101 protein-coding genes and 2 pseudogenes (2 of these 103 running past the window's edge) are annotated in these 115,343 nt (G+C 54.8%); 81 read left to right on the top strand and 22 right to left on the bottom strand.

The window, feature by feature from the left end; translation table 11 throughout:
• On the top strand, nt 1-1,209 hold the 3' end of the coding sequence (locus tag PCAR_RS06725; protein WP_011340903.1) for a cyclic nucleotide-binding domain-containing protein. It extends 1,734 nt beyond the left edge of the window; 1,209 of the gene's 2,943 nt are visible here — the last part of the coding sequence; its start codon lies beyond the left edge, outside the window; the stop codon is at nt 1,207-1,209.
• Nucleotides 1,210-1,381: 172 nt separating this feature from the next.
• On the opposite strand, the gene PCAR_RS06720 is transcribed toward PCAR_RS06725, so the two are convergent.
• The 3 genes from PCAR_RS06720 to PCAR_RS06710 all read right to left on the bottom strand — a co-directional run bounded on the left by PCAR_RS06720 (nt 1,382) and on the right by PCAR_RS06710 (nt 6,183).
• Nucleotides 1,382-2,524, bottom strand: a complete 1,143-nt coding sequence (locus tag PCAR_RS06720) for an HD-GYP domain-containing protein (RefSeq protein ID WP_011340902.1) — start codon at nt 2,522-2,524, stop codon at nt 1,382-1,384.
• A 2-nt stretch (nt 2,525-2,526) separates the two neighbouring features.
• A complete protein-coding gene (locus PCAR_RS06715) occupies nt 2,527-4,539 on the bottom strand; it encodes a HEAT repeat domain-containing protein (protein ID WP_041531290.1) in 2,013 nt (670 codons plus the stop codon).
• Nucleotides 4,540-4,770: 231 nt separating this feature from the next.
• Nucleotides 4,771-6,183, bottom strand: coding sequence for a GGDEF domain-containing response regulator (locus PCAR_RS06710; RefSeq protein ID WP_011340900.1), 1,413 nt, complete (start codon nt 6,181-6,183; stop codon nt 4,771-4,773).
• Between the two features lie 571 nt (nt 6,184-6,754).
• Between PCAR_RS06710 and PCAR_RS06705 the strand changes: the two genes are divergently transcribed.
• Complete coding sequence (locus tag PCAR_RS06705) at nt 6,755-9,376, top strand: autotransporter domain-containing protein (protein WP_011340899.1); 2,622 nt, start codon at nt 6,755-6,757, stop codon at nt 9,374-9,376.
• 257 nt (nt 9,377-9,633) lie between these two features.
• On the opposite strand, the gene katG is transcribed toward PCAR_RS06705, so the two are convergent.
• The 3 genes from katG to prxU form a co-directional block, all read right to left on the bottom strand.
• On the bottom strand, nt 9,634-11,853 hold the full coding sequence (katG, locus tag PCAR_RS06700) for a catalase/peroxidase HPI (RefSeq protein ID WP_011340898.1): 2,220 nt from the start codon (nt 11,851-11,853) through the stop codon (nt 9,634-9,636).
• Between the two features lie 923 nt (nt 11,854-12,776).
• Nucleotides 12,777-14,072 (bottom strand): GGDEF domain-containing protein, encoded by a 1,296-nt coding sequence (locus PCAR_RS17750; RefSeq protein WP_011340895.1) that lies wholly within the window; start codon nt 14,070-14,072, stop codon nt 12,777-12,779.
• Between the two features lie 664 nt (nt 14,073-14,736).
• Entirely contained in the window at nt 14,737-15,459 is a 723-nt protein-coding gene (prxU, locus tag PCAR_RS19030; RefSeq protein WP_011340894.1) for a thioredoxin-dependent peroxiredoxin, read from the bottom strand.
• A gap of 1,080 nt (nt 15,460-16,539) precedes the next feature.
• Here prxU and PCAR_RS06670 point away from each other — a divergent pair.
• From PCAR_RS06670 to PCAR_RS06355, 65 genes are all read left to right on the top strand, one after another.
• Complete coding sequence (locus tag PCAR_RS06670; RefSeq protein WP_011340890.1) at nt 16,540-17,313, top strand: motility protein A; 774 nt, start codon at nt 16,540-16,542, stop codon at nt 17,311-17,313.
• 2 nt (nt 17,314-17,315) lie between these two features.
• Nucleotides 17,316-18,059, top strand: coding sequence for an OmpA/MotB family protein (locus tag PCAR_RS06665; RefSeq protein ID WP_011340889.1), 744 nt, complete (start codon nt 17,316-17,318; stop codon nt 18,057-18,059).
• Nucleotides 18,060-18,077: 18 nt separating this feature from the next.
• On the top strand, nt 18,078-18,581 hold the full coding sequence (locus tag PCAR_RS06660; RefSeq protein ID WP_011340888.1) for a flagellar basal body-associated FliL family protein: 504 nt from the start codon (nt 18,078-18,080) through the stop codon (nt 18,579-18,581).
• A gap of 10 nt (nt 18,582-18,591) precedes the next feature.
• Nucleotides 18,592-19,587, top strand: a complete 996-nt coding sequence (locus PCAR_RS06655; RefSeq protein ID WP_011340887.1) for a flagellar motor switch protein FliM — start codon at nt 18,592-18,594, stop codon at nt 19,585-19,587.
• A gap of 24 nt (nt 19,588-19,611) precedes the next feature.
• Nucleotides 19,612-19,923, top strand: coding sequence for a flagellar motor switch protein FliN (fliN, locus tag PCAR_RS06650; protein WP_011340886.1), 312 nt, complete (start codon nt 19,612-19,614; stop codon nt 19,921-19,923).
• Nucleotides 19,920-20,309, top strand: coding sequence for a flagellar biosynthetic protein FliO (gene fliO, locus PCAR_RS17745; RefSeq protein WP_011340885.1), 390 nt, complete (start codon nt 19,920-19,922; stop codon nt 20,307-20,309). The genes fliN and fliO overlap by 4 nt, the downstream gene beginning before the upstream one ends.
• Nucleotides 20,306-21,052, top strand: coding sequence for a flagellar type III secretion system pore protein FliP (fliP, locus tag PCAR_RS06640; protein ID WP_011340884.1), 747 nt, complete (start codon nt 20,306-20,308; stop codon nt 21,050-21,052). The genes fliO and fliP overlap by 4 nt, the downstream gene beginning before the upstream one ends.
• A gap of 28 nt (nt 21,053-21,080) precedes the next feature.
• Entirely contained in the window at nt 21,081-21,350 is a 270-nt protein-coding gene (gene fliQ, locus PCAR_RS06635; RefSeq protein WP_011340883.1) for a flagellar biosynthesis protein FliQ, read from the top strand.
• On the top strand, nt 21,350-22,126 hold the full coding sequence (fliR, locus tag PCAR_RS06630) for a flagellar biosynthetic protein FliR (RefSeq protein WP_011340882.1): 777 nt from the start codon (nt 21,350-21,352) through the stop codon (nt 22,124-22,126). The genes fliQ and fliR overlap by 1 nt, the downstream gene beginning before the upstream one ends.
• A 9-nt stretch (nt 22,127-22,135) precedes the next feature.
• On the top strand, nt 22,136-23,191 hold the full coding sequence (gene flhB, locus PCAR_RS06625) for a flagellar biosynthesis protein FlhB (RefSeq protein WP_011340881.1): 1,056 nt from the start codon (nt 22,136-22,138) through the stop codon (nt 23,189-23,191).
• Nucleotides 23,192-23,268: 77 nt separating this feature from the next.
• Nucleotides 23,269-25,353, top strand: coding sequence for a flagellar biosynthesis protein FlhA (gene flhA, locus PCAR_RS06620; RefSeq protein ID WP_011340880.1), 2,085 nt, complete (start codon nt 23,269-23,271; stop codon nt 25,351-25,353).
• Nucleotides 25,343-26,602 carry a flagellar biosynthesis protein FlhF gene (gene flhF, locus PCAR_RS06615; protein ID WP_011340879.1) on the top strand — a complete coding sequence of 420 codons (1,260 nt, stop codon included), beginning with the start codon at nt 25,343-25,345 and terminating at the stop codon, nt 26,600-26,602. Before flhA ends, flhF begins: the two co-directional genes overlap by 11 nt.
• On the top strand, nt 26,599-27,513 hold the full coding sequence (locus PCAR_RS06610; protein WP_011340878.1) for a MinD/ParA family protein: 915 nt from the start codon (nt 26,599-26,601) through the stop codon (nt 27,511-27,513). Before flhF ends, PCAR_RS06610 begins: the two co-directional genes overlap by 4 nt.
• Entirely contained in the window at nt 27,510-28,277 is a 768-nt protein-coding gene (locus PCAR_RS06605) for a FliA/WhiG family RNA polymerase sigma factor (protein WP_011340877.1), read from the top strand. The genes PCAR_RS06610 and PCAR_RS06605 overlap by 4 nt, the downstream gene beginning before the upstream one ends.
• A gap of 5 nt (nt 28,278-28,282) precedes the next feature.
• Nucleotides 28,283-28,687 carry a hypothetical protein gene (locus PCAR_RS06600; protein WP_148204311.1) on the top strand — a complete coding sequence of 135 codons (405 nt, stop codon included), beginning with the start codon at nt 28,283-28,285 and terminating at the stop codon, nt 28,685-28,687.
• Nucleotides 28,688-28,827: 140 nt separating this feature from the next.
• Nucleotides 28,828-29,565, top strand: a complete 738-nt coding sequence (locus tag PCAR_RS06595) for a flagellar hook-basal body protein (protein WP_011340875.1) — start codon at nt 28,828-28,830, stop codon at nt 29,563-29,565.
• A 102-nt stretch (nt 29,566-29,667) separates the two neighbouring features.
• A complete protein-coding gene (flgG, locus tag PCAR_RS06590; protein ID WP_011340874.1) occupies nt 29,668-30,453 on the top strand; it encodes a flagellar basal-body rod protein FlgG in 786 nt (261 codons plus the stop codon).
• 12 nt (nt 30,454-30,465) lie between these two features.
• On the top strand, nt 30,466-31,188 hold the full coding sequence (gene flgA / locus PCAR_RS06585; protein ID WP_011340873.1) for a flagellar basal body P-ring formation chaperone FlgA: 723 nt from the start codon (nt 30,466-30,468) through the stop codon (nt 31,186-31,188).
• Nucleotide 31,189: 1 nt separating this feature from the next.
• Nucleotides 31,190-31,885 carry a flagellar basal body L-ring protein FlgH gene (locus PCAR_RS06580; RefSeq protein ID WP_011340872.1) on the top strand — a complete coding sequence of 232 codons (696 nt, stop codon included), beginning with the start codon at nt 31,190-31,192 and terminating at the stop codon, nt 31,883-31,885.
• A 179-nt stretch (nt 31,886-32,064) separates the two neighbouring features.
• Nucleotides 32,065-33,168 (top strand): flagellar basal body P-ring protein FlgI, encoded by a 1,104-nt coding sequence (locus PCAR_RS06575; RefSeq protein WP_011340871.1) that lies wholly within the window; start codon nt 32,065-32,067, stop codon nt 33,166-33,168.
• A 555-nt stretch (nt 33,169-33,723) separates the two neighbouring features.
• Nucleotides 33,724-34,050 carry a rod-binding protein gene (locus tag PCAR_RS06570; protein WP_011340870.1) on the top strand — a complete coding sequence of 109 codons (327 nt, stop codon included), beginning with the start codon at nt 33,724-33,726 and terminating at the stop codon, nt 34,048-34,050.
• 171 nt (nt 34,051-34,221) lie between these two features.
• On the top strand, nt 34,222-34,521 hold the full coding sequence (flgM, locus tag PCAR_RS06565; RefSeq protein WP_011340869.1) for a flagellar biosynthesis anti-sigma factor FlgM: 300 nt from the start codon (nt 34,222-34,224) through the stop codon (nt 34,519-34,521).
• A complete protein-coding gene (locus tag PCAR_RS06560) occupies nt 34,518-34,877 on the top strand; it encodes a flagellar biogenesis chaperone FlgN (protein WP_011340868.1) in 360 nt (119 codons plus the stop codon). Before flgM ends, PCAR_RS06560 begins: the two co-directional genes overlap by 4 nt.
• A gap of 1 nt (nt 34,878) precedes the next feature.
• Complete coding sequence (gene flgK, locus PCAR_RS06555) at nt 34,879-36,273, top strand: flagellar hook-associated protein FlgK (protein WP_011340867.1); 1,395 nt, start codon at nt 34,879-34,881, stop codon at nt 36,271-36,273.
• A 247-nt stretch (nt 36,274-36,520) separates the two neighbouring features.
• A complete protein-coding gene (gene flgL, locus PCAR_RS06550) occupies nt 36,521-37,411 on the top strand; it encodes a flagellar hook-associated protein FlgL (protein WP_011340866.1) in 891 nt (296 codons plus the stop codon).
• A 119-nt stretch (nt 37,412-37,530) separates the two neighbouring features.
• On the top strand, nt 37,531-37,770 hold the full coding sequence (gene csrA, locus PCAR_RS06545; RefSeq protein ID WP_011340865.1) for a carbon storage regulator CsrA: 240 nt from the start codon (nt 37,531-37,533) through the stop codon (nt 37,768-37,770).
• The gene (locus PCAR_RS06540) at nt 37,767-38,189 is read left to right on the top strand and encodes a flagellar assembly protein FliW (protein WP_011340864.1); all 423 of its coding nucleotides are present in this window, start codon (nt 37,767-37,769) and stop codon (nt 38,187-38,189) included. Before csrA ends, PCAR_RS06540 begins: the two co-directional genes overlap by 4 nt.
• Before the next feature lie 84 nt (nt 38,190-38,273).
• Nucleotides 38,274-39,545 carry a motility associated factor glycosyltransferase family protein gene (locus PCAR_RS06535; protein WP_220431703.1) on the top strand — a complete coding sequence of 424 codons (1,272 nt, stop codon included), beginning with the start codon at nt 38,274-38,276 and terminating at the stop codon, nt 39,543-39,545.
• Nucleotides 39,542-39,820, top strand: coding sequence for a hypothetical protein (locus PCAR_RS06530; protein WP_011340862.1), 279 nt, complete (start codon nt 39,542-39,544; stop codon nt 39,818-39,820). The genes PCAR_RS06535 and PCAR_RS06530 overlap by 4 nt, the downstream gene beginning before the upstream one ends.
• 20 nt (nt 39,821-39,840) lie before the next feature.
• On the top strand, nt 39,841-42,354 hold the full coding sequence (locus tag PCAR_RS06525) for a 6-hydroxymethylpterin diphosphokinase MptE-like protein (RefSeq protein ID WP_011340861.1): 2,514 nt from the start codon (nt 39,841-39,843) through the stop codon (nt 42,352-42,354).
• 594 nt (nt 42,355-42,948) lie between these two features.
• Complete coding sequence (gene pseB, locus PCAR_RS06520; protein WP_011340860.1) at nt 42,949-44,019, top strand: UDP-N-acetylglucosamine 4,6-dehydratase (inverting); 1,071 nt, start codon at nt 42,949-42,951, stop codon at nt 44,017-44,019.
• The gene (gene pseC, locus PCAR_RS06515) at nt 43,980-45,119 is read left to right on the top strand and encodes a UDP-4-amino-4,6-dideoxy-N-acetyl-beta-L-altrosamine transaminase (protein WP_011340859.1); all 1,140 of its coding nucleotides are present in this window, start codon (nt 43,980-43,982) and stop codon (nt 45,117-45,119) included. Before pseB ends, pseC begins: the two co-directional genes overlap by 40 nt.
• Nucleotides 45,116-45,979: an N-acetylneuraminate synthase family protein gene (locus PCAR_RS06510; protein WP_011340858.1), complete on the top strand. Its 864-nt coding sequence runs from the start codon at nt 45,116-45,118 to the stop codon at nt 45,977-45,979. The genes pseC and PCAR_RS06510 overlap by 4 nt, the downstream gene beginning before the upstream one ends.
• Nucleotides 45,972-46,772, top strand: a complete 801-nt coding sequence (locus tag PCAR_RS06505; RefSeq protein ID WP_011340857.1) for an SDR family oxidoreductase — start codon at nt 45,972-45,974, stop codon at nt 46,770-46,772. The genes PCAR_RS06510 and PCAR_RS06505 overlap by 8 nt, the downstream gene beginning before the upstream one ends.
• A complete protein-coding gene (locus PCAR_RS06500; protein WP_011340856.1) occupies nt 46,766-47,710 on the top strand; it encodes an aldo/keto reductase in 945 nt (314 codons plus the stop codon). The genes PCAR_RS06505 and PCAR_RS06500 overlap by 7 nt, the downstream gene beginning before the upstream one ends.
• Nucleotides 47,707-48,435: a cytidylyltransferase domain-containing protein gene (locus PCAR_RS17740; RefSeq protein WP_011340855.1), complete on the top strand. Its 729-nt coding sequence runs from the start codon at nt 47,707-47,709 to the stop codon at nt 48,433-48,435. Before PCAR_RS06500 ends, PCAR_RS17740 begins: the two co-directional genes overlap by 4 nt.
• On the top strand, nt 48,435-49,523 hold the full coding sequence (locus PCAR_RS17735; RefSeq protein WP_011340854.1) for a PseG/SpsG family protein: 1,089 nt from the start codon (nt 48,435-48,437) through the stop codon (nt 49,521-49,523). Before PCAR_RS17740 ends, PCAR_RS17735 begins: the two co-directional genes overlap by 1 nt.
• Entirely contained in the window at nt 49,520-50,743 is a 1,224-nt protein-coding gene (locus tag PCAR_RS06490; RefSeq protein WP_011340853.1) for a class I SAM-dependent methyltransferase, read from the top strand. Before PCAR_RS17735 ends, PCAR_RS06490 begins: the two co-directional genes overlap by 4 nt.
• Nucleotides 50,744-50,781: 38 nt before the next feature.
• Nucleotides 50,782-52,059: a B12-binding domain-containing radical SAM protein gene (locus tag PCAR_RS06485; RefSeq protein ID WP_011340852.1), complete on the top strand. Its 1,278-nt coding sequence runs from the start codon at nt 50,782-50,784 to the stop codon at nt 52,057-52,059.
• 23 nt (nt 52,060-52,082) lie between these two features.
• On the top strand, nt 52,083-52,586 hold the full coding sequence (locus PCAR_RS06480; protein WP_011340851.1) for a hypothetical protein: 504 nt from the start codon (nt 52,083-52,085) through the stop codon (nt 52,584-52,586).
• A 45-nt stretch (nt 52,587-52,631) separates the two neighbouring features.
• On the top strand, nt 52,632-53,408 hold the full coding sequence (rfbF, locus tag PCAR_RS06475; RefSeq protein ID WP_011340850.1) for a glucose-1-phosphate cytidylyltransferase: 777 nt from the start codon (nt 52,632-52,634) through the stop codon (nt 53,406-53,408).
• Complete coding sequence (gene rfbG / locus PCAR_RS06470) at nt 53,408-54,511, top strand: CDP-glucose 4,6-dehydratase (RefSeq protein WP_011340849.1); 1,104 nt, start codon at nt 53,408-53,410, stop codon at nt 54,509-54,511. The genes rfbF and rfbG overlap by 1 nt, the downstream gene beginning before the upstream one ends.
• Nucleotides 54,504-55,859 carry a lipopolysaccharide biosynthesis protein RfbH gene (rfbH, locus tag PCAR_RS06465; protein WP_011340848.1) on the top strand — a complete coding sequence of 452 codons (1,356 nt, stop codon included), beginning with the start codon at nt 54,504-54,506 and terminating at the stop codon, nt 55,857-55,859. Before rfbG ends, rfbH begins: the two co-directional genes overlap by 8 nt.
• Complete coding sequence (locus PCAR_RS06460; RefSeq protein ID WP_011340847.1) at nt 55,850-56,395, top strand: dTDP-4-dehydrorhamnose 3,5-epimerase family protein; 546 nt, start codon at nt 55,850-55,852, stop codon at nt 56,393-56,395. The genes rfbH and PCAR_RS06460 overlap by 10 nt, the downstream gene beginning before the upstream one ends.
• A gap of 13 nt (nt 56,396-56,408) precedes the next feature.
• Nucleotides 56,409-57,272 carry an NAD-dependent epimerase/dehydratase family protein gene (locus PCAR_RS06455; RefSeq protein WP_011340846.1) on the top strand — a complete coding sequence of 288 codons (864 nt, stop codon included), beginning with the start codon at nt 56,409-56,411 and terminating at the stop codon, nt 57,270-57,272.
• A 51-nt stretch (nt 57,273-57,323) separates the two neighbouring features.
• On the top strand, nt 57,324-58,475 hold the full coding sequence (locus PCAR_RS06450) for an FkbM family methyltransferase (RefSeq protein WP_011340845.1): 1,152 nt from the start codon (nt 57,324-57,326) through the stop codon (nt 58,473-58,475).
• 79 nt (nt 58,476-58,554) lie between these two features.
• Nucleotides 58,555-59,598, top strand: a complete 1,044-nt coding sequence (locus tag PCAR_RS06445; RefSeq protein ID WP_011340844.1) for a radical SAM/SPASM domain-containing protein — start codon at nt 58,555-58,557, stop codon at nt 59,596-59,598.
• Nucleotides 59,599-59,629: 31 nt separating this feature from the next.
• Nucleotides 59,630-61,297, top strand: coding sequence for a B12-binding domain-containing radical SAM protein (locus PCAR_RS06440; RefSeq protein ID WP_011340843.1), 1,668 nt, complete (start codon nt 59,630-59,632; stop codon nt 61,295-61,297).
• A 108-nt stretch (nt 61,298-61,405) separates the two neighbouring features.
• Nucleotides 61,406-62,422: a radical SAM protein gene (locus tag PCAR_RS06435; protein ID WP_011340842.1), complete on the top strand. Its 1,017-nt coding sequence runs from the start codon at nt 61,406-61,408 to the stop codon at nt 62,420-62,422.
• On the top strand, nt 62,419-63,741 hold the full coding sequence (locus PCAR_RS06430; protein ID WP_011340841.1) for a glycosyltransferase: 1,323 nt from the start codon (nt 62,419-62,421) through the stop codon (nt 63,739-63,741). The genes PCAR_RS06435 and PCAR_RS06430 overlap by 4 nt, the downstream gene beginning before the upstream one ends.
• Nucleotides 63,742-63,787: 46 nt before the next feature.
• Entirely contained in the window at nt 63,788-64,882 is a 1,095-nt protein-coding gene (locus PCAR_RS17730; RefSeq protein ID WP_011340840.1) for a glycosyltransferase family 2 protein, read from the top strand.
• 48 nt (nt 64,883-64,930) lie between these two features.
• The gene (locus PCAR_RS06420; protein ID WP_011340839.1) at nt 64,931-66,622 is read left to right on the top strand and encodes a thiamine pyrophosphate-binding protein; all 1,692 of its coding nucleotides are present in this window, start codon (nt 64,931-64,933) and stop codon (nt 66,620-66,622) included.
• 70 nt (nt 66,623-66,692) lie between these two features.
• A complete protein-coding gene (locus tag PCAR_RS06415; RefSeq protein WP_011340838.1) occupies nt 66,693-67,442 on the top strand; it encodes a 3-oxoacyl-ACP reductase family protein in 750 nt (249 codons plus the stop codon).
• Nucleotides 67,435-68,670, top strand: a complete 1,236-nt coding sequence (locus PCAR_RS06410) for an ATP-grasp domain-containing protein (protein WP_011340837.1) — start codon at nt 67,435-67,437, stop codon at nt 68,668-68,670. The genes PCAR_RS06415 and PCAR_RS06410 overlap by 8 nt, the downstream gene beginning before the upstream one ends.
• Nucleotides 68,667-69,344, top strand: coding sequence for a PIG-L deacetylase family protein (locus PCAR_RS06405; RefSeq protein ID WP_011340836.1), 678 nt, complete (start codon nt 68,667-68,669; stop codon nt 69,342-69,344). The genes PCAR_RS06410 and PCAR_RS06405 overlap by 4 nt, the downstream gene beginning before the upstream one ends.
• Entirely contained in the window at nt 69,341-70,285 is a 945-nt protein-coding gene (locus PCAR_RS06400; RefSeq protein WP_011340835.1) for a methionyl-tRNA formyltransferase, read from the top strand. The genes PCAR_RS06405 and PCAR_RS06400 overlap by 4 nt, the downstream gene beginning before the upstream one ends.
• Nucleotides 70,282-72,246, top strand: a complete 1,965-nt coding sequence (locus PCAR_RS06395) for a glycoside hydrolase family 57 (protein WP_011340834.1) — start codon at nt 70,282-70,284, stop codon at nt 72,244-72,246. Before PCAR_RS06400 ends, PCAR_RS06395 begins: the two co-directional genes overlap by 4 nt.
• 287 nt (nt 72,247-72,533) lie before the next feature.
• Nucleotides 72,534-73,364: a flagellin gene (locus PCAR_RS06390; RefSeq protein ID WP_011340833.1), complete on the top strand. Its 831-nt coding sequence runs from the start codon at nt 72,534-72,536 to the stop codon at nt 73,362-73,364.
• 328 nt (nt 73,365-73,692) lie between these two features.
• Nucleotides 73,693-74,535 carry a flagellin domain-containing protein gene (locus PCAR_RS06385; RefSeq protein ID WP_011340832.1) on the top strand — a complete coding sequence of 281 codons (843 nt, stop codon included), beginning with the start codon at nt 73,693-73,695 and terminating at the stop codon, nt 74,533-74,535.
• A gap of 81 nt (nt 74,536-74,616) precedes the next feature.
• Entirely contained in the window at nt 74,617-74,961 is a 345-nt protein-coding gene (locus PCAR_RS06380; protein ID WP_011340831.1) for a flagellar protein FlaG, read from the top strand.
• 17 nt (nt 74,962-74,978) lie between these two features.
• A complete protein-coding gene (gene fliD / locus PCAR_RS06375; protein ID WP_011340830.1) occupies nt 74,979-76,307 on the top strand; it encodes a flagellar filament capping protein FliD in 1,329 nt (442 codons plus the stop codon).
• 27 nt (nt 76,308-76,334) lie between these two features.
• Complete coding sequence (fliS, locus tag PCAR_RS06370; protein WP_011340829.1) at nt 76,335-76,766, top strand: flagellar export chaperone FliS; 432 nt, start codon at nt 76,335-76,337, stop codon at nt 76,764-76,766.
• Between the two features lie 161 nt (nt 76,767-76,927).
• Nucleotides 76,928-77,326 (top strand): hypothetical protein, encoded by a 399-nt coding sequence (locus tag PCAR_RS06365; protein ID WP_011340828.1) that lies wholly within the window; start codon nt 76,928-76,930, stop codon nt 77,324-77,326.
• A 2-nt stretch (nt 77,327-77,328) separates the two neighbouring features.
• Entirely contained in the window at nt 77,329-78,084 is a 756-nt protein-coding gene (locus PCAR_RS06360; protein WP_011340827.1) for a flagellar brake protein, read from the top strand.
• Between the two features lie 22 nt (nt 78,085-78,106).
• Nucleotides 78,107-78,796 carry a PilZ domain-containing protein gene (locus tag PCAR_RS06355; protein ID WP_041531286.1) on the top strand — a complete coding sequence of 230 codons (690 nt, stop codon included), beginning with the start codon at nt 78,107-78,109 and terminating at the stop codon, nt 78,794-78,796.
• Between the two features lie 79 nt (nt 78,797-78,875).
• Here the strand turns inward: PCAR_RS06355 and PCAR_RS06350 are convergent, their stop codons facing one another.
• Nucleotides 78,876-79,847, bottom strand: a complete 972-nt coding sequence (locus PCAR_RS06350; RefSeq protein WP_011340825.1) for a GGDEF domain-containing protein — start codon at nt 79,845-79,847, stop codon at nt 78,876-78,878.
• A 146-nt stretch (nt 79,848-79,993) separates the two neighbouring features.
• Here PCAR_RS06350 and PCAR_RS06345 point away from each other — a divergent pair, with 146 nt between their 5' ends.
• Together PCAR_RS06345 and PCAR_RS06340 are read left to right on the top strand one after the other, a co-directional pair.
• On the top strand, nt 79,994-81,007 hold the full coding sequence (locus PCAR_RS06345) for a flagellar hook-length control protein FliK (RefSeq protein ID WP_011340824.1): 1,014 nt from the start codon (nt 79,994-79,996) through the stop codon (nt 81,005-81,007).
• A gap of 61 nt (nt 81,008-81,068) precedes the next feature.
• Nucleotides 81,069-81,341 (top strand): EscU/YscU/HrcU family type III secretion system export apparatus switch protein, encoded by a 273-nt coding sequence (locus PCAR_RS06340; RefSeq protein ID WP_011340823.1) that lies wholly within the window; start codon nt 81,069-81,071, stop codon nt 81,339-81,341.
• A 190-nt stretch (nt 81,342-81,531) separates the two neighbouring features.
• Here the strand turns inward: PCAR_RS06340 and PCAR_RS06335 are convergent, their stop codons facing one another.
• From PCAR_RS06335 to PCAR_RS06295, 9 genes are all read right to left on the bottom strand, one after another.
• Nucleotides 81,532-82,152 (bottom strand): flavodoxin family protein, encoded by a 621-nt coding sequence (locus PCAR_RS06335; protein WP_011340822.1) that lies wholly within the window; start codon nt 82,150-82,152, stop codon nt 81,532-81,534.
• Between the two features lie 93 nt (nt 82,153-82,245).
• Nucleotides 82,246-84,426, bottom strand: a complete 2,181-nt coding sequence (locus PCAR_RS06330; RefSeq protein WP_011340821.1) for an AAA family ATPase — start codon at nt 84,424-84,426, stop codon at nt 82,246-82,248.
• Nucleotides 84,427-84,567: 141 nt separating this feature from the next.
• Nucleotides 84,568-85,761: a Bcr/CflA family multidrug efflux MFS transporter gene (locus PCAR_RS06325; protein WP_081425118.1), complete on the bottom strand. Its 1,194-nt coding sequence runs from the start codon at nt 85,759-85,761 to the stop codon at nt 84,568-84,570.
• Between the two features lie 200 nt (nt 85,762-85,961).
• Nucleotides 85,962-87,374: an efflux transporter outer membrane subunit gene (locus PCAR_RS06320; protein ID WP_011340819.1), complete on the bottom strand. Its 1,413-nt coding sequence runs from the start codon at nt 87,372-87,374 to the stop codon at nt 85,962-85,964.
• Nucleotides 87,371-90,553, bottom strand: coding sequence for an efflux RND transporter permease subunit (locus tag PCAR_RS06315; RefSeq protein WP_011340818.1), 3,183 nt, complete (start codon nt 90,551-90,553; stop codon nt 87,371-87,373). The genes PCAR_RS06320 and PCAR_RS06315 overlap by 4 nt, the downstream gene beginning before the upstream one ends.
• A 12-nt stretch (nt 90,554-90,565) precedes the next feature.
• Nucleotides 90,566-91,771 (bottom strand): efflux RND transporter periplasmic adaptor subunit, encoded by a 1,206-nt coding sequence (locus tag PCAR_RS06310; protein WP_011340817.1) that lies wholly within the window; start codon nt 91,769-91,771, stop codon nt 90,566-90,568.
• A gap of 183 nt (nt 91,772-91,954) precedes the next feature.
• Nucleotides 91,955-92,959, bottom strand: coding sequence for an aldo/keto reductase (locus PCAR_RS06305; RefSeq protein ID WP_011340816.1), 1,005 nt, complete (start codon nt 92,957-92,959; stop codon nt 91,955-91,957).
• 335 nt (nt 92,960-93,294) lie between these two features.
• The gene (locus PCAR_RS06300; protein WP_011340815.1) at nt 93,295-94,443 is read right to left on the bottom strand and encodes an MBL fold metallo-hydrolase; all 1,149 of its coding nucleotides are present in this window, start codon (nt 94,441-94,443) and stop codon (nt 93,295-93,297) included.
• A 241-nt stretch (nt 94,444-94,684) separates the two neighbouring features.
• Nucleotides 94,685-95,875 (bottom strand): iron-containing alcohol dehydrogenase, encoded by a 1,191-nt coding sequence (locus PCAR_RS06295; protein WP_011340814.1) that lies wholly within the window; start codon nt 95,873-95,875, stop codon nt 94,685-94,687.
• A 293-nt stretch (nt 95,876-96,168) separates the two neighbouring features.
• Between PCAR_RS06295 and PCAR_RS06290 the strand changes: the two genes are divergently transcribed.
• The 4 genes from PCAR_RS06290 to PCAR_RS06275 all read left to right on the top strand — a co-directional run bounded on the left by PCAR_RS06290 (nt 96,169) and on the right by PCAR_RS06275 (nt 103,372).
• Nucleotides 96,169-96,423 (top strand): helix-turn-helix domain-containing protein, encoded by a 255-nt coding sequence (locus tag PCAR_RS06290; RefSeq protein WP_011340813.1) that lies wholly within the window; start codon nt 96,169-96,171, stop codon nt 96,421-96,423.
• A gap of 289 nt (nt 96,424-96,712) precedes the next feature.
• Nucleotides 96,713-97,741, top strand: coding sequence for a virulence RhuM family protein (locus PCAR_RS06285; RefSeq protein ID WP_011340812.1), 1,029 nt, complete (start codon nt 96,713-96,715; stop codon nt 97,739-97,741).
• A gap of 141 nt (nt 97,742-97,882) precedes the next feature.
• On the top strand, nt 97,883-102,178 hold the full coding sequence (locus tag PCAR_RS06280) for a hypothetical protein (protein ID WP_011340811.1): 4,296 nt from the start codon (nt 97,883-97,885) through the stop codon (nt 102,176-102,178).
• A 270-nt stretch (nt 102,179-102,448) separates the two neighbouring features.
• On the top strand, nt 102,449-103,372 hold the full coding sequence (locus tag PCAR_RS06275; RefSeq protein ID WP_011340810.1) for an AraC family transcriptional regulator: 924 nt from the start codon (nt 102,449-102,451) through the stop codon (nt 103,370-103,372).
• Nucleotides 103,373-103,505: 133 nt separating this feature from the next.
• Here PCAR_RS06275 and PCAR_RS06270 read toward each other — a convergent pair whose 3' ends face one another.
• Entirely contained in the window at nt 103,506-104,402 is an 897-nt protein-coding gene (locus PCAR_RS06270) for an AEC family transporter (protein WP_011340809.1), read from the bottom strand.
• Nucleotides 104,403-104,490: 88 nt separating this feature from the next.
• Here PCAR_RS06270 and PCAR_RS06265 point away from each other — a divergent pair, with 88 nt between their 5' ends.
• On the top strand, nt 104,491-105,489 hold the full coding sequence (locus PCAR_RS06265) for a LysR family transcriptional regulator (RefSeq protein WP_081425014.1): 999 nt from the start codon (nt 104,491-104,493) through the stop codon (nt 105,487-105,489).
• Between the two features lie 66 nt (nt 105,490-105,555).
• On the opposite strand, the gene PCAR_RS06260 is transcribed toward PCAR_RS06265, so the two are convergent.
• Nucleotides 105,556-105,906, bottom strand: a complete 351-nt coding sequence (locus PCAR_RS06260) for a winged helix-turn-helix transcriptional regulator (protein ID WP_011340807.1) — start codon at nt 105,904-105,906, stop codon at nt 105,556-105,558.
• A 161-nt stretch (nt 105,907-106,067) separates the two neighbouring features.
• Here PCAR_RS06260 and PCAR_RS06255 point away from each other — a divergent pair, with 161 nt between their 5' ends.
• Entirely contained in the window at nt 106,068-107,165 is a 1,098-nt protein-coding gene (locus PCAR_RS06255; protein ID WP_011340806.1) for an NADH:flavin oxidoreductase, read from the top strand.
• A 194-nt stretch (nt 107,166-107,359) separates the two neighbouring features.
• On the opposite strand, the gene PCAR_RS06250 is transcribed toward PCAR_RS06255, so the two are convergent.
• Together PCAR_RS06250 and PCAR_RS06245 are read right to left on the bottom strand one after the other, a co-directional pair.
• Complete coding sequence (locus tag PCAR_RS06250) at nt 107,360-108,424, bottom strand: alpha/beta hydrolase (protein WP_011340805.1); 1,065 nt, start codon at nt 108,422-108,424, stop codon at nt 107,360-107,362.
• Nucleotides 108,425-108,444: 20 nt separating this feature from the next.
• A pseudogene (locus PCAR_RS06245) lies at nt 108,445-109,597 on the bottom strand (iron-containing alcohol dehydrogenase).
• Nucleotides 109,598-109,863: 266 nt separating this feature from the next.
• On the opposite strand from PCAR_RS06245, the gene PCAR_RS06240 reads away from it, so the two are divergent.
• On the top strand, nt 109,864-110,880 hold the full coding sequence (locus PCAR_RS06240; RefSeq protein WP_011340803.1) for a transposase: 1,017 nt from the start codon (nt 109,864-109,866) through the stop codon (nt 110,878-110,880).
• 33 nt (nt 110,881-110,913) lie between these two features.
• On the opposite strand, the gene PCAR_RS06235 is transcribed toward PCAR_RS06240, so the two are convergent.
• A complete protein-coding gene (locus tag PCAR_RS06235; protein WP_011340802.1) occupies nt 110,914-111,858 on the bottom strand; it encodes an AraC family transcriptional regulator in 945 nt (314 codons plus the stop codon).
• A gap of 133 nt (nt 111,859-111,991) precedes the next feature.
• On the opposite strand from PCAR_RS06235, the pseudogene PCAR_RS19225 reads away from it, so the two are divergent.
• The 5 genes and pseudogenes from PCAR_RS19225 to PCAR_RS06215 all read left to right on the top strand — a co-directional run.
• A pseudogene (locus tag PCAR_RS19225) lies at nt 111,992-112,096 on the top strand ((R)-mandelonitrile lyase); the annotation flags it as partial.
• A gap of 59 nt (nt 112,097-112,155) precedes the next feature.
• Complete coding sequence (locus PCAR_RS06230) at nt 112,156-112,917, top strand: SDR family NAD(P)-dependent oxidoreductase (RefSeq protein WP_011340801.1); 762 nt, start codon at nt 112,156-112,158, stop codon at nt 112,915-112,917.
• 88 nt (nt 112,918-113,005) lie between these two features.
• Nucleotides 113,006-113,500 (top strand): (R)-mandelonitrile lyase, encoded by a 495-nt coding sequence (locus tag PCAR_RS06225; RefSeq protein ID WP_011340800.1) that lies wholly within the window; start codon nt 113,006-113,008, stop codon nt 113,498-113,500.
• 10 nt (nt 113,501-113,510) lie between these two features.
• Nucleotides 113,511-114,245, top strand: coding sequence for a carboxymuconolactone decarboxylase family protein (locus PCAR_RS06220; protein WP_011340799.1), 735 nt, complete (start codon nt 113,511-113,513; stop codon nt 114,243-114,245).
• A gap of 79 nt (nt 114,246-114,324) precedes the next feature.
• Nucleotides 114,325-114,843: a flavodoxin gene (locus tag PCAR_RS06215; protein WP_011340798.1), complete on the top strand. Its 519-nt coding sequence runs from the start codon at nt 114,325-114,327 to the stop codon at nt 114,841-114,843.
• 152 nt (nt 114,844-114,995) lie between these two features.
• Here PCAR_RS06215 and PCAR_RS17725 read toward each other — a convergent pair whose 3' ends face one another.
• A protein-coding gene (locus PCAR_RS17725) for a Cache 3/Cache 2 fusion domain-containing protein (protein WP_011340797.1) crosses the window boundary here: on the bottom strand, nt 114,996-115,343 show its 3' portion. 2,079 nt of this gene lie beyond the right edge of the window; only the last 348 of its 2,427 coding nucleotides appear in the window; the start codon falls outside the window, past its right edge — the gene reads right to left on this strand; it ends in the stop codon at nt 114,996-114,998.

Genomic DNA, 115,343 nt, shown 5'->3' with positions numbered 1-115,343 from the left:
GTCGGCAGAGAAATTCCCGACATCCTGCGATACCAGCTTCGCGGCGGGCATGTGGCGGTTTACATCGAGGCGATTTCCATGGAGGCAAAATACCAGACCGAACGGCTATCTGCGGAAGACCCAACCGCCGTGGAGCGCTGCTACGGCGTGGACGGGTTTGAGGCCGGCCAACCCCTTACCCGGTACGAGTTGGAAAACGCCAAACTGCTGGTCGCTCATGACGATGGTAGCACAAGGCTTATTGAACCGCGCGACCCGGTAAGCGGAAAGTGGCGGCCAATCGAGCATCTTCCGGTTGCCGAAGGCGGCGGCATACCCCGGATCCCGAAAAGCGGTGTCCGCGGCGGATCCATCGCAGAGATCCGCTTGCTGAATCTCGTGGAAGAACATTCCCTCTCGTTCCTCTACGACAGCGAATCCGGAAAGGTCGAACTGTGCGACGGTTTCTACAATGAATTGATGTACGATAGCCCGTACAGTTTCGGTTCCGGTCCAATCGACACCAATGACCTGTTTTCGTGCCATGGACTGATCCGGGCGGGAACGCGGCGGGTGCGTAGTAAAGATGGGAAGCTCAGGGACCGCCAGGTTTATCTGGAGTTTCTTCCCCATTCAAAGACAGACTGTGCGCCCTGTCTTGGGGAAGGGGACATTCCTCACACCTTCCATCTCATGGGCCGGCTCTACCGGGGCGATTTTCAGGAAGAACTGCGGCGCCTCGAACAAGCCACTTCGGCCATCCCGTCAGTCCTGAAAAAAATGCGGGCATGGCAGATCAGGCAGCGCACCAGGCATCTGCAAAAGCAGATCCTGGATCAGCGCTTCGTCCGGGTGTTGCTGGATCTGGCCAGGGACCGACCGCACCTCGTGGCATTGGAGGATGTGGGAAGAAAACATCCACTCATCAACCAGGGCCTGGAGTGCAACAGCGTGTACCTGGTTTTGTGTGGACGATTTCAAGTTTTTCAGAACGGAGTACTCCTTGTGCGGAATGGGCAACCGGTCAGTCCTGCCCCTGGCACCGTTCTGGGGGAAATTTCCGCCATCCAGGGTTGCCTGCCGACGGCCACGGTAGTGGGCCAGGGAGTGGTTCTTCGCATTGCCAGGGAGGAGTTTTTGCGGCAGCTTGACATGAATCCGGTTTTTCGAAGCATCGTTGAAGAATTGGTAACAGAGCGGCTTCAACTCGACCGCTTATGGCAGAAATGAAACCGCACGGAAGAGTTTCCTCAGAGGTTGTTCAGAATAAATTGACGCCAGAACCACCAGACGAGGTTTCTGTGTTTTACAACGCGCAAGTTCCAAGACATCCTTCAATGGATCCGAGTGGCCAGTCAATTGGGGGCGACCCGGGGATTTCAGCGCATGGTAAAAAGAGAACTCAGGCCATTTCCGATATTCTGTTGAAGATCTTGAGGAAATTTTTCGTAAGTATCGGATTAAGTTCGGTTCCGGCGATCTCCAGCATTAAAGCGGAGATTTTTTCCATCTCCAGTGCGTCGCGATATGGACGTTTGGTCCGCAGGGCATCGAAAAAATCGGACACCGTGGTCATCTGGGTGCAGAGATTCTGTTGCCAGGAAGCCGGAACGACGGGATAACCGGAAAAATCGTATTTGAGATGGTGCTCGTATGCCGTAATGATGGCTAACGAAGGCACTCCGGGAGTATCCAGAAGATACTGGGCTCCCCATAGAGGATGTTGCTTAACGAAATTCCAGTCCTTTTCGTCCAGGCGGCCCGGCTTGTTAAGCACCTCCTCGGGAATGAAAAACTTGCCGACATCGTGAAGCATGGCGGCGATGCCGATGTCATGAAGCACCGGCCCGTCTATACCGAGAGCCATGGCCTGGGCAAGGTTCAAAATGCAGATATTCGCGGAATGCGTAAATGTATATTCGTCTGAAGATCGAACCGGCGCCAACGCCAACAAAGGATCTGCCTCACTTTTGACCGTGGCAATGAAGCCGGAGACAATCTCCATGATTCCGGCCACCTTCAGTGTCTTATGCTTCCTGATGCCCCGGCAGATTTCCCTGTACTTCGAAATTTCTCCGTCAAACAGGCTCGCACCTGCAACGGCCTCGCCGGGACTTACTTCCGATGATTCTTCGTCGTTGTAAGAAAACCGCACCCCGACTTTTCCGTAACGGATGCCGGCAGTGGAGTGAACGGCATGCTCGGCGTTTCGTTTCGAGAGATGTTCGACCATGTCCCGGATTTCTTCAAGCCCGACACCCCGGATCAGCTTCACGTGCCCGATGCCCCGTAACGCCAGAAGCTGCGCCAGCCGGCCGAAATGCAAACTTCCTCTCAAGGGGATGCCATCGACGATCAACTCGTTATCTATAACCACAAGGGAAATATCGTCCTTGCCCGCCATAACCTTTTGAATGTTTGCAAGTATCGAACGGCACAGTCGCTCCACCTGGGCATGTTCGGCTGAATACAGCGATACTGTCGAAATGGCTGTTGCCAATTCTCTGGCAAAATCGTGAATGGCCCGATCCCGGTCGGTTTTCATATTCAACCCCGTATCGATTCTAAAAGTTTCTTTGCTTGATTTGCCAAATCATCCTGGCCGCTCAAGGCCAGTTCTTCAAGAAACGGCACGACATTTTCGGCCCCGTATTGAGGGAATGTATTGATGACCTCGATCTTCACGCGGTTATGCGCGCTCTGGCGCAGCAGGTGGTTTGTTCGGACATAGTGCATCAGCGATGGCAGTGCCCGATCGTTCCTGATCCGGGCGAGCGTGCGAACAGTGGCACTTTTGGTCTCCCAATCGCCTTTGTCAAAGCATACGAGGAGTTCATCGAAAACCGTCATATCGCAGCTTTTTTCCGCCAATTGGATCGCACTCAGCCGCACGTCTTGTTCACTGCTACGCAAATCGTGCAGCAGCATCCGGTCCGCTTCAACATGGCTGAACTGTTGGAATGTCGTTATTATCTCCTGTCTGACACGGGGATGGCCGTGGTCCCGGATGCGGCGGATATGGGGAAGCACAGTGGAGTCCTCGAGTTCACGCAAAATGGTGATCAGGTTTCGGACAAAAAACCAGCGACTGTCGGAGAGCCTGGCAACGGCGGCATCCCTTACCTGTCCGCCAAGAGCCAGGAGGCATGCCATGTACGCGTGTCTTTGCGACCTGCTCTTTGCTTCGGCAAGACGTTCCAGTAGAGGTTCCGCAAAGGGCTTTCCGATCCGGGCAATCAGGTTTTGAATATCGGAACGCTTCGATTTTTCACAAATATCGAGCTGGTCCAGAACCGCATTCAGAAATTTGGCGTCCGTAAAAATATTCTGCACTTCGGGAAAAAGCGCCTGATCAACCGACTCCAGCTGTTCGTATATTTCGGTCAGGAAAGAAAAATCCCCGGATTCAAGAAAATAGTGGAGCAAAGCAAGAAAATTTTGTTCCAGAGAAGCTGGCCTGCACTTATCCGAAGGCACACGCATGGCCTCAAGAACGACCTTACAAAATTGGGTTTCAATGGCATGACCCTGCAGTGTCTTGTGTAAATCTCCGATTTCCTCCAATTCAGGCACGGACACGGTTTTCATGGAGGTTATGGAACGGAGCGCTTTCTGATAGGTCTGGGGGACAAACTCGTCGCTTTTATCCTCCCGGAAAATAACGCGCATTTTCTCGGCCAGGTGCTCCTCCCCTTCGATTTCTGCTACCGAAGAGACGGTTTTCCTGCCGTTTTCCATCGAAGAGGTACTCGACAACCTCTGCAGCAGGCTGACCGTAACGGGTGGGATATAGGATGAGCGCGCGTTGATGTCCCGGAGCGCTTCCAGGATCATATCGTCAGGGAATTTTTCCAGAATTTCCCTGGTGGCACCCTGGCTGAGGCCGGGACATGTAAAAACGCCGTTCAGAAATTGTCTTCTTATAGCCGGATTCAACTTGCTCACAAATGAGTTCAGCTTATCAAGCGACTCCGTGTGGCATGCGATATCGCCCCCTTCCCTGCCCAGTTCACCCACGAATGAGGCAATCGCCGCCGCATAGTTATCTTCCCTGGAACCGGGCTGTTCCTCATACATGTTCATCATTTCCGCCAGCACTCCGGGATCCGACATGTTGGCGTAAGTCGCAAAGCCGCCGGTCGGGTTAAGCGACCCCTCCAGCATGCCATGGGCAAAATCTTCCCAGAGCGTCGATTCCGTCGATTTACTGTTTTTTCCTTCGGGAAGGACAATTTTGTCTTCTTCCGTGGTGGAAAAGTTTCCGTAATTGATTTCCTGAACGACGATATTGCGAATGCCCGCTTCTTCGACGGCCCGACTTACGCCCCCCATCTCCCGGAGGTCATCACGCTTGCATGACATGGTTTCATTGAATCGGAGGATCTCTTCGACATCGGCCGACTTGAAAAAGGTGATGGAAGCGATGTCGCGATCGAACAAAATTTTAGCAAGTTTTCTGAATACCGGATTTTGGGAATCCAAAAGGGCATATTCAACCATCAGCGAGTCGCGGGCGACGGCCAGGGATATCTTTTCCCTGAATTCAAGCAACTTTCGCAACCGGTCCAGCACCTTTCGAATGGACGAAGTGATGAGGGGGTGATTTGGGGGGTAGGTCGTTACAAGTCGAAGTGAGATGTTCAATTCAAATATAAAATTCGATAGCACCCTTGTGTCGAAATTCATGTCGCTATTTTTATGCTCCATATCACTTGACCTTACCCCGTAGATCGGGTCAGTTCGGGATGAGTGATTTCGACTTATGAGCTTCTGCCGACAATTTGGGGAATCTCAAGACAATATGTTGGCACAACAGATCCGGTTCTTCCCCGATTCCTTTGCCTGATACATGGCCTTGTCAGCGAGCTGGATCAATTCCCTGTATGAGGCCACGTTGTTGTTCATGTAAGTCGAGGTTCCCATGCTGACCGTGACGTGTTCCCCCTTGAGTTGCTGGATGGAAAGCTCCCTGATCAGCACCAGAAGCCTTTCGGCAAATTGGTTCGCGGAATCAGTTCCTGTGTTCGGCAGGCATATGGCGAATTCTTCTCCCCCATAACGGGCCGAAATGTCACTTTTGCGGAGCAGCTTTTTGATCAGTCGGGCAATCTGCCGCAACACCATGTCCCCGGTGAGATGGCCATAGCGATCATTTATTTTTTTAAAGTCATCGATGTCGAAGAAAATGCAGGACAATGGCAAATCATAGCGTTGCGCCCTGGAAAACTCCTCTTCGAAGCGGGTGTGATAATACTGGTGATTGTATAGCTGGGTCAGGCTATCCCGGACGGACAACTCCTCGAGGAGCTTTTTATTGGTTTCCATGGATTCAAAGATCATCGCATTCTCAAGAGCATTCCCCGAAATGCTGGCGATGATCTGGCACAGTTTGAAAATTCTATCCGTGATGCCATCCTTCAATGGAGATGCAGTACGCAGGAAAAAGGTTCCTATAACGTTCTGTTTCTTGACGATCGGTACGACAAAAATTGAATTATCCGGCAAGTCCTTGATGTTTTCCCTGACGGATTTCATAAGGGGGTTGCTTTTGACGTCCTGCACCACAATGGGCCGCTGGGTAGACAAGGCTTTTTCGATCTCCGGATATCTTTTCAGGTTCAGCTTTATTTCCTTGTTTTCCGGAAGATCGCTGCTGGCTATAACAAGCAATTCACCAAAGTCGTTGATGCCGATAATGGAGCATCTTGAAACATCGATGGTTTCAATCATCCTTTCAACAATAATTGAAAGAATCCTTTTGGGATTTCTGGTAACGGAAATGATCTCCGTCAATTCCAGCAACATGAGCAGATCTATTTTTCTGAGATCTGCATAGTAATCCCTTGTGCGTAAATGAATTTCAATTCGGGCAAGCAGGTCATTCGGATTAAATGGTTTCGTCAGGTAGTCATCGGCTCCGGAATGCAGTCCATTTGCTATGTCATCCCTTTGCTCGTTTGTATACAGCAAAATCAATGGAATATTCTTGGTTTCCCGGGTTTCCTTTAGTTTCCTGCAAACAGAGGAGCTGTTTTCACCCAACATCTCCATATCCAAAATGACCAGATCCGGAGGGTTGGTTTTCGCCAAGCCTACCGCTTCTTTTTCGTTGTTTGCTTCAAGAACGAAATATTCCGAACTTAATGAATCTTTAAGTTTGATCCGCGAAAAAACCTGTTGATCGATGACGAGGACTTTTCTCACCTTAAAAGCCACCTCCCTGCGTGCTAAACAGCCCGAATCAGCGTGTAAGCCTAAGAGTTCCGTTCTCTCCAGGATTTATCGATTTTCCCAGTGTTTCAAATCTGCCGCCCGGCAAAACATATCGCCGTGGCTCAGCAATGAGCGATGCGTAAACGGATCGGACCTACACCGTTCGAGTCATGCATAGAGCGAGGTCACATGTTAAATGCCTCTCCGGATTTTAGTGGCTATGTCCCTTTGTAAAAACTCACGGTTTGAAAAACTATAGCATATGGAACCGCAAATTCAGTCTGGTCCGAGTCGGCGCTGATTTCGCGGGGACTCTCGACCTAAGGCTGTCGTGTGGTCAGCAAAATATCCAGGAAGTAAGTTCTGAATAAAATAGGCTGTTAATGGGGAATAGAGTCCGAAAAGATCCTGATTTTTAAGCAAAACAACCGCTCGTATCAGGTAGATCCGTCTTTTTTCCGGAGGAATGTCCGGATTGTTGTTCGGTTATTTTTATCTGATAAGCTGTTACCAAGGATGTTAAATTCGATATTCATGTCCATGACGGAGGAAAGGAGTGTTTATGCTATTTTTTCCGGAAAAGATGCGTATGTTTTTGGGGGTTTGCGGACTTCTGGTCGGGCTGCTATGGGGAATCGTTTCTCCGGCTGCGGCAGCGGATTTCGTCGTTAACGAAACCCTGAGTCCCGGTGAAGATTTCTATGGAATTGATGCCTCCCTGGCCGTTTCACCGTTTATCAATTACGACAACTACTCACTCACAGTCTACGGTGATGGCTCGGGAAGCTTCGAGGATGTTTCATTCAATGCTTACGGTATTTATTCCAATAGCGCGACAGAAATTCAGAATTTTGGAAATATCAGCATAACCGCTATGGGCGGAACGGCAACGGCCCTCGCAGGAGCCGCAGCCGGAAACGAAGTTTACGGAATTTTTGCCGCAGCAGCCGTGACCAACAACGGGGCCATTAACGTGACCGCCACCGGTGGGACCGCCACGGCCTCCTCCGGGGCCGATTCAAACGTCGAAGCCTATGGCATTTACTCCTTAGGCCCCGTAACCAACGGAGGGGCACTCACTGTAATTGCTACCGGTGGAACTGCAATAGCCGGTGACGATGCCGATACCGATACTTTTGGCATCTATTCGCGTGATAACGTGATCAACTCCGGGGCCATTACCGTAACCACTACCGGAGGAACCGCAACCGACGATGCCTCTATAGACGCCGACGCCGACGGGTATGGCATCCGTTCCTATGGCACCGTGACCAATGACGGATCAATCACCGTGGCCGCCGTAGGCGGAACCGCAACTGCCGACACCTACGCTGAAACGGAAAGCGAAGCTTTCGGTATTTCCAGTAGAGGCGCCGTGACCAACCAAGGGGATATCACCGTAACCTCCACTGGAGGAGTATCAACTTCCGCCGCCGCCGATGGTGCCTACGCCTCCGCCTATGGCTTCGGCATTGACACGGATAACGATATCACTAACAGCGGCACGATTAATGTTACCGCTACCGGTGGAACTGCCAATGCAACCTCTTCGGAGCCCTATGCTTTGGCGATCGGCCTGAATGCCGCCGGGGACGTGACCAATACCGGCGATATCATAACGACGGCCACCTACGGTAGCGGCGCAGGGACAGCCCCCTTTTCCGATATCTTCGGGGAGGCTCACGCCTTGGCCGGCGGCATCGTTACCGATGGAGGCGACGTATTCAATAGCGGCAACATTACGGCGACCGCCACGGCTTCGGATTCTTTAACCTCTGTGGCCATCGGCATTGTTATGGATGGCAGCGGATCATTGACCAATACCGGCATTATACGGACCAACGGGGCAAGCAGAGCTTATGAGGTTGCGGTAATGTCCGGGTCCGTATCGCTGATCGATAGTTATAATCTCAATCTGGATGCCGATCCAAGCGTCGGCTCCCTGTATGTGGCAGGGGGGGCCACATTGGTCCTGAACGATGCGATGCTCAGCGTAACATCGGCCGGCAGCGCGCCCCAAATGAACACCGAATACCGGATTTTTGATACCGACGACGGCGGAACGGTATCCGGCTCCTTCGGTGGTTTGACTTCCGCGCTTAACCCCGATGTCGTCGTCCTTTATCATGATCAGTCGACCACCACAAGCACCGATGATACGGTATCCTTGGGCTATAGTCCCGGAGCCTCTCCGCAATTGGAAGCCATGGACCTGCTACGGCATGCGGTGACCCTGTCCTCCGATCTGGCCGGACAACGTATCGCCCTCGGATTTTTAAAATATCAATTGACCGACCGTACACCCGGACCGTACGCAGATTCTCTTATGGTTGCCAACGATGCCACCGGAGGATATCGGTTAGCTCCGTACAACGTCTTTTTCACCCCCTATTATGCCAACATCGACAAAGATGCGTCCCCCGCCGGCTACGATGCCGATCTGGTTGGCTTCGTCACCGGTATCGAACACCGGGCCGGATCCACCCTCTCCGGTATGTATCTCGGGTACACCCATGCCGGACTCGATTTTACAGGCAACGGCTATAGCGGCGACGGAGAAGACCAGGAAGTGCTCTCCTTAGGGGTGCAGTCGATGGGAAACCGGGGCCATTGGACCTGGCGCGGCCAACTGGGCGGGTTTTATGGTTGGCATGATTACGAAGGGCTGACCGGCATTAACCTCGAACTTAGAGAAAACGCCGACTACAATAGCTACGGAGCACACACCTCGTTGCTTGGAGGTTACCTTATTCCCGTCGGAACCCAGATATTTTTACCGGAAGCCGGCATCGAATACCTGTGGTTGCATTCCGACAGCTTCACCACCGACGCTGATGATTCCGGATGGGACGTACACAGCTCTGCAATGGATGAACATCAGGTACGCGCCCTGGCATCACTACGTTGGTTGACCCGCATGCAGATCGGAGAAGTGGAAATGGCTCCGTCACTGATGGCCGGGGTACGCTGTCTCCTGACCGACAGCGACCTGAGCGTGAATCAATCGGTAGCGGGCAGTGGCCCGGTGACGGTAAAAACAGAGCAGGACGATGTTGCCGGTACGGTTTCCGCCTCGGTGCGATTCAGCAAAGAGCAACTTTCCTCGGAGCTATCTTACGGCGGAGAATTCGGAGACGAAACCACCTCGCATAGTGCCTGGCTACGCTTCTACTTTGCATTTTGAGTCAAAAAACGGCCCTCCAGAAATGCTGGTAGGGCCGTTTTGCTTTTGTCTCGGGATGATGTCTGGCTGAACGCCTACCGGTTTTCTGGAATTCTCCCACCTCCGACACGAAACACCCCGTCCGGATTTCCAGACGGGGTTTCTGGGTTTTAGGACTCGGGGATATCGGGACAGAGCTTCTTCGGCGCCTCAGCTTCCGGTCTCAGTGCATGTTTCCAGGGGGGCTGTCAGCCCCCCGGAAAACGTCTTTTTCAAGTTCAGGCAAGGTCAAAGCGGTCAAGATTCATGATCTTACTCCAAACCGCTACGAAGTCATTTACAAACTTTTCCCCGGAGTCCGCACAACCGTAAACCTCGGCGATCGCCCTGAGCTGCGAATTGGAACCGAAGACAAGGTCGATACGGGTGCCAGTCCACTTGAGTTCGCCCGTGGCGCGGTCGCACCCTTCAAATATATCTGCGTCCTCTGCCGTTGGCTGCCAGGTCGTGCCCATATCCAGAAGATTGACGAAGAAGTCGTTGGTGAGGGTTTCCGGACGGTCGGTGAAGACGCCGTGGGGAGTCCCTCCATGGTTGGTATTCAAAACGCGCATACCGCCTACGAGAACCGTCATTTCCGGAGCGGTCAGGGTCAGAAGCTGGGCGCGATCGACGAGTAATTCTTCCGCCCTCACGGCAAATTTGGCTTTCTGGTAGTTGCGGAATCCGTCCGCGACCGGTTCGAGGACCGAGAAGGATGCCACGTCGGTTTGCTCCGAAGTCGCATCGGTGCGTCCCGGCGTAAAGGGAACGGTCACATCGTGGCCGGCATTCCCGGCCGCCTGTTCGACGGCTGCGCAGCCGCCCAGCACTATCAGGTCGGCGAGGGAAACCTTCTTGCCGCCGGCCTGTGCACCATTGAACGCTTGCTGGATCCCTTCCAGGGTTTGCAGCACGGTCTTCAATTGCGCCGGTTGGTTGACCTCCCAATCCTTCTGCGGCGCAAGACGGATCCGCGCACCGTTGGCACCGCCGCGCTTGTCGGAACCACGGAAGGTGGATGCAGAGGCCCAGGCGGTGGAAACCAATTGCGGGATCGACAGCCCCGACGCAAGGATTTTGACTTTGAGATCGGCGATATCCGCGGCGTCGATCAGCTCATGGTCGACGGCGGGGACCGGATCTTGCCAGATCAGCTCCTCTGCCGGGACCTCGGAGCCGAGATAGCGGGATCGGGGACCCATGTCGCGGTGGGTCAGCTTGAACCAGGCGCGGGCGAAGGCATCGGCGAATTCTTCCGGATTTTCCAGATAGCGCCGTGCAATCGGCTCGTAAATCGGGTCGAAGCGCAGCGACAGGTCGGCGGTGGTCATCATCGGCCGGAATTTTTTTGACGGATCGTGGGCACCGACGATCATGTCCTCTTCGTCCACGTCCTTGGCCAGCCACTGCCAGGCTCCGGCCGGGCTTTTGACCTTTTCCCACTCGTATTTGAACAGCACTTTGAGATAACCCATGTCCCATTTGGTCGGGTTCGGTTTCCAGGCGCCTTCGATGCCGCTGCTGATGGTATCGCCGCCCTTGCCGCTGCCGAAGCTGCTCTTCCAGCCGAGTCCCTGCTCTTCGATGGGGGCGGCCTCCGGTTCGGGGCCCACATGGGTCGCAGGGCCGGCGCCGTGACACTTGCCGAAGGTATGGCCGCCGGCGACCAGTGCCACGGTCTCCTCGTCGTTCATGGCCATGCGCGCGAAGGTTTCGCGGACGTCCCGGCCCGACGCCACAGGATCCGGATTGCCGTCGGGACCTTCCGGGTTGACGTAGATCAGGCCCATTTGCACCGCGGCCAGAGGGTTTTCCAGATCCCGATCACCGGAATATCGGCTTTTGGGCTTGTCGCTCGTAGCCAACCATTCTTCTTCGGCGCCCCAATAGATGTCCTGTTCCGGCTCCCAGGCATCTTCGCGTCCGCCGGCGAAGCCGAAGGTCTTGAATCCCATCGACTCGAGGGCGCAGTTGCCGGCCAGAACCATAAGATCGGCCCAGGAGATTTTTCTGCCGTACTTCTGCTTGATCGGCCACAGCAACCGGCGCGCCTTGTCGAGGTTGACGTTGTCGGGCCAGCTATTCAGGGGAGCCAGGCGCTGGGAGCCTGACCCCGCGCCGCCGCGACCGTCGCCCATGCGATAGGTACCGGCGCTGTGCCAGGCCATCCGGATCAATAACCCCCCGTAGTGCCCCCAGTCGGCCGGCCACCACTCCCGGGAATCGGTCATCATGGCATAAAGATCCTGCTTCACGGCAGCGAGGTCGAGTTTTTTGAATTCTTCGGCGTAGTTGAAATCCCCGCCCATCGGATTGGATTTGGAAGAATGCTGATGCAGTATGTTCAGCTTCAACTGGTTCGGCCACCAGTCCTGGTTCGTTGTGCCTCTGCCGGTCATGGGTATGGCAGTTTTGGCCGTTTTACCCGTTACCGGACACTTGCTGTCTTCGCTCATCCCCGTTCCCCTTTCTGATTTGGGTTTGCACAAATGACCATGGATTCATGTGACGTGCGCTGTTTGTTTTTTATCCGCGACTTTCAACCGGTAAATCCCGGCGGTCGGAAGCATGGCAAAACAATCCGAAGCAGCCGTTGTTCACAGCTATAAATTCGCGTGCGTAAAACCGGAGAGCATGCCGGGTGAAGGCCTCATCCTTCGATGCGAAAAAAGTAAAAGGGCCGTATTTTCAGCCCATCGGTCATCCCGGCGATTTTAAGGACTTTGGCCTCGACGGTTTTGATGAATGCTAGGTATATCGACTCCTTTCTGCATTCTGCAGCGGTGTGATTTACATTCAGACATATGAATAAAATGTAAACAAATTTTCGTGCTTTTCAATGGACAAAACCACATTTCTTCAAAGTCGAAATCAAAAGGCCATGCCTTTAAATCACCGCTGATTTCCTTGAAACTCTTGGCTGTGGTTAGAATATGTCGCGGAAATTATTCTGGATAAATTGTAGTTTTCCATTGGGCGGGAAAACCTTGAAGTCCAAGAATTCCTGTCTTGTGAGAAAACCCCGCCTGGCGAACCAGACGGGGTTTCTATGTTGTGCGCCAGGCATGGCGCGTAGCGCCTCGACTGGCACTCAACTTAAAAAAGTCATTTGCAGTTATACAAATGGCTTGTGGTCAAAAGTCATATTCCCCTTGTTTATAGTCCTAGCGAAATGAAATGCCAACAAACTACATTTGTTTCGTGTTAAAGGTCAAACTCTCTAAAAAGTTATGCCAGAAGATTTCAGGCCGCCGAGAATCTCCATTCTGGATGATTTTTACATCTCTTACAATGCGAGAAACGCCCGTAGGTTTACCTGGCGGGCGTTTCATGTCTGATGACTGGTGATTTTTGATACTATCTTTCTTCGGCTTAACGTCTAAGAGGACACAATGCAATTTCGCCCAGACTCCTTGGCCCTGTACAACATCTTGTCTGCTTGTTTGATAAGTGCGCCCAGGTCGTCAGTTTTCTTGCCGGTAGTTGCACCGATACTGACTGTAACCTTGATTTCATGGCCTTCAGCTGAAATTTGAAACCCCTCGATCTCTTTTCTCAGGTTTTCTAACGGCGCCCGATCTTTTACAAAATCGGAATTGGGGCATAAAATGGCAAACTCTTCACCACCAATACGACCGATGACATCCGACCCCCTGAATGTTTTTTTTATCAGATCTGACAGGGCTACCAGCACCTGGTCTCCCACCGAATGGCCATAGACATCGTTGATTTGTTTAAAGGAATCAACGTCCAGCATGATGACCGTAATAGGCCGGTCTAGCTCGCTATACTTTTTTAAGATTTCCCCGCTAAGACCGAAGAATGCACGTCGGTTGTAGAGTCCGGTCAGGGGATCGATTTCAGCTAGGGACTTGAATTTTTCTTTTTCCGCCATAAGCAACCCAAGTATCGTTTCAAGCTCGGAGGTACGGGCTGCAACTTTCTCTTCCAATGTCCTTGAATAGTCCTCGAGGGCTTCCTTAGACCGCCTGAGTTCCTCAGTTTTGCGTTCTACTTCACAAGTTAAGGCGCGCTCCCTAGAGAGCATTCGCTCCTTTCGTAAATTTTTTAATTCCTCTGAAATAGTTTTTTTAGAACCGTAGATTTGATAAACGACGTAGGGAGTATCCGCATCGTAATAACAGATGTCATCTGCCCAGCAGTGTTCGCTGAACGCATGGTTGAATATCCCAATAATCTTGCCTTGCAAAGATGGACAGCCCCAGCGTTTTTCTGGGGGTAGGTTCCGTTGGATTTTTAATTCAACCGGGTTTCTAACAATCACTGTTGCTACCTTGGCAACCGGGTCATATGTGGGCATCTCAAAGACACCCCAACCCGCCGTGGAGACCGCCTTTCCCCAGGCCAAAAAACCCTCGGCAAAACCATCACCCAGACTTCCTATCATCGAGTGATAATCTTCTTTCGTGCCCAGGCTGGATGAATGAGCCACAAGTAGCCGGAAGAGATCCCTGCCAACCTCGTCAGCAAGCGGCGCAAAAACCCGAACCAGAGAGGGGTCTGTCCAGAAAAGAGCCGAATCAAGCCCAAAAAAAGTAAAACTCCCGTTTTCCAAATCCCATTCAATAGGAACTTTGTTTAATTCGATCTTGAAGCGCGTATCAGATGAGGAGGGTGAAAAAACCTCACATTCCTTATAGTCGATATTATCCATGAGCTTTCTTTTTATTTCTGGCAAAAGAATTGTCCCTGTACAGTCAAACAAATCGTAACCTATTCAATTATCGCACCATTGGCTTCAACCTTATGCCCGTCAACACAATATCCAAGCTTTTGTGTCTATATTGACTAATAAGATTAAGAACTTGGACAAAACCCTAAAAATGCTCTTGGTTTTCTTTCTACGTTAGCCTATCGACATTGTGGTCCTTTTAGACGGACGAAAAGGTGGCATGACACACAAGTGTAGCCTTCACTTAATGTGGCATACCACACCTCAGTTTTTTCGAAATATCGCCGACCATGAATCGCCCTTAGTTTTCTAGACACTCCTCTCTATAATATTTATATGCCTATGCGGAGAGCGTACACTACTTATGTCTGACAAGTTATGTCAGTTTTTTTGTCGGGAAGGGATGGGGTGTGACCGCCAGATTATCGCAATCCCTGCCTAAGCAAGATACCCCGCCTGGCGAACCAGACGGGGCATCTTGGTCTTGGAACTCGTGCAATGTCATAAAAAACGAAAGGCCCACAACCACATTTGGCAACCCTTAACATGGCTACCCTCTTCAATTGTGACGGCTCGTCCAAAAATAAAGCTAGCCGACCTACCTGTCGTTACAATTTGTCCGGAATGAGCTTCCAGAAGTTCTCGACTAGTCGGACTCCATGTCGACACTCCATACTTCCCAAACCTTTCCGACGAGATCCGGTCCCGGCTTGAGGGTCAATTTACCAGGTTTCCAGCCCGAAGGGGTTGCCTCTGCACCTTCTGTCGCCCTGATGAGCTGAAACGCCTGGATTTGCCGGAAGGTCTCACTAACATTGCGGCCTACGGGCGGACTCAGGACTTCATAGGCCTGAATTACTCCATCCGGGTCGATGATGAATCTGCCTCTATTTTCCACGCCGGCATCCTCGTTGTAGGCACCATAAGCCATCCCGACCTTGCCCCCTGCATCCGAAAGCATATGGAACGGAACGCCCCCATCCACCATTTTTGACAATTCCTTGTCGTTCCACATTTTGTGAACAAAAACGCTATCGATGCTCATGGTCAACACTTCGACGCCGAGATCCTGAAACTTCTTGTAATTAGCGGCGACCGCCGCTATTTCCGTTGCTCAAACAAAGGTGAAGTCGCCTGGGTAAAGGCACAACACGACCCATTTCCCCAGAAAATCCGAAAGTTTCACAGACGTGAATTCCCCCCTGTAATAAGCAGGGGCGGTAAAATCAGGAGCTTCCTTCCCAAGCTCAATCCCCATCTTCTTCACCTCCTTCGTCGGCTGCATTTCCTCTCTCTGTTCTCCAGGTTCTTTCTGGCCAACCAGACCGCCGGTTGACCGGGCACATCCTGCTTTTGACTTTTCAGTCATTCTCTGCCTCCTTTCCCCTCGTTGGCCCTAAAAAACCACGGCTGAACTTTCCAGTAAGTGCAAAACCTATCAATGAGTCATGACCTTTTTTATATAAAGGTACCATGCTCAGTGAGAATTACACCTACTCAACAACCAACATCCCTTAGAAGAGCGTTATTCAAAAGAAAAATAAACAAATATCAATAGCCCCGTCCTGGTAGTCACCTTTGCTCTGGCACTAGCATTATTGGCACTATCGGAGATCGAAGATCTTATAAAATATGCTGACAAAGCCCTTTATAAAGCAAAAAATGGTGGAAGGGACCAGGCAGTTGTTTGGAAGGGCAACGCCTGATCTTCTGGGCCTGCGTACCGCATCTTCCGAAGAAAGGGAAAATGCCCTGCGGGACAAGAAAACCCGCCTGACGTACCGGACGGGTTTCCCTTGTCTTGAAGCTCGTGAATTTTGAACATGAAGTTTTGAACAATCCAGGTTCAGTATGATGTTTAGGAACCCTGCCTCCAGGGCGGAGGTACGAGGTGAATAGCATCTCAGCGCCCCCCTTCCCCACTTGTCATTCCCCTGACAAGCTTTCCGAGCCGAATGAACATGCTGCTATTTTTTTCATGAGAGGGAACCCCGCCGTGAGCATGCCACCAATCCGCCATGCCTTCACAGTGTCCTCATGGAATCTTACTCGAGTGACGTCTACCCCCAAGACAACCTTCAAGACAGCCTCCCCAGCGTCCTGCAGGTTATTGTTTTCGCGTGCTTTGCATGCTCAGTATGTACAGACACTTTTCCGTGTGTCACGGCTGAATAAAATTACGACTAACGACAAGTCAAAACCCTGACAATTGGAAAAACAGTCCTGTTGATACGGGGCGGTTTTCCTGTCCGGAGCTAACCTCTGATTTTTCATCTCCATAAAAAATCCCTTTAAACCATTAATAAACCTTCGTTTTTGTTCATCCCAAAAGGTCCGCAACGTGACGACACGGCTCTGGCACGGTCTTTGCGAAAAGTGCCATGGCAAAGGCCGAAGATACACTCCGGCCATAACGCGAATGAGCCCACTCCTTTCACTGAGGGATATTATGGACTTCTCTACTATCGCCGGCATCGCAGCCGCTTTTTTGTTGATGATCCTGGCCATTTCTTCCGGTGGAGGCATCACCCTTTTCATCGACCCTCCTTCGGCCATGATCGTTATCGGCGGCACCATCGGCACCACTCTGGTGCATTACACCTTCAAGGACATGATGGGTACCGTTGCGATTATCAAAAAAGCTTTTTTCGCCCAGCGATTCTCAAGCACCGACCGCATTGCCCAGATCATCGACTATGCCGGCAAGGCGCGTAAGGAAGGAATTTTATCCCTCCAGTCGGTAACCAAAGAGGTGGACGACCCGTTTTTTCTCAAAGGCCTGCAGATGGCGGTGGACGGCCAGGAACCGGACAAACTCAAGGAGATGCTCGACAGCGAAATCGAATACCTCGAGGAGCGTCATGATCGCGGCTCGGAAATCATGGTGGCCATGGGTACCTACGCACCTGCCATGGGCATGATCGGCACCCTTATCGGCCTGGTGCAGATGCTCCAGACCATGAACGACCCGTCATCCATCGGACCGGCCATGGCTGTTGCCCTGTTGACCACTTTTTACGGGGCGGTTATCGCCAACATCATTTGTATGCCCATGTCCGGAAAACTTAAAAACCGCTCCTCCGATGAGGTGCTGGATAAAACCCTGATCGCTGAAGGGATGCGCTCGATACTGGAAGGCGAAAACCCTCGCGTACTGGAACATCGCCTGCATGCTTTCGTCGCTCCCAAAGACCGTCAATCCCACTTCGGGAAGAAGAAGTAACCATGGCCCGAAAAAAGAACAAAAAAGCCGCTGCCGGCGCACCGGCCTGGATGGTTACCTACAGCGACATGGTCACCCTGTTGCTGACCTTCTTCGTTTTGCTGTTGTCCATGGCCAACATGGACAAGCGCAAATTTTTCGACGCCCTCGGATCCCTGAAGGGGGCCTTCGGCTTTCTGCAGAGTTCCAGTGTCAGCGAAGTCAACAAACCGCAGGTCATCAGCTACGCTCCCATGGATGACGATTATGTAAGCCGCTTGTACAACCGCGTGCAGTCGATGCTGGCGCGTCTGCGCATCGACCGCGACATCGATCTGGTCAAGGACCGGGGGGCGGTTATTTTGCGGGTCAAGGACGCCATCCTGTTCGATGCCGGCAGTACCGAGCTCAAACCGACGGCCCTGCCGATACTGCGGGAAGTTGCGGGTTTGGTCAAACCGCTGCCGCTACTGCTGCGCATCGAAGGGCACACCGATAACCAGAAACCGGCCAATCCGGCCATCACCAACTGGGATATATCGGTACAACGCGCAGTGGCGGTGCTGAAATTCTTCGCCGGCGAAGATTTGCTGCCCCTCGATCGCCTGTCGGCCGTCGGTTACGGCGATCAGCGGCCAGTGGCGCCGGGGCTTGGCCCCGAACAACAGGCTCTCAATCGTCGCGTGGAATTCGTCCTGGAAAACCTGAACCAATATCAAGAGCAGTTGCCCTATCTGATCGACGCTGCCGACCAACTTCCCTTTTAGCTTTCAAGGATTCATATCATGGCAGAAAAAGACCTTCAGCAAGACGGTTCGGCCAAAAAAGGTAACAAGAACCTGATCATCATCGGCATTCTCGGCGTACTGCTGCTGGGTGCCATCGGAGTTGCCGCCTATATGATGGGCAAGGCCAATGCCCCGGCGGCTGAACAGGAAGAACAAACCGCCGGAGACACGGCTCCCGCCAACGGCACCAAGGTACTCAGCGGACTGATGGTGGAGGTCGAACCCTTCATCGTCAACATCCTCGATGTCCAGGGCACCCGTTACCTGAAGGCATCCATTACCCTCGAAGTCGACAGCGAACTGGCCATCCAGGAAGCCACCGAGCGTATGCCGCAGATTCGTGATGCGGTACTGCTGCTGATCAGCAACAAGACTTTTTCCGAGATGTCCGATCTGCAGGGGAAATTACAGCTGCGAGCGGAATTGATGGCCAAAATCAACAGTTTTTTCCGACGCGGCAAGGTCCAGAAAATTTATTTTACCGAGTTCGTGGTTCAATAAGGGGCGCGGCGTGGAACGTATTCTTTCCAAAGAGGAGATCGCCGAGTTGCTCTCGGCCGTGCATGACGGAGAAATCCCTCTGCGCGATGAAGAGCCGGAGCCGCCGGCCGAGGTCAAACGGGAAATCTCCAGTTTGAACCTGGTGGCGCTGCAAGGTCCGCGTCACTGTAAAATCGAAAACTTCGATCTGGTCCTCGATACCCTGGCCCGCCACCTGGGCATCTCCCTGACCAATCGCATGCAACGCAGCATCGGTGTGCGCCGGAGCATCATGCAGGTGTATGAATACGACACCTTTTTACAGCAACTGGCAGGAAGGGATGCGCTGGGCGTCATTCGTCTCGATCCGCTGCGCTGGCGCGGCGTCTTCATCTTCAAGGAAAAACTGGCCTTTTATCTGCTGGAACACCTGCTCGGCGGGGCACCTGACGTGAACCTGAATTTGCCGGGCAGATCCCTCACAGCCATCGAAACAAGCGTTTTGCGCAACACCATTGCGGATGCCTGCCTCGATTTGAACAAGACCTTCGCCCCTCTGGAAAAAATCGAGAGCTCGCTGGTGAAAATCGAAAGTTCGACACGCCTGATCAACATTGTGCCGGGCGATGCATCCGTGCTGGCGGCGCACTTCGTCGTTACCGGCAATAACCTTGAAGACGAAATCGTCCTGGTCCTGCCCATGGCGATGCTCGACCCTCTCAAGGAAAAAATGCGCGAAGGGAGCGCGGTCTTTTCGGAAAGCCAGGACCGCCCCTGGCAAACCCAACTGGAACAGGAAATCGAGCAGATGGATGTCGACCTGTCGGCTCAAATGGCGACCCTGAATCTGACCGTAAGGGACATTCTAAACTTTAAAGTGGGTGATATTCTCGATCTGGGATGCGCCCCATCCAGTCCCTTGCAGGTCAGAGCTGCCGGGCAACCGAAATTTCAGGCCATAGCCGGTACTCATCAAGGGAAAAAGGCCGTGCGTATCTCAGGCCGCATCAACCGAAATAATCTTTAGGCCAAAAGCCATAGCGAGGACAGCATGCCCACTGACGAAAATACACCGCCAAAAACGCCGCCGACCCAGAACGAAATACGCGAACTCGGCTTTCTGCTCGACATCCCGCTGGAAGTTTCCGTGGAAATCGGATCGACCCGCATGCCGATCAAAGATCTGTTGCAATTGCAGGAGGGAAGCATTATCGAGTTGGACAAGCTTGCCGGCGAACCCTTGGATCTCTATGTCAACTCACGGCTGATCGCCCGCGGCGAAGCCGTAATGGTCAAGGATCGCTACGGGCTGCGCTTGACGGATGTCGTCAGTCCGGCAGAACGTCTGGAGAACCTTGGATGATGAAGTGCCTCGCCGCCATGGCAACGGTGCTGTTGTCACCGGCAGTGCTGCAGGCTGCAGACGCCATGCAGCGCCCCCTGACCGGCGGCCTCAGGCTCTGGGCCGGACTGGCCTTTGTGCTGGCCGTGATCCTGTTTGTCTATGCGGCCGCCAAACGCTGGCTGCCCTGGCCGGCCGGGGGACGCGGCGGCGCCATCCAGGTCTGCGAAACGCGTCCTTTAGGACCTAAAAAAGCGCTGTATCTGGTCAAGGTACGCGACCGGGAATTGCTGCTCGGCGTGACGGGCGAACACATCGCGCTGTTATGCGAGATGCCCGCACCGGCCGACGATCCCAGGGAAGAGACGTTTGAGCAGACGCTGGAACGCATGAAGGAGACCCCATGAAATCGGCCTCCGGCATCGTGCTGATGCTGCTGATAGTGCTGCCGGCCAGCGTTATGGCAGAGCCCGTCCCGGCCATTACCATCGGTCTGGGACAGGCCGGCGGGCAGGCGCCGCCGTCGACCCTGATGCAGATTCTGCTGATCATGACGGTTTTGTCGGTCGCCCCGGCCATCCTGTTGATGACCACAGCCTTTATCCGCCTTGCCGTGGTTTTATCCTTTCTGCGCCAGGCCATGGGCACCCAGCAGATGCCGCCGAATCAGGTCATCATCGGCCTGTCGCTGTTTCTGACCTTTTTCGTCATGTCGCCGGTCTTCAACCAAATAAACGACCAGGCCGTGCAACCTTACCTGACGCAAAAAATCGACCAGAAACAAGCGCTCACCCTGGCGGTGGAACCGATGCGCCAGTTCATGTTTTCCCAGACCACAGAAAGCGAATTGAGCTTGCTGATGGAGATCAGCGGCCATCCGGACCCTGCCGGCAAAGAGGACGTGCCGACTCTGACGCTGATTCCGGCCTTTATGCTGTCTGAACTCAAACGTGCCTTCCAGATCGGCTTCATGATCTATATTCCGTTTCTGGTCATCGACATGATCGTCGCCTCGGTGCTCATGTCCATGGGCATGATGATGCTGCCGCCCATTATCATTTCGCTGCCGTTCAAGCTTCTGCTGTTCGTGCTGGTCGATGGCTGGACCTTGATCGTCGGCTCCCTGGTTCAGAGTTTCCATATGTTTTAACCCGTTTCGTCCGAAAGGAATCCGCACCATGACTCCGGAATTCGCCATCGCCCTCGGCCGCCAGGCCATCGAAACGGTGTTAATGCTCGCAGCCCCCCTGCTGCTCGCGGGACTGGCCGTGGGATTGATGGTAAGCATCTTTCAGGCCGCCACCCAGATCAACGAACAGACCATGACCTTCATTCCTAAAATCGTGGCGGTCTTTGTCACACTGCTGATCTGTGCCCCCTGGATGATCCGCACGCTGCTCACCTTCACCAAAAACATCTTCGGCAACATCCCGAATGTAGGCGGCTGATGCAGATCGAGCTGTTTTCCATCGCATCGATCCAGGGGTTTCTGGTCTGCGCCGCTCGCGTCACCTCCCTGTTCAGTGCCCTGCCGATTTTCGGCAGCGCCCAGACACCGGTACGCATACGCATCGCCCTGTCCGTCACCATTGCACTGGTGGTTTACCCCTTGCTGCCCGAGTTGCTGCCGGCAACGCCTCTGACGCCCATAGGACTGGGAATTCTCATAGCCCAGGAAACCATGGTCGGACTGATGATCGGCTTTATCGCGCGGCTGGTATTTATTGCCGTGGAGTTCGGGGGCTCGATTATCGGCTATCAGATGGGTTTCGCCGCAGCCAACGTTTTCGATCCCCAGAGCCAGCATCAGGTTTCGCTGATTTCCCAGTTCCAGAACGTATTTGCCATTCTGCTGTTTCTGGCGTTTGACGTCCACCACCTGTTTCTTCGACTCATCGCCGACTCCTATCGGCTGCTGCCGGCCGGCGATGCGAAACTGGGCGGCGAAGCGGTCCTTTTTCTCTCCCGGTTGACGGGCGAGATGTTCACCCTGGCGGTTAAATTCAGCGCCCCGGTCCTTATCGTTCTGCTTCTGTCGGGGCTGGTGCTCGGCATCATGTCGCGCATGTTCCAGCAGCTCAACGCCTTTATGCTGTCTTTCCCCATCAACATCGGGGTGTCTTTTTTGTCCATCGGCCTGACCATGCAATTGCTGGCGGTCATGCTGCAGCGGGAATTCGGCGCCCTGCAGCAACGCTTTTACGCCTTATTGGATCTGCTGTAGGAGCTCGGCATGGCGGACTCGGATCAGGAACGCACAGAACAGGCCACCGGTAAACGGCGCGCGGATTTTCGCCAAAAAGGCCAGGTGGCTCAAAGCAAGGAGGTCCATACCGCGGCCCTGATGACCGGCACCCTGCTGCTGTGGACCTTTTACGCGCCGCTATTCTGGCGCACGCTGTCCGACATGCTGCATCATCTGTGGAGTCTTGCCGGCGATTTCGAGGTGACGCCGGTGTCGGCGGTCATGCTTTTGGGGCAACTGGGGCAAAAAATCGCTCTGCTTCTGGCCCCTATCATGCTGACAACGCTCGTGATCGGCATCTTATCCAGCTATCTGCAGGTCGGCTGGCTTTTCACCACCAAACCGCTGGCACCGGATTTTTCCAAAATGAACCCCGTGCCGGGGCTGGCGAAGCTGATCTCCAAACGCTCCTTCATCGAAGTCGTCAAATCCCTGCTCAAAGTGTTTCTGGTCGGGGTGGTCGCCTATAAAGTGATCCTGGCGGAATTCGGCCAGGCCCTCGACCTGGTTGACATGGATATCAACGATTCGGTCGTTTACCTGGCCCGAGTCGCGGCGCGCATCCTGCTGCGTACCTGCGGCGTCATGATCCTTCTGGCGCTGCTCGACTTTCTCTTCGTGCGCTGGGAAATGGAACAGAAAATGAAAATGACCAAGCAGGAACAAAAAGAGGAACATAAGGAAAGCGAAGGCGACCCGCAGATCAAGGCACGCATCCGCTCCATGCAGATGCAGGCGGCACGACGACGCATGATGGCCGAGGTTCCCAAGGCCGATGTGGTCATCACCAACCCGACCCATCTGTCCGTCGCCCTGGCTTACGACCGCAGCCGCATGAGCGCGCCGCAGATCGTCGCCAAGGGCGCCGACGCCGTCGCCATGCGGATTCGTGAAATCGCCCGCGAACACAAAGTACCGCTGGTGGAAAACAAACCGGTGGCGCGCGTTCTGTTCAAGGTGGACCTGGGAAAGGATGTGCCGGAAGAGATGTTTCAGGCGGTAGCCGAAATCCTCGCCTACGTTTACGGACTTAAAAAACGATAAGGCGTCATTTGTCATTGGTCCCTGGTTACCTCCAGGAACAAATGACAAATAACAAATGACAAGGGACGATTTTAAACATGCTCGATCAATTCAGACAACAGGACTGGAAAGCGCTCATTCTCCGTAGCGACGTGATGGTCGCAGTCGGTCTGGTGGCCATCCTCATGGTCATGATTCTGCCACTGCCGTCCTTCATGCTGGATATTTTTCTGTCCCTGAACATCACCATTGCCCTGTTGATCCTGATTATCTGCCTTTACACCATGAAGGCCCTGGAGTTTGCCCTATTTCCCTCGGTGTTGCTGGCCACGACCCTGTTTCGCCTGTCCCTCAATGTGGCATCGACACGCCTGATCCTGCTGCGGGGCAACGAGGGGCCGGCGGCAGCAGGTTCGGTGATCCAGTCCTTCGGGCAGTTTGTGGTCGGCGGCAATTATGTCGTCGGCGTGGTGGTCTTCATCATCCTGGTGGTCATCAATTTCATGGTCATCACCAAAGGCGCCGGTCGTGTGGCCGAAGTCGCCGCCCGCTTCACCCTGGACGCCATGCCGGGCAAACAGATGGCCATCGATGCCGACCTCAATGCCGGCCTGCTGACCGAAGCCGAAGCCCGTGACCGGCGCAAGGAAATTGCCAGCGAAGCGACCTTTTACGGCGCCATGGACGGCGCCAGCAAATTCGTCAAAGGCGATGCCATCGCCGGTATCATCATCACCCTGATCAACATCGGCGCCGGATTCATCATCGGCGTGGTGCAAAAAGGCATGGCCCCAGGCGCAGCCGCGGAAACCTATACCATCCTTACCGTCGGCGACGGCCTGGTGGGACAGATTCCGGCCCTGATCATATCCACCGCGGCCGGCATCCTGGTCACCCGCACCGCCGGCGAACAGGATTTCGGCGGCGCCCTCAAATCGCAGTTCACCATCCATCCCCAGGCATTGTGGGTGGTTTCCGGCATCCTGCTGGCTTTTGCCCTGATTCCCGGCCTGCCGACCATCCCCTTTCTGGTATTGTCCACAGCATTGGCCTTCGCCGCCTACAACGTCCAGAAAGCCAAGGCCGACCAGGATATGGTTCGTCAACAGGAAGAGCGGCAACCCCAGGCGCCCGAGGAAGAAAACTACGAAGACATGCTGTCCGTCGACCTGCTGGAACTCGAGGTCGGATACGGCCTGATCCCCATGGTCGATGCCAACCAGAACGGCGAATTATTGCCCCGAATCCGCTCTATCCGCAAACAGTTCGCTCTCGATTTCGGATTCATCATCCCGCCGATTCACATCAAGGACAATCTGCAACTCAAACCCAATGAATATGCCGTACTGCTCAAAGGCATGCGCATTGCCAGCGGCGAGATTCTGCCCAACCATCATCTGGCCATGAATCCCGGTATCGCCACGGAACCCCTCAAAGGGGTAGCCACCACCGAGCCGGCTTTCGGTCTGCCCGCCACATGGATTGGCGAAGACCTCAAGGAACGGGCTCAGATTGCCGGTTACACCGTGGTCGACGGCACCACGGTGATCACGACCCACATTACCGAAATCATAAAAAAGCACGCTCATGAACTCATTGGACGCCAAGAGGTACAGAACTTGCTAGATAACCTTGGCAAGAGCTTCCCGAAACTGGTCGAGGAGCTGACGCCAAATCTCTTACCTCTTGGATCTATTATGAAAGTTCTACAGAATCTGCTTCGTGAACAGGTGTCCATACGGGACCTGCGAACTATTCTGGAGACCCTGGCCGACTGGGGCGGCGCCACCAAGGATCCGGACCTGCTGACCGAACAGGTCCGCCAGGCCATGGCCCGCGCCATCAGCGGCCGACATGCGCAGGACGATGAACTGCTGGAGTTGATGACGTTGGATCACCAACTGGAGGAAACCATCGAGCAGGCGGTGCATCGCACCAACGAAGGCAGCTACCTGGCGCTCGATCCGGGTACGGCCCAGACCTTCCTGGAAAACCTGGCGAATGCCATGCAGTCGTTGAACGGCGGGGCCACACCCATCCTGCTATGCACGCCAACAATTCGACCCCATGTCAAGCGCTTGACCGAGCGTTACCTGCCCAACCTGGTGTGCCTGTCCCATAATGAAATTTCCCCTCACCTGAGGGTGCAATCGGTAGGAACGGTGACTGCCCATGCTGGTTAGAGTTTTTGAAGCCGAAACCATGCCCCTGGCCCTGAAAAAGGTCAAGGAGGCTCTGGGCCCGGACGCGCTGATCCTGTCCACCCGGACGGTGCGCAAAAGCGGTCTGGGGGTCTTTCGCAAACCGATTTGCGAAGTAACGGCCGCTATCGACACCGTCGAGCCGGAAGCGGACACAGCAGCCCCCCAAACGCCCCCACCCAACGCCGGCAAGACGGAGGAGCAGGACGAACTGACGTATCAGGACCTCTGGCAAAAAACCCGGCCAGGCGCCGAAGCCGCTTATCAACCGCATATTTACGGAACCGAGCGGCCCAAGGATGATCTCAAGGATGTCCGCAACGAAATCGACGAGCTCAAGGCCCTGGTCAAACAACTGGCCAAACCCGCCGAACCGGCGTCGCCTCCGCCAATTGTCGCCGCGCCGCCCCGAAAAGTACAGCAAGGTGCGGAAGTCCAGGAAATGGCCCTGCTGCACAACGAACTTGATCGCCTCGGCATCTGTGGCGAAGCGGCAGCCAGCCTGGAACAATATGCCTGGGACAAGCTCTCCCCCCGGCAACTCGGGGATCCGCAAGGTATCCGGGAATTTCTTGTCGATGCCATTGCCAGGCTGATTACCGTCTATGGTCCGTTGCAGACGGAACCCCGGCGGCAAAAACGTATTGCCCTGGTTGGCCCCACCGGGGTGGGCAAGACCACCACTATCGCCAAAATGGCGGCCAAACAGTTGCTGAACGGAACCGGACGGGTCGCTCTGGTCACCATTGACACCTATCGCATCGCCGCCGTGGAGCAACTCAAGGTGTATGGGGAAATCATGAATCTGCCGGTCGAAGTGGTCACCACGCCGGAGCAGTTGCATCAGGCCCTGGCACGCCACCAGGACAAGGAACTGATCCTCATCGACACCGCCGGCCGCAGTCCCCGGGACGACATGAGCATTGCCGAGCTGGCGGCGTTCCTGGGAAAAGCCGAAACGGAGAACCTCCTGGTTCTGTCCGCCACCACCCGCGACCGGGAGCTGACCGAAGCCGTGCAGCGCTTCAGCCGCATCCCGCTGCACAGCCTGGTTTTCACCAAACTGGACGAGTGTGAACAGTGTGGCACCCTGCTTAACATTTCGCTGACTCAGCAGCTGCCGTTGTCTTTCCTCACCAATGGACAACGGGTGCCGGAAGACTTAGTGGAAGCTGACACCGAAGCTATTACCGGCTTTATTACCGGCAGTTATCGAGAGAAGGCCGTATGAACACCCTTTACGAGCAAACCGACCAGGCAGAGACATTGCGAGCGATGAACGACTTTCAAAGCGAACGGGACGAAGAAGCAACCACCGAACGTCCGGCCACGCGCGTCATCGCCGTGGCCAGCGGCAAAGGCGGGGTAGGCAAAACCGCGGTGGTCGCCAACACGGCTTATGCCCTGGCGCAATTGGGAAAAAGAGTCCTGATCATCGATGCCGACCTGGGTCTGGCCAATATCGATGTCGTCTTCGGCCTCAATCCCCGCTATAACCTCAACCATTTTTTCGAGGGACTCAAATCCCTTGAAGACATCATGGTCGAGGGCCCCTGGGGGATCAAGATCCTGCCGGCCGGTTCCGGGGTACAACAATTCACCCGGCTCGACTCCCATCAGCGCATGCGACTGATCGAAGATCTCGATGCCCTGCAGGAAGATTTCGATGTGGTACTGATCGACACCGAGGCGGGCATTTCCGAAAACGTCACCTACTTCACGGTGGCAGCCCAGGATATTTTCATCGTAACCAGTCCCGAGCCGACAGCCATTACCGATGCCTACGCCTTGATGAAACTGCTCTCCACCCGCTATCACCAGAAGGAATTCAACCTGATCGTCAACTCGGTGAGCGGCACCGGCGAAGGCCTGGACGTATACCAGAAGCTGACCACCGTGGCCAATCGGTATTTATCCATCAGTATCGGCTATCTGGGCTGCATTCCCTTCGATAAACGCCTGCGGGAATCGATCCGCCGCCAAAGCCCCATGGTCGAACTCTACCCGGGCAGCAAAACCAGTAACGCCTTTACGAACTTCGCCAGGCACATTATGGACGTGGCGACAGAGATTCACCCCAAAGGAACCCTGCAGTTTTTCTGGAAACGCCTGCTTACGGCCAATCGAGGGGAGACGCCATGAATCCTGGTCCCGCTTACGCCCCTATCAGAGCAGACGAAAAAGATCGCCTGATCAAGAGCCATCTGCACATGGTCAGTTTTCTTGCCGAGCGCATGGTGAGTCAGGTGCCGGCCTTTATGACCCGTGAGGACATTTCCAGTGCCGCCATGGTAGGTCTGGTCGATGCCGCCAACCGCTTCAAGCCCAGCATGGGCGTATTGTTCAAGACCTTTGCCGAAAAGCGCATGCGCGGCGCGGTTCTGGACGAGGTACGCCGCATGGACTGGTTTTCCCGCAGTCTGCGCCAGAAACAATCCCGCATCGCCAAGACCATGGAGGCGCTGGAAAAACGCCTCGGCCGCCCACCGGAAGAACACGAGATGGCCGCGGAACTCGAAATGGATCTGGAAAGTTACCGCCAGGCACTTGGGGAGGTCAGTTACCTCGGTTGCGTCAGCCTGCACGAAACCATCGAGGACACCCCCGACGGACCGACCATGCTGGACAATATCGAGGACCAGAACAGTCCCAGTGCCGTCGAAATGCTCGAAAACAGCGAACTGACGCAGGAGCTGGCCCGCCAGATCGACCGACTGACGGATAAGGAACGTCTGGTGGTCTCCCTCTACTACTATGAGGAATTAAGCCAGAAGGAGATTGCCGAAGTACTGGAACTGTCGGAGGGCCGCGTGTCCCAATTGCACAGTCAGGCCCTGATCAAACTCAAGACCTCCATCAAACGGTCACAACGCACAGGAGCCGGGCAGGCTTTCCCTGCCCGCTGATGCCTATGTCTTCATTGTTGATCATACTCATGCTGACCGCCGTTATCGGACTGGCTGCCGTTTGCGCCGCCCTTGTGCTGGCGCTGCGGCTGAAACGTCTGCAAAAGCAGCTGCGAAACGACAACCCGCCGCCTGCCGAGGAAGGCGCTTCGCACGATAAGGCCGCGGACTTCCAGACTCCTCTCCGGCAAGCGACTCTGCTGCAGCGCCTGCAACAGAATCAACCCCAACGCCCCGCACCCGACAAGTACAGACTGGCGGCGGAGATGGCCTCCCAGGGCATGACGGCCCAACAGATCGCCGACCTTTTGATGCTGCCCCCCGCCGAGGTCCGACAGCTTGTCAGCCTCAGCCGCGCCGGCCGTTCCAAAACCCTGCCCGCCGGGACGCTCGATGCGGCCGCGACATGACCGGCCGGTCCTCGAACCCGATGCCTGATCCCGATGTCGCGATATTTAAAATCTGCAAGCCGGCCGTCATAAAGAGTTAAAGAATCGGCGCGGCAAGGTCGATAGGTAATCATCGGCACACAGAACGGAATGAGGACACTATGAATCGAGGAACCTACGTCGCCCTGTCGGGAGCCCTGGTACGCCAGCAATTGATGGATACCATAAGCCATAACCTGTCCAACAATGAAACGGTGGGTTTTAAAAAAGGTCAGTCGGTATTCAAAACCATGCTGGAAAGAGTGCAGACCGGCGAAATTCTGGAGCGCGTCAACCTGGCCGAAATCGAGGAAGGCTTTACCGATTTTTCCCAGGGGACGCTGTCACCGTCCGGCATCCAGACCCATATGGCTATACAAGGCGAAGGCTTTTTCAAGGTCGAGGATGAAGCCGGCAACATCTACTATACCCGGCAAGGCAACCTGCGGCTGGATTACGAGGGACACCTGATCAATAACCAGGGCATGGCCCTGCTCGGCGAAGACAGGCGTCCCATCACCTTGACGAGTCCCGATTTCACCGTCGACGACGATGGCACCATCACGCTGGAAGACGGCCAGAAGATCAAGATCCCCCTGTACACCTTCGATGATTACTCTGTACTCACCCGCCAGGGCGGAGGCCAGTTCAGTGTGCCGAAGGGTCAGGAGCGGGACCTGGAAATCCTGGTTAAGGATTCACATATTTACCAGGGCCAACTGGAACGCTCCAACGTCAATCTGATGCAGGAAATGAGTCACATGGTCGAATCGACACGGGTTTTCGAAGCCTGCCAGAAAATGCTCAAGACATACCATTCGATAGCGGCGGAGGCCAACAAACTCGGCACGCTGGGATAGGCAAATCAGGGGTTTGGGTTTTTTTGCCTAAGGATTGAATCTTCGGGTTTGCGCAAGGCAACCTTTCGTTTCAAAGCGCTGCGGCGCAAAGGAGTTTGCAACATGATCAGGGCGTTATGGACATCGGCAACCGGTATGGAAGCCCAACAGGTCAACATGGATGTGATCGCCCACAACCTGGCCAACGTCAACAGTGCCGGTTTCAAAAAAAGCCGCGCCGACTTCCAGGACATCCTTTACCAGACCGTCAAAGTGGCCGGATCGGACGGCAGTTCGGGAGTCGAGCAGCCCACCAGCATCCAGGTCGGTCTCGGCTCGCGCGTTGCCGCCATTCAGAAAGTCTTTACCACCGGCGACTTCCAGCAGACGGGAAACGATCTCGATATCGCTATCGAAGGTTCCGGGTTTTTCGAAATCACCCTCGCCAACGGCGATACGGCCTACACCCGCGCCGGCGCCTTTAAAAAAGACGGCACCGGCCGCATAGTAACCTCCGATGGATACCCCCTGTCACCGGAAATCATCATCCCGGAAAACGCCACCCAGGTATCCATAGGCAACTACGGCGCGGTGGAGGTTTTGCTGGACGGGCAAAACACCCCAACCCAGATCGGCACCATCACCTTGACCCGCTTCAGCAATCCGGCCGGTCTCAACTCCATCGGCCACAACCTTTTCACCGAAACCCCGACCACCGGAACGCCGGTTACCGGCAACCCCGGCGAAGACGGTTTCGGTAGCCTATCCCAGGGTTTTCTGGAAGGCTCCAACGTCAGCATTATGGAAGAGATGGTCAACATGATCGCCGGTCAGCGCGCTTATGAAATCAATTCCAAAGCCATCAAGACCGCCGATGAAATGCTGCAGATGACCAACAACCTCGTATAAGGAATCATCGGGATGGCTTTTGCGCAACGAACCGGTTTGCTGACTGTTTTCCTGCTGCTTGTGACGGCGGTGCCTTCGGTATTTGCCGCTTCACAAACCGTTAAGATCGAACAGGAAAACATCCGCAAGGTTCTGACCAGCTACCTGCAAACCCAGCAGAAGCGCTATCCCCAGGCACAGATCCGGCTGCGCGAGATACAGAGGATAACCCCCTTCGCGATCCCCGCCGGGCGTCTGCGCTGGGAGGTCACGCCCTCCAGCAGGCGTTTGTTCGACAGCCGCCGTTTCAACCTCATCCTGCGTTCGAACGGTACCGTGGTCAAGAACATGACCCTGTTTGCCGACCTGGAGGCTTTGGCACCGGTGGCCGTGGCCGCCGCCGACCTGCCCCGAGGCACCATTCTCCAGGCCGAAGACCTGTCCATGGTAACGATGGACCTCGCCGGGCTGCGTGCGCCCTGCCTCGATGCGCAGCAGATGGTCGGCAAAAAATTACGCCGTCCGGTACGCATGGGAGCCCCGTTTACTCAAACCGGTCTGGAGACACCGCCCCTGATCAAACGAGGCGACATGGTCACCATCACAGCCAGCGTGGGAGCCCTGACCGTCACGACCCGCGGTCTGGCACAAGAAAGCGGTATCGCAGACGAAACCATCCGCGTTAAAAATATCCGTTCCAAAAAAGAAATTTTCTGTCGCGTCACCGCACCCTCGGCTGTGGAAGTGGAGTTATAAGATGAAACGCTCTATGCGTACCTGGGCTGTCCTGCCGATACTGCTGATGCTGGTCGGCTGCGTGACACAGCGTATCGTTGAACCGCAACCGCACAGCGCGCCTATTGCGGCCCGCCAGGTACAACCGGAACAGCCCCAGGCGCCCGGCTCGCTGTGGACCGAGGGCCGCGGAAGCCTGTTCCGCGACAACAAAGCGCGGCGTGTCGGAGATATCGTGACCGTCGCCATTTACGAACAGGCCAGTGCCAGCAAGCAAGCCAGCACCGCCACCGGACGCTCCAGCAGCATGTCCGCCGGCCTTACCAACCTGTTCGGCATCGAAGGGAACATCGGCAATCTCAACAAATTCATCGACCCGACCAGCCTGATCGATACCAGTTACGAGAACGCATTCGACGGCTCCGGCAGCACCTCGCGCAAAGAGGATCTGGTCGCCACCCTCACCGCGCAGGTGATCGAAGAGTTACCCAACGGCAACCTTTGTATTGCCGGCGGCAAAACGGTGACCGTCAATCGGGAAGATCAGATCATTCTGCTAGAAGGCATCATCCGCCCCGAGGATATTTCCGCGCGTAATGTCGTCAGCTCCAAACATATCCTGGACGCCAAAATCGCCTACACCGGCAAAGGCGTCATCAGCGACAAACAACGCCCAGGCTGGATGACCCGGGTACTCGACCATATCTGGCCGTTTTAAAGGCTGTAAACCAGTGATTGGTGATTGGTGATTGGTGATTAGTTATTCGTGATTAGTGAAAATCCTTAACACCAGGCATTGGCTACCGGTATCTCATCACGGATCACGAGTTTTTCAGTAATTTCAGCAATCACCAGTCACTAATCACGAATCACAGGTTTTTTAAAGGATTCAAGCATATGCTGCGACCTATCATCACCCTGCTCTGTCTCACCCTGATGCTGTGCACCGCCGCCGGACCTGCCGGCGCCACGCGCATCAAGGACATTGCACGCCTGCAGGGGGTGCGCAGCAACCAACTGGTCGGCTACGGCCTGGTGGTCGGACTCAACGGCAGCGGCGACAGCGACAGCACCGCATTTACCGTCCGCTCGCTGGTGAATATGATGGAACGTCTCGGCGTCACGGTGGACGTCAACGACGTCAAGGTCGACAATGTCGCCGCCGTGATCGTTACGGCGGAATTGCCCGCTTTTTCCAAAACCGGATCGACCATCGACGTGCTGGTTTCCTCCATCGGCGATGCCGACAGTCTGGTGGGCGGCAGTCTGCTCATGACCCCCCTGAAGGGCGCTGACGGCAAAATCTACGCCGTCGCCCAGGGACCGCTGGCGGTAGGCGCCCTGGCTTTCGGTGGCAAAGCCGCCACCGTGCAGAAAAACCACCCCACCGTGGGCCGGATCCCCGGCGGCGCTCTGGTCGAACGGGAAGTGCCCTTTCGTCTGACTCCGGGCGCCGAACTGCACTACCAGCTGACCAACCCGGATTTCACCACCGTCACCCGCATGGCCCAAGCCATCAACAAGCATTTCCAAAAGACGCTGGCCCGTGCCGAAGACAGCGGCAGCCTTAAAATCACCATCCCTGAAGACCAGCAAAACGAGCCGATCCATTTTATCGCCGATCTTGAGAGCCTCAACATTCGTCCCGACAGCATGGCCCGCATCGTCGTCAACGAAAAAACCGGTACCATCGTCATGGGTGAAGATGTGCGCATCGCCACCGTTGCCGTATCCCACGGCAACCTCAATCTCATCATCAGCGAAAACGACCAGGTATCCCAGCCCCTGCCCTTTTCCGAGGGGGAAACCGTCGTCGTCCCAGATACCTCCATGGAAGTCAGTGAGGATAACGGCAACCTGGTGGTGATGGAAATGGGCGTCAGTATCGGCGATGTGGCCCGCGCCCTTAATGCCATCGGCGCCACGCCCCGCGACCTTATCGCCATCTTTCAAGCCATCAAGGCAGCCGGCGCGCTGCATGCGGAGTTGGTGGTTCTGTAAGGCGTCAGCCGCTAATGCGGTGTCATTTGTCATTTGTCATTTGTCATTTGTCATTTGTCATTTGTCATTTGTCATTTGTCATTTGTCATTTGTCATTTGTCATTTGTCATTTGTCATTTGTCATTTGTCATTTGTCCAGTGTCCAGTGTCCAGTGTCCAGTGTCCAGTGTCCAGTGTCCAGTGTCCAGTGTCCAGTGTCCAGTGTCCAGTGTCCAGTGTCCAGTGACCAGTGACCAGTGACCAGTGACCAGTGACCAGTGACCAGTGACCAGTGACCAGTGACCAGTGACCAGTGACCAGTGACCAGTGACCAGTGACCAGTGACCAGTGACCAGTGACCAGTGACCAGTGACCAGTGACCAGTGACCAGTGACCAGTGACCAGTGACCAGTGACCAGTGACCAGTGACCAGTGACCAGTGACCAGTGACCAGTGACCAGTGACCAGTGACCTTTCCCCTCGCACCTTTCCGCTAAACCTTTGCCTGCCTTATGCCGAAGAGATAGCAAGATACGGAAACATTTCGTATCCAGTACCTTAACGGGAGGCAAAAGCATGTCGAACATCATCAATCCTGCAGTCGCGCTGGCCGCAAGCGGCGGTCAGATGCGCACCGTTTCCACCGGTCCGCGCAACGAAGCCGAAAGCTTGCGCAAAAGCTGCCAGGACTTTGAAGCCATCATGCTGAAAAGCATGCTCAAAGAGATGCGCAGCACAATCCCCAAGGACGGACTGCTGGGTGAAGGCAACGACCAGGAGATGTTCCGCGACCTGATGGATCAGGAAGTGGCCATGCAGATGTCGCGTACCCAAGGCATCGGTATCGCCGAAAGCCTTTACAAACAGCTGGCAATCAAGGTATCGGGAAAAGATGAAGACTGACCTGCAATAAATTTCCTGACTTTTTTCACTTTTTATAAAATAAAGCCTAAAGTTTTTACACACCGCCGCCGATATGTTGTATAGGAAACCCCTGAAACGGGATACCGACGGATATTTTCCACCAACGCCCCTTACAGCCTCGACCGACCGGCTCACAGGGAGGGTAGAACCATGACCATAAAAATCAACGGCAACGGCTTTAACAACATTGGCCCCATCGACCGGGTCAAAAAAACCGACAAGGCCCAAAAAGGCGACAAGGCCGCGCAAAACAGCATCGACCGGGTGCAGTTTTCCTCGGTGATCGCCGAAACCATGCGTACCCGTGAAACCTCTGCCACGAGCGAAACGGCGCGCGCCGAAAAATTACAGTCGCTGAAAGAGCAGATCGCCGACGGCAGCTACAGCCCGGATTCCACCAAAGTAGCCGCCAGCCTGCTTAAATTCCTGGCCGAAAATCCGTCCAAATGATGCACCGGAATGTCATCGAGCAGCTGCTGCAGCTGCATGCCCTGATCCTTCAGGAACGCGAGCACGCCAAGGCCTTGCGCATCGAGGAGATGCTTGCCACGGTACGGGAAAAAGAGCAACTCCTCGCCGGCATCGACCTGCAGCAGGAAAACCTGGACGATCCGCAGGTGCAGGAACTGGCCAAAACCGTGCGCGAAGAAAACCGCCGCAACGCCTACCTTTTCTGGGCTGCGCTGCGCTGGGTCAGGGACCTCATGGGCTTTTTCGGACAGCAGACCTCCGATACTCTTTACGGTTCTAGTGCGGCACCCCGCCAGGTGACCTACGGCGGCGCCCTGCTCTCAGGAAGGATCTGACATGAGCGGCCTTACCGATGCCCTGAATCTCGGGAAAACCAGCCTCGCCACGCATCAGACCCTGCTTGACGTAACCGGCAACAATATCGCCAACGTCAACACGGATGGCTACTCCCGCCAGAGCGTCGATTTAGGAACGGTCCCGGCCCTCAACTTCCGCGGCTTTCAAATCGGCCGCGGGGTTACTGCCAACAACATTCAACGGGCCGAAGATACGTTTTTAAACCGCCAGATCCTCGATAAAAACAGCGGCCTCGGCGAGCAGTCGGCCCAAACCACGCCGCTTGCCGAAATGGAAACCATCTTCAATCTCGGTAACGACAATCTGACCGCTAAAATCGATCAGTTCTTCGACGGCTGGGAACAGCTCTCCGTTACTCCCGACGGCAGTGTTGAACGCGATACGGTACTGCAATACGGAACGCTTCTCGCCGACAGCTTTCACAGCATGTCACAGGATCTGGCCGATCTGTCATCTCAAGTGGATGAAGCCCTGACTTCCAAATTGGCTGAAATCAATCAAAAGCTGGCACAGGTCGCCGACTACAATCAGCGCATCACCACCCTCGAAAGCACCGGCATCAACGCCAATGCCGATCGTGACGGACGAGATGCACTGCTCGAAGAACTGTCTTTCAGCCTCGGCACTCAATCCTACGAGAACAACGACGGCAACGTCAGCGTGCAACTGCCGACCGGCTTGCCACTGATCAGCGGCAATCGGGCGTTTTCCCTGGAAGCGACAGCAACCGCCACGGGCTCCGAACTGCAATTGAACCTCGGCACCACCACCCGACCGGTCGACGCCAATGGCCTCGGAGGGGAATTCAAAGGCCTGCTGAACCTGCGGGATCAGTTTATTCCCCAGGTACAGGACAATCTCGACCGGCTGGCCTATACCCTGTCTACGGAAGTCAACACCCTTCATGCCGGCGGCACCGGTCTCGACGGCTCTACCGGCCAGGACTTTTTCAGCCTTTCGATCAGCGGAGGTGCCGATCCCTGGTCCGGAGCAGCAGCCGGTATCGAAGTCGCCCTGACGGCAAGCAACCAGGTGGCCGCGGGGCAATCGTCAGCCGTGGGCGACAACACCAATGCCCTGCTTATGACGGAACTTAAAAACGCCAAGACCATGGATGGCGCGCACAGTTTCGGCACCTTTTACGCCAAGATCGCCTCCGATATCGGCCTGGAAAGCGCGCAGAACCAACTCTCCGTGACCGGCCTGGAAGATACCATGCTGCAACTGGAGAACCTCCGCGACAGCAAGGTCGGGGTCTCCCTGGAAGAAGAGATGATCAACCTGATCCAATACCAGCGGGGATTCGAGGCTTCGGCCAAATTATTGACCACCGTTGATGAGATGATGGATACGGTCCTGAGCCTCAAACGTTAGCTAGTTTTCGTCCGGAAACGGGCCTTTTCCCCAATCTCTGCGTCAATCTTCTCACTTGCTTGTGCGGCGTAAAAACTACGCCTCCGCGCAAGTGCTCGATTTTCTTGACCTTGGGAAAAATCACTCGTTTCCCTTATGAAAACTACGCAGTGTGCATCCTGAGTTTCCGGATGCACACTAGCTACAGCAGCCAGGGATAACCTCCTTCGCGTCAAGCCAACTTCCGTAATAACCAACGAGGCAGGCCATGAAAACCACCTTGACCGCCACATACCGGACGCTCCAGTCGCAGATAAGTCGTTCGACCGCCAAGATGCAGCAATATCAGGAGACGGCCGCCAGCGGCATCAAACTGAACACCTCTTCGGACGATCCGTCCGCCGTGGCCCCGGTCATCAATGCACAGAGCCAGATCCGTAGCGGCGAACGGTTTCAAAGCACCGTTGTTGCGGCCACCAACTATCTCGACAATCAGGATTCGACCCTGGATCAGCTGGAAAACCTGATGGTGCAAGCCAAGGAACTGGTCCTGGCCGCCGGCAATGGCTCCCTCGGCGATGGGGAAATCGCGGCCTATGGACAGCAGATGACCAGCCTGAGGGAAGAAGCCTTCGCCCTGGCCAACACCCAGGTCGAAGGCAAATATCTGTTTGCAGGCTTCAAGACGGATACCCAACCCTTCCCCGATCCGATGGACCCCACCGACTATCAGGGGGACGGCAACCATACGGAACTGCAGATCGGTCCCGGTCAAAAAGTCGTCACCAATCTCACGGGCGCGGAACTTTTCGGGGGCAGCGACGGTGGCCTCAACATTCTTGCATTGCTTTCCGACCTTGAACAGAACCTCGGCGCCCTGGATACACAGCAGGCCCTTACCCGGCTGGATGATCTGGAAACCGGTGCCGATCAGGTCCGCGGATACCGTAGTAAAATGGGCACCACCGCGGTACGCGTCGAAGAAGCCGGGGTACGCATGCAGGAATTCACCGACAGCATGGAAGTTAAACTTTCCGGCTACCGGGACGCCGACATCATTGAAGCGTACTCCGATCTGGCTCAACAGGAACAGGCCTTGCAAGCAGCCCTGAGTGTGACTGCCAAGATCAGCCAATTGTCCATTCTCGACTACCTCTAAGCGATCCGCAGCCACCGTGAAGGAAACATCCGGCCACACAGTCGCGGGCATTACTTAACCCCGCCGACCCCTCATACACGACCCTTGGAGAAGGGTCCAGCGAAGCCATGGAGGGCGACATGCTGGTTCTGACCAGAAAACCCGGTGAAGGTATCGTCATCGGGGACGACATCAAAATTACCTTCATAGAAACCAAGGGGGCCGGCATCCGTATCGGCATCGAAGCCCCCTCCGGCAAAAAAATCTACCGCCAGGAAATCTACGACCGCATCTGCCTTGAAAACAGGGAGGCCAGCCAGTGGAACCTTGCCGATCTCGATATGCTGACTTCAGCCATGGGGAAGAAGGAGTCGCTATGAAAAAAACCATCATGACACGCTTTGGCGAGGTCGAGTTCGATCCGGAAAACACCGTGCTGTTCGTCGATGGGCTGATCGGTTTCGAGAACCTGCGCGACTTCATCGTTATGCCCAACCGCAAAAACGGGCCGCTGTTCTGGATCCAAAGCGTCGAAGAACCGGATCTCGCTTTCGTATTGACCGATCCGACCAACTTTTTCCTCGACTACAAAGTTGTACCGGATGCTCGGGAACGTGCCAAACTCGGCATCGGCACAGATGATGATTGCCATGCCCTGGCCGTCGTCACAGTGCCGCCTGACCGTAAGGTCACCCTTAACCTGATGGCGCCTGTCCTGTTCGCCCCGGCCACCAACCGCGCCATCCAGGTCGTTCTGGAAAAAAGCCAGTACAAAACCCGGCACCCGTTGCCGGCTTAGCCGGGAGGTCCCCTGTTGGTATCCTCCCCTGACAACAAACCCGAGTCCATGGCAAATCCGCCGGAACCTCAACGGCTAGATTTCATGGCGGAGAATTTCGCGATCTTATCCCGCAGATGGCCGGAACTTGCACGGCATATCGAAAAGGCGGCCGACAATCTGCCGCCTTTTACTCTGGTCGAAAAAACCGACCGTACCCTGTTCATCGACGGCATTCATCTCGCGAGTGCATATAATCGGCAAGCCGAAGCGCAGCTTCAGGCCTCGATGGTGCCCGACGGCAGCCCATGCGCTCACGTCTATGGCATGGCCATCGGGGATCTTCCGCGCATCCTTCTGAAGCGAGATAGCATCAGAGAACTTACCGTTGTGGTCATGAACTGCGCCGTTGCCGCGTTGAGTCTGTACTTTTTCGACCATCGCGACTGGCTTGACGATCCGCGACTCACCCTGGTAGCCGCCGCTCCGACCGACCGGATAAAAGAGCCCTTTGCCGTTGCCCCGGGGCCCCTGCAACTGGCCTGTGATCAGGCATCCCGCCTGCGGGACCTGGTGTGCCTGGAGTTGGCCACCCCCTTTATCCGCAAGCGGCACCGGCCGGACAATCCCCATCTGCAAAAACGCCTGACCGAGAATTCGGAGTTTGTCGCCAACGATCCCTCTTTTACGGAATTAACCGCATCCTCACGGTATCGAACCGTGGTCGTAGCCGCCGCCGGTCCGACTCTGAGCGACCATTATGCCTGGATGAAAGACCATAAACCCGGGCCGATTATCGCCGTCGATGCCGCTCTCAAGCCACTGTTGCAGGCCGGCATCGTTCCCGAGGTGGTGGTGACCATCGACGGTCATGCCGATGTCTACGACCTGTTTTTTGCCGATGTCGACCTTGCCCTGCTACGGGAGTCGGCCCTGGTCTATTTCCCGGTAGTGCAAAATCAAACTTTGCAGCACTGGCCCGGGCGTCGCTATGCAGCATGGTCAAAAGCCCCGATATTTGCCGACCTGACAAAGCGATATCCGCGATCAGCCCTGTTCTCTTCCGGCAGCGTCATTCACCCGGCCGTTGACCTCGCTACACGCCTAACCGGAGAAAATATCATTTTGGCCGGCGCCGATTTCGGCTATCCCAACGGACAAAGCCATGTCGCAGGCTGTGCCCAGGCACAACCCGTCCAGGGTAGTCACTGGGTACTTAATAGCCATGGTGAGCGCATTTCTTCCATCCCCAACCTGCGCGCCTATTTAAGGGATCTGGAGGGATTTATCGCCGGGAAAAACGAGTTGAAATTTTTCAATGCGAGTCCTGAAGGTGCGGCAATATTGCATACCGAACTGCTGACGGAGTTACCATGAAATCGGAAGACGGTCTTTTCACAACAACGATTTTGCAAACGGCCGCAGCTTTTCGTCTCGGGCATGAAGCCGGAGCCAATGAAGACCTTATAGCGATAATCGATAAACTGGGAAAACTGCTGGTTGCTATTCCCCGTGAAACCCTTGCTGACTTTGCAACCCTTATGCAGGTAACCTTCGATGCACAAAAACGTCAGGACCATATCGGCGTTGCCGATCTTTTGGAATACGAACTTTTACATAAACTTCAAACAGCCGGTTTGTTGATCGACTAACTGCACAGAAAGAGGCACTTGTGGAGAATTTTGCTACCTACGATCTCGGGCCGTTTATCGCCAACGACTTCGGGGACCGTTATCTGTATCCGGTTAATCGTGAAACGTTCCACCGCACCAGCGCCAATGTCCTCTACAAAAAGCACTTCGACGGCGGACTCTTTAACGGAAAGACACTGCATATTCTGGTCGGAACCGACTCCGGCATTTTGCTCAAGTACCTGCTTCAAGCCGATCTCCCGGAAGGCTCCAGATATGTCTGCATTGAACTCCCCCACGTCATTGCTCGCTTGACACAGGAAGGACTGTTGGAAAAGCTCCCCGAAAACATTACCTGCGCTCCGATCGATCAACTCAAAAAGATAGCTGATCGATTTCAATTCCAAAACTATCTGTACACGGAAAAAATTATCATTTGGAAATCCCTCGCGGCGGTCGATGCATTTTTGCCCGAATACGCCGAATTGTATTGGGCCACGAGGGACTATATCGATACATTTGCCTGGAAAATAAAAGTCCAACTGGGCAATCATATCTTCCTTTCACGCCAACTGGAAAACCTGACGGAAAATCGAATTTCTGCGGCTTTTCTGCAAAATCTTTTCCCCGGCAAAACCGCGGTACTTTTAGCAGCAGGGCCATCGCTGGACGACCTTCTGCCGTGGGTTCAGCAACATCGGGACAAATTGGTGGTGTTGGCGGTCTCACGTATCGCCCGTCGTCTCAAAGAAGTGGACCTGGCTCCCGACATCTTCTTTTCCGTCGACCCCCAACAGGCCTGTTTCGATGTCAGCAAGGAAATGCTGCATTTCGGCGAAAGGACCCTGTTCGTCAACAGTTTTCATGTTGTACCCCAGCTTATTAGTCAATGGCAGGGTCCAGCCGCTTTTATCGGCAAACGTTTCCCATGGCCGGAGACATCCACCGAAACCTTTCTTAACGCACCGGGTCCCACGGTCACGAACGCCGCCTTTGCAACCGCCATGCAAATGGGGTTTTCTCAAATTATCCTTGCCGGCGTCGATCTCTGCTTCAGCCCGGAAGGCTACTCTCATGCCAAGGGCAGCTACGAGCGGCAAGCCGGTCCGCAATTCCACCAGTTTGACACACAGGTCGAAACCAACCGGGGAATCCGGACGTTTACCACCAGGGCCATGGCCGAAGCCATAACCTCTCTGGGAGATCTGGCCAAATTGGCTTTGGCAAAGGGTTGCAAAACCATCAATCCGACCGCTTTGGCGGCCAAAATCTCCCATGTTGAACACATCCCCCTGGACACTCTGGACTTTACGCCCCTAACCGAACCCGCATGGGAAAAGATCATACATACTTTTCCAAAGGAAAACGATCAAACCCGGAAGGCCTATTTCAAAACCGTTTTGGATAAACTGCAGACGGCCGAAAGACATACGATTAAAGTCCAAAAGTTGGCCGCCGAAGGGCTCAAATGCAACGATGGTCTGTTCGGACGCAATGGCATGCAAGCGGATTTCAAATACAAAATCCGCATGGACAAGGTTGAAAAAGCGATGAATAGGCCCCCCGTGGCAACCTACGCCAATCTTATTAAAGAAATCGGATTACGCCAATTTCTCAAGCTTTCCCCTATTGACGAAGGTGGGGAATGGAGTGATGAACAGGTTGAAGAAACCGGCCGTCTCTATTATGAAGCCTATAGAGACAGTGCTGCGCAGATGCTTCAATACATTCAAAAAGCCATCGGGCGCATTAAATTACGGATGGAGGAAGAGAATCGCGATGCCGATTTAACCCGCCTTATCGAAACCTGGCGGGAAAATGCCGAAACGGGACGTGCCTTGATATGGAACCATCGCCATAACAAGGACAACGATAACCGTCCGGATAGCATAAACCACCGTCTCACAGAATGCATCGCTGATTTCTATGCCTCCATTGCCCATAATCCCGATTATCTTGTACAGGGAACCAAGGTCGGTGCCGACCCGGAAATGGCCCGCCAGCGCATAAGAATTCTTTTCAAAAACAGGGACCGGACAGCCCTGTCCGGCATACTGCAGGGATTGGCCGCCTCAACCGACGACAACAACACACCGATCTATCATCTGGCGGCCGCTTATCTTGCCGAACTTGGAGGTGATTTCGCCGGGGCTTTTGAGGCATATCAAAACGTCCTGGAATCGGCTTCACAGAGCGTGGCAGAAGACGCCTTACGTCGCGTTGCCTCACTTTCCCTGGAACTTGATAACCCCGAAAATGCCCTTTTGGCACTGGAATGCCTGGCGGGTTATTCCCCTGTCTACCTTGCACAATACGCAGATCTTGCAAAACTCCTGGGTCAAACCAAAACCGCGCTCGATGCCTACGCCGATTATCTGGAGCGATTCCCGGATGATTTAATGGTGCTGCTTAAAGTCGGTCAACTTTACCAGCAGCAGGGACAACATGAATTTGCCCAAACGGTTTTTAAGCACATTCTTAATCTGGAGCCTGAAAACGAAGCGGCCAAAAAATCTTTCGAAATCTCGGACAATTTTCTCCGCTCAGGATCGTAAAAAAATCATCGATAACTCCGCATCCGGGAATAACCAACGGATGCGGTCTGCAAACCTGACGGCCGGATAAAATGCATCACATTATTTTTCCAAAACCCCCATGTCGTAGTTTTGACGGGCCACATCACTATATGTAACTTCCACAACCTTTCTACTGGGGATGCGATCCTGAAACACCAACCGCCGTGCAGGAGGGATTGAACTCCCCTTTGGGGACGGTTAAAATGACAGGTTGATAAGCAATGAAATTCAGGACGATTTCCTCCCCGTCTTCTAATCAATGGCCAAAATTTTGACCGAACACCGTTCCCACCCGCCGGGACGCACTTTCCGATGGCAATCCGGCCCCGTTTAACCGGCGCTTATCTACCCCTTTTCCTGCCGATCATAGAATTACAAGCACCACATTTCATCCATACGGCCTTTTCATTCTAGAAATAAGCATCGTTCCCCTCCATCAACACATCAATATCCCGGATAAGCCCCTCCCCGAACAACCACTGGCCTTTTTTTTGCAAAGGATCCCCTCCATATTGCCAATAATGCAATAAAACCCGATAAATGAGTGTTCTTCTCTTGTTGGAGGTGACCCCCATGCTTACAGGCAAATCGATTCTGGTTACAGGCGGTACCGGGTCCTTTGGTCGTGCCTTTACCAGAACAGTCCTGACACGCTACCCTGACATAAAACGGCTTGTCATTCTTTCCCGTGACGAACTCAAACAGTTCGAAATGGCGGAAGATTTCCCCCGGGAGAAATATCCTCAACTGCGCTTTTTTATCGGTGATGTGCGCGACATACACCGGCTTCAACGGGCACTGGAAGGCGTCGATATCGTGGTTCATGCCGCCGCGATGAAACAGGTTCCGGCCGCTGAATACAACCCTTTTGAATGTATCCAGACCAACGTGCTCGGCGCACAGAATGTGATCGATGCCTGTTTTGACAATAAGGTCAAACAGGTCGTAGCACTCTCCACCGACAAAGCAGCCGGCCCCATCAACCTTTACGGGGCGACCAAGCTTTGTTCCGACAAATTGTTCGTCGCCGCCAACAACATGCGCGGATCCCGTGATATCCGCCTCTCGGTAGTGCGCTACGGCAACGTTATGGGGAGTCGGGGGAGTGTCATCCCCTTCTTTCTGAAGAAAAAACACGCCGGAGAGTCCCTTCCGATCACCGATGAACGCATGACCCGCTTCAATATCAGCCTGAAAAAAGGGGTCGACATGGTTTTGGACGCTCTTGAACGCATGTGGGGTGGAGAGATCTTCGTGCCGAAAATCCCGAGTTACCGGATTACCGATGTCGCAGCGGCCATCGCTCCTGAACTATCCACCGAAATCGTGGGGATTCGGCCTGGAGAAAAGCTGCACGAGGAGATGATCACCGAAACCGATGCGTACAACACCATCGAGTTCGATAACTATTTCGTGATCCTGCCATCTATGCGGCTATGGGATGTGGATGCATTTATACGGAAGTACGATGGTCGCCGTTGTCACCCCGGCTTTAAGTATAACAGCGGGACCAATACCGATTGGCTTTCCGTGGAACAACTGCGCGACCTGATCGACACCCATGTGCATTCCAAGCCTTCTGAAAACCAGGGAGTATCTCTGTCGTGGACCCAAAATTCATCCCCTATGGCCGCCAGCAACTAGAACCGGACGATATCGAAGCCGTTATCGATGTGTTGCGTTCCGACTGGCTGACGACGGGACCGCAAGTCGAACGCTTCGAAGCCATGCTGGCGGAAACAGCGGGCACGGATTACGCCGTGTCCGTAAGCAACGGTACCGCCGCGCTGCATACGGCGATGCATGCCATCGGTATCGGCGAGGGGGATGAAATCATCGTCCCGCCCCTGACGTTTGCCGCAACGGTCAATGCGGTGCTCTACCAGGGTGGTACCCCCGTGTTTGCCGATGTGGATCCGCAGACCCTGCTTATCGACCCCGCCTCGGTGGAATCCCGCATTACGGCCCGTACCAGAGCCATCGTTGCCGTCGACTATGCCGGACAGCCCTGCGACTACGATACATTGCGCCAAATCGCTTCGCACCATGGACTTTATCTCATCAGCGATGCCTGCCATTCCCTCGGAGCCGCATGGCGTGGCAAACCGTGCGGTTCCTTGGCTGACCTGACGGTGTTCAGCTTTCATCCGGTAAAACCGATCACCTCCGGTGAAGGGGGGGCCATCGTTACCGGCGATGAGGTTCTCGCCCGTCGCATGCGAACCTTCCGCAACCATGGCATCACCACCGATCACGGCCAAAGGGCCAAAACGGGCAGCTGGCATTACGACATGGTGGAACTGGGATTCAATTACCGGCTCACCGACATCCAATGCGCCCTCGGTATTTCGCAACTGGCAAAACTGCCGGAGTTCATCGGACACCGCCGCCGTATAGCCCGCAATTACGATGAAGCTTTTGCCCCTTCCCCCCGGATTCAGCCCCTCGGTGTGCACCCGGAAGCCCGGCACGGATATCATCTTTACGTGGTACGCGTACCCGAACGTGACAGGATTTTCGGTGCCCTGAGGCAGGCCGCCATCGGCGCCAACGTCCATTACATTCCGGTGCATTTGCATCCCTACTACCGTCAACGTTTCGGTACCGGTGAAGGGTTATGCCCCATCGCCGAAGCGGCCTATGCCGAAATCCTGTCATTACCGATTTTCCCCGGCTTAAGCGTCGCGGATCAAAACCGCGTCATAGACACATTGCACGAAGCTGTCGGCAAGGAGAAACCATGACCAGACCGCTATTTATTTCCGAGGTTTCGAGCAATCATCACCGTGATTTGCAGAGATGCTTTAACTTTATCGATCGTTCGGCCGATATAGGATGCTGGGGGGTAAAGTTTCAACTCTTTCACATTGACGAGCTATTCGCACCGGAGATCCTTGCCAAAAGCGAACTCCATCGCCGGCGACGGGACTGGGAATTACCGGAAGAGTATATCCCTCAACTGGCCCGACACTGCCGGCAGCGCGGCATCGCCTTCGGTTGCACGCCGTTTCACTTGCAAGCGGTTGACGTACTGGCGCCGCATGTCGATTTTTTCAAAATCGCATCTTACGAACTGCTGTGGACGGAACTGCTACAGAGCTGTGCCGCCACGGGCAAACCGGTGATTCTTTCGACCGGCATGGCCACCATGGATGAAATTACCGGTGCGGTAAAAACCCTGCGTGATGCAGGCTGCAGCGATCTTACATTACTGCACTGCGTATCGAGCTATCCCTCCCCTGCCGCCGAATGCAACCTGGCGGCCCTGGACACTCTGCGCAGGGCATTCGACTGCAAGGTCGGCTGGTCGGACCACAGCGTATCGCCGGCAGTGATCAACCGGGCCGTAAATCGCTGGCAGGCTTCCATGATCGAGTTTCATCTCGACCTGGACGGTCAAGGGGAGGAATTTGCCGCCGGCCACTGCTGGCTACCCGAACCGATGGAAAAGGTCATCCGGGACATGGAACAGGGCCTGTGCGCCGATGGCGACGGGGACAAAAAACCGGTTGCCAGCGAATTGCCGGACCGCGAATGGCGGGCGGATCCCTCGGATGGGCTGCGGCCTTTCAAACACATGCGCAAAGGATTTGGCAATGACTGACATTCGGCAAGCCAGAAACACCAAAGACCTGTTCTGCCTCAAAGGACGGGTCGCACTGGTTACCGGTGGCACCGGAAACGGCTACGGCTCCCAGGCCGTCCGGGCGCTGGCGGAAGCGGGAGCGACGGTTTTCATCACCTCCCGCGACCCGGACAGAGCGCAGCAAACCGCCAAGGATCTGCGGGAAAGTGGCCTGGAGGTTCAAGGCCTGGGCCTCGATCTGGAAAGCGAACAGAGCATCGCGCATGTTATCGACACCATTATCTCCAAGACGGGTCGCCTAGACATTCTGGTCAACAACGCTTGCAGCAACCACTTTGAATCGTTCGAAACGGTTTCGCTCAAAGACTGGAATCAGGTTCTCGCGGTCAACATTACCGGCACCATGCTGATCTCCCGTGCAACCGCCCCACATATGCTGCAAAACGACGGGGGCGTCATGATCAACCTCTCCAGCATTTACGGCGTGGTGGCTCCCGATCAACGCATCTACGGCTCCACCGGCACCAACAGCCCCTTGATCTACGGCATGACAAAAGCGGCCCTGATCCAGATGACCCGTTACCTGGCGACCTTCTGGGCACCAAACATCCGCGTCAACTGCCTGACGCCGGGCGGCCTGTTCAACAACCAGGACGAACAATTCATCGATCAATACGTGGCCAAAACCCCTCTGGGACGTATGGCCGGCCCCGACGACCTGAAAGGAGCGGTCCTGTTTCTGGCCTCCGATGCTTCGGCCTGGGTCACCGGACAAAACCTGGTCGTCGATGGTGGATGGACAGCATGGTAGGCGCCATGGAATATCGCGACATTCCCCGTGCCGGGTTCCGTGTTTCCCGGCTCACCCTCGGTACCGTTGAGTTCGGGATGGAATACGGCATCGGCAAGCCCGGCTCGTCCCTCCGACCGACCGCGGCCGAAGCCGAAACGGTTATACAAACCGCGATAGATCACGGCATCAACCTGTTCGATACGGCCCCCGCTTACGGCGAGAGCGAAATCTTCCTCGGCACGATTCTGGCCGGTATCGGCCACGGGGAGCTCCGCATTGCTACCAAAGTCGGCCCTTTCGGCGACGCCGCCATCTCCACCGATGCAGTGCGCCAGAGCCTGGAACGCAGCCTGTGCAACCTGCAGCGCGACCGTCTGGATCTGGTGCAGATTCACAACGCAACCGCCGCTCAACTCTATCATTCACCGCTGATGGAAACCCTGGTCCGCGCCCGGGAACGGGGAGACATCGGCGCCATCGGCGCTTCGGTTTACGGTGAAGAAGCGGCCCTGGCATCGTTGAGGCATCCGGACATCGCCACCCTGCAGATCGCCTACAATCTTTTGGATCGACGCATGGCCGACAAGGTTTTGCCATCCGCCAAAGAGCGTGGCATTGCCGTGATGGGCCGCTCTGTCTTTTTAAAAGGGGCCCTTACCCCGCGCCGCCGATATCTCCCGGAGCATCTGAATAAGCTCAAAAATTTTGCCGAAAAAGCGGCCGCATGGGCGGAAGGCCATGCTCTCACGTTACCCGAGGCAGCCCTGCGGTTTTGTCTGGCGAACGATACCCTAAACTCTGTTCTCATCGGTGTTTCATCGTTGCAGGAGTTGCATACGGCCCTCTCCATAGCCGGCCGGGGTCCCTTACCGGCCAGGCAACGTGCCGAAGCATGCGGGTTGGCCATCGCCGATGAAAAACTTATCGACCCACGCTTCTGGGGGATAGATTCATGACGGAATCACAAAACAGGACATCGAAAAAAGTTATCGCCATCATTCAGGCCCGCATGGGGTCAAGTCGGCTTCCCGGAAAAATGATGGAGCCGATTATGGGGCAACCGCTGATGTATCACATTATTGCCCGCGCTTTGCAGATCCGCTGCGCCCAAGCGGTCTACCTCGCCACCACCGACCAACCGATCGATGACCCGCTGGTCGAGTTAGCACAGAAAATGGGGTTGAAAGTGGTACGCGGCTCCGAAGACAACGTCATGCAGAGATTCTTCCTCGCCATTGAAGATGCCAACGCCGATTACATTATTCGCATCTGCGGCGACGCGCCCCTGTTCGATCCGGAGTTCATGGATCAAAGCACGGCTGCGATGGTGGACCGGGAGGCGGACTGCATCCGCCCGATCTGCAATGGTCCCTCGGCCTACCAGGGTGCGGGCCCCATCTCGCGCCGGGCACTGGAATGGTCGCGTGAGGTTGCACCGGACGATCCCCGCACCTACGAACATGTCACGGCTTACGCTTACGATCACATGGACCGACTGAAAACCGTGCCTTTTGATATCGCTCCAGCCTTTCAAGGGGAATATAAATTATCCATCGACACTCCGCACGATCTTGAATTCTTCCGCAACCTTTATGCGCATTTATACAAACCCGGACAGATCATATCCCTGGAAGAAGCCGTACAATTTATCAAAAAATCAAAACCGGCGATGGCGGACTGATGGACATTCCGGCGTCCCCGCATAGTCCGGAAATTTTCATCCGGTGCGACGGATCCCCTCAACTGGGATTAGGCCATGTCGTTCGCTGTTTAGCGCTGGCATGCGAGCTACGCGATACCTACGGCATGCATCCGGGATTCGCCATGATGGACAAAGGGGTTGCGGAAACCCTGGTTGCCCGGGAACAATTCCCGGTCTTCATAAAACCGGAGGCGTTTGAGGAAATTCAATGGATCGACTCTCTGCTTAACGAGCATCGGCCCAAGGGGTTGATTTTGGATATTCGCACGCAACTTCCCGCCACGGAACTGTATCGCTGGCGCGACGCCGGAATTACGGTCGCGGTTATTGACGACCCCGGCGACCGTCGGCAAGCAGCAGACCTTGCCTTCTACCCGCCCGTGCCCCAGATGGCCAAGGCGGATTGGAGCCGCTTTACCGGCCGCGCCTTTATCGGTTGGGATTATCTGTTGCTGCGACGCGAATTCAGCGTGAAACGAACGCAGCCTCATAACCCGGTTCCTTCGATCCTGGTAACCATGGGCGGAAGCGACCCCGGAGGCTTGACCCTGTTGGCACTGAAGGCCCTCTGCGACGTCACGGAACCCTTCCGTGCCCGGGTGGTACTGGGGCGTGCTTTTTTGCACGACCAAGCCCTGGAAGAACTGCGTCCCGGGTTGCCGGACAAATTCGAGTTTCTACGTGATGTGAGCGATATGCCTGCGTTAATGGCCGATTCCGATCTGGCCGTTGCGGCTTTCGGCGGCACCGCTTACGAACTGGCTGCACTTAATATCCCGGCGGTCCTGTTGGGACTGACCGAGGACCATGCCACCTCGGCCCGTGCACTTGACGATGCCGGAATGTCTATCTCGCTCGGTGATTATCGCCAGGTCCCGGAGACGCGCCTGGCGGAAGCGGTTACGGAGTTATTGGCCACCCCCTCACTGCGGCAAACCATGCGCAATGCCTGTACCATCGTGGACGGCAAAGGCGCACAACGCATAGCCGGGCGGATAAACAACGCGATGGCTCATGCAATGCATAGAAATGCGGCACCAGAAACAACCATGCAGGAGAAGCCATGATCCAGTGGAGTTGCATCGACAGTTTTCCCGGCAATCACACGGCCGCCGATTTAACACGGCCCAGACCCTGTCCGGTTTGCGGCGGCGGCAAGAAAAAAGAGATCCTGGCCATGCCGGGTTTTCAATTTTTCACCGACGACGCCGATCGGCCCAAACATGTCGACGTACGCCAGGTCCAGTGTCTGGAGTGTTTTGCACTGCATCTCGACCCGGCCTATTCCCCGCGGGGCTTCGAAATCCTTTTCGCCGAGGCAGGCTGTTCCTACGGGGCCACGGAAGGCCGCCCCATGGAACAATTGGAATGGCTCAACAAACATAACCTTTTAAGTGAAAACCGCAGCCTTTTGGATGTCGGCTGCTACGAAGGCAATTTCCTGGCCCTGATGCCCGACACCGTCAACCGCATCGGTGTGGACATCGATGCCCCGGCCATCGAAAGAGGTCGCCGAAAACTGGCGGACAAAGGGGTGGTGTTGATCCATGGGGATTTCAACCGGGTCCATCTCCCGGCGACCCCAGATACGATTACCATGTTCCATGTTTTGGAACATTTACCCGACCCCTTCGCCACCCTGATGAATCTCAGGAACCAGTCGGGACCGGAAACCCGCTTGGTCGTTGAAGTTCCCATACTCGAAAACGGCTTCACCAATGACATCAACGGTTTTTTCTCGGTCCAGCATATGACGCACTTTAGCCGGGCCAGCCTGAAAAACGTACTCAAGCGCTCCGGATGGGTTATCGAAGAGCAATTGGAGCAGCCCGGCTACAACGGATGTCGCGTACTCTGCCGCCCGACGGCACCGGAGGCAGAAATCGCCCCGGTGGCAGCCGACTGCACGACACTCGGCGACTATCTCGCACATTACCGGAATACGGTAAGAGCGGCATGCGCAAAATTATCTTCCTTGCCCCGGGAAGGATATGTCGTGATCTGGGGGGGAGGCCTGCATACCGAGTTCCTCTACCATTGCACCGACCTATTCAAAGCCTCCGACCGAAACTTTCTCATCGTTGACAAGGACCCTCTCAAACAGGGCAAAACCTGGCGGGGTATCCCTATCCATGCTCCGGAAATTCTCCGGGATATCAACGATGCAGAAACATCCCTGGTCATTTCCAGTTATGCACACCAGGAAAGTATCCACAGGGAAGCCTCCGACGAATGGCAATGGCAGGGTAAGGTCATTGAACTTTATGACACAATAAGAATTTACTGATTTTTGAAAAAAGGCACCGATAACTCCGGATCTATTTTATGAATTACCTTTTTGTTGTACCACGCGACAACTGCTTCGGTTTTTTAACGATACCACCCGGAGTAGTATATGTTGCAACAAGTTTAAAAGAAACCGGAAGGAATGTTTACGGCATTCACTTAAACTACGAATCCGACACAAAGGAATCACTCAAAAAAAAGATCATCGACAACAATATCGATGTTTTGTGCATCGGAGGACTGTCCGATCAATATAACGAGATTAAACGCACCATTGATCTCTCTAAACAAATAAAACCCGATCTAATTATTGTCGTCGGAGGTGGTTTAATTACGGCACAACCGACCTTGATAATGGAAAACATCGGTGCCGACTACGCCATTGTCGGCCAGGGGGAGATCACTATTTGCGAACTCGCGGAGGCCCTTGAAGGCAAAAAACCGATCCGCGATGTTGCCGGGATCGTGTATTTTGAAAACCAAGCACTTGTCTGCAATGAAAATCGCCCTGAAATCCGGGAACTGGACACGGTAACCAATCCGGATTATGACATTTTCCCCTATACCCAGGTGCCCAATGATCCGATAAATATCAATGGTGACTTCAAACGCACCGTCAATATAACGGCCAGCCGATCGTGCCCGTACAATTGTACTTTTTGCTATCACCCGAGTGGCACGACTTACCGACAGAGAAGCATTGAGAATATTTTCAGGGAAATCGATTTCTTATTATCAAAATATGACATCGAGCACCTTCTCATCATAGATGAACTATTTGCCATTGACGAAAACCGGGTTTCGGAGTTTTGCGAAGCAATTGCAAAATACGATGTTACCTTTTCAGTGCAACTGCGCGTTGATGGCATCGATGAAAATCTATTGCTTAAATTAAAAAATGCCGGATGCACTTCGATAAGTTACGGTCTCGAGAGTGCCGACAACTCCATCCTAAAAAGCATGAAAAAAGGCACCGATATCTCCCAAATCGAAAAGGCCCTGTCCTTAACCAGGAAAATCGGTTTTTTTATTCAGGGGTATTTCATATTTGGCGACATCGAAGAGACCATGGGGACGGTCAACACCACGATCAGGTGGTGGATGAAACACCTGGAGTACGGCATAAATTTGGCGATGATCAGGATTTTCCCAGGGAGTTATTTATACCAACATGCCATAGAGCAATCGATCATCACCGATCAAATGCAATATATCGAGAACGGATGTCCGCTCATCAATATATCGAAACTTACCGATCAAGAGTTTGCCGGATTGATAAAAAAATCACCTATCTTAATTCGGAATTTCTCGGTCTGACATCCGGCATAGAACTGGAATCCATGAACGACGATGGTTCCCATGCCATCTCGGTAGAGTGCATGGCCTGTGGGTCTAAGAACCAGTTTCCGAATGTTGCCTTTGAGTACAGAAATGTCAATTCCGCCAATTCTTTTTGCTGCAAAACATGTTTTCAAAAAATCAACGCACAGCCTTCTAAAATCATTTCGAAAAATACCTACAAACACCTATTAGACTCGTGTTTGGAAAAATATTTTTCAGACAAATTATCCGGCGGCAAAAAAGTTGCTATCTGGGGAGTAACGGAAAAGTCATTGGCCTTATTACTTGGGTCCAAAGCCCTCAGGGACCATGTTGTTTGTGTTGTTGACAGAGATTATGAAATAAAAAACAAAAAAGTTATGAATAAATTCGATGTCTTTCCTCCAACCAAGCTAGTCGATTTGGATTTCGATTACCTGATCATAGGAGCAGTCGGCTATGAAAAAGACATCCTTAACAACCTGAAAAGCATGAACGTGAATGTCGACGTTTTGGACATTTAGTTGTTTAACCATGAAATTATTCACATCATACAAAAAGGTCTTGTTATGAAGGTTGTCATTTTTGCCGGCGGGATGGGTACACGCATTGCCGAAGAATCTCATCTCCGGCCCAAGCCCATGATTGAAATCGGTGAAAAACCCATGCTCTGGCATATCATGAAAATCTTTGAAACCCAGGGTTTTAACGATTTTATCATCTGCCTCGGCTACAAAGGCCACAGCATAAAAGAATATTTTCTTAACTATTACGTCTATAACTCCGATGTAACTATTAACCTGCAAACAAATAGTTTTGAGGTTCACCGAACCAACTCAGAAAAATTCAGAGTAACCCTGGTGGATACAGGACTACAGACATTAACCGCCGGCAGACTCAAACGGGTACAGCACTATGTCGGCAATTCGGAGTTTCTTTTGACGTATGGAGACGGTCTGGCCGATATCGATCTCGGGCAACTTATCGACTTTCACCGGCAACACGGGAGACTGGCAACCGTCACCTCTGTACAACCGGCCGGCCGCTTCGGTTTACTCGGTCTCGAAAACGACAATCTGGTATCCAATTTCAAGGAAAAGCTCCCCGGCGACGGAGGTTGGATAAACGGTGGATTCTTCGTTCTTAAACCGGAAATTTTTTCCTACCTGCCGGAGAATGCCGACCATGTCATGTGGGAGGACTCCCTTGAAGAATTGGCCGACGACGCGCAACTGATGGCCTACAAACACCACGGTTTTTGGCAATGCATGGATGCATTGCGGGATAAGGAAATTCTTGAACAATTATGGAAATCGGGCAAAGCACAGTGGAAAATATGGGACTGATGCCGGGTTTTTGGTGCAATAAATCGGTATTCGTGACCGGGCATACGGGATTCAAGGGGTCCTGGCTCTCGCTCTGGCTGCAGCGATTGGAGGCGAAGGTCCACGGCTACGCCCTGGAGCCTCCGACCACCCCCAGCCTGTTTGAAACGGCCCGTGTAAAGGAAGGGATGCAATCCGTCCTGGGTGACATCCGCCATCTGTCGGATCTTCAACAGGCCATGCAAAAGGCCCGGCCTGAAATCGCATTTCACCTTGCGGCACAACCCTTGGTCCGTGCCTCCTACAGCACCCCCGCCGAAACCTTTGCCACCAACGTCATGGGGACGGTTCATTTTCTCGAAGCCGTCCGACATACGCCGTCGGTCCGGGTTGCCATCGTCGTTACCAGCGACAAGTGTTACGACAACCCCGAAACCCAAAGGGGTTTCCGCGAAACGGACCCGATGGGAGGCAAGGACCCCTACTCCGGCAGCAAAGGCTGTGCGGAACTGGCGACCGCCTCGTACCGCTCGTCGTTTTTCAACAACGACCGGGTTGCGATTGCCACCGTCCGGGCCGGAAACGTGATCGGCGGAGGCGATTGGGCCGCGGATCGGTTGATTCCCGATCTGGTCAGAGCGTTTACCCAAAACCGTCCTTTAGCTCTGCGTTTTCCGCAGGCGGTTCGTCCGTGGCAACATGTGCTGGAACCTTTACGTGGCTACCTGAAGCTTGCCGAACGCCTGTGGCATAAACCGGACGGTCTCGACAGGGGATGGAATTTCGGTCCGCGGTGTGAAGATGCCCGCCCCGTAGTCGATGTGGTTCGCACGGCGGCCCGTATCTGGGGAGATGGCGCACGTTGGACCGCCGACTCGGCTGCCTCTCCCGCCGAATCCCGCTACCTGTATCTCGACTGTTCCGGGGCCAGGGATCACCTGCACTGGACACCATCCATATCCCTGGATCGGGCTCTCGCCTGGACCCTTGATTGGTACCGCTGCCACGCGGAAGGCACAATCGATATGCGAGCCTTTACCGAAGATCAGATCACCTCGTACGAAGCCTTGGCCGTATCCGGCCCGGGATGTGATACATACGGAATGGGAGCCTGTTGTGCCTGATAAACGAGAGCAGCAATTGCGACAGAAAGCCATTGAAGCGGCTATCGACTATTGCCGACATGTCCACACTGCGCCAAAAAAACCGTTTGCCCCCGGGGACCGCATTCCTTACGGTGGTCGCATTTTCGACGAACAGGACATGGCCCATCTGGTCGATGCCTCCCTCGATTTCTGGCTGACCGCCGGCCGTTATGCCGACCGTTTTGAGGCGGCATTGGCCGATTTTCTGGGCGTTGACTATTGCTCCCTGACGAATTCGGGATCTTCGGCGAACCTGCTGGCCTTCATGGCCCTGACTTCTCCGACTCTGGGAGAACGGAGGATCAAACCCGGCGATGAAGTTATCACCGTAGCCGCCGGATTCCCCACCACGGTCACACCCATCCTTCAATACGGTGCCGTCCCCGTCTTCGTCGACGTTTCCCTGCCGACGTACAATATCGACGTCACCCGGTTGGATGCTGCCCTCTCCGGCCGAACCAGGGCCGTCATGGTGGCCCATACCCTGGGCAACCCCTTTGATCTTCAGGCCGTAAAAGCCTTCTGCGAAAATAACGATTTGTGGCTGATCGAAGACAATTGCGACGCCCTGGGATCCCGTTACCGGATCGGCGACACCTGGCATTATACCGGCACCGTCGGCCACTTAGGCACATCCAGCTTTTACCCGCCGCACCACATGACCACCGGTGAAGGTGGCGCGGTCTACACCAACGATCTGCGGTTAAAAAAGCTGGTCAATTCCTTCCGCGACTGGGGCCGCGACTGCTGGTGCGCCTCCGGGCATGACAATTCCTGCGAAAAGCGCTTTTCCCGGCAGTTCGGCGAACTTCCCTACGGATACGACCACAAGTATGTTTATTCGCATTTTGGGTACAACCTGAAACTTACGGACATGCAGGCAGCCATAGGCTGTTCCCAGTTGGAGAAGTTGCCTTCCTTCATCGTTGCGCGAAAGAACAATTGGCGCACCCTGAAAGCCGGGCTTGTCGCCATGCAGAAATGGTTTATCCTGCCCGAAACCACACAAAATTCGGATCCCGCCTGGTTCGGATTCCCCATCACGGTTAAATCCGGAGCCCCTTTTACAAGGGATCAAATCGTCGCAAAGCTCGAAGAAAACGGTATTCAAACCCGCATGCTGTTCGCCGGGAACCTGGTCAAACATCCCTGTTTTGACGACATGCGCCGTTCCGGTTCCGGATTCCGCATCATCGGGGATCTCGCTGTTACCGACCAAATCATGCATGACACGTTCTGGCTCGGTGTCTACCCCGGGCTCGACGACCGGATGCTCGGGCATATGATCCATGTCATCCAGAAATCCGGGGAATCCCTATGCAAGTAACCGTCAGAGAAACGCCGCTCAAAGGCTGCTACGAAATCCTGCCGGCGGTCCTGGGCGATGAACGCGGCTCCTTTATCAAAACATTTCATGCCCCCGCCTTTTCCCGGCACGGCCTCTGCACGGATTGGCGGGAAGAATATTTTTCCGTATCGCAACAGGGCGTACTGCGGGGATTGCATTTTCAAACCCCGCCCCATGATCACGCCAAGCTGGTCTACTGTGTCGGGGGTGCGGTGCTGGATGCGGTCGTCGATTTGCGCAGGGAATCGCCCGACTACGGCCAACATGCGACCATTGAACTGAATCCGGACAAGGCCAACATGCTGTACATCCCGGCAGGCATGGCACACGGGTTTTATGTCCTCCGCGGCCCGGCGACCATGATGTATAAAGTTTCGACGGTTTACAGCCCCGGACACGACAGGGGCATCCTCTGGAACTCCGCCGGCATACCATGGCCCGACGACAATCCGCTCATCTCCCCCAGAGACGCCGCATTTGAGGCTTTTTGCGATTTTGAATCACCTTTTTCCTGACAGGACTACCCGCATGAATGTACTGGTAACCGGAGCCACCGGCTTTATCGGCCGACATACCGTAACCCGCCTCCTGCAAAAGGGGCACCGGGTCACGGCCGTGGCGCGTGATGCGACCCGGGCCATGGAAATGCCATGGTTCGACCGGGTGCATTTCAAGGCCTGTGACATTCACCGTCCGGACACCGACCCGGATCTTTTCGGAATCCAGGATGCGGTCATGCATTTGGCATGGCCGGGGTTACCCGATTACAAATCCCTCGTTCACATGGAAGAGACACTGCCGGCCGACTACCGATTTCTGAAAAAAATGATCTGCAGCGGTATAAAAAACCTGGTCGTTACCGGCACCTGTTTTGAGTACGGAATGCAAAACGGCATGCTCGACGAAAATATGCCAACCTTTCCGGCAACGCCCTATGGATTGGCAAAAGACAGCCTGCGGAAATTCCTGCAAATGCTCCGGACCAGGCATCCCTTTGCCATGAAATGGGCGCGGCTGTTTTACACCTACGGCGAGGGGCAAAACCCCGGCAGCCTTCTGGCCCAGTTAAACAGCGCCCTCAATCGGGGCGACACCGTGTTTAACATGTCCGGCGGCGAGCAGTTGCGAGACTATCTGCCGGTAGAACGTATGGCCGACATCCTCGTGGAGCTTGTGGAAAACCCCGGACTGGACGGTATTGTGAATATCTGCAGCGGCCAACCGGTTTCGGTACGACGCCTGGTCGAGGATCATATCGCCCACCGCGACTCCCGGATGAAACTGAATGCCGGATATTACCCCTATCCGGATTACGAGCCGATGGCCTTCTGGGGGGATGACACCCGGTTGCGCCAATGGCTCACGGGGTGCGAACCGGTAAAAAGCGCATAACTTTAGACCCACGGACACTATGTTCCTTTGCCGCAAAAGACAGGATCTCTGATGCCAGACGCCGCCAAGCACAGCGACCTTCAGAACGCCCTGGAGGAGCTTTTCACCCCCTCTTTCGAAAAAAAGACCCCCTTCCATCCTCTTGCGGGAGCCTTTGCCTTCTACGGCGCCGGCGGACTGGGGAAGTTGGGGTATCAATTATTCGAGAAAATCGGCATAAAACCGACCTGTTTTCTGGATATGAATCGCGAATCATCGCAGCTTTATGGAATTCCCGTCCGGCACCCGGAAGATCTCCCGGCCGCGGATAAAGAGCCATTGACCGTCGTGATCAGTGTCGTCAACAACCCGGTGGCCCCGATCGCTGCATACCTGAAAAGCCTCGGCTATAGAAACATCCGGTATTTTTATGACGTTACCGAGGCATATCGTGAAGGAAACCTTATTTCAAATGGATGGTTTTACGGCGACCCGACACCGGAAGACAGGGAGAAAATCCCCCGCGTCTTTCATCGACTGGCGGATGATCGATCCCGCTGCGCCTATCTGCAAATGCTCTATTGGCGTTTAAAACGGGAAGAGAAAGTCTTCTGCGATTATCGCCCCGACCCGGGGACGAAATGGTACCCTCCGGACATCATCCCGCAGGGCTTCACCCCGGAGGTCATGCTCGATGGCGGCACCCACGACGGCAGCATTCTGCTCCGGCACATCGAGAAGGTCGGCACCCGGCTGGAAAAAATACTCGCCTTCGAACCGGACCCGGATAATTTCGATGCCCTGCGACGTGGCATCACGGAGTTACCGGGCGGCCGAAAAGATCACATCGAAATCCATCGCCTGGCTCTGGGCGAAAATAATGCGACCGTCCGGTTTGCGCCCCGCCGCGACCTTGCATCGTGCGTTACCGGCGACGGCGACATAGAGGTCCGGCAAATATCCATAGACTCGCTTAACCTCCGGCGGTTGGACCTGATCAAGCTGCATATCGAAGGCTCCGAATACCCGGCGGTGTGCGGGGGGATCGAAACCTTCCAGCGCTGCAGGCCGGCGATGGCCCTGACCATTTACCACAACACGGACGGTTTGTGGAAAATCCAGGAATTTCTTTTCCGGAACCTCGACAACTACCGTTTTTATATACGCCTGCACGCTTACTGCGGCATAGGCTGCATCCTGTATGCGGTACCCGGGGAATTATAAAGAAAGGGAAAGTGCTCCCGCGACGCCCCGGATAAAAACCTGTTCGTGACCCAGACACTCTTTCAGGATTTAAATACTCATGATGTCGAAAACACCCGAAATTGAAATTCCGGACTTTAAAAATCCGGCCAAGGTCGATGCCCGGCTCGAAAGCATTGTCAATGCCCTCGGTAACGCCAGCCAGATTGCCCTGGTCGTCGAGCCGAGTTCCCATTGCGATCTGCAGTGCTCCTTCTGTGCCGCCCACAGCCGGAAAGTCCGCCAAAATGTGTTCCACCCGGATACGGATAATAAAAAGCAGATGGGGCACATGACGCCTGCGACCTTCTCCGACATCGTCCATAAGCTGGAAGGGTTACCGAAACTGAAAATGCTATTCTTCCACGGCAATGGAGAACCCCTTCTGAATCCCCGGCTCGCCGACATGATCGGAGAGGCCAAGGCAGCAAACGTGGCGGAAAAAATGACCGTCGTTACCAACGGCACCTTGTTGACAGCCGGCCGCCTGCAATCCCTGATCGGAGCCGGAGTCGATATTTTCCGTGTTTCACTCGATTACATCACTCCCGAAAAATATAAAGAACATAAAGGAGTTGACTGTGTCGACAAGGTCATAAAAAACATCGAAGCGTGCATTGAGTACCTCGGGGAAAATGCACCTGACATTATCCTGAGCATCGATTGCAAAGAATGGATCGACGATAAGGACAACGTTGAGCCGCAGTTGATTTCCGCGCATTTCGGCCCGATGATCGCCGGCTATCCCAACATTTCCGTGCGGTGCACCAAAGAACATAACTGGATCGAGCAGGCCAACGGCGACGGTTCGACCTCTTTCAAAAGGTCCATGCCATGTGAACAGCCCTTTTACATGATGATGATCCACAGCGATGGCGATATCTCCATGTGCTGCGTCGATTCCAAAAAAGAATTGTTGTTGGACAACATCACAACGGTTGACCGCCTCGCCACCGTATTGAAATCGGACCGTCTTAAAACATGGCGGAAAATGCACCTCGAAGGCGATTTTACGAACTTGCCGGCATGCCGGCACTGCAACCTTTGCTCCAGTATCGAAAATCTCCTTTTCGAACAACGCCACATGTTATCCGCCCTGCTGTGATCGGACGCTATCAAACCGGGAGACATTGGATATGACAGACCAAACCGGGAAAGCTATCGCCCCCGCATCCGGGGGATCCCGACCGACGTCCCTATTGTTGGTCATATTTCCCTACACGGTGGAAAGCACCGCCAAAACCGCCCAGAAAGGGGTACGGAGTTTTTTGGCATTCCCCTACGGGGTGTTGACCCTTGCCTCCTATATCCGTTCGCACGCGAGCCACCCCGTCGATATTCATATTCTCGATCTCAATACCGTTCCCCTGTGCGATGCACCGGCCACCCTCCGGGAAGCCCTCGACCGCCACCGCCCGGATATCGTCGGCATGTCCCTGATGTTTGACGTTTCCTACAAGCATGTCGAACATACCGCGCGAGTTATCAAGACCTTCGATCCCTCCATCCTTCTGATTCTCGGCGGTGCCAGCGCGACTGCCTCCTACAACGAAATTCTGGAAGAACAGCCGGATATCGACGCGATTTGCTATGGCGAAGGTGAGTTGGCCATAACGACCCTGGTAGATGCCGCCGATCCATGGCGTGAAATCGAAAAAGATCCATGGGTTACGCGGGAGAGTCTGCATAAGGGTAAAAAGCCCTCGTCCCGCACCGTCGACAACCTGAATGAGGTTATCGATGTCGACTACGGACTTATCGATATCCAGGCCTACAGTATGAAGGAAGCTTTTTCACCTTTTGTGTCGGCACCGGAAAACGCAAAAGTTCAGCAATTTTTTCTCATTACCTCGCGGGGTTGCCCGTTTAAATGCGTGTTCTGTGCAGAACCGTCTTTTCACGGAAAATCGGTGCGGTATGCCGATGTTGACGCCATCATCGGCCACATCGACATGCTGGCATCCCGTTACGGGATGAATGTATTGACCATCTACGATGACCAGTTGCTACTGGACAAGCGCCGGGCGAAAGAATTGTTCCGGAGATTGGCTCCCTACAAATTACGCATCGAAATACCGAACGGCGTTACAGCCATCCTGATCGATGAAGAACTGGCCGGCTTGATGAAAAATGCCGGGGTGGACAGCATCTACCTCGCCATTGAATCCGGCTCGGAGTCCGTCCTCAAAAACATTATAAAAAAGCCGATCCGTCTGGACAAAATTCAACCCATCGTTAAATCCCTTCACGACGCGGAAATTTTCGTGCAGGCATTCTTCATCAACGGGTTTCCCGGGGAAACGGAACAGGACCGTCAAAAGACGCTCACATTTATTAAACAGGTTGGTATCGACTGGAGCCTTTTCAATTTCGCCTCCCCCCTGCGGGGGAGCGAGTTGTATAGAATTTGCAAGGAGAACGGTTGGATCGAGCAACGATTCCAAAAAATCGGGGATCTCGACATGACCGAATACGTCATCCGTGCCCCGGGTATCGATCCTTTACATATTGAAATGCAAACCTATCGGATGAATCTCGAGGTTAATTTCGTCAATAATTACAGGATGCGTATCGGCGATTTTGACACCGCCGCGCGTTGTTTTGAAGAAGTCATACGGCGCCATCCCCGCCATCCACTGGCCCATTACTATCTTGCTCGGGCGTTCGATGCTCAGGGGCATGACGTGCAACGCATCCGACACCACCGACAGATATACAACGATATCGTCGCGCAAGATCCCGACTGGTCGGAGCATATTGCGCATTTCGGGCTACCCCGGTCGGTGCCGGTTACCGGGGAATAAGGCAGACAGCAGACCCCGATACCGATTGTGTCAGGACAGACCGGTGGTCCTTGCGCGCCCGTGGCAGGGGCCATTAACAGACTAGATGGGAAGAGAATAGCAGACGCCATGAAAGCAGAAATCAAACCGCGGATCAACCGGGAAGAACGGACCCGGCTTGAAGAGGCCATCCCCCTGGAGACCCCCTTTGTCCTTTTTGTGGACCCTTCGAATATCTGCAATTTTCGCTGTAAGTTCTGTCCGAACGGCGATAAAAAACTGATACGAGAAACGGGAAGATGGCAAGGGACGATGGATCCCGAGCTGTTCCATAAACTCGTTGACGACCTCGGTGAATTCGACTCCCCCCTGAAAGTCCTGCGTCTTTACAAGGAAGGGGAACCGTTTTTAAACAAACACCTTGCCGACATGGTCGCCTATGCCAAAAAACGCGGCGTTGCCCGTTCGGTCGATACCACGACCAATGGATCGTTGCTAAATCTCGAAACCATTAAACCGGTGCTGGATGCCGGCATCGACCGGATCAATATCTCCGTCGACGGATTATCCGATGCGCAATTTCTCGAATTCACCGGCACCCGCGTCGACTTCGACACCTACGTAAACAACATCCGGCGGATCTACGAAATCAAGGGCGACTGCGAAATCTATATTAAAATCGTCGGCGACTATCTTTCCGTGGAGGAAAAGGAACGTTTTTTCAAGACTTTCGGGGATATTGCCGACAAAATATTCATCGAAAACATCGCCCCCTGTTGGCCCGATTTCGATGTGAAGGACCGCCTCGACCTGTCGATCAGCAAAGGCATCTACGATCAGCCGATAAGCGAAGTCTCTACCTGCCCCTATATTTTCTACTCGCTGTCGGTCAACTCCGATGGCACGGTCAGCCTGTGCTTTCTCGATTGGGCAAGAAAATTAATCGTAGGCGACATCCGGACCGAAAGTCTGAAGAGTATCTGGACCGGCGAAAAATTATTCGAACAGCGGAGTCTCCATCTTCTGGGAAAACGAAAAGAGCAGCCAATTTGCGCCGATTGCGGACAACTCACCCACTGTTTGCCGGACAATATCGATCCGTATGCCGAAATGCTCCTGAACAAACTCCGGGCGTCGCGACCATGAAAAACCTGATCCAAGTCCTCCATATTACCCCCCATCTCGGTGGCGGAGTCGGTAAAGCCCTCAGTGGCCTCGTGGAGCAAGCGGCCCAGGTGAAATCACCGGTGCATCATACCATCGCCTGTCTGGAAGAACCGGAAAAAAGGATTTTTGTCGACAGGGCAAAGGCCACCGGATGCGATGTGGTCATCGCGCCGGCCAAAAGGGAGTTGGCCACAATGGTTTCCGCGGCCGACATCGTACAACTCGAATGGTGGAATCATCCTGCCACCCTCCGGAGCCTGTGCAGCCAACCGTTTCCGCCGATGCGGTTACTCGTCTGGAGCCACGTGTCCGGTCTGCATACGCCGGTTACGCCCCCGGAATTATATCGCGCGGCGCACAGGTTCCTGTTTACCTCGCCCTGTTCCTACGAAGCCGGCCCGGTAAAAAATCTACCGGAGGAAGTAAGGAACCGCCTCGGCGTGGTGAATAGCTGCGGGGGGTTCTCCGGTTTCCCCGTAAAGGAGGAACCGGAGGGGTGCGATATAAAGGCGGGATATATCGGCAGTTTGAATTTCTCCAAACTCCACCCCCGTTACGTCGATTTCCTGGTGGCCATCAGGGAGCCTCATTTCACCGTAAAAATGATCGGCGACGAACTGAATAAGGACATCCTGCAACAACAGTGCGATCGAGCGGGACGCAGGGGACTATTGGATTTTTGCGGATTTAAAGAAAATGTCGTCGGCGAATTGATGTCGATCAATACCCTCATCTACCTGCTCAACCCCGAACATTACGGCACCACCGAAAATGCATTGTTGGAAACGATGGCCATGGGTATCGTCCCGATCGTTCTCAACAATCCCGCGGAACGTCATATCGTCGCCCCCATGAAAACGGGATTCATCATCGAATCTCCGCAGGAACTTGCCGACGCCATCGATTGGATAAAAAATAACCCCGCGCAATTTAAAGAAATGGGCAAGCGGGCTGCCATCACGACCCGAGAGCGGTTTTCCGGAAAAAAAATGGAGTCCTTGCTGACCGACCACTATCAGGAACTATTGGGCACCGACAAAGAAACCGTTTCCTTTATCGATATTTTCGGCAAAGAACCGCCCGATTGGTTCCTGTCGTGTCAAAAAACACCTCAAATCTTCGCAGAAGATACCATCGGCGAATCCATGTTAACGGACCTGTCGGTCCACGGTCTCATCGAAAAGACCAAGGGAACGGCACACCATTTCCATAAGTATTTTCCCGACAATAAAAAATTGATGCGATGGTCACATCGCCTTTCAGAAATTGCAAATGATGATAGCACACCATTTATTTAGCGTTTATCCAATTTAATAAAATGCAACAATTGCGCAAGGAGCATCCATGTTACACAAAAAAAACACCCCATTGGTTACCATTGCCATACCTAACTACAACATGGGGAAATATATTGGTGGGGCTATTGAAAGTGCACTATCACAAACCTTTACCGATTTTGAATTACTTATTGTAAACAACGTTTCAACCGATAATTCCTGGGACATTATCAAACACTATAAAAAAATGGATAGCAGGATTGTTGCCGTAAACCTGGATAGACATATACCTCTGCCGATAAAAAACTGGAATAAATGCCTCGATATTGCCCGTGGCAAATATATAGTATTTTTACATGCAGACGACATACTAAAACCGGATTTTTTAAAACTAAACCTTGAAGTTTTCGATTCAAATCCGGACTTAGGTTATGTCTTCGCCGAAAAGGAGTATATCGACGACCAAGGCAACGTCTATCCCAGCCATGTTTTTTATAAAGACAGTGGAATCATACCCGGCATGGAAGAAGCCAGGGTCAATCTCCTGGGTTGGCACACCGCACCCGTCCAAATGTTGATCAGGACGGAATGCATGCGCGAGGTCGGAGGATATGAGTTTTCCGATTGTCTCCCGGTCCTCTTACTCAATTTCGGTTGGGATGTCGGATACAGAAAAGAAATACTGGTTCAATACAGGAGGCACGAAGCTTCAGCCTCATCGATCAGCATCAAGGATAAAACCTTGATCCAGGTGCTGTATCTGACCAAAATGATGGCCTTGAACCTGTTCCTCCCCCCCGGGACAGAACGGCTCGAGGAACTTAAACCGGAAATCAAGAAAAACACGGCCATGGCCTGCCTCAAGGCTTATTGCATGGACGTGTTGGGTCGCAACGAAAACAGTCTGTGTCGCGAATACATGCACCTCGCCCGGGGCTTCTGGGAGGGAGTCTGCGACAACCCTCTCTATCAATTCCTCGAAAAAGCTTGCCTGAAATGCGACTGGACGCCGGAGGCCTTGAATAAAGCATGGTCCGCCATCGCCCCCCCCACGCCGGGAACAGCACCCCCGTATCCGCTTCCGGAGGGATCGCGGCCCTTTACGGCAAAAAACATCTCCCGACAGGCACCGGTCGATGCTATCATTCCGCCGATGCCATAAGGCATTTAACAACCGAAATCCCTTTTCGACGCAGCAAAGGATAAAACCTTGTACGCTTCCGCTCTGATCGCCACACTCATAAAGCACTTTGACAAAAGCCTGTACGTCTATCCCGGCGGCACCATCGCCCCTATTTTCCATGAATGCAAGGCCGCCGGGGTCGAATTGATCTGCACCAAGGCCGAGCAGGGAGCCGGTTACATGGCCATCGCCGACGCGATCACCGCTGACGGCCCCGGTTTCGTTGCCGTGACCAGCGGGCCCGGCGCCACCAACCTGATCACCTGTGTTGCGGATGCCTTTTACGACAGCATTCCCCTGGTGGTCTTTACCGGTCAGGTCGGCACCGCCGACCTGGGGCGGGCACCGGACCTGCGACAGCGCGGTTTTCAGGAAGTCCCCACCCCCCGCATGGTCGAACCGATCACCAAGGGTGTCTGGCAACCCGGAACCCCTGAGGAACTCGGCGATGCCCTGCTGGAGGGGACCCGTCTGGCCCTCGATGGCCGACCGGGACCGGTGGTGATCGATCTGCCCATGAACCTGCAAATGAGTGCCCTGGAAGAAGCCGACCGCCATGCCTTTGCCGCCCGGCTGGCGGACTTTTTTGCCGCCCCGGAACCGATTAGTCCCTGTCCGGAAGCTTTCCCGGCGGCGGTAACATCGGCCCTTTCCACCGCCCGGCGCCCGTTGCTGCTGGTCGGCGGCGGTGCTCCCGGCGCTGCCCCGCAACTGCGCCGGTTGGCCGAATCATGGAATCTGCCGGTCGTTTCGAGTATGCGCGGCATCGGGGTTTTGCCCACCGACCATCCGCTGAATGCCGGATGGATCGGCCATACCGGCATGCCCTGGGCCAACCGGGCCCTGTTCGAAGCCGACTGTCTGCTGGTCATCGGCAGCCGGCTGGATATAAGACAAACCGGCAATCAACTGGCGGCCTTTGCCGACAAGAAGATTTTCCAGGTCGATCTCGACGTCGCGGAATTGCAAAATGCACGGCTCGACAATGTGACCGGCGTGCACTGTTCAGCAGAAGCGTTTTTGGAGGCCTTTTTGCCCCTCGTGCCGCCCCCCTGCGACCGCGAAGAATGGTTGCAGCACATCCGAAACTACCGGGCAACCATGCCACTGTGCGACCACGGCAAGCAACAGGGAGTGGCCCCGGACGAGCTCTTAAGCTATATCGATCGGGCCACCAAAGAGAAGGTTACGACAGTCGTGACCGGGGTCGGTTCCCATCAGCAGTGGGCAGCACGGTATTTTTCCTTCGACTACCCCCGCAAGTGCCTGCTGACCTCCGCGGGCCACGGCACCATGGGATATGCCCTGCCGGTAGCCCTCGGCGCAGCCAAGGCTGATCCCGACCGACTGGTATTGTGCGTGGACGGCGACGGTTCTTTTCAACTGAACATCCAGGAATTGGCCCTGTCGGCGGAACTGAACCTGCCCATCAAAATCGTGCTATTGGACAACAGTCGACTCGGCATCGTTTCCCAGTTCCAGCGCATCACCTTCGCCGACGACCCGGTCACCGGGGATTTTTGCAATCCGGACTTCCGTGCCATTGCCGAAGCCTACGGCGTCCGGGCCTTCGACCTGGAGACCTTCGACCCGGCCGTGGTCGATGCCTTTTTGCAGACCGACGGACCGACTCTGCTCCATGCCCGGGTTCAGCATGATGCGCCCGTCTCCCCCATGTTGCTGGGCGGACAGACCCTGGACGGCATGTGGTATCAATGATCAACAATACTTTTGGCCGGTTGGCCCCGGAATACCGAAAGGGCCGCCGTAGTAAAGGGATGCATCCCGCATGACAAACAAAACGCCATCCGATCGGATCGTTTTCGTAACCGGGGCCAGCCGCGGTATCGGCAAAGCGATTGCCCGCCGCTTTTTGCGCGACGGTTACCCCGTTGCAGCATGTTACTGTTCCCACCCGGAAGGGGCGCACGAACTGGCGGCTGAATTCCCCGCGGCTCTGCCCGTGCAGGTCGACACCGGGGACCGGCAATCGATCCGCCGGGCATTGTACAACTGTACGGGGCATTTCGGTGGCCCGGTGGCGATCCTGGTCAACAACGGCGCCATCGCTCAGGAAAAACCCTTTTTGGACCTGATGGACGAAGACTGGGATCGCATGCTGGGCATCAATCTGCGCGGTCCTTTCGCCCTGGCCCAGGAGGTCCTGCCGGATATGCTCGACGCCGGCTGGGGCCGGATCATCAACCTGGTCTCCATCGGGGGGCAATGGGGCGGCATGAACCAGGTCCACTACGCCGTGGCCAAGGCCGGTTTAATCAATCTCACCCGCTCGCTGGCCAAATTGTATTCCCGCAAAGGGATTACCAGCAATGCCGTGTCTCCCGGCCTGGTAGCCACCGACATGACGGCTGCCGAACTCGCTTCGGAAGCAGGTCGGGACAAGGTCGACAGCATCCCCTCGGGACGCCTCGGCACCACCGGAGAAATCGCCGCCGCCGTAAGCTGGCTGGCTTCCGATGAAGCGGCCTACGTTACGGGCCAGACACTCAACCTAAACGGGGGAATGTATTTTGACTGAATATGCCGGAAAAACCCTGATGTTTGTCGGCGGCGGCATAGAAGCTCTGCCGGGCATCGAAAAAGCCCGCGACCTCGGTCTGCACGTGGTGGTCAGCGACATGAATCCGCAAGCACCGGGGCTGCAGGCGGCCGACGGGCGTTTGATCGCCAGCACCTACGACGTAGAGGCCACTCTTACCGAAGTCCGGCGCTATCACCGGGAAGTCCGGCCCATCGACGGTGTCATGTGTCTGGCCACCGATGTGCCGTTGACCGTCGCCGCGGTCGCCGCCGACCTCGGTTTGCCCGGCATCCCCGTCGAAGTTGCGGCCCGCGCCATGGACAAATTGGCCATGAAAGAAAAATTTGCCGCCGATGGCGTGGCTATCCCCTGGTTCAGTGCGGTGGAATCGGTAGAACACCTGCAAACCCTGGTGAAGGAACAGGGCTTGCCGCTGGTACTCAAACCGGTTGACAGCCGCGGCGGGCGCGGAGTGCAGCGTTTGACCCCGGAGGTGAATCTGGTTTCCGCCTATGAACGCGCCATCGTGCAATCGCCCGGCGGTCGGGTCATGGTCGAGCGGTACCTTCCGGGACCGCAGATCAGTACCGAAAGTATTGTACTGGAGGGCAGCTGTCATACGCCGGGTTTTGCCGATCGCAACTACGAATTTATTGATCGCTATGCGCCCCATTTCATTGAAAACGGCGGTACCATGCCGAGTTTTTTACCGAGCGAAACGCGTACAGCTGTACGCGACCTGGTACAAAAAGCGGCGGCCAGTCTCGGTGTAACCCGGGGCGTGGTCAAGGGCGACATCGTGGTCAGCGACGGAAAACCTTACGTTATCGAACTGGCGGCACGGCTTTCCGGCGGATGGTTCTGTACCCATGAGATCCCCCTCAACGTCGGCGTCGATCTGGTCCTCGCCATGATCCGCCTGTCTTTGGGGCTACCGGTAGACGGAAACGCCCTGCAGCCGCGATTCGAGCAGGGGGTGGCCCTGCGGTTGATTTTCCCGGAACCGGGGCGCGTCCTATCCATCGAGGGCGAGGATACGGCCCGGGCCTTGCCGGGCATATCCATGGTACGCCTGACCGCCTCTCCGGGTGACATCCTACGTCCCCCGACAGATTCCAACGCTTCGGCAGGATTGGTTATCGCCGTAGCAAAAGACCGTGAGGAGGCGATTCTCCGCGCCGAACAGGCGGTGAACGCCATCAACGTAACGACGGAGGCCGTATGAAGGTGTTGATGATTGCCGCCCATCCCGACGACGAGGTTCTCGGCGCCGGCGGGGCCATCGCCCGCCATGTGGAAGACGGTGACAGCGTCAGCATCCTGATCCTCGGCAGCGGTCTGTCTTCGCGTCTCGACGCCCCCGGACAACTGGACCCGCAGGCATTATCCGCCCTGCGCACCGAAGCTTCACGGGCCGCCGCAATTCTCGGCGTTACCGACCTGCGTTTGCGCGATTTTCCCGACAATCGCTTTGACCGCGTGGACCTCCTCGATATCGTCAAAGCCATCGAAACCGTCGCCGAAGAAATCATGCCGGAAGTGGTCTATACCCATCATCCCGACGATCTCAACGTCGACCACCGGCGCACGGCCATGGCCACCCTTACCGCATTCCGTCCGCTACCGGGCAGTACCGTACGGCGTATTTTGGCCATGGAAGTCCCCTCGGCCACCGGCTGGGGAGACCCTTCCCGGCCTTTTGCCCCGACCGTCTTTCTGGACATCGCCGCGGTACTGGACAAAAAGCTGGCCGCCATGGAGGCCTACGCAGGCGAACTTCGCCCCTTCCCCCATGCCCGCTCGCTGCCCTCTATGGAGGCCCGGGCAAAAGCCCATGGCAGCCAGGTCGGTCTCGAAGCCGCCGAACCCTTCGTTTTACTGCGTGAGATCCTGCCATGAAACCGGATATAAGCGGGCTGCGCATCGTCTATATCGGCGCGAGGATCGTCGGGCACCACTGTCTCAAAGCCTTGCTGGAGGCTGGTGCCCATATCGCCGGAGTCCTGTACCTTGATGAGTCGAAATCCGGCGTTACCGTAGCGCACTGTTCCTTCGACGACCTTATCCGCGACTACCGGCTCAACGCGCGCCCTTTCACCTCGCTGCACGATCCGGATATTCTCGTTTGGATGCGGGCCTGCCGGCCCGACGTCGGCATGGTCGTCGGCGTGTCCCAACTGGTAGGGGAAGCTTTGCTGGCCACCCCGCGACAGGGGTTCATCGGCATGCACCCGACCCTCCTTCCCGGAGGACGGGGACGCGCACCCATCCCCTGGACATTGATCAAGGGGCTGCAGCAAACCGGGGTCAGTTTATTCTGGTGCGACCCAGGAGCCGACACGGGCGACATATTGCTGCAGGAATCCCTGCCCGTTTACTACGAAGACACGGCCGGTGTCCTCGGGGCGCGAACCGATGATGTAGCTGCACAGCTACTGGTGAAAAGCTTGCCATTGCTGGCTTCGGGGCAACCGCCGCGTATCCCGCAGGATGACGCCAAAGCAACAGTCTGGCCGCGCCGCCGGCCGGAGGATGGCATTATCGACTGGGCCTGGCCCAAACGCCGGATCTACGACTGGGTACGGGCGTTAACCCGGCCGTACCCAGGCGCTTTCACCTACGCCGGAGATCGAAAACTTTTCATCTGGAGTTGCCGCGAATCCCTGGATGAGCGCAAAGCTGCCCCAGGTACCGTCATCGCCCTTTTGCCCGGGGGCATACTGGTGGCATGTGGAGAAGGAAATGTACTGCTTTCCGACCTGCAATGGGAAACCGGAGCCGCCTTTGCAACCGGAGATACGTCTATCGTTCCGGGTCAAATTCTGGGAGCCCTGCCATGAACAGGCTTTGCCTTTTCTCCATATATCACCTTAACCTGATGTTTTCTTCCATTGCGGAAGAACAGCGCCCAGAGGTCGTACGGCGGTGCTACTGGCCCCTGCTGCGCCTGATTCGCCGGTACGAGCTGCCCCTCGGCATCGAGGCTTCGGGCTACACCCTCGAAGCGATCCATGCCATCGATCCGGCATGGGTCGCCGAACTGCGCGATCTTTGCGAAAACGGGCCCGCGGAATTTATCGGCAGCGGTTATGCCCAGATCATCGGCCCCCTGGTACCGGCCGACGTCAATCGGGACAATCAGCGGTTGGGGCTGCAAACCTATAAAAAAATCCTGGGCTTCCAGCCGCAATTGGCGCTGGTCAACGAACAGGCCTACGCCGCCGGTCTGATCCCGATTTACCGTCAGGCAGGGTATCGCGCCATCGTTATGGAGTGGGACAACCCCGGCAGCAACCACCCCGACTGGGACCCTGATTGGCGCTACCTCCCCCAGCACGCCCTCGGGCCGGACGGCACCGCCTTGCCGGTGATCTGGAATAAATCGATCCCGTTTCAGAAATTTCAGCGCTACACCCACGGAGAAATCGAGTTGCCGGAATATCTCGATTTCCTGTCGTCCCATCGCAATGACGACCCGCGGACCTTTGCCCTTTACGGCAACGATGCCGAAATTTTCGATTTTCGCCCCGGGCGCTTTGACACCGAGGCCGAAATCGGAGAAAAAAGCGAATGGCTGCGCATAGCCCAACTATACAAAGCGCTGCTCTCCGATAACCGGTTTTCCCTGATCGGACCGCACAAGGTCCTGGATTTTCTGGAATGCCCCGGCGCAGGCAACCGACTGCGGCTTGAAACAGCGGCGCAACCGGTTCCGGTAAAAAAACAGGCCAAATACAACGTCGTGCGCTGGGGGCTCACCGGTCGCGACGACATGGCCCTCAATACCGCTTGCTGGCGTCTCTATCAGGCCATCGCCGACAACCCCGCCTGTACCGATGCCGACCGGCGGGAACTCTGCTACCTCTGGAGCAGCGATTTCCGTACGCACATCACTGCCGAGCGCTGGCAGAATATGCAATCCCGCTTGACCGCCCTGCAACAGCGCCTGGTACCGCCATGCCCGGCACATGTCCGTATTCCCTCCGGGAAAAAACCGCAACCATTCACAACAGGGCAGGAAGGTTCCTTTTTCATCATCGAAACCGCGACGCAAAAACTCCGCCTTAACCTGCGGCGCGGCATGGCCATCGACGGTTGGTGGAACAAACAACTATCCTCCGCCCCCCTCATCGGAACCCTGCCCCACGGTTATTTCGATGACATCCAGTTCGGCATGGACTATTACACCGGCCATTTTGTTCTGGAAGTCGCGGGCCGACACAAAATCACCGATCTCGTTGCGGTAGAGCCCCGGATAGAATACGGAAAGAAGAACATGATCCTGACGGCAGAGATCCCGACTCCCGTCGGGCCGGTGATCAAAACCATCCGTGTTGATGCCATCGAACCCCGCATAGAAATCGGTCATCATTTTCACTGGCCTGCATGCCCCCTTGGCACTTTGCGATTGGGGCACGTCACCCTTAATCCGGATGCCTTTGATGGATCCTCCCTGTTTTTCCGGAGCCATAACGGCGGCTACACGCCCGAGACCTTTTTGTTACACGGCGAACCGATCAACCACCTGACCCCGGTGTCGACTCTGGTGTCGGCCAACAATGCCCTCGGTATGACCTCGGGTCTGGCCGAACTCGGCGACCGCCTGAAGTGGATCCGGGTCCAAAGCGACAAAACCTCGGCGGCCCTGACCGGTCATATCGTCCATGCTCCCGTGAACCATCACTATCTGTATCGTCTTGCCCTGTCCGCCATGGAAATGGACGATACCGCCTGTCGCGTACGGGAACGCCATTGTTTTCATGATCGACGGATTTGCCTTACCATCACCTCAGGAAACTGAACCGCTCCCGTCTCCGCTCTCCGGTGTTTCAATCTCACGGGAATGGCCATGCCCGCCCGGGCACCGCAAATCGCGCCTTCTCCCCGCCATAGAAAAAATTCCTCCACATAAAAAAAAACCTAAAGTTTGTGCCGACCTTGCCGATATGAATATTGAACCCTGGGGATAATGAAATACAGCCAGCATAGGATTGCAGGTACATCAGTTTCATTTGAACGGAAACAGAAAACACTATTCGGCTAAGCAGGGCATGGATGCCCTGACTCAACTTTCACGGAGGAAAAATCATGGCTATCACTATCAACACCAACGTACAATCCCTCAACACCCAGCGCAGCCTTTCCAAATCCCAGAATGCGCTCGGAAAATCGATGCAGCGCCTGTCTTCGGGACTGCGCATCAACAGCGCCAAGGACGATGCCGCAGGTCTGGCCATCTCCGACCGCATGAGCTCCCAGATCAAGGGTATGAACCAGGCGGTGCGCAATGCCAACGACGCTATTTCCTTCTCCCAGACGGCGGAAGGCGCGTTGGGCGAGATGACCAATATCCTGCAACGCATGCGCGAACTGTCCGTACAGTCCGCCAATGCCACCAACAGCACCGACGACCGTACCGCGCTCAACAGCGAATTCTCCGAACTGAGCTCGGAACTTGACCGCATCGTCGACACCACCAAGTTCAACGGTCAGAAGCTGCTCGATGGCACCTACGCCAGTTCCAATGCGGCCGTATTCCAGGTCGGCGCCAATGCCGGCGAGAAAATCTCGGTCGCTATCGGTAACGTGGACGTCAGTGCCCTCGGCCTTGATGCGGCGGCCATCACGACGGCCGGAAACGCCTCGACCTCCATCACCGCTATCGACGGCGCGCTGAACAGCGTTGACTCCCTGCGCGGCACCCTCGGCGCCAAGCAGAACCGCTTCGAGTCGACCATCGCCAACCTGAACAACGTTTCGGAAAACCTCTCCGCCGCGCGCTCCCGTATCGTCGATGCGGACATCGCCACGGAAACGTCCGAAATGACCAAGATGAACATCCTGCAGCAGGCCGGCGTCTCGATCCTGGCGCAGGCCAATCAAAGCTCCCAGCTGGCCCTGTCCCTCATCGGGGGGTAAAAGGCAAGACTGAGTAAAGGCGTGGTCCCCCATGGACCACGCCGACTCACAGGGCTTTACCATTAACCCGTAAACGACGGTTTCGGGGGCTGGCCCGGGAGAACATTCACAAAACAAAAGATATAAATCTATCTCGGGTTACTGCCGGGCGGGAGACATTATCCTCGTCGCCGGCCCGGATGATCGATAAAGCACATATCGAGCCCCCTTAATTGCCATGGAAGGGGGGTGAAACCGACCAAAGTATTTTTAACTTTTTATCGGTAAGGAGTAGTTCGAAAAAATCGGGCACGGAAGCCCGGAAAACTAATTTTCATGGAGGAAAACCATGGCATTAACAATCAATACCAACGTTCAGTCGTTGAACGCACAGCGCAACCTGTCGAAATCGCAGTCGTCGCTGTCCAACTCGATGCAGCGCCTGTCTTCGGGCCTGCGCATCAACAGCGCCAAAGACGACGCCGCAGGCCTCGCCATCTCCGACCGTATGAGTGCCCAGATCAAGGGCATGAACCAGGCGGTACGTAACTCCAACGATGCCATCTCTTTCGCCCAGACGGCGGAAGGCGCATTGGGCGAGATGACTAACATCCTGCAGCGCATGCGCGAACTGTCCGTACAGTCCGCCAACGGTACCAACAGCACCGATGACCGTACCGCACTTAACAGCGAATTCGGCGAATTGAAAAATGAACTCGACCGTATCGTCGATACCACCAAGTTCAACGGTCAGAACCTGCTCGACGGTACCTATTCCGCTTCGGATGCTGCCGTCTTCCAGGTCGGCGCCAACGCCGGCGAGAAGATCTCCGTTGCCATTGGCAATATGGACACCAACGCCCTCAGCGGCGGCGGAACTACCGTTAATGGAGCTACCATAGCCTCCGCAGGTGGGGCCTCCACCGCTATCGCGTCCATTGACGGCGCCCTGAACCAGGTCGACTCCCTGCGCGGCAACCTCGGTGCCAAGCAGAACCGTTTCGAATCGACCATCGCCAACCTGAACAACGTCTCGGAGAACCTCTCCGCCGCGCGCTCCCGTATCGTCGATGCGGATATCGCCACGGAGACCTCCCAGATGACCAAAATGAACATCCTGCAGCAGGCCGGTGTATCGATCCTGGCGCAGGCCAACCAGACCCCGCAGCTGGCCCTGTCGCTGATCGGCTAAACGCCGGGGCATTCAACGTAAAGGGGGCGGCCATGCCGCCCCCTTTCCCCGATGGCACGCAAGAAGCCAAGGGAGGATATCATGAAAGTAGAAATGACATCCGTGGGCGGAGCCGCTCCGACGCCGGCATCTTCCCCCACGGAAAATATCGATCGCAATCGTCAAAAAGTCGCTTCCGAACCGGAACTTGCCGACTCGGAAAAACTCATAGCGCCGGAAGAAGTCCTGACCAAGATCAAGGCCCTGACGGATGACGGCATCTACAGCGTGCGGTTTGAAAACGACGAACAAAACAAAGAGTTGGTAATCAGCCTGATCGATTCCGACTCCGGAGAGGTCATCAGGCAGATCCCGCCGGAAGAAGTGCTTGGGGTTTCGGATAAGCTGAGCGACCTGCGCGGTTCGCTGCTCGACACCACAACCTGACTCTGAAGGAACGGGCTATGTCTACAATCAATTTCGGTGGTCTCGCAAGCGGCATGGATACGGGCAGTATTGTCGATGCCCTGATGGAGATCGAAAAACAGCCGCTGGAACGTCTCGAATCGGACAAAGAGTATTTCACCAGCCGCCAGGATGCCTTTGACACCCTGGAAACCAAGCTGAAAACCCTCCTGGGAAAATTCGAGGACCTCGACTCCAGCGGCGAGGTACGGGCCTACTCTGCAAGCGCCGTGAGCGACGAGTATTTTTCGGTGTCCGCCTCCGGAAGCGCTTTGGGCGGCAGCTATAATATCGAGGTCCAAAGCCTTGCCCGGCAACAGAAAGATGTCAGTGACGGCAGTTATGAAAGCCGCAGCGAAGCCAATTTTACCACCGGCACCCTGACTATCGGCACCACCGACATCACCATCGACAACGATTCTCTGGACAGCCTGGTAGATAAAATCAACGCGGCCAACACCGGTGACAGCGCCACCGGTGTTGCGGCCAGCATCATTCAGGATGGCAGTGGTTATCGCATGATCCTGACCGGCGAGGATGCCTCGAGCACTTTTAGCGCATCGGTTTCCGGGGGCACCACTGCCAACGGCTATGCCGCCCTGACCTTCAGCACCACCCAGACCCAATCCCAGGCCAGTATCGTCGTCGACGGCGTCACCATCACGGGCGGCAGCAATACATTCGAAGAGGCCATCCCGGGAGTGAGTATTACCCTTAACAAGGTGCACCCTAACGCAGGCGACACGACGGTCATGAATGTCTCCGAAGACGTCGATGCCGTCAAAACCAAGGTCAAGGATATGGTGACAGCCTATAATGCGGTCATCAATTACATCTCGGATCAAAAGGACAGCGACTGGGGCCGGGACAGCGGCATGATGGCGGTTAAACGCAATCTGCAAAAAATGTTGACTTCGCAGATCGCGACCGGCGGGGATCTGACCACACTCTCGCAGCTGGGCCTGGAAACGCAACGCGACGGCACCATTACCATCGACAATACCCTATTGGAAGAAGCCATCACGACCGATATGAACATCATGGATAAATTGTTGGCGGGCGGCGAGGGGTTCGACGGAATATCCAGCCTGTTTACGGAATACCTGGATTCGACCACCGATCGGGTCGACGGCCTGGCGGCCACGCGGCAAACCAGCACCGATCGAACATTGAAAACCATCAATGCCAATATATCCAAAATGGAAACACGTCTGGAGAAGCGCGAAGAAATGCTACGAGCGCAGTTCGACGCCATGGAACTGCTGATCAGCAATCTCAACAGCACCGGCTCTTACCTGACTCAACAGCTTAGTCTTTTCAATTCATAGAACTGCAAGCTGCGGAAGGAATGACCCATGAACCCTTATCTCAACCAGTATAAAAACAACCAGATCTCCAGTGCTTCCCCCGAGCAGATCATGATCATGCTCTACGACGGTGCGATTCGCTTTCTCACCCAGGCCATGCAAGGCATTGAAGACGGTAATATCGAACTGAAAAACCATGGTATCCAGAAGGCCATGGCCATCGTGATGGAATTCCGCAATACCCTGGATCATAACATCGGTGGCAAAATCGCAGCCGACCTCGACTCGCTTTACGACTATATGATTCGGGAAATGATTCAGGCCAATATCAATCTGGATCGGAGCAAACTGGAAGCGGTCCATACCATGCTCTCGGACCTGCGCGACACCTGGAAAGAGGCCATTGTCATCGCACGCAGCGAATCCCAGGCCAAGGCCGTGGCCAATGCCGGTTACCAGCCGCTTAAGGCCAGTATGTAACCCGCCATCTCGGGAGCCATAATCCGAAAACGGATAGAACAAACGTCCTTAGCGCAGCCCCGTGACGGCAAAAACCCTTTGGGCATGACTCAAAAGGGCGCCCGACAGGCCAGAGCGGCGAACCACCCGAGCGCGTACACTTAAACAAGGTTGACACGACCATGGAAAAACTCGTAGAGAAGTCGACACGGCAATACCTTGCCGTTCAGGAAAAACTGTCCCAAATGGCTGCATTGCTGCATGGGGGGCATACAGCCGCTTTGGTACGAGTTCAACAGGAATGGAACGCACTGAATGCCGAGGCGCAGGATACCGACCGGCAGATCCATACCATGCTGCAGAGCTGCCAGCCATCCGACGAAGTGCTTGCCCAGTTGGAAAAAAAGAAGCAAACCATGTTGCAAATCAAGCGGCAATGTGAAAAGCTTCAGCAACAGGCGCGCACCTTGCAAGCCTTGACGACTGACGAACTTCATCGCCTCAAAAAAGGCCGTACTGCCATCGGGGGGTATCGATCATCGAATCAGGGGGGGGAGCATTCGACCCTCGGGAGTTGTTGATCATGGCACCTCCGACCTGTTGCGCCACCGATATCCCGGCAAAAAAACAGCACACCGATTTTGCCGGCAAGGTCATTTGGAACGAAATGCTGAATACGCTGCTGGACCATTTCAGAAATGGCCGGAATGCCAAAATACTGTTACCTACCCATGGACAACGTACCATTGCCGTAGATGGTTCCGTGCGCACGCATTCAGACCACGCCCTGGACATAGCCCTGCCCTACGATCGCGATTTCAGTACCCTCATCAATCCTCGGGAAATATGCCAGATCTTTTTTTCTCTGCAGGGCCGGGAATACCGTCTGCTCACCCGCATACAGACCATTCTTGGAACCTCGAACCTGCTGGTCAAACCCAAGCCGCCGGCCATTGCCCTTCAGGAGCGTGAATTTTTCCGTATCGATGCCAGGATCAGATTCGCCTATTACTGTCTCGGCGACGATCAACCCCGCACGCCTTATCCCCTGAATACCAAGGTTAATCTCAGTGCCAGCGGGCTTCGACTGCCCGCGCAGAAAAACCTCGATATCGGCGATCTGGTCGCTATGGTATTGTGGCTGGACGGGAAGACGCCTGAATGCATTGAGTGCCTGGCCCAGGTGGTTCGCTTTTGCACATTACCCAACGGCGACATGGCCGTGGCTGTACAATTCGCAGAAATCGACAATCAGGACCGCGACAAAATCGTCGCGTTCTGTCTGGCCAAGGAACGCGAGATCCTGCGCACCAAGGTACGAACCCGGGATCTCTTCTGACCATACATGAAAAGTCAATGCCATGACACCGACCGACGAGTTGTTGAACGTTTTGCACGAATGGCACATGGTCGAAATCAGCGTTCCGACCTTGCAAGGTGATTGGCTGAGGTGCGAGGGTGTTGCACGAATGCATGGACCGACTCAGCTGGATGTACAGATACTCCCTTCCCATTGGCCGTTTTCATCACTCGATGCCCACCGATGCTGGGATTTCCATTGTGAGCGGGGAATACACTTCATTCAGATCACGGCCTACCCGGAAAACCTGGAACATCCCCGCCACATGCGGTTCAGGATCGAAGGCCACCGAACCCATGACCACATGCGGGAAAATCTGCGGGTCGAAACCGATATTTACCTGGCCTGGTGGCACGCTCGAACCAACCATCCCCCGCATCCGCAACCACAACGTACCCACGTCAATCTCAGTTGTCGGGGCCTCAGCCTCTGCACCGCCGAACCGCTGAATCCTGACGATATAGTGACCCTGCAATTGATCCTGCCTGGAACGACACTTGAACACCTGCAATGCGAAGCAAAGGTTTTGAGGGTTGGCCCGACAACAAAAAAGGGCCATCAAACGGCCCTTAAAATCGTACACATCCTGCCCGAAGACACGGAAAAAATTTCTCTATTCTGCCTCGCCGAACACTTCAGAAACATGCAGTCCAAAACCCGACTTATGGGCTTGATGCTCGGTGACTGGTGACTGGTGACTGGTGACTGGTGACTGGTGACTGGTGACAAGTGACAAACTAATCACCAATCACTAATCACCGCCTTCCCCTTCAAGCCGATGCCATCGCTGTTCTAAATTTCCGAAACAGACTCAGATCCGAAACTACACCAGCACCAAGTACGGAAGACTGGACCCTGTTACGCCCCTGGCTTTTGGCCTCGTAGAGAGCACCATCCGCTTCAGCGATCAGATGGTCCGGAAGCAACTGATTGGTAACCTTGGCGGAACCAACGCCGATACTGGCTGTTACGGGAAACGCCAGGTCCAATTGAGATATCTTTTTACGGATACGCTCCGCCACCGTAGCGGCATTGGCATTGGTCGTTTCCGGCAGAATAACGGCAAATTCCTCTCCGCCGAACCGGCAGACAGTATCGCTGATGCGACTCTGCTCCTTCAACACCAGGGCAACCGCGGCAAGGGCCTGATCACCTGCAAGATGACCGTAGGTATCGTTGATTTTTTTAAAATGATCCAGGTCGACCATCAGCAACGACAAGGGCAAACCGCGCCTGGAGCAACGCGCCACTTCCTGAGTGATGGTGGCATCAAAGTAAGCTCTGTTATACAGCCCTGTCAGGCTGTCGGTAAGAGCGATGCGCGCCAACTGACTCTGGGCCTGATGCAAGGCATGGATGCGTTCGCGGTTTTTCAAGTGCCATCGAATTTTTATGCGATGCTCCTCCATGGGCAACCCCATCGGCAGACATTCGCTGACACCGATCTCCATACCGGCCATCCACAGATCGCGCTCATCACCCGAACTGAACAGCAATACGGGAAGATCCTGCCATTCTGTGCGACGCCGCAGAACACCCATCAGATCGGTGACGTCATCGACAGCGGACCAACGCCAATCGCAACACACGATATCGACATTGTGTTCACTCAACCAGCGAATGGCCCGGCGGGCGTCCTTGCAATAAAGTTTGCGATGAACCAGACCGGTTTTATCCAGGCAATCGGCAACTTCGCCGCGCGTTGCCGCCGTGCTGCCCAATATCAGTGCCGTGTTCAACATAAAATCTCTCCCGTCACATAAAACGACTCGTTGCTCTTATTATCGACACAACAAACGGCGATCTTTAGGTCTTTCATTCCTTTGGCGCAAAAAAAAAAGATCCTGCAACCAGTAAAGAAACAGGACCCTCCTGTCGAAGAGATGCCATGAAAATCAATGATGCAACCTTTACCGTACTCCCCGTATCGGGAACCGGCCAGGCCAAGCCACAACCGGATGACACCAGTGTCTGGCGACCGGGGCAGATTCTCCGGGCAACGGTTATGGCGTTGAAAGACGGACAAGTTACCTTGCAGATGAGCGGTCGCACGGTCGCGGCGCGCTCTACCCTTGGATTACGCGAAGGGCAACAACTGCTGCTGCACGTTACAAGCAGTGCCGGAGAAGTCCAATTGCAACCGTTGGGGTTGAATCCGGAAAACCAGCACAAGGCACTATTGCAACTACTTGACGCCGGATGGAAACTGCCGGCTCTGGCCCGTCACCTGCAAAGCCGGGACCATCGCGAAAAAAATCCATTGCTTGATCCTTTCGGCAAGGCTTTAAAAATGTTCATGGAGGGGGTGGAAGGTTCAACAGGCAAGGTGGATGGGAACATTCTGACGACCCTTCTGGAAAGTCTTGGAGTTATCAGACTTAAACACGACCAACCCCCTGCCAACCTTAGCCAGACCTTGACTTTGTTGTTCGAAGAAGGCATCGACGGCAAAGATGCTGCTACCGAACGGGCAACCGATGCATTACAGGGGCTCGATATGATCCGGCATTTCAATCTGCAGCGCGAAGCGGAAGGTATTGCGCTGCTGCCGTTGCCTTTGCCGTTTATCGAGCAGGGCTTTCTTCTCGTGGAGGATTGTGGCGAACGACCGGAAGCTGAGTCAAATGCATCAAAAAAGCTGAGCATCTTTCTCAGCCTTGAGAGATTGGGAGAATTACGGATAGACATGCTATGGGATGCGGACAAGCTGCGCATCAAATTCACTTGCGACAAACCGAAAACCAGTCGAATGCTGTCCGCTTTCAGTGAGGAACTCTGCCAGGCTCTGCATTTCGGACCGTCACCGGAAATCCTTTTCACCACCGGCAAGACGCGCCCCGAAGAAGACTTTATGGCACACCTTGGCAACGATACGCACGGTTTCGTCAACACCCGGATTTGACCGAAAAGGATGCCCTATTCCCGAACCTTTCCATCCTGAGGTACGAGCAACAGAGATTATCATGACAGAGAAGAACAGACAGAATAAAGCCGTTGCCCTGACCTACCAAAAAGCCAGCGGTAAAGCGCCGGTTGTGGTAGCCAGCGGCAAAGGCGCCGTTGCTGAAAAAATCCTGGCAACGGCGGGCGAAGCGGGGGTTGAAGTCGTTCGGGATCCCGACCTGGTGGAGATACTGGACAAGGTTCCCCTGGGGCAGGAAATCCCCGAGGAACTCTATCAGGCGGTGGCGGAAATCCTGGCTTTTGTCTATCGCGTCAACCAACGCATGGACTGAGGAAACGACACAGCGACTTTACCCCGTCATCCGCCCCGACAATCCTCCCGATAGGGCATAACACTCCCGCAATCATCCGGCCAAGCCGCTTACTTACCTGAACCTCCGCCAAGCGAAAGTAGGCGATCAGTTTTCAACCGGATCAAGTTCATGGCAAGCGGTGCCGCGATATCGACTTCCCCTGCCCCATCTAACCGAGTTCCACCGCAACTTTGGGAAAAGGGGTCGTTTCGGAGATCGAGGTCATGGCCTTGCCGAGCCAGGCGATGGTTTGCCCAAGATGGTTCATGTTCCGCAGGGCCTCATCGTCCTTGAGAACGTCTCCTTTGTCGAGCCCCATGCCCAGGTTCCAATAGAGGGAGCCTGGAACAATCATGGAGGAGATTTGAAACATATGGTTGATGGAGTCGAAAACATGGGTCCCGCCCCCACGCCGGACCGCTACTACTGCGGCCCCGATCTTGCCGCTGAAAGCGCCGCCGTTGGCCAGCGCGACAAAACCGGCCCGGTCGATCAGGGCCTTCAGCTCGGCGGTGACATCGCCGAAGTAGGTCGGCGAGCCGAGGAGGATGGCATCGGCCTCGAACATCTTTTCCAGGCAGTCGTTCACAAAATCGCCTTCGATAACGCAGCGACCGTTCCGGTTTTCGACGCATTTCATGCAGGCCGTGCAACCCCGCACCGGCTTGCCGCCGATCTGCAGATACTCGGTTTCCCAGCCATCTGTTTCCAGAGGCTCGAGCACCTGCTTGAGCAAAATTTCCGTATTACCGCCCTTTCTGGGACTTCCGTTTATGGCCAAGGCTTTCATGGTTTTTCCTTTGCATGGATAATAAAGTGTTATTGCGTTAACTGATTATTGAGGATCAGCGACGGGGCCTCCCCCGCAAATGCAATGTTCTCTTTATGTTGCGGATTTCCGAAGGCGGTAAATAAGCCAATTGCGGGTCCACGGAAAGGAGGAGGGAAGTTTTTCCGGTTGTAAAAGGGCTCGAATTCTCCTGATCTCATCTTCACCCAGGTTGCGACTGACATAATTAAACCAACTACCGGGTAGATCTTTGAACCAGGGGGCAAGCCACTGGGCATTGGGCACCAGGGATTCTTCGATGGGCAACTGAGTCCACTCAACCAATGTCAAATCAGCCAGGTTTTCCATACGTTCTTTTTGGGGGTAAGGTGCTCTTTCGGTATAAAATAGTTCCTCCCCTTCTTCTATCCGAGATAAGAGTTTGTCTTCTACCCGGCCTTTTAGTAATTCGCTTAATCGGCTGCCAGCTCCGGGAAGGGGCAGACAGCCGGTAAACCACCCTTTGGGCGCTAATTTTTCTTCCAGAATCTGAGGAAAAAGTTCGTCCTGCTGATCCAGTACCCCGTCCAGAACAATGTGCTCCCATGTCAGCGGTTGAAGATCCGGATGCTCCAGCCATCGAGGATCTTTAAGAGAGCGGTCAACCAGGAGGGGCCGTTCCGATTCAGGGAGACTTTCCATGGAGAACTCCACGAGATTACGGTAGTCCTCCTGGTCGGCTAAAGCAGTGAGTCCTCCTTCCGGTACCTTGCGGAACAGTTCCCAGAAGAGCTGGTTCCATCGGAGTGGGGCCAGGAATATGCGGTCGGAACGCCCTATCTGCATCGGTTCGACCAAGGCTTTCAGCAGCTTTTTGCGGGAAGATGACGTTCCCTGTACACGGCGAATCCACCGGTCCCGCTCTTTATCTCCCGGTGAGAAGCTTAGGGTTTCCGGGGTCTCCTCCAACATCCGGTCCAGTTGTTCTTCACGGTGCCGGATAACCTGAGTCTGAATGCTCCCCTCATATCCCTGACCCGTGGGCTGATAGAAAATCCGGCCCTTCAGGGTTCCGGGCAGGTATTGCTGGGCGACCCAGTGATCCCGGAAGGCATGGGGATATTTGTAACCTTTGCCATGGCCGAAGCTATGTTCGTCCCGGCTGGAATCCCGGAGATGATTGGGAACCTCAGCCTCTTCTTTTGCTACCGCCTCCAGGGCGTCGAAAAAAGCCAGAGATGAGTTGGATTTGGGACAGGTCGCCAGATACAAGGTTGCCTGGGTAAGATGAAATTGCCCTTCCGGCAGACCTACCCGGTCAAAAGCTGATGCGGCCGCTTCCACGACCCCTAATGCGTAGGGATCGGCCATACCGACATCTTCGCTGGCCGATATCAGCATCCTTCTGAAAATATACCGGGGATCTTCGCCGGCCCTTACCATACGCGCCATCCAGTAGAGGGCTGCGTCGGGATCGGATCCCCTAAGGGATTTTATAAAGGCACTGATGGTATCGAAATGGTAATCCCCTTCTTTATCGTAGAGAACGGCTTTCTGCTGGATACTCTCTTCGGCAGCCGAAAGGGTGATATGTATCCGGCTGTTTGCCGGAGGGGGGAAACTTTCAGGGGTCGTTTCCACGGCCAACTGTAAAGCATTCAGGAGTGACCGGGCATCTCCCGAGGCTACCCGTACCAAGTGGTCCAGCGCATCGGGCTCGAACTCCACCTGCCATTTCCCGTAACCCCGTTGTTTATCCTGCAGGGTCTGTGTAACGATCTGCCGGAGATTTTCTTCGGTCAGTCCCAGAAGCTGGAAAACCCGGCTGCGACTGACCAGTGCTTTATTCACTTCAAAATAGGGGTTTTCCGTCGTGGCTCCGATCAGAATAATGGTGCCCTTTTCCACCCAGGGCAGCAGTGCATCCTGCTGGGATTTATTCCACCGATGAACTTCATCGACAAACAAGATGGTGCGTTTGTCGTAATATTCCTGAGATTGCCGAGCATCTTCAATGGCTTCCCGCAAATCTTTCACACCGCTGAGAACAGCATTCATCGACACAAAACGGCTGGCGGTGCTATTGGCAATCACCTGGGCCAGCGTAGTTTTCCCGGTACCGGGAGGGCCGTAAAAGATCAAGGATGAAAGCTGATCTGCCCGAATGGCACGGCGCAAAAGCCGACCTTCTCCGAGAATATGGTCTTGTCCCACGTACTCTTCCAGAGTGCGGGGGCGCATTCTGGATGCCAGAGGTTCTGAGGAGAACGAAGACGCTTGGGAAAAAAGATTCATCAAAAACAACCTTTGCAGTTCATCTTTTATGTGAAAAAATCCTATACCCGTTATTGGGATGCCCTTTAGTCTTCGTATGATACGGGATTTAGCCATGTTGTCGAACTTTTTTCGGCGGAGACCTCCACAGCAGTTTTGCCTTCAAGCGATTTTTTCATATCCTGCGTCTGCGGTTTTCCGGATGCGCTCTGGAGCCAGCAGCCCCATACAAAGTAAGCTTCCGACCCCGGTAATCGCGATCACCCAGCCCATGGGCCAGGGCGTCCCGTCGGCGAAGGCACCGACCAGACCGGAGCCGACCATACCGAGGCCGTACTGAAGGGCACCGACCAGCGCAGATACGGCACCGGCGCGTTCCGGGAAATCGGCCATTGCCCCCGTGATCGAATTGGCGACAACGAAACCGGTCATGGAGACGAACACGAACAGCGGCGCAACCAATCCCCAAAGTCCGCCCCAGCCGGTATGAGTGGCCACGGCCGTCACAATGGCCGAGATGGCAGTGATGACCGTGCCGAACAGGAGCATCCGGTCATAGCCAAACCGCGGAACCAAGCGCAAATTTACGAGATTGGCGACCATGATACCGATGATACCGAGGCCGAACAGCAGACCGTAAAGCTGCACCGGCACATGGTAAATGGTGATGTAGGCGAAGGGTGTTCCCGCGACATAAGCAAATACGCCGGCATAAAGGAAGCTGCCGGTGCCCGCATACCCCAGAAGTCGCCGGTAGCGCAAAAGCTCGCCGTATCGCATCAGAGCGTGACCGATTGACTCCCGGTTGCGCCGCTCGGCAGGCAAGGTTTCCGGAATGGTAAAAAGCGCTGCAAGCGTCACCAGACCGATGCCGACCAGCGTCCAGAAAAGGGCCCGCCATCCGGCGAAAGCGACGATCTGCCCACCCACCAACGGTCCGACAAGCGGCGCGATCGCCATCACCGTTATCAACGTTGAGAGCATCTGCGCCGCACGATTGCCTTCATAGAGGTCCCGCACCATAGCACGTGACAATGCCACGCTGGCGCAGGCGCCGAGCGCCTGCACAATGCGCCAGGCGATCAAGATGAGCACGTTTTCCGAAAGGGCGCAACCGGCCGCACCGATGACGAACAGCACCAGCCCGACCGCCACCGACGGACGGCGACCGTAACGGTCGCTTATCGGTCCCCACAGGAGCTGCCCCAGGCTGAAACCGACGAGATAGCCGGAGATCGTCAATTCGATCATGCCGGCATCCGCACCGAGCGAACGGGCCATCGTCGGCATGGCCGGCAGATAAAGATCGGTCGAAATGGACGCGAATCCCATCAATAGGCTTAGAACTGCCAGCATGTACCAACCGGGAGCATTGGGTGAAGAACCGTCAACAGGTTCGTGTGTTTTCGAAAAAAGCTTGGTCAATACGGGAACTCCTGATAGTCACATTTCCTGCACGACAGGACGGAAAAGGCTTCTGTTAATGGTTATGGCTTTCATACTGCCCTCCGTTTACTGCCAAGACTGTTTTGTCGATAAAGGCGGTGCCGGAAAAGTTACTCCACCACCTGCCACCCGCCGCCAAGGGCTTTATAGATGGCGATTAAATCCAACGCCGCCGTGGTTTCGCTGGCGGCAAGGGCGTCCTCGGTCTGCAACTGGGTGCGTTCCGCATCCAACACGTCCAGAAAAGCATCCATCCCCTGTTCATAACGCTGCTTGGCGAGCTGTGCCGAGTGCCGTGCGGAACGTGCGGCTTGCTGCAATGTTCCGCGGCGTTCTTCCTCCCGGGAAAAATTGCTCAGAGCCGTCTGTGTTTCCTCCAGCGCCTTTAGCACCGTTTTCTCGTAAGCAGCCAACGCGGCTATGGATCTGGCATCGGCCTGGGCCATCTGCGCACGCACCCGACCCAGGTCGAAAGCACGCCAGTGAATGGAAGGCCCCAAGGATCCCGCCAGGGCGGAGGCTCCGAAACTACCCAGGTCGGTGGCACTGAAACCGATGGATCCGAGAATGCTGACAGTCGGGAAAAGGTCGGTTGCCGCCACGTTATACCGCGCCACGCTGGCGGCCAGTTGCCGTTCGGCCGTGCGAATATCCGGGCGCCTCTTGAGAAGCCCTTCTGCATCGCCGACGGCGACCGTCACGGGCAGGCTCGGCAACGGTTTGCTGCCCGACAACGCTTCGAGTAAGGCATCCGGAACACGACCGGTCAAAACGGAGAGCCGATTTATGGCGGCTGTCACCTCGGCCTGTAACGGGGGGATGCGGGAGCGGGCCAGATCACGTTGCGTTATGGCCCGGGATACGTCCAGTGCCGTGCCGCGTCCGCCATCGAAAAGTTTCTGCGTCAGTTCATAGGTGCCGGCCTGGTTACGGGCGTTGCGTTCGGCAATATTAAGGCGGTATTGGGCCCCGCGCAGTTCGATATAGGTACGCGCGGCTTCTGCGCTAACCGTCACGTATATCTGCCGCACATCGTTCAGTGCTGCGTCCGTAAGAGCTTTTTGCGCTGCGATCCGTTGGGATACTCGCCCGAACAGATCCAACTCCCAAAGGGCGTCGAATCCTGCTGTATAGCTGTTCACATCGCGCTCAACAGAGTTGCCGGCAGATGTTTCCCGGGAGTTCAGAAGGCGGAAATAGGCTGCATTGCCGGTCACGGTCGGAAAGCGGTCGAGACCGACCTCCCGGGCCATGGCGCGGGCCTCTCCGAGATTGGCCAGGGCAATACGGACATCGAGGTTGGTATCCAGCGCTTCTTCGACCAGTGCCACCAATTGCGGATCGTCGAACTTCTGCCACCATGCAGCGACAGGCTCTTGTGCGGCTTTGTAGCGCACCGCATCGGACACCGTCAGGTCGGTCTGCTCCGCACCGACCGGGTTTTCAGGTGGTGTGTAGTCACGGAACACCGAACAGCCGCTTAAAACCAATGTACATAGGAAAATAGCTGTTATCGATTTCATGATTCGGTTCCTTCCGGGGCGGCTTTACCGGGGGCTTCTTTAACCCTGATCAGGGACAGCTTGCGGCACAGCACGTAAAAAACAGGCGTGAAAACCAGACCGAAAAAGGTTACGCCCAGCATGCCGGAAAAGACCGCCACCCCCAGAGCCCGGCGCATTTCCGCTCCGGCTCCCTGGGCAAGCACCATCGGCACCACGCCGAGAATGAAGGCAAAGGAGGTCATAAGAATCGGGCGCAGGCGCAGGTGTGCCGCCTCGACAGCAGCTTGCCAGCGGTCGCGGCCCTGCCGTTCCAGTTCGCGGGCGAATTCGACGATCAGAATGGCGTTCTTGCATGCCAGCCCCACCAGCACGACAAAACCGATCTGGGTCAGGACATTGTTGTCCATCCCCATCAGGGCCACGCCGCTGATCGCCGACAGCAGACACATCGGCACGATCAGAATGACGGAAAGCGGCAGGGTCCAGCTTTCATATTGGGCCGCCAGCAACAGGAACACAAAGACTACCGCCAGGACGAAGGCAATGACCGCGGTATTTCCGGTCGCTTTTTGCTGGTAAGCGAGTTCCGTCCACTCGTAGCCGATCCCTTCGGGCAAGACTTTGTCGGCCAACCGCTCCATGGCTTCCAGGGCCTGCCCAGAACTGTACCCGGGGGCCGTGTCGCCGATCAAAGCGGCAGACGGATACAGGTTGTAGCGCGGCATGCGGGACGGACCCGCCGCATTATGGACACGGGCGATCGAGCCAAGCGGCACCATGGCCCCATCGTCGCTGCGCACCTTGATGCGCAACATGTCTTCGGCACTCAACCGGTAGGGTGCATCGGCCTGCGCTGTAACCCGGAATGTCCGTCCCAGGTAGTTGAAATCGTTTACGAAGGCGGAGCCGATAAAGACCTCCAGCGCTTCATATGCGCGGGAGACCGGCACATGCAGGCGTTCGGCCTTTTCGCGGTCGATATCCAGAAAAGTCTGCGGCGTATTTTTTTCAAAGAAGGTAAAAACGGAACGCGTCTCCGGGGTTCCTGGCCCGTTGGCCGCTTCGGCCATCGCCCAGACCGCACTGTTCAATGCGTCCACGCCTCGCCCCCCGCGATCCTGAATCATCATCCGGTAGCCCCCGGCAGATCCGATGCCGCGCACCGGCGGCGGTGGGATGACGACTATGGAGGCCTCCTTGATCGTGGCCATCTCGGTACGCATTTTCTGCAACAGGCTTTCGAAGGTAATGCCTTTCTTTTCCCGTTCCTTGAACGGCTTCAGCGTTGGAAACAGCCCAGCCGCGTTGGAAGCGTTGGCGCGCGTCGCCCCTGAAAAGCCGGCAAAACCTATCACGTCATCCACGCCATCAATGGCCAGAAGTTTGCGGGTCGCCACTTGCACAACCTTGTCGGTTTCCGACAGGGACGCACCGGGGGGAAGCTCTACCGAAACAATGGCATAGCCCTGATCCATAGGCGGGATAAAACCGGATGGAACGCGGTCGAATTGCCAGCCGGTCAGCGCCATCAAGCCCGCGTAAAGCAGCAGAACCGGGCCGCCCAGAAACACCAGTTTGCCAACCAGTCTGCCGTAGCGATCCGATAGCCATTCCATTCCGGTGTTGAAATAATGGAAGAAAAATCTCAGCGGCGTCTTATACCATCGTCCGGGTCCGTGAGTATCATGGTCGCCCGGTTTCATCAGAATGGCTGCCAAAGCAGGCGAAAGGGTCAGGGAAACAAAGACCGAGATCATGGTCGCCACGGCAATGGTAATGCCGAATGCCTGATAGAATTTCCCCGACAACCCTCCGAGAAAAATTGTGGGCAGGAACACGGCGACCAACACCAGCCCAATGGCTACCAGGGCCGAGCCGACCTCGGTCATCGTCTTGCGGGCAGCATCCCTGGGCGATAGCCCGGCGCGCATGTTGCGCTCCATGTTCTCCACCACCACGATCGCGTCATCGACCACGATTCCGATGGCCAGTACCAGTCCGAACAAGGTAAGAGTATTCAGGGAAAAACCGAGCGCGGCCATGACGGCAAAAGTTCCGATCAGCGAAACCGGAATGGCGACAATCGGAATAATCGCCGCCCGCCAGGTTTGCAGAAAAAGGACGATCACGATGAGCACCAGAACAATGGCTTCGTACACGGTGTGCTGGACGGCAACGACGGACTCTTCGATAAATTGGGTCGGATTGTAGGCGATGTCGTATTGCAGACCGGGAGGAAAATCCTTCCCTATTTCGCGCATCTCCTTGATGATCGCATCGGCCGTCTCCAATGCATTGGAGCCGGGCCGTTGATAGGCGGGCAAGGCCACGGCCGGGTATTTACCCAGATAACCCTTGGTCGCGTAATCCTGCGCACCCAACTCGATCCGCGCAATATCCCGCAGATATACGATCCGGCCGTTCTCGCCGGATTTCACGATGATGTCGCCAAACTCTTCCGGTGCTTTCAGCCTGCCCTGTGTCTGAACGACATATTCGTAATAGTTCTGTTTCGGTTGCGGCGCTTGATTCAGCGCACCGCCGGCGACCTGGACGTTCTGTGCCCGCAGCGCATCCAACACGTCGCCGGGCGTCATGCCGAATGATTGAATGCGATCCGGGTCGAGCCAGATGCGCATGGCATATTCCGACGCTCCGAACAGGCGGACATTGCCAACCCCATCGATGCGTCGGATGCGGTCAAGGATATTCAGAACCGCGTAGTTACCGATATAGGTCTGATCATAGGTGCCGTCCGGTGAATACATGTTGACGACCAGCATCAGATCCGGCGTGTTCTTTTTCGTGGTTATGCCCAAGCGACGCACTTCTTCCGGAAGGCGGGGTTCGGCCACGGCAACACGGTTCTGCACCAGCACCTGGGCGGTATCCAGGTCGGTTCCCAGGGCAAAGGTGATGGTCAGGGTCATGCGACCGTCGGAGGTCGACTGGGAGAACATGTAGAGCATCCCCTCGACACCGTTGACTTCCTGCTCGATCGGCGTGGCCACGGTGGCTGCCACGGTCTCGGCATTGGCGCCGGGATAGGTGGCTGTGATCTCGATGGTCGGCGGCGCCACCTGCGGATATTGCTCGATCGGCAGGCTGAAATAGGCCAGCCCGCCGACAATCACGATGAGAACCGAAAGAACCGTAGCGAATATAGGCCGGTCGATGAAGAATTTGGCAATGTTCATGTCCGGTCTCCCTTAATCCGCCTGCGCTATGGCATCGCCGGCCGCAAGTGTCGGCTGGGCCTGGCTGTCGGCTATCTCCAGCAGATCGGGGACCGTGTTGCGGCCCGGCATGGTTCCCGGAGCAATCCACGCCAGTTTCGTTTCAACGGGTGTAATGATCTGGTCGGCCCGGCGGATACGCTGTACGCCATTTACGACCACCAGTTCATCACCGATCAATCCGTCCCGGATAACAACAAAGCCATTGTCGAGAACAGGACCGGGGGTGACGTAGGTTCGGCCTGCCTTGTTTGCACTGTCGACGACATAAACGAACTTCTTGTCCTGGTCGGTATTGATGGCTTTTTCCGGCAGCAGAACCGCCTGATACTCCCCTCTGCTGGTCAAACGAGCCCGACCGAACATCCCCGGATACAGGAGCGCATCCCTGTTTTCAACCAGGGCACGGGCCTGAATGGTTCCCGTGCCGGGATCCACCCTGTTATCGACAAAATCCATCTGCCCCTCATGAAGGTAACGGTCTTCATCCTGCAGCTTGATGAAAATCGGCTTGGGCCTGGCATCGGCGCCCGTCCACTTTTCGATCCGGTCGTGTCGAAGGTTCTTTAACAATTCTCCCTGGGAGGCATCGAAGGTGAAATGAATCGGATCGACCGAGACGATCCGGGTCAGGATCGTTTCATTTTCCCGGACAAGGTTGCCGATATCGACAAAACCGTCACTGATTTTTCCATCGATCGGAGCGGTAACCTCGGTAAATTCCACATCGAGCCTGGCGTCGTTCAGTGCTGCCTTCGCAACTTTCAACTCCTGCAGGCGCCGGTCGAAATCTTCCTGGGAAATGGCCCGGGTTTTGCGCAACTCTTCGGCCCGCCGGTATTCTTTTTGCGCCAACGCGTACTGTGCTTCGACGCGCTGCATGGCGTATTTAAAAGGCCGCGGGTCGATGACAAACAGCACATCGCCTTTTTTTACGATCTGGCCATCTTTGAATTTCTTTTTCACCAGATAGCCGGTCACCCGGGTGCGCACGTTGACTTGCTCCACGGCTTCAAAGCGTCCGATGTATTCGTCCCATTCGGTGATGCTGTGCATTAGCGGTCTGGCAATATCCACCTCGGGCGGCGCAGGAGACGCTGACGCCTTTTCCGATTCTTTTCCGCATGCTCCAAGCATGAGAGGCAAGAGGAGGATGAGAGTTACAAGCAACCCTCTCATGACCGCCCTGCCCTGTTGCGTAATTCCATGACGCCACATCGATGGCATAGGCTGTTCTGTTGCAGGCATGGTAACGAATCGCCGTGCGGGCGTTTCATCCCTTACCTCGCTTATATCTGTGATATGGCGAACGTTCTCTTCAATCATTTTCCGGGTCATCCATCTGATTTGCGTGTCTGTAGTTTAAATACCGGTCATCTTCTCCAGCTTTTCCGGATAGCGGGCCCCCTGCACGGAGATATTGGAGGCAGCCGTATCGATGTCCCTGAGATCGTCGGCCGTGAGCTCGACCGAGACCGCCCCGATATTTTCGTCCAGGCGGTGCAGTTTGGTCGTGCCCGGAATGGGAACGATCCACGATTTCTGGGCCAACAGCCAGGCAAGCGCGATCTGAGCGGGTGTGGCCTTCTTCTTCTCTGCAATAGCGCCGAGCAGATCGACCAGTGCCCGGTTAGCCTTCAGGGCTTCCGGCGTGAAGCGCGGTAAGGTGCTGCGGAAATCATCGCTTTTGAAGGTCGCGTTTTCATCGAACTTACCGGCAAGGAAGCCCTTGCCCAGCGGGCTGTAGGGGACCAGGCCGATACCGAGTTCCTCGAGGGTCGGTATCACTTCCTTCTCGGGCGTTCGCGTCCACAGCGAATATTCGCTCTGCACCGCCGTCACGGTCTGGACGGCATGGGCGCGACGGATCGTCTGCACGCCCGGTTCCGAAAGGCCAAAATGTTTGACTTTGCCTTCCCGGATCAGGTCCTTCACCGTGCCGGCTACGTCTTCGATCGGAACGTCCGGGTCGACCCGATGCTGGTAGAACAGGTCGATCACATCGGTCTTTAGTCGTTTGAGCGATGCTTCGGCGACTTTCCTGATGTTTTCGGGGCGGCTGTTGAGCATCGATACGCCCTCTTTGGGAACACGGGGATCAAATTCCGTATTGAAGCCGAATTTGGTGGCTATCACCACTTGATCCCGTATTGGAGCGAGCGCCTCGCCCACAAGTTCCTCGTTGATGAACGGTCCGTAGATTTCCGCCGTATCGAAAAAGGTAATGCCGCGCTCGACAGCAGCACGCAACAGCGCGATCATCTCCTGCCGATCTTTCGGCGGGCCGTAGGAGAAGCTCATCCCCATGCAGCCAAGACCCAGGGCCGAAACTTCCAGGCCGTTATTTCCCAATTTTCGTTTTTGCATCGTTTGCTCCTTTCACCCGTTCATATGTTCTGGTCGATGATCTTATGGTATTTCGAAAAGAGCCATGGCCGGTAGACCAATCCTGCCGGATTATTGCCTGATCGTACGACTATCCGAAAAACGGTTGTGACCTTCGGAAAGCTCGATCGGGTTGCTGTTTAAAATATCTTTTTGAAATAAATGATATAGGTGGGTTTCCTAGAACCGTAGCCGAGGGCCATATCCGGAAACATTTTTAGGGAAGGTTGTCCGATAGGCCGAGGAAAACGACGATCCCCCGACCATCGGCACCAATTGCAGCACGAACGGTCTGTTGCGCTTTTTTTAATCGGGAGTCATAAGTAGCTCTTTCCGGGGAGGTCCTGCACCTGCTTGCCTTGCACATGTACCTGGCCAGGCTCTTTCTCTCTATCCACATAGGCCCACCACGTATGCCAGCTCCCCGGGTTTTGCATACTGACCTGTTCACCCATTTCGGGCGTAATGATCGGTATGCGCTGAATCTTCCCGAGAGCGGTTATCCTGTCAAAGGGATCGCGCCAGGAGTGCATGGACAAATCAAAAGTGCCGTTATGAATAGGAAGCAGTTTTTTACCTCGCAGATCGATATGAGCCCGGATGGTTTCTTCCGGATGCATATGAACCTCTGGCCAATTTGCATCGTAGGCACCTGTTTCCAACAAGGTCAGATCAAAGGGACCGTATTTTTCGCCGATTTTTTTGAAGCCATCGAAATAGCCTGAATCTCCGCTGAAAAACACGCGGCGGTCGCCGGCCATGATGACCCATGAAGCCCATTGAGTCCGATTCTTGTTGAATAGACCACGACCGGAAAAGTGTTGCGCAGGCGTAGCAACAAAACGGACACCGTCAACCTCAGTGCCCTGCCACCAATCCAGTTGCCTCACCTTGGATGCCGGCACCCCCCATCCCATAAGAATATCTCCCACCCCGAGCGGCGTCAGAAAATACTCTGCCTTTCCGGTCAGCTTCATGATTGAGTCATGATCCAGGTGATCGTAATGGTCGTGAGAGATGATGACCGCCTTGATCGGTGGCAGGTCTTCAATGCTTATCGGGGGATTGTGAAACCGTTGTGGCCCTGCCCACTGGATAGGAGAAGCGCGATCGGAGAACATGGGGTCGGTTATCCAGAAAGCGTCATGCAGCTTCATAAGAACAGTTGAGTGTCCAAGGCGATACACCGTATTGTTCGGGGCAGCCAACAACTGCTCTTTTGTCATTGCCTGCACAGGGATTTTTCCCGAGGGACGTGTATCCGCAGGTTTATTGAAAAAGAAATCCCACAGGATGCGAGCATGCTCCAGCCGTCCACCCTTTGTAACCTTTACGGGCTTTTTCAGATCCCTGTCCAGCGACAGAGATGATCGGGGGTGGGCGGAACCGCTACAGTTATTGAGCAGCGTGGATGCCATAAGGACAATAACTCCCGTTACCAGGATGTGGAATATGATTCGTTTCATTGCTTAACGTTTTGCCTGAAGTCAGCCATCCGGCAGGGCTGGCGATGGTTACCGTTTCCCAGCATTGATGGTCGATGTTGTTGCGGGCAAAATGGCCGCGAACAGATATTCCTTCAGGAAGCGGCTCCCCCGGCTATCCCGATACCGGAATTGCCCCATCCGCTGGGCGCCTGTCCCGACCTGGAGGCGGAATTTCCGGACCGTTTTTGCCCGATTTTCGCTTTTCCATCCCTGTCTTCTTTTAACCGGTAAATGCCGCCCGCAGAATCTGCAGCACCTCATCCTTGCCAAGAGAAGCCAGGATGCCCAGCTTGCCGTTTTCCACGGCTTTTCCGGCGATCACTGCCAGGTCTTCTTCCCTGACGCCGGCATCGCGCAGGTTCGCGGGCATCTTGATGGCGGCGTAGAATTCCACCAGCCGTGCGACGCCTTGTTCCGCGGCTTTGGCATCATCCTCCTCGCGGATGTCGAAGACGTTGCGGGCGAATCGTGCGAATATCGGCAGGTGTTCCGGCGCCGCGCTTATGGTATGGCGCATCCAGGCGGGGGTCAGCAGCGCCAGGGTCACGCCGTGGGTCATGTCGTACATGCTGGAGAGTTCGTGCCCCATGCCGTGCAGCGGAAAGGTGGGAGACGGCTTGCCGAGCAAAAACTGGAAGCCGGCCAACGCCATGGAACTGGCCCACATGATGTTGGCGCGGGCATCATAGTCCTGCGGATTGGCCAGGATTTTCACGGCATCCTCCAGCACCACCTTCATGACGCCCTCGTTCATGCGATCCTGAACCTTCGCGGCAACATCGTTGGTGAAATACTGCTCCATCAAATGGCAGAGGATATCCGCAGCCCCCGCCATGGAATGATATTCCGGCACGCTAAAGGTGTACTCAGGATCCAGGATGGAAAACCTGGGATTGAGCAGCGGGTGCATGACTACTTTTTTCTTGTGATCTTCGCCGACGGTAATGACCGCTCCCATGTCCATTTCGGAACCGGTCCCTGCCATGGTCAGAATCGTTGCCAGAGGAGCCGCATCATAAATCGGCGACAAGCCTGACTCATTGACAAACAGGTCGGTAGCCGGGCCGTCAAACTCCACTCCGGCAGCGATGGCTTTGCAGGCATCCAGGGTCGATCCGCCGCCCACAGCCAGAATAAAATCGCAGCCGTTTCTCCGAAACAGATCGATACCTTCCTCCACACTTTCGATGCGCGGGTTCGGCTGGATGCCGCTCAACTCCACACGAGCAAGATCGGCCTTGTCCAGCTGTTCGATAACCGCATCGTAGATGCCGTTTTTCTTGATACTGCCGCCGCCATAAGCCAGCAGCACTTTGGAACCGCCATAGGTTTTGATGGTTTCGCCGAGCACCTTGATCTGTCCCTTGCCGAAATAGGCCGTGGTCGGAATGCTGTAAATAAAATTGTCCATGTTGTTTCCTCCGGGAGTGACAGCAATTCTTCGTAAAGCGGATTGCCCTTGATGTGCTTCGATCATACGCAAAGTGCCTTCGGAACCGGTAGACCGATCCTATTGGATCATTGCCTGATCGTCCGAAAGAGTAATGAAAGGTGGTTGAGAGGAGTGGCGTAAGAAGACCGAAGACAAGGGGGAGCAAAAAAGATATATACGTCAACTAAAATACTGTCAAAACAGTATTTTAGTTGACGATGGCCCATATCTGCCATATATACTGCGTAAACAGTATTTTTATGGAGGACGGAATGCCCAAAACCATCAAGCCGATGCCAATGCCTGTGCAGAGCGGCCCCCTCGATGCCGAAACCTTGGGAGCGTTCGTTCGTGCCCGCCGGACACAGTCAGGACTGGGTATCCACGAGGCGGCAGCATTTTGCGGGGTCGCGGTCGATACTCTGAGCCGGATCGAAACGGCCAAAGGAGACGTCAAGCTTTCGAGCATCCTGACGGTCTGCCGTATGCTCGGTATGCGTCTCACCGTTGAGTCCTGGGAGGAGTGATGGCGGAGTCCCTATCCGTATGACGGGACCAATCGGTAGCCTTGGCCCGCCCAGTTCCGCGAGTTTGTCGCCGATAAGATCACGCCCTATAACCTGGTGGAATTCTGCGAAGCAACCCATCTGCCGCGGCGCCAGGTGGCGACAAGTCTGAAAAATTGCATCTCCAGATTTAAAAAACTGAATTCCGTAGATGCCCCCTCTGGATAACTGGCCAACGTATCGACGGAATCGAAAAGGAACCGGCGCAGGTACGGGAAGAAATGGCGACCGGCCTGAAGGAGTTTGGCTTATGAATGAATACCTTCCGGAAGCAACCTCCGACATTCTGATGTATCAAACCGAGGACGGGCAGACCAAAATCGATGTGCGTCTCGAGGATGGAACAGTCTGGTTGCCGCAAGCTGCTTTGGCGGAACTGTTCCAGGTGACCAAGCAGAATATCAGCCTGCATCTGAAGAATATTTTTGCCGAAGGCGAATTGAACGAGAAGGCAACTGTCAAGGAATACTTGACAGTTCAAATCGAAGGTAGACGACAAGTCAATCGAGACGTCAAACACTACAATCTCGATGCCATCATCGCGGTCGGCTACCGGGTGCGTTCACATCGCGGCACCCAGTTTCGGCGCTGGGCCACCGAGCGGCTAAAGGAATATCTGGTCAAAGGCTTCGTCATGGACGACGAGCGGTTGAAAAATATCGGCACCCCGTTCGGCGCCGATTATTTCGACGAACTGCTCGAACGCATCCGCGATATCCGCGCCTCCGAGAAACGCTTTTACCGCAAAATCACCGACATCTACGCCACCGCCGTGGATTACGATTCCCGGAGCGAACCGGCACAGACCTTTTTTCAAACCGTCCAGAACAAACTCCACTGGGCCGTTACCGGCCACACCGCCGCCGAACTGATTGCCGAGCGAGCCGATGCAAAGAAGCCGAACATGGGACTTACCAGCTGGAAAGGCGCCAAGGTGCGCAAGCCGGATGTGGCAGTCGCCAAGAATTATATGACCGCGGAAGAGCTGAACGGTCTCAACCGCATCGTTACCATGTATCTCGATTACGCCGAGGACCAGGCCAGACGCAAGCGTCCCATGAACATGGCCGACTGGGCCTCCAAACTGGATGCCTTTTTGAGTTTCAACGAGCGCGATGTGCTCGACCATGCCGGGCATGTGCGCGCCGAAGTGGCGAAGCAGCTTGCCCAGACAGAGTATGACAAGTTTCATGCACGCCGACTGGAGGAAGAGGCTCAAGAGGAGGATGCGTTTGAGCGGGTGGTGAAGAGGATTGAGAAGAAGGGGCATGGGGAATGAGGAAAATGGGGAAACGTTTCTGTTTTTGCCATAATCGATTTTTGAGCTGCATACACGTTTTGGGAGACAACTGCTATTTTGAACTAACACTGAAAAATAAGAGAAAAGCAAAATGTCCCAATTTTACCCCGAGTATCTCGTATGACTCACATTGAGCTTAATCGAAAATTCTGGGCAGTAAGTGACCAAGAGGATCCCGATCCGGATGCCCTCCGTTATCAGCATTTATGGTCGAGAGACTCTCAACCTGGATGGCCCGAACTTCTGAAACTACCACGAGTTGTCATCCTTGCGGAGGCCGGAACGGGGAAGACTGAAGAGTTCAGAGAAACAGCGCACCGGCTTCATGCCGAAGGGAAGGCTGCCTTTTTTTGTGCGATTGAAGAGTTAGCGGAGATAGGTATCGAAGAGGCCTTCGATGTTGGGACCTACTCTGAGTTCAGGGCTTGGCGCGACACCGACCAGTCCGGTTGGTTTTTTCTAGATTCCGTCGATGAAGCGCGGCTGGTCAGCCACGATCGTTTTAAACGAGCATTGAAGCGCATCGCGAGAGCTCTCAATGATGTGACCCATAGAGCATTTATATACATTTCGGGGCGGGGAAGTGATTGGGATGCAATCTCCGATCTGTCGTTGGTTGAGGAGTGGCTGCCTGTCCCCAAAGAAAAAATTTTTCAAAAAGAAAATGAAACGGAAGGCGATAAAACTCCTGTGTTGCCTGATAAGGACGAATCCACCGATACAGAATTAAAGATCAGTATATTCCGCCTCGCTCCGTTGACCTGGGAACAGATTCAATTATTTGCCTGCCATCGTGGTGTCCATGAACCTGCTCGCTTTATCGAGGCGATTGGGCGGGCGGATGCCGGCATCTTTGCCGAACGGCCACGGGATCTGATCGACCTTATCGCTTTCTGGCAAGAGTTTGGGGAAATTGCCTCGCTAGCCGAAATGACTGAATACAATATCGGCAAGAAACTGACCGAGACCAATCCGAAACATGACAAAAAGAGCCCCCTCTCACCCGATAAGGCTCGCGCAGGTGCCGAGAGCATCGCGGCGGCTCTGACCCTCTCACGCTGCAATTTTATTGCTCTGCCCGATCCCAAAGACCCCTCCATATTTTCACGCCATGCTCTCGATCCCAAAGAGGTTCTGGTGGATTGGACATCCGGCGACGTCGAGTCGTTGTTGCGTCGCGCCTTGTTTGACGAGGCGACCTATGGCCGAGCGAAGATACATCATCGCTCAGTGCGCGAATATCTTACGGCACAATGGCTTTACAACTTACTGCAACAAGGCAAGTCCCGACGCTGTATCGAACAGTTGCTTTTCGCTGAACGGTATGGCCTGAATGTCGTCGTACCGTCAATGAAGCCGATCGTTGCTTGGCTGGCGCTTTGGGATGAAAAAATATGCCAGCGACTATGCAACATTGCTCCGGAAATCCTGATCGGTTACGGAGACCCATCCAGACTCCCTATCCCAGTGCGGGAAAAATTGCTACGCCAATTTGCCGAGGTATGTGTCTCCAACCAATATTACGACGAATCTCTCGATCTGGCTGCGATAAGACGCTTGGCGGACACCCGACTCGCAGACACCATCATCGAACTTCTGAAGAAATATCAATCAAACGAAGAGGTTAGGCATCTCCTCCTGCGAACAATTTGGCAAGGGGAGATCAAGGAATGCGCAGAGATTGCCCTGAATCTTGCCCTCGATCTCTCAATGGATCGTTACACGCGACTCGGGGGAATTCGGGCAATCGGCGTCTGCGGAGCTAAAGAGCAGCAAGAGCGTCTTGTTTTGGCCATACTTGCCGATACGGAAAAAGGCGACGTCGACTTGATCAGCGCCGTATGTGAGCAATTTTTCCCTGAGTTGATCACCGTTGATGCGTTACTGGATACTCTCGCCAAAATACCCAAACCAAAGCGGTTTTCGACAAGTCCAATATCGTATGCACTGGAGCAAGCTATCGAGAAAGGCTCCGAAGAAACTCTTCTTCCTTTGCTGACCGGTCTTATTCGTTTGCTTGAACTTGAGCCATTTGTTGAAAATTTTCACTGCGATATTTCGAAGCGATATGCTTGGCTGTTACCTCATGCAGTTGAAATTGCTAATGGCTTTCTCAGGCATCCATCACTTTGCCTAAATGACGCCGTACTACGTGCCGCCGAACTTAATGCCCAATCGCGACATTATGATGAAGACTCAAAGGCAGATTTGCAATCTGCCATCGACAACATGCCAGATTTACGACACGTTTTTTTCTGGAGAGCAGTCCGACGGGTTAGAGATAATCGAAAAAAAAAGAACGAGCGGCTTGATGACTGGTGGTTTATTAAATTTGAACCGGCTCCATGGAAAGTGATGCCTGAAGATTTCACATATTTTCTCGCTCAAGCCGAATTGTTGCCGGACAAAGATGATCAGTTGGTTGCGTATTCCGTTGCATTATCCCTGTGGCACAATGCAGGGCGTGACAAATTGCATCTGGAAGAAATGAAAACCCTTGCCCGCCGTAACGTGGAGATGACGGCAAAGTTAGGTAGCTATCTTAACCCACCATCCTTGTCATCTGAAGAATTGGAATGCGATCGTCGGAGGAACGAGTGGAGACAGGAACAAAATAACAAAGAGCGAGAGCAGAAAAAAAACCGGCAAGCTTGGATACAAAGATTGCAATCCGATCCCCAACAAATATGTGATATTTCAGGTTCAACGATTGCCTCGAAATTTCCCGACCTTTATGACCTTGCAGCGAATATTCGCGAACAGAAGAATCAAGGAGGCTCCAAATGGGGGAGCGACCGATGGGAAACGCTGATCGAGGAATTTGGGCTTGAGGTCGCAGAAGCTGCACGTGATGGGTTGATGGCTTACTGGAGGCACTTCTGTCCGAAACTAAAGTCTGAGCAGGATGCTAATGGCATTCCTAATGATCTGATTGTCGGGATGGTTGGTTTAGCCATTGAGGCGAGGATGAAACCCGACTGGGCACGGTGTCTGTCCCATGAAGAAGCACTGTTGGCTGTTCGCTATGCCATTCATGAGATTAACGGTTTCCCTCCTTGGATCAAGGATTTGCTAGCCAGCCAGCCTCAAGCCATCGATGAAATATTGCAAAAAGAGTTTCTTTGGGAGTTCGGATTGAACGATGGAGAGCGCTCGACGCCGGTTCACCACATGCTGGCGCAACTTCGTTATTCCAGACTGAAGCCACTAAAAGATCGCTATGGACCTTACATCTTTCAACTGCTTCAAAACAAGGAGCCGAGGCGCGACCAGACCCTGGAGAACGCCCTGTCCATCGTTTTGCAAGGGGATGGATTGGATGGCCGTGCCTTAGCAGAGTTGGCACAACGGCGGCATATCGAGTCTGAGGATGAAAGTCGCTTATTAACCTGGCTAGTTGCGTGGTTGTGTGTCGACGCCGAGGGAGCACAGATTGCCTTACAACAATGGTTATCAAAAGAAAACGGCAAAGACAAGCGGCGGGAAAAGATGATCCGCTTTTGCGGTGCGATGGGCCATCATCATTTCAGTCGCTTTGGTAGTAATTACCGAGATTTTGAGCGAATTGAATCTCTGGAAAAGTTCGTGCCGCTGATCTATCAACATATCCGTATTGAAGATGACAATATTCATGATGGTGTTTTTACTCCGGATGCGCGTGACAATGCGGAGGATATGCGAGGCTATTTGTTGGGCAAAGTCTGTGATACGCCTGGACATCATGCATTTGAAACTTTACTGAATTTCTCCAAAATTCTGCCTCACAAACGTTCCCGCGAGAGGATGCTTGTCATAGCACTGCGCAGGGCCGCTGCGGATACCGAGCTCTCTCCCTGGGAGCCCTCCGACGTTGTCGCTTTTGCCGAGGATGGGGAAAAACGACCCGCCACTGCTGGCGAGCTATTTGATCTTGTTTGCATCCGTCTCGATGACATCAAATACGACCTTGAGGAAGGCGACACAAGCGTTGCCGCGACCTTGCAAAGAGTCGATCAGGAAACCGAATTGCGTATTTGGTTTTCAGATTCGCTCCGAAAAGCGGCACGCGGGAAATACAGCATTGCTCCAGAAGAAGAACTGGCCGATGCCAAGCGTCCCGACATTCGTGTGCATGCTCAGGAAATTGATGCGCCATGTGTCATTGAACTGAAAATTTCTGACAACTGGAGTTTCAATGAACACATCGAACGCCTACAAAGGCAACTCGTCGGCCAATATTTACGGGACGTACGCTCCCGTTATGGTGTTTTTTTGCTGGCCAGAAGGCGTCAGGCATACTGGGTCTCCGGGCGACGACTGACTTTCGAAGAACTGATCGCCAAGGTGCAGATTGAAGCGAATCGAATCAATCAGCGGCGACCTGATCTTGAGGCTATAAAGGTAATTGGTATAGATTTGGCGAAGCGTCGAGGTTAGACGCTGATTGTCAAGAGCAGTTGCAGAGTCGCGTCTACAGAATTTATCTTTTGAAATTTGTAGCCGCGACCCCTTTATATGCATATGCGCCTTGTTTATGCACCCCACCTCCCCCTGGCTACCCCCTCCCCGATCCGCAAACTGAAACCGTTTGCTTGATCCTGTCTGATTCTTGCCCGATCGTCTGAACCAACAGAAAATAGTTGTCTGCTCATTGCATGGTCGCGTAATCTTTATCCTGTAAAGAACACAGGGAAATAAAGGAATGCGATGAGAAAAGAAAACGGCAAAACCAGTGATGCGCTGGAATGCTTACTCCAGAGAATTGCCCGATTGACTGAACAGGGCGAGCTGCACACAACTGCCATCCCCGGCCTGTCGCTCTTCAGGCGGACTGAGCCAACCGAACCGGTCACAGGCATGTACCAGCCGAGTATCTGTCTGATTGCGCAGGGAGCCAAACGCGTGAAGTTGGGCGACGAAAGCTTGGTCTACGACGCCCAGCATTACCTCATCACCTCGGTGCACCTGCCGACGGTCGTGCAGATCACCGAAGCCAGTCCGGAAAAACCTTACCTGGGGCTGCGGCTGACCTTCGACCTGCGCGAGGTTTCCCAGCTCATGGCGGATAGCCAGCTTCCGCCGCCACGGACCCGGGAGTCGAGCCGCGGCATGGCGACCGGCGAGGTGACGCGGCCGCTGCTAAACGCTTTTCAGAGACTTATCGATCTGTTGAATGAGGATGAGGATATCCCGATCCTGGCACCGGTTATCCAAAGGGAGATCATCTACCGCCTGCTGGTGGGGGATCAGGGCGCACGGTTGCGCCAGATCGCGACGGCGGGGAGCCAGAGCCAGCAGATAGCCAGGGCGATCGAATGGTTAAAGGGCAACTTCACGCAACCCTTGCGCATCGACGATCTCGCCGAACAGGCAAGCATGAGCACCTCGACCTTTCATCATCACTTCCGTTCGATGACCGCTCTCAGTCCCTTGCAGTATCAAAAGCAACTCCGCTTACGGGAGGCCAGGCGTTTGATGCTCATGGAACGCCTGGATGCAGCTACTGCCGGCTTCCAGGTCGGCTACGAAAGTCCTTCCCAGTTCAGTCGGGAGTACAGTCGTCTGTTCGGTGCGCCACCATTGCGCGACATTACCAACCTTCGGCAGGTCGCAGGAGGGAAAAGAGGATAATGTCAACAAAACGGACGCGTCTACAGAATTCAATAAATGGCCTCTGTAGACGCGCCCCCTTTACATGCACCCGCCAACACATTTTGTTTCCCCCGACTTGGATCGTAAGTACGGCCCCCGCCAGAGTTCCGAATCAAAGAATCCAATAAAGTAACGGTAACGACACGAATGCCAGGGCCATCCCCAGGCTGACCAAGGCAGCAGCCAGTTCCGGCAGGATGCCCGCGGCAATGGCCAGGGCACCGGCGGTAACCATCGGCGGCATGCCCGCCTCAAACACGGCGATATCCGTCCCCAATCCGTTCAACCCCAACAGCCGGCATCCGAGCAGAGCGACCACCGGAGCAATGACCAACTTGACTGCCAGGCCGAAGCCTAACGGACGCAAAACCGTTGGGCTGAGCCTTATCCGCAACTGAAAACCTATCGCGGTCATCACCAGCGGGGTCAACATCCCCCCCAGGGTTTCCAGCCCCCTGATCAGGGCCTCCGGATAAGCCCAGGAACGCAGCGCCAATCCGACCAGCAGCGCCAGCGTCGGCGGGAAAAGGACAGCCCGTTTAATGACGTCGGTTATGTTCACCTTCCCCTTACAGCTATGCATCGCAAGTATGATGGATCCGAAAATGGCAAAGATGAGCATGGTTCCGATCTGGTCGTAAATGATCAAATAGGGAATACCCGAATCTCCGAAGAACGCGTTGACCATCGGTACCCCCATAAAAGAAGTGTTGCCGATCGGCACAACCAGAAGCAAGACGGCGATGGTTTCCCGTGACCATTGTAGACTTCTGCCGACGAGCAAAATCAGGGCGGCAGACAATATCAGCATCGCCCAGGGAACAACCGCAGGAACGATCATGTCCCCTGAAAAACTGAGGTGAGGTACCTTGAGAAGGATGACGGCTGGCAGCGCAACATACAGAGCAAACATATTCAGCACCTGCGGCGTTTGCTCCGGAAAGGCCTCAAGGTATCGAAACAGAACCCCAAGCCCGACAAAAACACCTATGAGAACAAAGTTTTCCATATACTATTCATCCTGAAGTAACGAGATAATCATAAAGCAAGCCCTATGGCCAAAATAGCTGCACGCAATTGAGCTGTAAACGTTGAATATGGTTCACCAGATGTGCAATTATGCACAACCAGAAACAAGGCCTACCATATATGGGGCCCAAATCGTTGAAGATCCGCTCCTCAAGGAGGGCGACATGGACCAAAACTGGAACGATATCCGTTTCTTCCTGGCTCTCAGCCGAACGACCTCATTCGTGTCTGCCGCAACCCAGCTAAAGGTGACGCACAGCACCGTATCGCGACGGATTTCAGCCCTGGAAACCGCTTTGCAAACGAAGCTTTTCGTGAGAACGGAAAAAGGGTGCCGCCTGACATCGGCGGGAGAACAGTTGCTCCCCCTTGCAGAAGAACTCGAAAAGGCGGCTCTGAAATTTCAGGAACATGTTCCCGACAGGGACAACCAGCTTTCGGGAACGATCCGGATTGCAACTCCGGATGGACTGGGTCATTGTTTTCTGGCATCGAGGATCAATGCGTTACAAAGCAAAAATCCCTTGTTGGAGATCGAACTGATAGCTGTGCCCATGTATTACAGTCTGTCCAAAAGGGAAGTGGACATTCTTATAACCGTAAAAAAGCCGACGGTGGACAGAATTATTGCGAGAAGAATAACCAACTACAGATTCGGGTTGTTTGCCTCCAGGGAATATCTTGAAGGCTTCCCCCCCATCCAAAAATTCGGTGACCTCGCAGAACACCGCTTTGTCGGATATATTGACGACCTTCTCTACGACCAGAAGTTGAGATTTCTGGAAGAATACTCTCCTGCGCTGAAAACTTCTTTTAGAAGTTCAACAATCATCGCCCAGATGAATGCCTTGAAAGCTGGTGCCGGTATCGGCGTTATCCCGTATTTCATGGCCCACACGGAGAGAGACCTGGTGCCGGTACTCCCGGAAAATTATCTCGAAAGGGAGTTTTGGCTTCAGGTTAACCCGGATTCGAAAAAACTTGCGCGGGTACGGGAAGCGATTGACTTCATAGTCGAACAAATGCTTTCCCAAAGCCACCTTTTCCTGTCGCTTCCCGAGGGGTAATGTCGTTCAGTTCTTAAATTTGACCCGGGCATGCTGACAAGACGATCCTGTTTGTGGAACTTTGCCTTATTTCTCTGCATGCCCTACCCCCCACTCGCACATGAGATCGAGGATAGGTTTAATGCTCCGTCCCTCATCGGTAAGCCAGTATTCCACCTTCGGCGGCACCTGGGGATAGACCTCGCGATGAACCAGCCCGTCCCGCTCCAGTTCGCGCAATTGCTGGGTCAACATCTTGCGGGTAGTGTTGGTGAAGTAACGCTGCAGTTCCGAAAAACGCATGGTCTGCTGCGCCAAATGGTAAAGAATGGCCGCTTTCCACTTGCCGCCAATGACCGCCAAAGTCACTTCGATGCCGCACTTGTACTCCTTGTCGCGAAAGACCAGCGTTTTCTTGACCTCAAGATTCGTCTGCATAGTTCCCCATCATCCCCTTGGTTACAAATTAGTGCCTATGTCCCATAAAAGTACGTTATTGATCGATATGAACGTACGTGTGATCTTAGCAAAAAGGGTATGGGCGGAACAACCCGAAGTTTTGCCCAAGTCAAAAGCATCTATTGCAAGGGAGAGAAACTATGCGCACCCTGTTCGACGAGACAAAGATCAATTCCATGATTCTCAAGAATCGCCTGGTTCGCAGTGCAACCTGGGAAAACATGGCCGACCAGAGCGGCCACATGACCGAGCCGCTGTTCAAGCTTTACAAAGAATTGGCCCTCGGCGGCGTCGGCCTGATTATAACCGGCTACGCTTTTCCGCTGGCTGAGGAGCAACCCAACCCCGGCATGATGGGCATTTACGACGACAGTTTCATCGAAGACTACCGACCCTTGACCGAAATGGTGCATAGCCACGGCAGCCGCATTGTCATGCAGATCGCCTACGGAGGCTCGCAAACCAATTATCGCCCTGAAGAACGAACCATCTGGGGCCCGTCGGAGGTTGCCGACCTGGCTTTCAAAGTGGAGCCCCGGGAAATGTCCCGGGAAGATATCCAAACCCTGAAAAAAGCCTATGGTGAAGCTGCGAATCGAGCCAAGGCTGCCGGTTTCGACGGCGTCCAGTTACACGCAGCCCACGGCTACCTGCTCAACCAGTTCCTGTGCCCCTACTACAACCGCCGCACCGATGAATACGGCGGATCGATCGAGAATCGGGCACGCATCGTTCTTGAAATCTATGACGAGGTTCGCGACCGGGTGGGCGCCAACTATCCGGTGCTGATCAAGCTCAACGCGGAGGATTTTACCGAAAACGGTGCAACTTTCGAGGATTGCCGCTACCTCTGCCGCGAACTGGCCGGGCGCGGCATCGATGCCATCGAAGTCAGTTGCGGCACTTTCGCCTCAGGCAAGCTCGGGCCCTGCCGGACTCGCATCGACGCACCCGAGAAGGAAGCATACAACGCCGGACATGCTGCGCAACTCGCCGAGGAACTGGACGTACCGATACTGGTGGTGGGCGGTATACGCTCTCCCGAGGTGATCGAAAAACTTTTGGAGACCAGCAAGATAGAGTACTTCTCTGTTTCGCGGCCGCTGTTGGCGGAACCGCAGCTTGCAAAACGCTGGCAGGACGGCGATCGTCGTTCAGCCCGCTGTATTTCATGCAACGGCTGCTTCCGCCCCAATCCGGCCGGCAATCTCTGTGTACTTAATTCGGAATCGGCGTGACAGAGACAGATCCGTGCTTTATACGCTCTTTTCAACTCATTCGTTTTGCACAGGGCGTTGCTTTCATTTTGCTATATGATGAAATCACCCTGCCCCATTACCTTCAATTTGTAAAACAGTAGCAGGCATAAATAACGGCCCCACTCGAAATACGAGCGGGGCCGTTTTATAAACCGCCGTCCCTTACCATCCGCTCACTTGAGTGCCGCTGTGAAGAAATCCGTCAGCTTATCCCAGGGAATCAGGTTGACCCGATCATACAGGTCCACATGCCCCGCGCCCGGAACGATGTAGAGTTCCTTCGGTTCGGCCGCCAGCCTGTAGGCGTCCTGGCTGAACTTTATGGAATGAGCCTTTTGGCCGGCAATGAACAACATGGGACGGGGTGAAATCGTCTCGATGTCGTTGAACGGATAGAAATTCATGAATTTGACGTTGCTGGTCAGGGTCGGATGGGTGGTCAGCTTCATCGATGAGCCTTGCGGAGTGTATTCCCCCCTGGGCGTGCGGTAGAACTCGTAGAACTCCCGCTCGATCGGAGTGGAATTTTCATTCAGTTCATGTACCGATCCGCTGGTGTATTTGGGGGTTACACCGGCGTACTCCACGTAGCGCTGCTCCGCCGCTTCTTTGAGTATCCGCTTTCTCTGCTCCAGAGTCAAAGACTGCCCGAGGGCATGCCGGTTGGCAGCACCCATATCGTACATGCTGACGGTGGCAATGGCCTTCAGACGCGGATCGATTTTGGCCGCGCTGATGGCGAAACCGCCGCTGCCGCAGATGCCGATAACGCCGATCCGCTCCCGGTCGACAAAGGCACGGGTCCCCAGGAAATCCACCGCTGCGCTGAAATCCTCGGCATAGATGTCCGGCAATACTGCGTTGCGCGGCTGCCCCTCGCTCTCTCCCCAGAAAGACAGATCCAGAGACAGGGTGACGAATCCCCGTTCCGCCATCTTGGTGGCATACAGATTGGCGCTCTGTTCCTTCACCGCCCCCATCGGATGCCCGACAACGATGGCAAGATTTTTGGCATCCTTGCCCAGGTTCTTAGGGACAAAAAGATTGCCGACCACCTTCATCCGGTATTGGTTTTGAAAGGTCACCTTGTGCACGGTGACCTTGTCGCTCTTGTAAAAGTTGGCGGCATCGCCGGGAGCATCGTAGGCGGACGCCGCGCCGGGGATGAACAGTCCCAGCCCCAACGTGATGCCGATGATTATTCGGAAGCAACCACCGATAAAGTTTTTTCGGTTCATGTCATACTCCCTTCAGCGTGTTACTTTACCGCCAATTTCAGAATATCTGCGATTCTCTGCTGGGGATACAGCGTATCCATCTGCCACAGCTTGGCATTGCCGAAGGCATTTTCCGCGATAGGGTCGACAGCATCCGCGGCGAGACCGGCCTGGGCGAAAGTGACCGGGGCCCCGATAGCGCTGAACCATTCGGTCATCTTGGCGATGCTGGCATCGCCGCCGGAAACACCGAATACCTTGTCGGCGAACCGTTCAAACCGTTCCGGCATCTGATTTTTGATGTCTTTCATCCAGGCGGGCAGCACCACCGCCAAGCCGGCACCGTGCGGCACGTTGTACAGCGCCGACATGGCATGCTCGATCATGTGAGTGTCGTAGGTATTTCCCTCGACGCCGGCGAAGGTGTTGCCGTTCAACGCCATGGTGGCGGCCCAGGCAAACTCGCCTCGCGCATCGTAATCGTCGGAATTTTTCAGCAGTGCATCGGTGGTACGCATGACGGTTTTGAGGATGCTTTCGATCAATTCGGCGCTGAATTCCGGAAGGTAGCCAGCGGTGAAATAGAGATCGAGACAGTGGGAAAAGATATCTACCGCCGAGTAGGCCAGATAGTCCCTGGGAACGCTGGCCATCAACTCGGGATTGATGACCGACACCTTGGGAAACAGCAGGGGCGAGACGATAGGGTATTTCTGGCGGGTTTCATCATTGGTCACCACGCCGGCCATGTTCATTTCGCTGCCGGTAGCGGCCAGGGTCATGATCGAGAACACCGGCAGGACCTCTTCGACCACCGCCTTACCGACAAAAAAGTCCCACACGTCGCTGTCGTATTTCGCGCCGGCGGCAACGGCCTTGGCGGAATCCAGCACCGAACCGCCGCCCACTGCCACGACGGCCTGCAGACCTTTTTCCTTGGCGATTTTGACGGCGTCGCGCACACGGCTGATCAGCGGGTTACTGATAACCCCGCCCACATCGGCGAAGGTGATGCCCTGTTCCTGCAGAGAGGCGGCCACGCGGTCGAACAGCCCGTTCTTCTTCACCCGCTCCGACCCGTACAGGATCAGGTCCGCTGTCGACGCAGAACTCTTTGAGGTATTGCCCAATATGGCTTTCTTTGTGTTTGCCGAATTCGATTCTGGTGGGGTTGAAAAAGGTAAAGTCGCGCATGGTGCCTCCTTGTAAGTGGTGTTGGGTTTGACCTTTTTTTCCTGTGGTTATGGTAGAGGGGCAGGGTGCAGAAAGAAATACACGGAACTCTTCGATTTTTGCCCGATCCTGCATGTGTTGGTGTTTGGGGGCCCGAGGTGGGAGGTAGGGTGGGAGGTAGGGACGCCCATGCGATTATGCGTTTCTAAAGACTTTCCATATGGACAGATGCAGCACTCCATATATTGAGTTGCCTCCCCTGGCAACTTTATGGCATATTTTTAATTATGCCACGCCAAGCACGCATAGATGCCCCTGGGGCCCTCCACCATATCATTTGTCGCGGTATAGAGCGTCGAGCAATTTTCCGCGACAATGTTGACCGGGACGATTTTGTATCCCGCCTATCGACTATTCTTTCAGAGACCTCCACAAGATGTTTTGCCTGGGCACTGATTCCCAATCATCTCCACCTGTTGTTGCAAACGGGGAAAACACCGATCGCTCATGTCATGCGCCGGTTGCTGACAGGTTACAGCGTAAAATTCAACCGCCGTCACAATCGACATGGGCACCTGTTCCAGAATCGCTACAAATCCATATTGTGTCAGGAAGAGCCGTACCTTTTGGAATTGGTTCGCTATCTTCACCTCAACCCACTGCGTGCCGGTATCGTAGCAACGTTGGAAGCGTTGGCAGATTTTCCCTATTGTGGGCATGGTTGCGTATTGGGAAAACATGCCCATAGCTGGCAGGCGGCCGACGAGGTTCTGGAGCATTTTGGGAAACGAACAAATATAGCCAGAAAAAATTACCTGCACTATGTTGCGGCGGGAATTGAACAAGGCAGGCGCCCCGATCTTGTCGGTGGCGGCTTGGTTCGAAGTGCGGGCGGCTGGCAAAGTTTGGCATCTTTGCGACAAGAACGATCCCACCAAAAAAGCGATGAACGTATTCTCGGAGATAGCGCGTTCGTCGAGTCGGTATTACGAGACGCCGACGAAGCTATGAAAAGGCAGAATCAGTGCCGGAGTCTGGATATCGATTTAGAAACAATGGTACTGATGGTTGCCGAAAAGTTTGGAGTTACGCCGGAGGATATCTGGAAAGGAGGCAAACAGCCAAAGAGGGTAGCGGCCCGAAGCCTCCTTTCCTTTTGGGCGGTCAAGGGACTTGGACGTTCAGCCACAGAAATTGCCGGTTGGTTGGGACTATCTCAATCGTCAGTGAGTAGATCGGTGCCACGTGGCGAAGTATTGGCCAGAAAAAACGGATGGAATCTGGAAGAGGAGATAAACGCATAATCGCATGGGCGTCCCCCCCTCCCCCCCCTCCTTTCACCCGTCATCACCAACCGCTGCCTGCCGCAAGCTATTCACATCCCGCAACGGTGGCGCCCCGAATAACCGGCTGTACTCGCGGCTGAACTGCGACGAACTTTCATATCCGACCTGAAAAGCCGCCCTGGTCGCATCCAGGTCTTCGGCCAGCATCAGTCGCCGTGCCTCCTGCAGGCGCAGGTGCTTCTGGTATTGCAACGGACTCAGGGAGGTCATGGCGCGAAAGTGACTGTGGAAGCTCGATGCGCTCATATTGGCCATTCCGGCCAGTTCGTCGATTCTCAATTGCTGAGCAAAGTTTGTTTTCAGCCATTCGATGGCCCGCGCCACCTGGTGGCTGCGGCTGCCGCTTGCGGCGATCTGGCGCAGCCTGTCGCCTTGATCGCCCACCAGTAGGCGATAGAGGATTTCCCGGTGCAACATCGGCGCGAGTATCGGGATATCCTCCGGTTCGTTTACCAGGGCAACAAGCCTTTGAAAAGCGCTGAGCAGGGGCAGAGTGACCTCGCCGGTCGACATGCATCGGTCGATGTCCCTGGTGCGCGTTGCGGGCAGATTGCTGTCGATCATCAGGCGAGACAGCTCGCGCATATCGAATTTCAGCACCAGCCCCAGGTACGGTTCCCCGGGACTGGCCGAAATGACCTGATAAGTTGTCGGCAGATAGACCGATGCAAGCAGGTATCTGTGGGCATCGTAGTCGAATGTCTCGTCCTCGAGATGGATCCTTTTGGCTCCTTGCGCAATCAGGCAGATACTGGGTTCGGTCAGACCGGGTTTCGGTTCGGTCGGTTGATCGTGGTGATAGAAGGTCAAACCCGGCACCGGCGTTTGGAACTCACCACAACCTGTGGTCCATCGGGCAATATCCGCCACCAACGCTGTGAGCGGCTCGCTCTTGGTTAACGCAACCACCGATCCATCAACATTCTGTTTTTTCATTCTTTTCCCCCTCTTTCGGTTATCTAGATCATAACAATCCCTACTCCCCCAGGCAATATCTCGCATTGGTTTTGGAGGATCAGGCAAAAAATCAAAAGGATTAATCTATCCGGATTATTCCTTCGGGGAGTAGTCTTGTAGCCGCAAAGTGACCCACATCGCGATCCAGGAAGAGCTCGACGGCAAATCGGTAGACTGGCTGGAACATGTCAGCGACGAACAATACCAACCAACCTAGTATCCCTTGCGAGTAGTCATGAATTAACCGCACGGGACACTGCTGAAAGGAAAGAGTTCATGGACAAGTATTACGACGACAAGGTCGCCCTGGTGACCGGTGCCGCATCGGGCATGGGTCTGGCAACGGCCAAAGCCTTCGCCAAAGCGGGAGCTGCGGTGGCGCTGGCCGATATCAGTGAAGAGGCGGTTCAAAAGGTCACGAAAGAGCTTGTTGCCGAAGGGCACAAGGCCTTGGCGATCCATTGCGATGTTACGGACGAAGCACAGGTTGCGTCCATGGTGGATCGAACGGTTGCAACTTTCGGGCGTTTGGATGCCGCATACAACAATGCGGGCATCCAGGTTCCGCCGAGCGATGCCGCCGACGAGCCTGCGGAATACTTCGATCGCGTCATCGCGGTAAACTTGCGCGGCATATGGGCCTGCATGAAACACGAATTGCGCCACATGCGCGAGCAGCAGAGCGGCGCCATAGTCAATTGCTCCTCGATCGGCGGCCTGATCGGCCTGCCGGGGCGAGCCTCTTACCATGCCTCCAAGCACGGCGTCATCGGGCTGACTCGCAGTGCGGCAGTCGAATACGCGCCACGGGGCATCCGTATCAATGCGGTCTGCCCGGGGACCATCGATACCCCCATGGTGTCCGACATGCTGAAGACCCAGGCCGATGCCATGAATGAGATCATGCGCGAGCAATCGTTAGGACGGCTCGGCCGGGCGGACGAGATCGCGGACGCCGTTCTCTGGTTATGCGGGCCCGGCTCGACTTTCGTCATAGGTCAGGCGATTGCCGTGGATGGCGGATTCACCGTCCATTGATGCGAACGTGCGATGGTGCCAAACGATCAAGACGCGGATGCCAAAAATCCGAACCGCCACCTATATCTCTACACTTCGGGGTAAAACCATGAAAAAGCTGACATTGATTTTCATCCTTACGACGCTCGCCGCGTCCGTTGTGTATGCCGGTTCCGAAAAAACTCCCGAACCGGAAAAAAAATCTCAAGTAGCCTACCGGGCCGAGTCGCAACAGTCTTTCAAAGGGCCAGAAAAGTGGTTCACCGGTAACGTGCAGGTCGACCTGCTGTTCCCAGCCAACGAAACCGCCCATTACTCCGGCGCCTATGTCACCTTTCAGCCGGGTGCCAGAACCGCCTGGCACCTGCATCCTGCGGGACAGCATATGATCGTTACTTCCGGTGTCGCCCTGACCGGGACGCGGGATGGCAGGATGATGCGCTTCAAAGCCGGTGACACAGTCTGGTGCCCGCGCGGCATCGACCACTGGCACGGTGCCACGCCCGACGCTCCCATGACCCACCTGGTCATTACCGGCGCCCTCAATGGTCAAAACGTGGTCTGGAAGGAAAAAGTCACCGACGAGCAGTACAATGGCAAATAAGGATTTCGTCATGAATAAAAAGCGGACCGCGTTTCTAACCATTCTGATGACCTTGATGTTTAGCTTTCCAGCCATTGCGGAGGCAAAAAACATGGAAAAAGTTCAGACTCTGAATGCAAGACAGCAAGCCATCGTCCCCATCGCCGCCTTTACCGCTAACGGCGACCTGGACAAGTTAAAACCAGCCCTGGTCGATGGACTTGATGCCGGTTTGACGGTCAATGAAATCAAGGAAATCCTGGTGCAGATGTATGCTTATGCGGGCTTCCCACGCAGCCTCAACGGCATTCACGCCTTCATGGCCGTCCTGGATGAACGGCAGACCAAAGGTATCGATGATGAGATGGGCAAAGAAGCCGGTCCCACGCCTGCCGACCTGGACAAGGATAAATACGGGGCTGAAGTGAGGGCAAAGCTAGCGGGCCTGGAAACGGATATCTCTTCTGCAAAATGGCAACAATTCGCCCCCGCCATCGACACTTTCCTCAAGGAACATCTGTTTGCCGACATCTTTGTCCGCGCCATCCTCAACCATCAGGAAAGGGAGCTGGCCACAATCGGCGCTCTGGCCGCCATGCCGGGTACGGAGGGGCAGCTGCATTTCCATTTCGGTGCCGCGATGAATACCGGATTCAGCGAAGCCCAAATGAAGGATTTTATCTCCGTGCTTGATGTAAAGGTCGGGAAAAAAGAAGCCGAAAGTGCTCGTAAGGTTCTGAACGCAGTGCTGGTCAGCAGGAAATAGCACTGCTGTAATTTGGAGTGAAAAGATTTCGGAATCTGAATCCTTACCGATCCACAACGAACGATGAAAAAGGATTGATATGCCAAGGACGACACAAAAAATCTGGACCGACAGTGAAAAAGTTCTGGTTATTTATTTCTCCCGCTCCGGCAACACTCGGGAAATCGCCCATCGGATCCATCAGATTGTGGGCGGGGACATCGTGGAAATTGAACCGGCCGACCCGTATCCCGAAGACTACAATGCGGTTGTGAAGCAGGCCAAGGCAGAGCTGAACTCAGGTTATAAACCGCCGCTGAAGTCCAAAATCGAAAATATCGAATCCTGCGATGTCATTTTCCTCGGGTCGCCAAACTGGTTGCAAACGATAGCCCCGCCGGTGCAATCGTTTCTGTCGCAAGCCGATCTCTCCGGAAAAACCATTGCTCCTTTTATCACACACGGTGGCGGTGGCAGCGGGAGAAGCGTTGCGGATATCGCAGAGCTTTGCCAGGAATCAACTATTCTGGATGCTCTTGTTGTTCGGGGATGTAAACCGGGAAAAAACGCAATCGCGGAATGGCTGTCAAAATTATTCAGAAGATCCCACAAACTCTGAAAACTGAGATGGGGGCATGTAACTTTCCAGCTTCAACCTTGTCGGCCCCCCATGGCAAAGCCCCCCATACGGCTAGTGACACGAGACCAAAGGATTCCAGGGAAACATCAATACATTCTCCAACACTTTAAGTAAACGGCTTGTCATCCGGCTCAGCGGTCTTTTTTCTGCGGTTTTCGTGACGCAGCAAGTTCGGGCCGCGCGATGCACTCCAGGGGCTTTAAGGGGTGAGCCCGAAGACTGGTCCCAACTACCTGGCTGTCCTTCTCCATCTCCTCGGAAAAACAGGCGTAACCGTTACGGCCCCGGCTCTTGGCGGCATACATGGCGATATCCGCCCTCTTCAGCAATACGCCCAACTCCTGACCATGCTCCGGATAAAGCACCATGCCTATGCTGGGCGTCACATTAAGCTGCTGGGACTCGACCTGAAACGGCACCTTCATAACCTTGAGGATCTTCTCCGCCACGGTCGTGGGCTGGTCGACGTTCTCCAGGCC

Origin of the sequence: Syntrophotalea carbinolica DSM 2380, from assembly GCF_000012885.1 — a bacterium.
Classification (GTDB): Bacteria; Desulfobacterota; Desulfuromonadia; order Desulfuromonadales; family Syntrophotaleaceae; genus Syntrophotalea; species Syntrophotalea carbinolica.
This window is presented reverse-complemented; position numbering and strand designations above follow the sequence as displayed.

Excerpts from the sequence above, each read along its gene's own strand:
- PCAR_RS06320 (WP_011340819.1), bottom strand. The coding sequence starts at position 87,374 with ATGAAATCGATAACAGCTATTTTCCTATGTACATTGGTTTTAAGCGGC.
- PCAR_RS06285 (WP_011340812.1), top strand. The coding sequence starts at position 96,713 with ATGAATGAATACCTTCCGGAAGCAACCTCCGACATTCTGATGTATCAA.
- PCAR_RS06510 (WP_011340858.1), top strand. The coding sequence starts at position 45,116 with ATGACCAGACCGCTATTTATTTCCGAGGTTTCGAGCAATCATCACCGT.
- PCAR_RS06220 (WP_011340799.1), top strand. The coding sequence starts at position 113,511 with ATGAATAAAAAGCGGACCGCGTTTCTAACCATTCTGATGACCTTGATG.
- PCAR_RS06415 (WP_011340838.1), top strand. The coding sequence starts at position 66,693 with ATGACAAACAAAACGCCATCCGATCGGATCGTTTTCGTAACCGGGGCC.
- PCAR_RS06560 (WP_011340868.1), top strand. The coding sequence starts at position 34,518 with ATGATGCACCGGAATGTCATCGAGCAGCTGCTGCAGCTGCATGCCCTG.
- PCAR_RS06530 (WP_011340862.1), top strand. The coding sequence starts at position 39,542 with ATGAAATCGGAAGACGGTCTTTTCACAACAACGATTTTGCAAACGGCC.
- PCAR_RS06500 (WP_011340856.1), top strand. The coding sequence starts at position 46,766 with ATGGTAGGCGCCATGGAATATCGCGACATTCCCCGTGCCGGGTTCCGT.
- PCAR_RS06430 (WP_011340841.1), top strand. The coding sequence starts at position 62,419 with ATGAAAAACCTGATCCAAGTCCTCCATATTACCCCCCATCTCGGTGGC.
- flhB (WP_011340881.1), top strand. The coding sequence starts at position 22,136 with ATGGCGGACTCGGATCAGGAACGCACAGAACAGGCCACCGGTAAACGG.
- flgL (WP_011340866.1), top strand. The coding sequence starts at position 36,521 with ATGAAAACCACCTTGACCGCCACATACCGGACGCTCCAGTCGCAGATA.
- PCAR_RS06610 (WP_011340878.1), top strand. The coding sequence starts at position 26,599 with ATGAACACCCTTTACGAGCAAACCGACCAGGCAGAGACATTGCGAGCG.
- fliP (WP_011340884.1), top strand. The coding sequence starts at position 20,306 with ATGAAATCGGCCTCCGGCATCGTGCTGATGCTGCTGATAGTGCTGCCG.
- PCAR_RS06290 (WP_011340813.1), top strand. The coding sequence starts at position 96,169 with ATGCCCAAAACCATCAAGCCGATGCCAATGCCTGTGCAGAGCGGCCCC.
- flgK (WP_011340867.1), top strand. The coding sequence starts at position 34,879 with ATGAGCGGCCTTACCGATGCCCTGAATCTCGGGAAAACCAGCCTCGCC.
- pseB (WP_011340860.1), top strand. The coding sequence starts at position 42,949 with ATGCTTACAGGCAAATCGATTCTGGTTACAGGCGGTACCGGGTCCTTT.
- PCAR_RS17740 (WP_011340855.1), top strand. The coding sequence starts at position 47,707 with ATGACGGAATCACAAAACAGGACATCGAAAAAAGTTATCGCCATCATT.
- PCAR_RS06605 (WP_011340877.1), top strand. The coding sequence starts at position 27,510 with ATGAATCCTGGTCCCGCTTACGCCCCTATCAGAGCAGACGAAAAAGAT.
- PCAR_RS06670 (WP_011340890.1), top strand. The coding sequence starts at position 16,540 with ATGGACTTCTCTACTATCGCCGGCATCGCAGCCGCTTTTTTGTTGATG.
- flgM (WP_011340869.1), top strand. The coding sequence starts at position 34,222 with ATGACCATAAAAATCAACGGCAACGGCTTTAACAACATTGGCCCCATC.
- PCAR_RS06365 (WP_011340828.1), top strand. The coding sequence starts at position 76,928 with ATGGAAAAACTCGTAGAGAAGTCGACACGGCAATACCTTGCCGTTCAG.
- PCAR_RS06295 (WP_011340814.1), bottom strand. The coding sequence starts at position 95,875 with ATGGACAATTTTATTTACAGCATTCCGACCACGGCCTATTTCGGCAAG.
- PCAR_RS17730 (WP_011340840.1), top strand. The coding sequence starts at position 63,788 with ATGTTACACAAAAAAAACACCCCATTGGTTACCATTGCCATACCTAAC.
- rfbG (WP_011340849.1), top strand. The coding sequence starts at position 53,408 with ATGCCGGGTTTTTGGTGCAATAAATCGGTATTCGTGACCGGGCATACG.
- PCAR_RS06405 (WP_011340836.1), top strand. The coding sequence starts at position 68,667 with ATGAAGGTGTTGATGATTGCCGCCCATCCCGACGACGAGGTTCTCGGC.
- PCAR_RS06455 (WP_011340846.1), top strand. The coding sequence starts at position 56,409 with ATGAATGTACTGGTAACCGGAGCCACCGGCTTTATCGGCCGACATACC.
- PCAR_RS06385 (WP_011340832.1), top strand. The coding sequence starts at position 73,693 with ATGGCATTAACAATCAATACCAACGTTCAGTCGTTGAACGCACAGCGC.
- PCAR_RS06355 (WP_041531286.1), top strand. The coding sequence starts at position 78,107 with ATGACACCGACCGACGAGTTGTTGAACGTTTTGCACGAATGGCACATG.
- PCAR_RS06460 (WP_011340847.1), top strand. The coding sequence starts at position 55,850 with ATGCAAGTAACCGTCAGAGAAACGCCGCTCAAAGGCTGCTACGAAATC.
- PCAR_RS06360 (WP_011340827.1), top strand. The coding sequence starts at position 77,329 with ATGGCACCTCCGACCTGTTGCGCCACCGATATCCCGGCAAAAAAACAG.
- flgA (WP_011340873.1), top strand. The coding sequence starts at position 30,466 with ATGGCTTTTGCGCAACGAACCGGTTTGCTGACTGTTTTCCTGCTGCTT.
- PCAR_RS06230 (WP_011340801.1), top strand. The coding sequence starts at position 112,156 with ATGGACAAGTATTACGACGACAAGGTCGCCCTGGTGACCGGTGCCGCA.
- PCAR_RS06240 (WP_011340803.1), top strand. The coding sequence starts at position 109,864 with ATGCCACGCCAAGCACGCATAGATGCCCCTGGGGCCCTCCACCATATC.
- PCAR_RS06335 (WP_011340822.1), bottom strand. The coding sequence starts at position 82,152 with ATGAAAGCCTTGGCCATAAACGGAAGTCCCAGAAAGGGCGGTAATACG.
- PCAR_RS06485 (WP_011340852.1), top strand. The coding sequence starts at position 50,782 with ATGAATTACCTTTTTGTTGTACCACGCGACAACTGCTTCGGTTTTTTA.
- PCAR_RS17750 (WP_011340895.1), bottom strand. The coding sequence starts at position 14,072 with ATGGATAATATCGACTATAAGGAATGTGAGGTTTTTTCACCCTCCTCA.
- PCAR_RS06535 (WP_220431703.1), top strand. The coding sequence starts at position 38,274 with ATGGCGGAGAATTTCGCGATCTTATCCCGCAGATGGCCGGAACTTGCA.
- PCAR_RS06265 (WP_081425014.1), top strand. The coding sequence starts at position 104,491 with ATGGTTCACCAGATGTGCAATTATGCACAACCAGAAACAAGGCCTACC.
- PCAR_RS06275 (WP_011340810.1), top strand. The coding sequence starts at position 102,449 with ATGAGAAAAGAAAACGGCAAAACCAGTGATGCGCTGGAATGCTTACTC.
- PCAR_RS06305 (WP_011340816.1), bottom strand. The coding sequence starts at position 92,959 with ATGCAAAAACGAAAATTGGGAAATAACGGCCTGGAAGTTTCGGCCCTG.
- fliS (WP_011340829.1), top strand. The coding sequence starts at position 76,335 with ATGAACCCTTATCTCAACCAGTATAAAAACAACCAGATCTCCAGTGCT.
- rfbF (WP_011340850.1), top strand. The coding sequence starts at position 52,632 with ATGAAGGTTGTCATTTTTGCCGGCGGGATGGGTACACGCATTGCCGAA.
- PCAR_RS06380 (WP_011340831.1), top strand. The coding sequence starts at position 74,617 with ATGAAAGTAGAAATGACATCCGTGGGCGGAGCCGCTCCGACGCCGGCA.
- PCAR_RS06665 (WP_011340889.1), top strand. The coding sequence starts at position 17,316 with ATGGCCCGAAAAAAGAACAAAAAAGCCGCTGCCGGCGCACCGGCCTGG.
- PCAR_RS06490 (WP_011340853.1), top strand. The coding sequence starts at position 49,520 with ATGATCCAGTGGAGTTGCATCGACAGTTTTCCCGGCAATCACACGGCC.
- PCAR_RS06435 (WP_011340842.1), top strand. The coding sequence starts at position 61,406 with ATGAAAGCAGAAATCAAACCGCGGATCAACCGGGAAGAACGGACCCGG.
- flhA (WP_011340880.1), top strand. The coding sequence starts at position 23,269 with ATGCTCGATCAATTCAGACAACAGGACTGGAAAGCGCTCATTCTCCGT.
- PCAR_RS06400 (WP_011340835.1), top strand. The coding sequence starts at position 69,341 with ATGAAACCGGATATAAGCGGGCTGCGCATCGTCTATATCGGCGCGAGG.
- PCAR_RS06595 (WP_011340875.1), top strand. The coding sequence starts at position 28,828 with ATGAATCGAGGAACCTACGTCGCCCTGTCGGGAGCCCTGGTACGCCAG.
- fliQ (WP_011340883.1), top strand. The coding sequence starts at position 21,081 with ATGACTCCGGAATTCGCCATCGCCCTCGGCCGCCAGGCCATCGAAACG.
- PCAR_RS06440 (WP_011340843.1), top strand. The coding sequence starts at position 59,630 with ATGACAGACCAAACCGGGAAAGCTATCGCCCCCGCATCCGGGGGATCC.
- PCAR_RS06345 (WP_011340824.1), top strand. The coding sequence starts at position 79,994 with ATGAAAATCAATGATGCAACCTTTACCGTACTCCCCGTATCGGGAACC.
- PCAR_RS06480 (WP_011340851.1), top strand. The coding sequence starts at position 52,083 with ATGAACGACGATGGTTCCCATGCCATCTCGGTAGAGTGCATGGCCTGT.
- PCAR_RS06445 (WP_011340844.1), top strand. The coding sequence starts at position 58,555 with ATGATGTCGAAAACACCCGAAATTGAAATTCCGGACTTTAAAAATCCG.
- fliD (WP_011340830.1), top strand. The coding sequence starts at position 74,979 with ATGTCTACAATCAATTTCGGTGGTCTCGCAAGCGGCATGGATACGGGC.
- PCAR_RS06330 (WP_011340821.1), bottom strand. The coding sequence starts at position 84,426 with ATGAATCTTTTTTCCCAAGCGTCTTCGTTCTCCTCAGAACCTCTGGCA.
- PCAR_RS06280 (WP_011340811.1), top strand. The coding sequence starts at position 97,883 with ATGACTCACATTGAGCTTAATCGAAAATTCTGGGCAGTAAGTGACCAA.
- PCAR_RS06225 (WP_011340800.1), top strand. The coding sequence starts at position 113,006 with ATGAAAAAGCTGACATTGATTTTCATCCTTACGACGCTCGCCGCGTCC.
- PCAR_RS17735 (WP_011340854.1), top strand. The coding sequence starts at position 48,435 with ATGGACATTCCGGCGTCCCCGCATAGTCCGGAAATTTTCATCCGGTGC.
- PCAR_RS06300 (WP_011340815.1), bottom strand. The coding sequence starts at position 94,443 with ATGAAACGAATCATATTCCACATCCTGGTAACGGGAGTTATTGTCCTT.
- PCAR_RS06580 (WP_011340872.1), top strand. The coding sequence starts at position 31,190 with ATGAAACGCTCTATGCGTACCTGGGCTGTCCTGCCGATACTGCTGATG.
- fliR (WP_011340882.1), top strand. The coding sequence starts at position 21,350 with ATGCAGATCGAGCTGTTTTCCATCGCATCGATCCAGGGGTTTCTGGTC.
- PCAR_RS06395 (WP_011340834.1), top strand. The coding sequence starts at position 70,282 with ATGAACAGGCTTTGCCTTTTCTCCATATATCACCTTAACCTGATGTTT.
- PCAR_RS06310 (WP_011340817.1), bottom strand. The coding sequence starts at position 91,771 with ATGAGAGGGTTGCTTGTAACTCTCATCCTCCTCTTGCCTCTCATGCTT.
- PCAR_RS06390 (WP_011340833.1), top strand. The coding sequence starts at position 72,534 with ATGGCTATCACTATCAACACCAACGTACAATCCCTCAACACCCAGCGC.
- PCAR_RS06540 (WP_011340864.1), top strand. The coding sequence starts at position 37,767 with ATGAAAAAAACCATCATGACACGCTTTGGCGAGGTCGAGTTCGATCCG.
- PCAR_RS06250 (WP_011340805.1), bottom strand. The coding sequence starts at position 108,424 with ATGAACCGAAAAAACTTTATCGGTGGTTGCTTCCGAATAATCATCGGC.
- PCAR_RS06570 (WP_011340870.1), top strand. The coding sequence starts at position 33,724 with ATGTCGAACATCATCAATCCTGCAGTCGCGCTGGCCGCAAGCGGCGGT.
- PCAR_RS06215 (WP_011340798.1), top strand. The coding sequence starts at position 114,325 with ATGCCAAGGACGACACAAAAAATCTGGACCGACAGTGAAAAAGTTCTG.
- PCAR_RS06255 (WP_011340806.1), top strand. The coding sequence starts at position 106,068 with ATGCGCACCCTGTTCGACGAGACAAAGATCAATTCCATGATTCTCAAG.
- PCAR_RS06270 (WP_011340809.1), bottom strand. The coding sequence starts at position 104,402 with ATGGAAAACTTTGTTCTCATAGGTGTTTTTGTCGGGCTTGGGGTTCTG.
- PCAR_RS06260 (WP_011340807.1), bottom strand. The coding sequence starts at position 105,906 with ATGCAGACGAATCTTGAGGTCAAGAAAACGCTGGTCTTTCGCGACAAG.
- katG (WP_011340898.1), bottom strand. The coding sequence starts at position 11,853 with ATGAGCGAAGACAGCAAGTGTCCGGTAACGGGTAAAACGGCCAAAACT.
- fliO (WP_011340885.1), top strand. The coding sequence starts at position 19,920 with ATGATGAAGTGCCTCGCCGCCATGGCAACGGTGCTGTTGTCACCGGCA.
- PCAR_RS06325 (WP_081425118.1), bottom strand. The coding sequence starts at position 85,761 with ATGCTGGCAGTTCTAAGCCTATTGATGGGATTCGCGTCCATTTCGACC.
- PCAR_RS06350 (WP_011340825.1), bottom strand. The coding sequence starts at position 79,847 with ATGTTGAACACGGCACTGATATTGGGCAGCACGGCGGCAACGCGCGGC.
- fliN (WP_011340886.1), top strand. The coding sequence starts at position 19,612 with ATGCCCACTGACGAAAATACACCGCCAAAAACGCCGCCGACCCAGAAC.
- PCAR_RS06705 (WP_011340899.1), top strand. The coding sequence starts at position 6,755 with ATGCTATTTTTTCCGGAAAAGATGCGTATGTTTTTGGGGGTTTGCGGA.
- PCAR_RS06660 (WP_011340888.1), top strand. The coding sequence starts at position 18,078 with ATGGCAGAAAAAGACCTTCAGCAAGACGGTTCGGCCAAAAAAGGTAAC.
- PCAR_RS06720 (WP_011340902.1), bottom strand. The coding sequence starts at position 2,524 with ATGAAAACCGACCGGGATCGGGCCATTCACGATTTTGCCAGAGAATTG.
- PCAR_RS06600 (WP_148204311.1), top strand. The coding sequence starts at position 28,283 with ATGTCTTCATTGTTGATCATACTCATGCTGACCGCCGTTATCGGACTG.
- PCAR_RS06505 (WP_011340857.1), top strand. The coding sequence starts at position 45,972 with ATGACTGACATTCGGCAAGCCAGAAACACCAAAGACCTGTTCTGCCTC.
- PCAR_RS06315 (WP_011340818.1), bottom strand. The coding sequence starts at position 90,553 with ATGAACATTGCCAAATTCTTCATCGACCGGCCTATATTCGCTACGGTT.
- PCAR_RS06575 (WP_011340871.1), top strand. The coding sequence starts at position 32,065 with ATGCTGCGACCTATCATCACCCTGCTCTGTCTCACCCTGATGCTGTGC.
- csrA (WP_011340865.1), top strand. The coding sequence starts at position 37,531 with ATGCTGGTTCTGACCAGAAAACCCGGTGAAGGTATCGTCATCGGGGAC.
- flgG (WP_011340874.1), top strand. The coding sequence starts at position 29,668 with ATGATCAGGGCGTTATGGACATCGGCAACCGGTATGGAAGCCCAACAG.
- PCAR_RS06235 (WP_011340802.1), bottom strand. The coding sequence starts at position 111,858 with ATGAAAAAACAGAATGTTGATGGATCGGTGGTTGCGTTAACCAAGAGC.
- PCAR_RS06450 (WP_011340845.1), top strand. The coding sequence starts at position 57,324 with ATGCCAGACGCCGCCAAGCACAGCGACCTTCAGAACGCCCTGGAGGAG.
- flhF (WP_011340879.1), top strand. The coding sequence starts at position 25,343 with ATGCTGGTTAGAGTTTTTGAAGCCGAAACCATGCCCCTGGCCCTGAAA.
- PCAR_RS06340 (WP_011340823.1), top strand. The coding sequence starts at position 81,069 with ATGACAGAGAAGAACAGACAGAATAAAGCCGTTGCCCTGACCTACCAA.